Source organism: Streptomyces cupreus (assembly GCF_014257025.1).
Lineage (GTDB): Bacteria > Actinomycetota > Actinomycetes > Streptomycetales > Streptomycetaceae > Streptomyces > Streptomyces cupreus.
The window spans coordinates 1-109,639 of the sequence record NZ_JACMSF010000022.1; the positions used below are offsets into that span (position 1 = coordinate 1).

General features: G+C 70.2%; 121 protein-coding genes and 1 tRNA gene (1 of these 122 cut by a window edge). 65 read left to right on the forward strand and 57 right to left on the reverse strand.

Features of this window, described 5'->3' with window-relative positions; genetic code table 11:
* Positions 1–617: 617 nt before the first annotated feature.
* Together H4N64_RS20820 and H4N64_RS20825 are read left to right on the forward strand one after the other, a co-directional pair.
* The gene (locus H4N64_RS20820) at positions 618–1,454 is read left to right on the forward strand and encodes an SCO4651 family lipoprotein (RefSeq protein WP_186283905.1); all 837 of its coding nucleotides are present in this window, start codon (positions 618–620) and stop codon (positions 1,452–1,454) included.
* A gap of 98 nt (positions 1,455–1,552) precedes the next feature.
* A complete protein-coding gene (locus tag H4N64_RS20825) occupies positions 1,553–1,741 on the forward strand; it encodes a hypothetical protein (protein WP_186283906.1) in 189 nt (62 codons plus the stop codon).
* A gap of 22 nt (positions 1,742–1,763) precedes the next feature.
* Here H4N64_RS20825 and H4N64_RS20830 read toward each other — a convergent pair whose 3' ends face one another.
* A complete protein-coding gene (locus H4N64_RS20830; RefSeq protein ID WP_186283907.1) occupies positions 1,764–2,096 on the reverse strand; it encodes a metal-sensitive transcriptional regulator in 333 nt (110 codons plus the stop codon).
* A 188-nt stretch (positions 2,097–2,284) separates the two neighbouring features.
* On the opposite strand from H4N64_RS20830, the gene H4N64_RS20835 reads away from it, so the two are divergent.
* Together H4N64_RS20835 and H4N64_RS20840 are read left to right on the forward strand one after the other, a co-directional pair.
* A complete protein-coding gene (locus H4N64_RS20835; RefSeq protein ID WP_009326469.1) occupies positions 2,285–2,905 on the forward strand; it encodes a DUF47 domain-containing protein in 621 nt (206 codons plus the stop codon).
* 8 nt (positions 2,906–2,913) lie between these two features.
* Complete coding sequence (locus H4N64_RS20840) at positions 2,914–3,912, forward strand: inorganic phosphate transporter (RefSeq protein ID WP_186283908.1); 999 nt, start codon at positions 2,914–2,916, stop codon at positions 3,910–3,912.
* A 178-nt stretch (positions 3,913–4,090) separates the two neighbouring features.
* Here the strand turns inward: H4N64_RS20840 and pstB are convergent, their stop codons facing one another.
* The 12 genes from pstB to H4N64_RS20900 form a co-directional block, all read right to left on the reverse strand.
* Positions 4,091–4,867, reverse strand: coding sequence for a phosphate ABC transporter ATP-binding protein PstB (gene pstB / locus H4N64_RS20845; RefSeq protein WP_186283909.1), 777 nt, complete (start codon positions 4,865–4,867; stop codon positions 4,091–4,093).
* Between the two features lie 81 nt (positions 4,868–4,948).
* Entirely contained in the window at positions 4,949–6,001 is a 1,053-nt protein-coding gene (gene pstA, locus H4N64_RS20850) for a phosphate ABC transporter permease PstA (protein ID WP_186283910.1), read from the reverse strand.
* Positions 5,998–7,005: a phosphate ABC transporter permease subunit PstC gene (gene pstC / locus H4N64_RS20855; RefSeq protein WP_186283911.1), complete on the reverse strand. Its 1,008-nt coding sequence runs from the start codon at positions 7,003–7,005 to the stop codon at positions 5,998–6,000. The genes pstA and pstC overlap by 4 nt, the downstream gene beginning before the upstream one ends.
* Before the next feature lie 104 nt (positions 7,006–7,109).
* Positions 7,110–8,234, reverse strand: coding sequence for a phosphate ABC transporter substrate-binding protein PstS (pstS, locus tag H4N64_RS20860; RefSeq protein WP_186283912.1), 1,125 nt, complete (start codon positions 8,232–8,234; stop codon positions 7,110–7,112).
* Between the two features lie 323 nt (positions 8,235–8,557).
* The gene (locus H4N64_RS20865) at positions 8,558–8,992 is read right to left on the reverse strand and encodes an NUDIX domain-containing protein (RefSeq protein ID WP_186283913.1); all 435 of its coding nucleotides are present in this window, start codon (positions 8,990–8,992) and stop codon (positions 8,558–8,560) included.
* Between the two features lie 41 nt (positions 8,993–9,033).
* Entirely contained in the window at positions 9,034–10,245 is a 1,212-nt protein-coding gene (locus H4N64_RS20870; protein WP_186283914.1) for a CHAD domain-containing protein, read from the reverse strand.
* Entirely contained in the window at positions 10,226–12,457 is a 2,232-nt protein-coding gene (locus H4N64_RS20875; protein WP_186283915.1) for an RNA degradosome polyphosphate kinase, read from the reverse strand. The genes H4N64_RS20870 and H4N64_RS20875 overlap by 20 nt, the downstream gene beginning before the upstream one ends.
* Positions 12,458–12,733: 276 nt before the next feature.
* Positions 12,734–13,633, reverse strand: coding sequence for a hypothetical protein (locus H4N64_RS20880; protein WP_186283916.1), 900 nt, complete (start codon positions 13,631–13,633; stop codon positions 12,734–12,736).
* Complete coding sequence (locus H4N64_RS20885; protein WP_186283917.1) at positions 13,630–13,788, reverse strand: hypothetical protein; 159 nt, start codon at positions 13,786–13,788, stop codon at positions 13,630–13,632. Before H4N64_RS20885 ends, H4N64_RS20880 begins: the two co-directional genes overlap by 4 nt.
* Positions 13,785–14,783 (reverse strand): ABC transporter permease, encoded by a 999-nt coding sequence (locus H4N64_RS20890; protein ID WP_186283918.1) that lies wholly within the window; start codon positions 14,781–14,783, stop codon positions 13,785–13,787. The genes H4N64_RS20885 and H4N64_RS20890 overlap by 4 nt, the downstream gene beginning before the upstream one ends.
* Complete coding sequence (locus H4N64_RS20895) at positions 14,780–15,745, reverse strand: ABC transporter ATP-binding protein (RefSeq protein WP_336246744.1); 966 nt, start codon at positions 15,743–15,745, stop codon at positions 14,780–14,782. The genes H4N64_RS20890 and H4N64_RS20895 overlap by 4 nt, the downstream gene beginning before the upstream one ends.
* Positions 15,742–16,128 (reverse strand): GntR family transcriptional regulator, encoded by a 387-nt coding sequence (locus tag H4N64_RS20900; RefSeq protein ID WP_186283919.1) that lies wholly within the window; start codon positions 16,126–16,128, stop codon positions 15,742–15,744. The genes H4N64_RS20895 and H4N64_RS20900 overlap by 4 nt, the downstream gene beginning before the upstream one ends.
* 112 nt (positions 16,129–16,240) lie before the next feature.
* Here H4N64_RS20900 and H4N64_RS20905 point away from each other — a divergent pair, with 112 nt between their 5' ends.
* Genes H4N64_RS20905 through H4N64_RS20925 form a run of 5 tightly spaced genes read left to right on the forward strand, consistent with a single transcriptional unit; the run spans position 16,241 to position 20,640 of the window.
* Positions 16,241–16,792 carry a sigma-70 family RNA polymerase sigma factor gene (locus H4N64_RS20905; RefSeq protein WP_186283920.1) on the forward strand — a complete coding sequence of 184 codons (552 nt, stop codon included), beginning with the start codon at positions 16,241–16,243 and terminating at the stop codon, positions 16,790–16,792.
* A complete protein-coding gene (locus H4N64_RS20910; protein ID WP_186283921.1) occupies positions 16,789–17,604 on the forward strand; it encodes a zf-HC2 domain-containing protein in 816 nt (271 codons plus the stop codon). Before H4N64_RS20905 ends, H4N64_RS20910 begins: the two co-directional genes overlap by 4 nt.
* On the forward strand, positions 17,601–18,461 hold the full coding sequence (locus tag H4N64_RS20915; RefSeq protein WP_186283922.1) for an ABC transporter ATP-binding protein: 861 nt from the start codon (positions 17,601–17,603) through the stop codon (positions 18,459–18,461). Before H4N64_RS20910 ends, H4N64_RS20915 begins: the two co-directional genes overlap by 4 nt.
* Complete coding sequence (locus H4N64_RS20920) at positions 18,458–19,975, forward strand: ABC transporter permease (protein WP_186283923.1); 1,518 nt, start codon at positions 18,458–18,460, stop codon at positions 19,973–19,975. Before H4N64_RS20915 ends, H4N64_RS20920 begins: the two co-directional genes overlap by 4 nt.
* A 5-nt stretch (positions 19,976–19,980) precedes the next feature.
* Positions 19,981–20,640 carry an ABC transporter gene (locus tag H4N64_RS20925; protein ID WP_260859839.1) on the forward strand — a complete coding sequence of 220 codons (660 nt, stop codon included), beginning with the start codon at positions 19,981–19,983 and terminating at the stop codon, positions 20,638–20,640.
* A gap of 3 nt (positions 20,641–20,643) precedes the next feature.
* On the opposite strand, the gene mshD is transcribed toward H4N64_RS20925, so the two are convergent.
* Positions 20,644–21,570, reverse strand: a complete 927-nt coding sequence (gene mshD, locus H4N64_RS20930) for a mycothiol synthase (RefSeq protein ID WP_186283924.1) — start codon at positions 21,568–21,570, stop codon at positions 20,644–20,646.
* Positions 21,571–21,735: 165 nt separating this feature from the next.
* Between mshD and H4N64_RS20935 the strand changes: the two genes are divergently transcribed.
* Together H4N64_RS20935 and H4N64_RS20940 are read left to right on the forward strand one after the other, a co-directional pair.
* Positions 21,736–23,544 (forward strand): bifunctional metallophosphatase/5'-nucleotidase, encoded by a 1,809-nt coding sequence (locus H4N64_RS20935; RefSeq protein WP_186283925.1) that lies wholly within the window; start codon positions 21,736–21,738, stop codon positions 23,542–23,544.
* A 58-nt stretch (positions 23,545–23,602) separates the two neighbouring features.
* Entirely contained in the window at positions 23,603–24,775 is a 1,173-nt protein-coding gene (locus tag H4N64_RS20940) for an LmeA family phospholipid-binding protein (RefSeq protein WP_186283926.1), read from the forward strand.
* A 39-nt stretch (positions 24,776–24,814) separates the two neighbouring features.
* On the opposite strand, the gene H4N64_RS20945 is transcribed toward H4N64_RS20940, so the two are convergent.
* Positions 24,815–25,102, reverse strand: coding sequence for a hypothetical protein (locus H4N64_RS20945; protein WP_186283927.1), 288 nt, complete (start codon positions 25,100–25,102; stop codon positions 24,815–24,817).
* Positions 25,099–25,383, reverse strand: a complete 285-nt coding sequence (locus H4N64_RS20950; RefSeq protein ID WP_186283928.1) for a hypothetical protein — start codon at positions 25,381–25,383, stop codon at positions 25,099–25,101. The genes H4N64_RS20945 and H4N64_RS20950 overlap by 4 nt, the downstream gene beginning before the upstream one ends.
* A gap of 129 nt (positions 25,384–25,512) precedes the next feature.
* On the opposite strand from H4N64_RS20950, the gene H4N64_RS20955 reads away from it, so the two are divergent.
* The 5 genes from H4N64_RS20955 to H4N64_RS20975 all read left to right on the forward strand — a co-directional run bounded on the left by H4N64_RS20955 (position 25,513) and on the right by H4N64_RS20975 (position 29,560).
* Positions 25,513–26,337, forward strand: a complete 825-nt coding sequence (locus tag H4N64_RS20955) for a Scr1 family TA system antitoxin-like transcriptional regulator (protein WP_186283929.1) — start codon at positions 25,513–25,515, stop codon at positions 26,335–26,337.
* Positions 26,334–26,555 carry a DUF397 domain-containing protein gene (locus H4N64_RS20960; RefSeq protein WP_186283930.1) on the forward strand — a complete coding sequence of 74 codons (222 nt, stop codon included), beginning with the start codon at positions 26,334–26,336 and terminating at the stop codon, positions 26,553–26,555. Before H4N64_RS20955 ends, H4N64_RS20960 begins: the two co-directional genes overlap by 4 nt.
* Positions 26,556–26,702: 147 nt before the next feature.
* Entirely contained in the window at positions 26,703–27,053 is a 351-nt protein-coding gene (locus tag H4N64_RS20965) for a DUF6247 family protein (RefSeq protein WP_186283931.1), read from the forward strand.
* On the forward strand, positions 27,050–27,415 hold the full coding sequence (locus H4N64_RS20970; protein ID WP_186283932.1) for a hypothetical protein: 366 nt from the start codon (positions 27,050–27,052) through the stop codon (positions 27,413–27,415). The genes H4N64_RS20965 and H4N64_RS20970 overlap by 4 nt, the downstream gene beginning before the upstream one ends.
* A gap of 81 nt (positions 27,416–27,496) precedes the next feature.
* On the forward strand, positions 27,497–29,560 hold the full coding sequence (locus H4N64_RS20975; RefSeq protein ID WP_186283933.1) for a pectinesterase family protein: 2,064 nt from the start codon (positions 27,497–27,499) through the stop codon (positions 29,558–29,560).
* Here H4N64_RS20975 and H4N64_RS20980 read toward each other — a convergent pair.
* The 6 genes from H4N64_RS20980 to H4N64_RS21005 form a co-directional block, all read right to left on the reverse strand.
* Positions 29,547–31,025, reverse strand: a complete 1,479-nt coding sequence (locus H4N64_RS20980) for an ATP-binding protein (protein ID WP_186283934.1) — start codon at positions 31,023–31,025, stop codon at positions 29,547–29,549. The two genes, H4N64_RS20975 and H4N64_RS20980, sit on opposite strands and share 14 nt — an antisense overlap.
* Positions 31,022–31,756 (reverse strand): response regulator transcription factor, encoded by a 735-nt coding sequence (locus H4N64_RS20985; protein WP_186283935.1) that lies wholly within the window; start codon positions 31,754–31,756, stop codon positions 31,022–31,024. The genes H4N64_RS20980 and H4N64_RS20985 overlap by 4 nt, the downstream gene beginning before the upstream one ends.
* A gap of 85 nt (positions 31,757–31,841) precedes the next feature.
* Entirely contained in the window at positions 31,842–32,009 is a 168-nt protein-coding gene (locus H4N64_RS20990; protein WP_186283936.1) for a hypothetical protein, read from the reverse strand.
* Positions 32,010–32,019: 10 nt separating this feature from the next.
* Positions 32,020–33,051, reverse strand: a complete 1,032-nt coding sequence (locus H4N64_RS20995) for a S1C family serine protease (RefSeq protein ID WP_186283937.1) — start codon at positions 33,049–33,051, stop codon at positions 32,020–32,022.
* Between the two features lie 95 nt (positions 33,052–33,146).
* Complete coding sequence (locus H4N64_RS21000) at positions 33,147–34,169, reverse strand: substrate-binding domain-containing protein (RefSeq protein WP_186283938.1); 1,023 nt, start codon at positions 34,167–34,169, stop codon at positions 33,147–33,149.
* Positions 34,170–34,253: 84 nt separating this feature from the next.
* The gene (locus tag H4N64_RS21005; RefSeq protein WP_186283939.1) at positions 34,254–35,033 is read right to left on the reverse strand and encodes a winged helix-turn-helix transcriptional regulator; all 780 of its coding nucleotides are present in this window, start codon (positions 35,031–35,033) and stop codon (positions 34,254–34,256) included.
* Between the two features lie 173 nt (positions 35,034–35,206).
* Between H4N64_RS21005 and H4N64_RS21010 the strand changes: the two genes are divergently transcribed.
* The 8 genes from H4N64_RS21010 to H4N64_RS21040 all read left to right on the forward strand — a co-directional run bounded on the left by H4N64_RS21010 (position 35,207) and on the right by H4N64_RS21040 (position 40,243).
* Positions 35,207–36,079 (forward strand): alpha/beta hydrolase, encoded by an 873-nt coding sequence (locus tag H4N64_RS21010; RefSeq protein ID WP_186283940.1) that lies wholly within the window; start codon positions 35,207–35,209, stop codon positions 36,077–36,079.
* Positions 36,080–36,117: 38 nt separating this feature from the next.
* Positions 36,118–36,372, forward strand: coding sequence for a MoaD/ThiS family protein (locus H4N64_RS21015; RefSeq protein WP_186283941.1), 255 nt, complete (start codon positions 36,118–36,120; stop codon positions 36,370–36,372).
* A 3-nt stretch (positions 36,373–36,375) separates the two neighbouring features.
* Positions 36,376–37,473 carry a hypothetical protein gene (locus tag H4N64_RS21020; protein ID WP_186283942.1) on the forward strand — a complete coding sequence of 366 codons (1,098 nt, stop codon included), beginning with the start codon at positions 36,376–36,378 and terminating at the stop codon, positions 37,471–37,473.
* A 118-nt stretch (positions 37,474–37,591) separates the two neighbouring features.
* A complete protein-coding gene (locus H4N64_RS21025) occupies positions 37,592–38,329 on the forward strand; it encodes an LmeA family phospholipid-binding protein (RefSeq protein WP_186283943.1) in 738 nt (245 codons plus the stop codon).
* A gap of 198 nt (positions 38,330–38,527) precedes the next feature.
* Positions 38,528–38,608: an Ms5788A family Cys-rich leader peptide gene (locus H4N64_RS46775; protein ID WP_350751515.1), complete on the forward strand. Its 81-nt coding sequence runs from the start codon at positions 38,528–38,530 to the stop codon at positions 38,606–38,608.
* Between the two features lie 128 nt (positions 38,609–38,736).
* Positions 38,737–39,582, forward strand: a complete 846-nt coding sequence (locus H4N64_RS21030; RefSeq protein ID WP_186283944.1) for a sulfurtransferase — start codon at positions 38,737–38,739, stop codon at positions 39,580–39,582.
* 33 nt (positions 39,583–39,615) lie between these two features.
* On the forward strand, positions 39,616–39,903 hold the full coding sequence (locus H4N64_RS21035) for a DUF1416 domain-containing protein (RefSeq protein ID WP_003991226.1): 288 nt from the start codon (positions 39,616–39,618) through the stop codon (positions 39,901–39,903).
* Positions 39,904–39,979: 76 nt separating this feature from the next.
* Entirely contained in the window at positions 39,980–40,243 is a 264-nt protein-coding gene (locus H4N64_RS21040) for a DUF3099 domain-containing protein (protein ID WP_186283945.1), read from the forward strand.
* On the opposite strand, the gene H4N64_RS21045 is transcribed toward H4N64_RS21040, so the two are convergent.
* Positions 40,237–40,599, reverse strand: a complete 363-nt coding sequence (locus tag H4N64_RS21045) for a DsrE family protein (RefSeq protein WP_186283946.1) — start codon at positions 40,597–40,599, stop codon at positions 40,237–40,239. The two genes, H4N64_RS21040 and H4N64_RS21045, sit on opposite strands and share 7 nt — an antisense overlap.
* Before the next feature lie 248 nt (positions 40,600–40,847).
* Between H4N64_RS21045 and H4N64_RS21050 the strand changes: the two genes are divergently transcribed.
* The 3 genes from H4N64_RS21050 to ygfZ are packed head-to-tail and all read left to right on the forward strand — an operon-like array spanning position 40,848 to position 42,865.
* Positions 40,848–41,423 (forward strand): heme-binding beta-barrel domain-containing protein, encoded by a 576-nt coding sequence (locus H4N64_RS21050; protein ID WP_186283947.1) that lies wholly within the window; start codon positions 40,848–40,850, stop codon positions 41,421–41,423.
* A 16-nt stretch (positions 41,424–41,439) separates the two neighbouring features.
* On the forward strand, positions 41,440–41,889 hold the full coding sequence (locus tag H4N64_RS21055) for a transcriptional repressor (RefSeq protein ID WP_186283948.1): 450 nt from the start codon (positions 41,440–41,442) through the stop codon (positions 41,887–41,889).
* A 10-nt stretch (positions 41,890–41,899) separates the two neighbouring features.
* Complete coding sequence (gene ygfZ, locus H4N64_RS21060) at positions 41,900–42,865, forward strand: CAF17-like 4Fe-4S cluster assembly/insertion protein YgfZ (RefSeq protein WP_186283949.1); 966 nt, start codon at positions 41,900–41,902, stop codon at positions 42,863–42,865.
* A 4-nt stretch (positions 42,866–42,869) separates the two neighbouring features.
* Here ygfZ and dtd read toward each other — a convergent pair whose 3' ends face one another.
* Complete coding sequence (gene dtd, locus H4N64_RS21065; protein WP_186283950.1) at positions 42,870–43,295, reverse strand: D-aminoacyl-tRNA deacylase; 426 nt, start codon at positions 43,293–43,295, stop codon at positions 42,870–42,872.
* Positions 43,296–43,453: 158 nt separating this feature from the next.
* Here dtd and H4N64_RS21070 point away from each other — a divergent pair, with 158 nt between their 5' ends.
* From H4N64_RS21070 to H4N64_RS21080, 3 genes are all read left to right on the forward strand, one after another.
* Positions 43,454–44,065, forward strand: coding sequence for an RsiG family protein (locus H4N64_RS21070; RefSeq protein WP_186283951.1), 612 nt, complete (start codon positions 43,454–43,456; stop codon positions 44,063–44,065).
* Positions 44,066–44,138: 73 nt separating this feature from the next.
* Positions 44,139–45,383 (forward strand): GNAT family N-acetyltransferase, encoded by a 1,245-nt coding sequence (locus H4N64_RS21075; protein WP_186283952.1) that lies wholly within the window; start codon positions 44,139–44,141, stop codon positions 45,381–45,383.
* Positions 45,384–45,660: 277 nt separating this feature from the next.
* Entirely contained in the window at positions 45,661–46,569 is a 909-nt protein-coding gene (locus H4N64_RS21080) for a winged helix-turn-helix domain-containing protein (protein ID WP_186283953.1), read from the forward strand.
* Between the two features lie 36 nt (positions 46,570–46,605).
* On the opposite strand, the gene H4N64_RS21085 is transcribed toward H4N64_RS21080, so the two are convergent.
* Complete coding sequence (locus H4N64_RS21085; RefSeq protein ID WP_186283954.1) at positions 46,606–46,794, reverse strand: hypothetical protein; 189 nt, start codon at positions 46,792–46,794, stop codon at positions 46,606–46,608.
* 152 nt (positions 46,795–46,946) lie between these two features.
* Between H4N64_RS21085 and H4N64_RS21090 the strand changes: the two genes are divergently transcribed.
* The 6 genes from H4N64_RS21090 (at position 46,947) to H4N64_RS21115 (ending at position 54,189) form a co-directional block, all read left to right on the forward strand.
* Positions 46,947–47,825: a GntR family transcriptional regulator gene (locus H4N64_RS21090; RefSeq protein ID WP_186283955.1), complete on the forward strand. Its 879-nt coding sequence runs from the start codon at positions 46,947–46,949 to the stop codon at positions 47,823–47,825.
* 26 nt (positions 47,826–47,851) lie between these two features.
* A complete protein-coding gene (locus tag H4N64_RS21095; protein ID WP_336246745.1) occupies positions 47,852–48,586 on the forward strand; it encodes an HAD family hydrolase in 735 nt (244 codons plus the stop codon).
* A 220-nt stretch (positions 48,587–48,806) separates the two neighbouring features.
* Positions 48,807–50,981, forward strand: coding sequence for a phosphotransferase (locus H4N64_RS21100; protein ID WP_186283957.1), 2,175 nt, complete (start codon positions 48,807–48,809; stop codon positions 50,979–50,981).
* Between the two features lie 29 nt (positions 50,982–51,010).
* Entirely contained in the window at positions 51,011–51,628 is a 618-nt protein-coding gene (locus H4N64_RS21105) for a TetR family transcriptional regulator (RefSeq protein WP_186283958.1), read from the forward strand.
* A 41-nt stretch (positions 51,629–51,669) separates the two neighbouring features.
* Positions 51,670–53,679: a HelD family protein gene (locus tag H4N64_RS21110; RefSeq protein ID WP_186283959.1), complete on the forward strand. Its 2,010-nt coding sequence runs from the start codon at positions 51,670–51,672 to the stop codon at positions 53,677–53,679.
* Between the two features lie 15 nt (positions 53,680–53,694).
* Positions 53,695–54,189: an HAD domain-containing protein gene (locus H4N64_RS21115; RefSeq protein ID WP_186283960.1), complete on the forward strand. Its 495-nt coding sequence runs from the start codon at positions 53,695–53,697 to the stop codon at positions 54,187–54,189.
* On the opposite strand, the gene H4N64_RS21120 is transcribed toward H4N64_RS21115, so the two are convergent.
* On the reverse strand, positions 54,158–55,051 hold the full coding sequence (locus tag H4N64_RS21120) for an NAD(P)-dependent oxidoreductase (RefSeq protein WP_186283961.1): 894 nt from the start codon (positions 55,049–55,051) through the stop codon (positions 54,158–54,160). The two genes, H4N64_RS21115 and H4N64_RS21120, sit on opposite strands and share 32 nt — an antisense overlap.
* A gap of 52 nt (positions 55,052–55,103) precedes the next feature.
* Between H4N64_RS21120 and H4N64_RS21125 the strand changes: the two genes are divergently transcribed.
* The 8 genes from H4N64_RS21125 to H4N64_RS21160 all read left to right on the forward strand — a co-directional run bounded on the left by H4N64_RS21125 (position 55,104) and on the right by H4N64_RS21160 (position 61,438).
* Positions 55,104–55,442: a winged helix-turn-helix transcriptional regulator gene (locus H4N64_RS21125; protein WP_186283962.1), complete on the forward strand. Its 339-nt coding sequence runs from the start codon at positions 55,104–55,106 to the stop codon at positions 55,440–55,442.
* A gap of 131 nt (positions 55,443–55,573) precedes the next feature.
* Positions 55,574–56,494, forward strand: coding sequence for an NAD-dependent epimerase/dehydratase family protein (locus H4N64_RS21130; protein ID WP_186283963.1), 921 nt, complete (start codon positions 55,574–55,576; stop codon positions 56,492–56,494).
* Positions 56,491–57,423 (forward strand): RNA polymerase sigma-70 factor, encoded by a 933-nt coding sequence (locus tag H4N64_RS21135; protein WP_186283964.1) that lies wholly within the window; start codon positions 56,491–56,493, stop codon positions 57,421–57,423. Before H4N64_RS21130 ends, H4N64_RS21135 begins: the two co-directional genes overlap by 4 nt.
* Before the next feature lie 75 nt (positions 57,424–57,498).
* Entirely contained in the window at positions 57,499–58,698 is a 1,200-nt protein-coding gene (locus H4N64_RS21140; RefSeq protein WP_186283965.1) for an FAD-dependent oxidoreductase, read from the forward strand.
* Between the two features lie 29 nt (positions 58,699–58,727).
* Positions 58,728–59,624, forward strand: coding sequence for an RNA polymerase sigma-70 factor (locus H4N64_RS21145; RefSeq protein WP_186283966.1), 897 nt, complete (start codon positions 58,728–58,730; stop codon positions 59,622–59,624).
* A gap of 87 nt (positions 59,625–59,711) precedes the next feature.
* Positions 59,712–60,236, forward strand: a complete 525-nt coding sequence (locus H4N64_RS21150; protein WP_186283967.1) for a helix-turn-helix domain-containing protein — start codon at positions 59,712–59,714, stop codon at positions 60,234–60,236.
* An 86-nt stretch (positions 60,237–60,322) separates the two neighbouring features.
* The gene (locus H4N64_RS21155; RefSeq protein WP_186283968.1) at positions 60,323–60,973 is read left to right on the forward strand and encodes a hypothetical protein; all 651 of its coding nucleotides are present in this window, start codon (positions 60,323–60,325) and stop codon (positions 60,971–60,973) included.
* A gap of 132 nt (positions 60,974–61,105) precedes the next feature.
* Positions 61,106–61,438 carry a DUF2516 family protein gene (locus H4N64_RS21160; protein WP_222109241.1) on the forward strand — a complete coding sequence of 111 codons (333 nt, stop codon included), beginning with the start codon at positions 61,106–61,108 and terminating at the stop codon, positions 61,436–61,438.
* Positions 61,439–61,533: 95 nt separating this feature from the next.
* On the opposite strand, the gene H4N64_RS21165 is transcribed toward H4N64_RS21160, so the two are convergent.
* From H4N64_RS21165 to H4N64_RS21175, 3 genes are all read right to left on the reverse strand, one after another.
* Positions 61,534–62,880, reverse strand: a complete 1,347-nt coding sequence (locus H4N64_RS21165) for a PP2C family protein-serine/threonine phosphatase (RefSeq protein ID WP_186283969.1) — start codon at positions 62,878–62,880, stop codon at positions 61,534–61,536.
* 282 nt (positions 62,881–63,162) lie between these two features.
* Positions 63,163–64,254 (reverse strand): C40 family peptidase, encoded by a 1,092-nt coding sequence (locus tag H4N64_RS21170; RefSeq protein WP_186283970.1) that lies wholly within the window; start codon positions 64,252–64,254, stop codon positions 63,163–63,165.
* A gap of 206 nt (positions 64,255–64,460) precedes the next feature.
* On the reverse strand, positions 64,461–65,198 hold the full coding sequence (locus H4N64_RS21175; RefSeq protein ID WP_260859844.1) for a class I SAM-dependent methyltransferase: 738 nt from the start codon (positions 65,196–65,198) through the stop codon (positions 64,461–64,463).
* Positions 65,199–65,488: 290 nt separating this feature from the next.
* On the opposite strand from H4N64_RS21175, the gene mshA reads away from it, so the two are divergent.
* From mshA to H4N64_RS21190, 3 genes are read left to right on the forward strand one after another with little or no spacing between them, the layout of a single operon-like run.
* Positions 65,489–66,826 carry a D-inositol-3-phosphate glycosyltransferase gene (gene mshA, locus H4N64_RS21180; RefSeq protein ID WP_186283972.1) on the forward strand — a complete coding sequence of 446 codons (1,338 nt, stop codon included), beginning with the start codon at positions 65,489–65,491 and terminating at the stop codon, positions 66,824–66,826.
* The gene (locus H4N64_RS21185; protein ID WP_186283973.1) at positions 66,819–67,319 is read left to right on the forward strand and encodes a type III secretion system chaperone family protein; all 501 of its coding nucleotides are present in this window, start codon (positions 66,819–66,821) and stop codon (positions 67,317–67,319) included. The genes mshA and H4N64_RS21185 overlap by 8 nt, the downstream gene beginning before the upstream one ends.
* 58 nt (positions 67,320–67,377) lie before the next feature.
* Positions 67,378–68,169 carry a hypothetical protein gene (locus H4N64_RS21190; RefSeq protein WP_186283974.1) on the forward strand — a complete coding sequence of 264 codons (792 nt, stop codon included), beginning with the start codon at positions 67,378–67,380 and terminating at the stop codon, positions 68,167–68,169.
* Here H4N64_RS21190 and H4N64_RS21195 read toward each other — a convergent pair.
* Together H4N64_RS21195 and H4N64_RS21200 are read right to left on the reverse strand one after the other, a co-directional pair.
* Positions 68,151–68,816 (reverse strand): methyltransferase domain-containing protein, encoded by a 666-nt coding sequence (locus H4N64_RS21195; RefSeq protein WP_186283975.1) that lies wholly within the window; start codon positions 68,814–68,816, stop codon positions 68,151–68,153. The genes H4N64_RS21190 and H4N64_RS21195 overlap by 19 nt on opposite strands.
* A gap of 18 nt (positions 68,817–68,834) precedes the next feature.
* On the reverse strand, positions 68,835–69,638 hold the full coding sequence (locus tag H4N64_RS21200) for a helix-turn-helix transcriptional regulator (RefSeq protein ID WP_186283976.1): 804 nt from the start codon (positions 69,636–69,638) through the stop codon (positions 68,835–68,837).
* Between the two features lie 49 nt (positions 69,639–69,687).
* Between H4N64_RS21200 and H4N64_RS21205 the strand changes: the two genes are divergently transcribed.
* The gene (locus H4N64_RS21205) at positions 69,688–70,113 is read left to right on the forward strand and encodes a DUF2000 domain-containing protein (RefSeq protein ID WP_186283977.1); all 426 of its coding nucleotides are present in this window, start codon (positions 69,688–69,690) and stop codon (positions 70,111–70,113) included.
* Between the two features lie 4 nt (positions 70,114–70,117).
* On the opposite strand, the gene H4N64_RS21210 is transcribed toward H4N64_RS21205, so the two are convergent.
* The gene (locus H4N64_RS21210) at positions 70,118–71,371 is read right to left on the reverse strand and encodes an MDR family MFS transporter (RefSeq protein ID WP_186283978.1); all 1,254 of its coding nucleotides are present in this window, start codon (positions 71,369–71,371) and stop codon (positions 70,118–70,120) included.
* A gap of 151 nt (positions 71,372–71,522) precedes the next feature.
* Between H4N64_RS21210 and H4N64_RS21215 the strand changes: the two genes are divergently transcribed.
* Complete coding sequence (locus tag H4N64_RS21215) at positions 71,523–72,284, forward strand: phosphoglyceromutase (RefSeq protein ID WP_186283979.1); 762 nt, start codon at positions 71,523–71,525, stop codon at positions 72,282–72,284.
* 125 nt (positions 72,285–72,409) lie between these two features.
* Here the strand turns inward: H4N64_RS21215 and H4N64_RS21220 are convergent, their stop codons facing one another.
* The 3 genes from H4N64_RS21220 to phoU all read right to left on the reverse strand — a co-directional run bounded on the left by H4N64_RS21220 (position 72,410) and on the right by phoU (position 73,720).
* Positions 72,410–72,658 (reverse strand): SCO4226 family nickel-binding protein, encoded by a 249-nt coding sequence (locus H4N64_RS21220; protein ID WP_186283980.1) that lies wholly within the window; start codon positions 72,656–72,658, stop codon positions 72,410–72,412.
* A 106-nt stretch (positions 72,659–72,764) separates the two neighbouring features.
* Positions 72,765–72,929 (reverse strand): hypothetical protein, encoded by a 165-nt coding sequence (locus H4N64_RS21225; RefSeq protein WP_186283981.1) that lies wholly within the window; start codon positions 72,927–72,929, stop codon positions 72,765–72,767.
* Between the two features lie 101 nt (positions 72,930–73,030).
* The gene (gene phoU / locus H4N64_RS21230; RefSeq protein ID WP_186283982.1) at positions 73,031–73,720 is read right to left on the reverse strand and encodes a phosphate signaling complex protein PhoU; all 690 of its coding nucleotides are present in this window, start codon (positions 73,718–73,720) and stop codon (positions 73,031–73,033) included.
* A 233-nt stretch (positions 73,721–73,953) separates the two neighbouring features.
* On the opposite strand from phoU, the gene phoR reads away from it, so the two are divergent.
* Together phoR and phoP are read left to right on the forward strand one after the other, a co-directional pair.
* Entirely contained in the window at positions 73,954–75,231 is a 1,278-nt protein-coding gene (phoR, locus tag H4N64_RS21235; RefSeq protein ID WP_186283983.1) for a two-component system sensor histidine kinase PhoR, read from the forward strand.
* Between the two features lie 5 nt (positions 75,232–75,236).
* Complete coding sequence (gene phoP / locus H4N64_RS21240; protein ID WP_004000192.1) at positions 75,237–75,908, forward strand: two-component system response regulator PhoP; 672 nt, start codon at positions 75,237–75,239, stop codon at positions 75,906–75,908.
* A 76-nt stretch (positions 75,909–75,984) separates the two neighbouring features.
* Here the strand turns inward: phoP and H4N64_RS21245 are convergent, their stop codons facing one another.
* Positions 75,985–76,665 (reverse strand): copper chaperone PCu(A)C domain-containing protein, encoded by a 681-nt coding sequence (locus H4N64_RS21245; protein ID WP_186283984.1) that lies wholly within the window; start codon positions 76,663–76,665, stop codon positions 75,985–75,987.
* A 612-nt stretch (positions 76,666–77,277) separates the two neighbouring features.
* Here H4N64_RS21245 and H4N64_RS21250 point away from each other — a divergent pair.
* From H4N64_RS21250 to H4N64_RS21275, 6 genes are all read left to right on the forward strand, one after another.
* On the forward strand, positions 77,278–77,760 hold the full coding sequence (locus tag H4N64_RS21250; RefSeq protein ID WP_003953493.1) for a CarD family transcriptional regulator: 483 nt from the start codon (positions 77,278–77,280) through the stop codon (positions 77,758–77,760).
* A 278-nt stretch (positions 77,761–78,038) separates the two neighbouring features.
* The gene (ispD, locus tag H4N64_RS21255) at positions 78,039–78,839 is read left to right on the forward strand and encodes a 2-C-methyl-D-erythritol 4-phosphate cytidylyltransferase (RefSeq protein WP_222109223.1); all 801 of its coding nucleotides are present in this window, start codon (positions 78,039–78,041) and stop codon (positions 78,837–78,839) included.
* Positions 78,829–79,326 (forward strand): 2-C-methyl-D-erythritol 2,4-cyclodiphosphate synthase, encoded by a 498-nt coding sequence (gene ispF, locus H4N64_RS21260; RefSeq protein WP_186283985.1) that lies wholly within the window; start codon positions 78,829–78,831, stop codon positions 79,324–79,326. The genes ispD and ispF overlap by 11 nt, the downstream gene beginning before the upstream one ends.
* Before the next feature lie 52 nt (positions 79,327–79,378).
* Positions 79,379–80,779 (forward strand): cysteine--tRNA ligase, encoded by a 1,401-nt coding sequence (cysS, locus tag H4N64_RS21265; protein WP_186283986.1) that lies wholly within the window; start codon positions 79,379–79,381, stop codon positions 80,777–80,779.
* An 88-nt stretch (positions 80,780–80,867) separates the two neighbouring features.
* Complete coding sequence (gene rlmB, locus H4N64_RS21270; RefSeq protein WP_186283987.1) at positions 80,868–81,809, forward strand: 23S rRNA (guanosine(2251)-2'-O)-methyltransferase RlmB; 942 nt, start codon at positions 80,868–80,870, stop codon at positions 81,807–81,809.
* A 117-nt stretch (positions 81,810–81,926) separates the two neighbouring features.
* Entirely contained in the window at positions 81,927–83,540 is a 1,614-nt protein-coding gene (locus tag H4N64_RS21275) for a DoxX family protein (RefSeq protein WP_186283988.1), read from the forward strand.
* A 90-nt stretch (positions 83,541–83,630) separates the two neighbouring features.
* Here H4N64_RS21275 and H4N64_RS21280 read toward each other — a convergent pair whose 3' ends face one another.
* From H4N64_RS21280 to H4N64_RS21290, 3 genes are all read right to left on the reverse strand, one after another.
* A complete protein-coding gene (locus tag H4N64_RS21280) occupies positions 83,631–84,362 on the reverse strand; it encodes a nucleotidyltransferase family protein (protein WP_186283989.1) in 732 nt (243 codons plus the stop codon).
* A 42-nt stretch (positions 84,363–84,404) separates the two neighbouring features.
* A complete protein-coding gene (locus H4N64_RS21285; protein ID WP_186283990.1) occupies positions 84,405–84,860 on the reverse strand; it encodes a hypothetical protein in 456 nt (151 codons plus the stop codon).
* Positions 84,861–85,065: 205 nt separating this feature from the next.
* Positions 85,066–86,202 carry an ABC transporter ATP-binding protein gene (locus tag H4N64_RS21290; RefSeq protein WP_186283991.1) on the reverse strand — a complete coding sequence of 379 codons (1,137 nt, stop codon included), beginning with the start codon at positions 86,200–86,202 and terminating at the stop codon, positions 85,066–85,068.
* Between the two features lie 206 nt (positions 86,203–86,408).
* Between H4N64_RS21290 and H4N64_RS21295 the strand changes: the two genes are divergently transcribed.
* Positions 86,409–86,482 (forward strand) — tRNA-Thr (locus H4N64_RS21295).
* Positions 86,483–86,559: 77 nt separating this feature from the next.
* Here the strand turns inward: H4N64_RS21295 and H4N64_RS21300 are convergent.
* From H4N64_RS21300 to H4N64_RS21365, 14 genes are all read right to left on the reverse strand, one after another.
* On the reverse strand, positions 86,560–87,699 hold the full coding sequence (locus tag H4N64_RS21300; protein WP_186283992.1) for a tyrosine-type recombinase/integrase: 1,140 nt from the start codon (positions 87,697–87,699) through the stop codon (positions 86,560–86,562).
* Positions 87,699–87,899: a helix-turn-helix domain-containing protein gene (locus H4N64_RS21305; RefSeq protein ID WP_186283993.1), complete on the reverse strand. Its 201-nt coding sequence runs from the start codon at positions 87,897–87,899 to the stop codon at positions 87,699–87,701. The genes H4N64_RS21300 and H4N64_RS21305 overlap by 1 nt, the downstream gene beginning before the upstream one ends.
* Before the next feature lie 182 nt (positions 87,900–88,081).
* Entirely contained in the window at positions 88,082–89,227 is a 1,146-nt protein-coding gene (locus H4N64_RS21310; protein WP_186283994.1) for a DUF3631 domain-containing protein, read from the reverse strand.
* Entirely contained in the window at positions 89,224–89,643 is a 420-nt protein-coding gene (locus H4N64_RS21315) for a hypothetical protein (protein ID WP_222109224.1), read from the reverse strand. The genes H4N64_RS21310 and H4N64_RS21315 overlap by 4 nt, the downstream gene beginning before the upstream one ends.
* Positions 89,640–90,545 carry a bifunctional DNA primase/polymerase gene (locus H4N64_RS21320; protein ID WP_186283995.1) on the reverse strand — a complete coding sequence of 302 codons (906 nt, stop codon included), beginning with the start codon at positions 90,543–90,545 and terminating at the stop codon, positions 89,640–89,642. The genes H4N64_RS21315 and H4N64_RS21320 overlap by 4 nt, the downstream gene beginning before the upstream one ends.
* Before the next feature lie 87 nt (positions 90,546–90,632).
* Positions 90,633–91,184 (reverse strand): hypothetical protein, encoded by a 552-nt coding sequence (locus tag H4N64_RS21325; protein ID WP_336246746.1) that lies wholly within the window; start codon positions 91,182–91,184, stop codon positions 90,633–90,635.
* Positions 91,185–91,208: 24 nt separating this feature from the next.
* Complete coding sequence (locus tag H4N64_RS21330; protein ID WP_186283996.1) at positions 91,209–91,523, reverse strand: hypothetical protein; 315 nt, start codon at positions 91,521–91,523, stop codon at positions 91,209–91,211.
* Between the two features lie 204 nt (positions 91,524–91,727).
* Complete coding sequence (locus tag H4N64_RS21335; RefSeq protein ID WP_186283997.1) at positions 91,728–93,842, reverse strand: P-loop NTPase family protein; 2,115 nt, start codon at positions 93,840–93,842, stop codon at positions 91,728–91,730.
* Between the two features lie 115 nt (positions 93,843–93,957).
* A complete protein-coding gene (locus tag H4N64_RS21340; RefSeq protein WP_186283998.1) occupies positions 93,958–94,515 on the reverse strand; it encodes a hypothetical protein in 558 nt (185 codons plus the stop codon).
* Positions 94,516–94,545: 30 nt separating this feature from the next.
* Positions 94,546–94,941, reverse strand: a complete 396-nt coding sequence (locus H4N64_RS21345) for an RRQRL motif-containing zinc-binding protein (RefSeq protein ID WP_186283999.1) — start codon at positions 94,939–94,941, stop codon at positions 94,546–94,548.
* Positions 94,941–95,786, reverse strand: coding sequence for a DUF2637 domain-containing protein (locus H4N64_RS21350; RefSeq protein ID WP_186284000.1), 846 nt, complete (start codon positions 95,784–95,786; stop codon positions 94,941–94,943). Before H4N64_RS21350 ends, H4N64_RS21345 begins: the two co-directional genes overlap by 1 nt.
* A complete protein-coding gene (locus tag H4N64_RS21355) occupies positions 95,783–96,067 on the reverse strand; it encodes a hypothetical protein (protein WP_186284001.1) in 285 nt (94 codons plus the stop codon). The genes H4N64_RS21350 and H4N64_RS21355 overlap by 4 nt, the downstream gene beginning before the upstream one ends.
* The gene (locus tag H4N64_RS21360) at positions 96,064–96,333 is read right to left on the reverse strand and encodes a DUF6284 family protein (RefSeq protein ID WP_186284002.1); all 270 of its coding nucleotides are present in this window, start codon (positions 96,331–96,333) and stop codon (positions 96,064–96,066) included. Before H4N64_RS21360 ends, H4N64_RS21355 begins: the two co-directional genes overlap by 4 nt.
* Positions 96,334–96,423: 90 nt before the next feature.
* Positions 96,424–96,585, reverse strand: a complete 162-nt coding sequence (locus tag H4N64_RS21365) for a hypothetical protein (protein ID WP_186284003.1) — start codon at positions 96,583–96,585, stop codon at positions 96,424–96,426.
* A 418-nt stretch (positions 96,586–97,003) separates the two neighbouring features.
* On the opposite strand from H4N64_RS21365, the gene H4N64_RS21370 reads away from it, so the two are divergent.
* The 5 genes from H4N64_RS21370 to fxsT all read left to right on the forward strand — a co-directional run bounded on the left by H4N64_RS21370 (position 97,004) and on the right by fxsT (position 105,387).
* Positions 97,004–97,807, forward strand: coding sequence for a UTRA domain-containing protein (locus H4N64_RS21370; RefSeq protein WP_186284004.1), 804 nt, complete (start codon positions 97,004–97,006; stop codon positions 97,805–97,807).
* Positions 97,804–98,469: an ElyC/SanA/YdcF family protein gene (locus H4N64_RS21375; RefSeq protein WP_186284005.1), complete on the forward strand. Its 666-nt coding sequence runs from the start codon at positions 97,804–97,806 to the stop codon at positions 98,467–98,469. Before H4N64_RS21370 ends, H4N64_RS21375 begins: the two co-directional genes overlap by 4 nt.
* A gap of 216 nt (positions 98,470–98,685) precedes the next feature.
* Positions 98,686–99,273, forward strand: coding sequence for a DUF6082 family protein (locus H4N64_RS21380; protein WP_186284006.1), 588 nt, complete (start codon positions 98,686–98,688; stop codon positions 99,271–99,273).
* Between the two features lie 376 nt (positions 99,274–99,649).
* On the forward strand, positions 99,650–101,071 hold the full coding sequence (locus H4N64_RS21385) for a VMAP-C domain-containing protein (RefSeq protein ID WP_186284007.1): 1,422 nt from the start codon (positions 99,650–99,652) through the stop codon (positions 101,069–101,071).
* Between the two features lie 278 nt (positions 101,072–101,349).
* Positions 101,350–105,387, forward strand: coding sequence for an FxSxx-COOH system tetratricopeptide repeat protein (gene fxsT / locus H4N64_RS21390; protein ID WP_272491811.1), 4,038 nt, complete (start codon positions 101,350–101,352; stop codon positions 105,385–105,387).
* Between the two features lie 64 nt (positions 105,388–105,451).
* On the opposite strand, the gene H4N64_RS21395 is transcribed toward fxsT, so the two are convergent.
* From H4N64_RS21395 to H4N64_RS21410, 4 genes are all read right to left on the reverse strand, one after another.
* A complete protein-coding gene (locus tag H4N64_RS21395) occupies positions 105,452–107,236 on the reverse strand; it encodes an HEXXH motif domain-containing protein (protein WP_186284009.1) in 1,785 nt (594 codons plus the stop codon).
* A gap of 17 nt (positions 107,237–107,253) precedes the next feature.
* Positions 107,254–107,421: a hypothetical protein gene (locus H4N64_RS21400; protein WP_186284010.1), complete on the reverse strand. Its 168-nt coding sequence runs from the start codon at positions 107,419–107,421 to the stop codon at positions 107,254–107,256.
* A 130-nt stretch (positions 107,422–107,551) separates the two neighbouring features.
* Positions 107,552–108,592, reverse strand: coding sequence for an effector-associated domain 2-containing protein (locus H4N64_RS21405; RefSeq protein WP_186284011.1), 1,041 nt, complete (start codon positions 108,590–108,592; stop codon positions 107,552–107,554).
* A 4-nt stretch (positions 108,593–108,596) separates the two neighbouring features.
* Positions 108,597–108,899, reverse strand: coding sequence for a trypco2 family protein (locus H4N64_RS21410; protein WP_186284012.1), 303 nt, complete (start codon positions 108,897–108,899; stop codon positions 108,597–108,599).
* Between the two features lie 166 nt (positions 108,900–109,065).
* On the opposite strand from H4N64_RS21410, the gene H4N64_RS21415 reads away from it, so the two are divergent.
* Together H4N64_RS21415 and H4N64_RS21420 are read left to right on the forward strand one after the other, a co-directional pair.
* The gene (locus H4N64_RS21415; protein WP_186284013.1) at positions 109,066–109,245 is read left to right on the forward strand and encodes a hypothetical protein; all 180 of its coding nucleotides are present in this window, start codon (positions 109,066–109,068) and stop codon (positions 109,243–109,245) included.
* A protein-coding gene (locus tag H4N64_RS21420) for an aKG-HExxH-type peptide beta-hydroxylase (protein ID WP_186284014.1) crosses the window boundary here: on the forward strand, positions 109,238–109,639 show its beginning. The gene runs 1,260 nt beyond the window's last position; only the first 402 of its 1,662 coding nucleotides appear in the window; its start codon is at positions 109,238–109,240; the stop codon falls past the right edge of the window. Before H4N64_RS21415 ends, H4N64_RS21420 begins: the two co-directional genes overlap by 8 nt.

Consider the following 109,639-nt stretch of genomic DNA (forward strand, 5'->3'; position numbering starts at 1 on the left):
GGACCCCCGCTGTCGGCCCTGAACGGGCCTCGTCCTCAAACGCCGGACGGGCTGGGGGTGGCTGGGCTGCGTTGTTCCCAGTGGGTGGGTGGGGGTTTGGGATGGGTGTGGGCTCGTTTTCGAATGCCGTGGGGGGTTGGGGGTGGCTGGGCTGGGTTGTTCCGGGTGGGTGGGTGGGGGTTGGGCTCGTTTTCGAACGCCGTACGGGCTGGGGGTTGGGATGGCTGTGGGCCCGGCCTCGGCGGCTGGGGTTTTCGGGGGCGGTGGCTCGTGGGGGTGGCTCGTCGGGGGTCGGACCTTTCGTTTCCCCGGTACACCCTCAGCGCTCCGTGTGTGTCTCCGCGTCTCTTCTCGCCTGGCTTCTTGCTCTTCTTGCTGGGCCCTTCCAGCCGCAGGTGCACTGGGCCGTGCAGAACCGGCCCTCTTCGATCGTTGCCGTGCGGTGGGTTGTGGGGGGTGTGGGTCGGGCTTGGTCTTGTGCCACGGGGTCAACCGTACCGAGGGGAGGCAAAGGGTTTCCATGGCTGTTCGGGTGCGTTACGAGGGCCCCTCGGTCGTCGTTATGCGGGACGACGGGGGGCCCGTGACGGACGTACCGGCTGGGGGATAGGCAGGCGATGGCGGAGCGGCGGTTCAGGCGGAGGGGAGCGGTTGTCGCGGCGGGGGTCGCGGCGTGTGCGGTGGGTGCCGTCAGTGGGTGCGGGAGTGGTCATGGGGCCGCTCTTGATGACGGTAGGGGTGAGGAGGCTGTTGAGGTTGTGCGGCGGGCCGCCTCCGCGCTTGTCGATGCTCGTAGTTCCAAGGCCCGTACCTCCATGGAGATGGCCACCGGGGGGACCCGGGTCACCATCCGGGGCGAGGGTGTGTACGACTTCCGGCGCCATGTCGGGCGGCTCAAGGTGCTGCTTCCCCAGGATCCTGCCGGGGACTCCTCCCGGCCCATCACCGAACTCCTCGCGCCCGGCGCCCTGTTCATGAAGAACCGCGGTGCCGGCGTTCCCGCCGACAAGTGGGTACGGGTGGAGACCGCTTCCATGTCGGACGGGAATCTCGTCACCGGTGGGGCCACCGATCCCTTCGCCGCCGCGGAACTTCTTCTTGGTGCGGAGGCTGTGAGTTATGTGGGGGAGGAGCAGGTCGGCGGGGCCGATGTGACCCACTACCGCGGTACCGCCGATCTGCGGAGGGCCGCCGAGCTTGCCTCCGACGGGTCCCGGGACTCCCTCGCCGCCGCGGCGAAAGGGTTCGCCACCTCCAAGGTGCCCTTCGATGTGTATCTCGACGACGAGGGGCGCATCCGGAAGGTCCGGCATCGGTTCAGCTTCGTCAACGGGCAGCAGAAGGACGCCGTGGACGTCGCCTCCACCACCCTGCTCTTCGACTTCGGCGTACCCGTCGTCGTACGGCTGCCCGACCGCGACGACATCTACGCCGGTCGCATCGCCGAGGAGTGAGGATCCTCGACGGTCTTCAAGGACTAGCCCGTCCGTGCCATGCGCGGTGCGTAGGCCGCTCCCTACTCTAGGAAGTCGGTGACGGCAGAGAAGAGGTGATGCGCGTGGCTCCGGTCGGCGGTACGGCAGTTCAGGACCACGTGGCCCTCGCCGAGATCGAGTTGTGCGGTGAGCTCATCATCGCGGCCTCGGCTGCCGAGGACCGGCTCAGTCTGGAGAGCATCGACGAGGTGCTGCGGGTGGGGGAGGAGCGGGAGGGGTGTGACCCCGGCTCCTCCCATCGATGAGTCCCACCGATGATTTTCGGCCTCATGTCCGCAGCAGGCGGCCGATCGCCTTCGTCGCCTCTTCCACCTTCGCGTCGATCTCGTCGCCGCCCTTGACGGCCGCGTCCGCGACGCAGTGGCGCAGGTGCTCCTCCAGCAGCTGGAGGGCGAAGGACTGCAGGGCCTTCGTCGATGCCGATACCTGAGTAAGTATGTCGATGCAGTAGACGTCCTCGTCGACCATCCGCTGAAGGCCCCGGATCTGGCCCTCGATCCGGCGCAGGCGCTTGAGGTGCTCGTCCTTCTGCTTGTGATAGCCGTGCGTGGCGTGCTCATGCTCGGAGGGCGCCGTGGCGCCGGCCTCGGTCGTCGTCATCGCGTCCTCCAGACATATACCCCTACTGGGTATATCGTACCGAACTTTGCTGGGTATAGGGCCCTTGGTACGCCCCCGTGCTGATCACTGTGCCCGATGGGCGACACTGGGGGGCGGCCCATTAGCCGTGGCCGGATGATGCGCCTAGCATCAGCCTGACCGAAACCGAAGCACCCCGAGGACCCCACGTGCGCTTTCGTCTGACCCCCAGGGAGACGAGCTTCTACGACATGTTCGCCGCGTCCGCGGACAACATCGTCACGGGCTCGAAACTCCTCATGGAACTGCTCGGGGCGGACGCTTCCGCCCGGGCCGAGATCGCAGAGCGTATGCGGGCAGCGGAACACGCCGGTGACGACGCCACACACGCGATCTTCCACCAGCTGAACTCCTCGTTCATCACGCCCTTCGACCGCGAGGACATCTACTCCCTCGCGTCGTCCCTCGACGACATCATGGACTTCATGGAGGAGGCCGTCGACCTGGTCGTCCTCTATAACGTCGAGGAACTGCCCAAGGGTGTCGAGCAGCAGATCGAGGTGCTCGCCAGGGCCGCCGAGCTGACCGCCGAGGCCATGCCCAATCTGCGGACCATGGACAACCTCACCGAGTACTGGATCGAGGTCAACCGGCTGGAGAACCAGGCCGACCAGATCCACCGCAAGCTCCTCGCGCACCTCTTCAACGGCAAGTACGACGCCATCGAGGTCCTCAAGCTCAAGCAGATCGTGGATGTCCTGGAAGAAGCCGCCGACGCGTTCGAGCACGTGGCGAACACGGTGGAGACGATCGCCGTGAAGGAGTCCTGAGCGCGTCCATGGACACCTTCGCTCTGGTCGTGACCATCGCGGTCGCGCTCTTCTTCACGTACACCAACGGCTTCCACGACTCGGCGAACGCCATCGCCACGTCCGTCTCCACCCGGGCGCTCACTCCTCGGGCCGCGCTGCTCATGGCCGCGGTGATGAATCTCGGCGGCGCCTTCCTGGGGTCGGGTGTCGCCAAGACCGTCAGTGAGGGTCTGATCGAGACGCCCGAGGGCTCGAAGGGGATGGGGATTCTCTTCGCCGCGCTGGTGGGCGCCATTACCTGGAACCTCATCACCTGGTACTTCGGGCTGCCCTCGTCCTCGTCCCATGCGCTGTTCGGCGGCATGGTGGGGGCCGCGCTCGCGGGCGGGACCACCGTGTACTGGGACGGTGTGCTGGAGAAGATCGTCATCCCGATGTTCGTCTCGCCGCTGGTGGGGCTCGGGGTCGGCTACCTCGTCATGACCGCCATCATGTGGATATTCCGGCGGGCCAATCCGCACAAGGCCAAGCGCGGGTTCCGCATAGCGCAGACGGTGTCCGCGGCGGGCATGGCCCTCGGTCATGGTCTCCAGGACGCCCAGAAGACCATGGGCATCGTGGTGATGGCTCTGGTCATCGCCGATGTCGAGGACTACGGCGATCCGATCCCGGTGTGGGTGAAGATCGTCTGCGCCGTGATGCTGTCGCTCGGTACGTATGCCGGTGGCTGGCGGATCATGCGGACGCTGGGGCGGAAGATCATCGAGCTGGACCCGCCGCAGGGCTTCGCGGCCGAGACCACCGGTGCGTCGATCATGTTCACCACGGCGTTCCTGTTCAAGGCGCCGATCTCGACCACCCACGTCATCACCTCCGCCATCATGGGCGTCGGCGCGACCAAGCGTCTGAACGCGGTGCGCTGGGGGGTCGCCAAGAACATCGTCCTCGGGTGGTTCATCACCATGCCGGCCGCGGCGCTGGTGGCCGCGGGGGCGTTCGGGGTCGTGCACCTCGCGTTCCTGTAGCGGACACGGCGAGCGAGCGGACGTACTGCAGAAACGACTCAGCAGGCAGGTCGGCGCACCGGCCCGCCTGCTTGAGCAATGAAACAGGCCCGCCCCCCGGGAGCCAGGGGGCGGGCCCTTATCTGCCTCGCGGTGGCACCGCCATGCAGCACCGCGAGGGGTCCAACCGGACTTCGGCTCAGCCGAAGCGGCCCGAGATGTAGTCCTCGGTGGCCTGGACCGACGGGTTGGAGAAGATGCGCTCCGTGTCGTCGATCTCGATCAGCTTGCCGGGCTGGCCGACGGCCGCCAGGTTGAAGAAGGCGGTGCGGTCCGAGACACGGGCCGCCTGCTGCATGTTGTGCGTCACGATGACGATCGTGAAGCGCTCCTTCAGCTCGCCGATCAGGTCCTCGATGGCGAGGGTGGAGATCGGGTCCAGGGCCGAGCAGGGCTCGTCCATGAGCAGGACCTTCGGCTCGACCGCGATGGCGCGGGCGATGCACAGACGCTGCTGCTGACCACCGGACAGACCCGAACCCGGCTTGTTCAGGCGGTCCTTGACCTCGTTCCAGAGGTTGGCGCCCTTGAGGGACTTCTCGACGATGTCGTCGAGCTGGGACTTCTTGTACGAGCCGTTCAGCTTCAGGCCGGCCGCGACGTTGTCGTAGACCGACATCGTCGGGAACGGGTTCGGGCGCTGGAAGACCATGCCGACCTCGCGCCGCACGGAGACCGGGTCGACCCCGGCGCCGTACAGGTTCTCGTCGTCGAGCATGACCTTGCCCTCGACCCGGCCGCCGGGGGTGACCTCGTGCATGCGGTTGAGGGTGCGCAGGAAGGTGGACTTGCCGCAGCCGGAGGGGCCGATGAAGGCGGTCACGGAGCGGGGCTCGACGGTCATCGAGATGTCTTCGATGGCGCGGAAGGAGCCGTAGTAGGCGCTGAGGCCGCTTACGTCGATTCGCTTGGCCATGGGTATCACTGCTTCTTTCGGGAAAAGTCTTTCGATCGGTCGCTGTATGGCCCCACGCGGCGGTAGCCGCATGTCGTCGCTTTAGCGACCGGTCTTCGGCGACTTCCAGCGGGCGATGCCGCGGGCCGCCAGGTTCAGGATCATCACGAAGGCGATCAGGGTGAGAGCCGCGGCCCAGGCGCGGTCGTACGCCGCTTCCGAGCCCGCGCTGTTCGCGTACTGCTGGTAGATGTACAGCGGCAGCGACGCCTGCGCCCCTTCGAAGGGGTTGTTGTTGATGAACGGGTTGCCGAACACCAGCAGCAGGACGGGCGCGGTCTCACCGGCGATACGGGCGACCGCCAGCATCACACCGGTGGTGATACCGCCGAGCGCGGTCGGCAGGACCACCTTCAGGATGGTGCGCCACTTGGGCACGCCCAGGGCCAGGGACGCCTCGCGCAGCTCGTTCGGGACGAGCTTGAGCATCTCCTCCGTGGAGCGGACCACGACCGGCATCATCAGGATCGCGAGGGCCAGGGCGCCCGCGAAGCCGGAGAAGCTCATGTCGAAGATCAGCAGGAGGCTGAGGATGAACAGACCGGCGACGATCGACGGGATGCCGGTCATCACGTCGACGAAGAAGGTGACGGCGCGGGCCAGATGGCCGCGGCCGTACTCGACCAGGTAGATCGCGGTGAGCACACCGATCGGCACGGCGATCAGGGTGGCGATGCCGACCTGTTCGAGGGTGCCGATGATGGCGGCGTAGATGCCGCCGCCCGGCTCGGTGTCGGAGACCACGCCCATGGAGTGGCTCAGGAAGTAGCCGTCGAGGACCTTCGAGCCGCGCTTGACGGTCTCCCACACCAGCGAGGCGAGGGGCACCACGGCGATGATGAAGGCGACCCAGACCATCGAGGTCGCGATGCGGTCCTTGGCCTGACGCTTGCCCTCGACGCCGGCGGCGATGAAGTACGTGCCGAAGACGAAGAGCAGCGCGGCGATCAGACCCCACTGGATCTTGCTCTCGATGCCGGTGGCCACGCAGAGGCCGATGGAGACGGCGACGGAGCCGACCGCGATGGCCCAGGGGGACCACTTGGGCAGTCGGGCGCCCTGGAGGGAGCTGGGGTGCTGGACGAGAGTGCTCATGCGTTGGCCCCCGAGTACTCCTTGCGGCGGGCGATGATCGCGCGCGCCGCGCCGTTGACCAGCAGGGTGATGACGAACAGGACGAGACCGGAGGCGATCAGCGCGTCCCGGCCGAACTCGTCCGCCTCACCGAACTTGCTGGCGATGTTCTGGGCGAAGGTGCCGCCACCCGGGTTGAGCAGGCTGCCGTGGATCAGGAAGTCCGGGGAGAGCACGGTGGCGACGGCCATCGTCTCGCCGAGCGCGCGGCCGAGGCCGAGCATCGACGCGGAGATCACGCCGGAGCGGCCGAAGGGCAGCACCGCCATGCGGATGACCTCCCAGCGCGTGGCGCCGAGGGCCAGGGCGGCCTCTTCGTGCATCTGCGGGACCTGCTTGAACACCTCGCGGCTCACGTTGGTGATGATCGGCAGGATCATGATCGCGAGCAGGATGCCGACCGTGAGCATCGAACGGGGGGCGCCGCCCTCCCAGTCGAAGATTCCGGTCCAGCTGAAGTAGTCGTTCAGCCAGCCGAACAGGCCGTCCATGTGCGGTACGAGGATCAGGGCGCCCCACAGGCCGTACACGATGGACGGCACCGCGGCGAGCAGGTCGATCACGTAGGCGATCGGACCGCTCAGCTTGCGCGGGGCGTAGTGGGTGAGGAACAGCGCGATGGCGACGGCGACCGGGACCGCGATCACCATGGCGATGATCGAGGAGATGATCGTGCCGTAGGCCAGGACGGCGATGCCGAAGACCGGCTCGGTGCCGGCGGTGTTCCACTCGAAGGTCGTGAGGAAGTTGCCCTCGTCCTTGCTGATGGCGACGGCGGCCCGCCAGGTGAGGAAGACCGCGATGGCGGCCATGATCACCAGCAGGAAGATGCCGGAGCCACGGGCGAGACCGAGGAAGACCCGGTCGCCGGGACGGGTGGCGCCGCGGGCGTTGCGCTTGCGCTCGGCCACGGTCGGCTGCGGTGGGGGAGGGGGGGTTTGGATGTTCTTGGTGGTTATGTCCATCGGGTTCTCCGGTCTGCGGCGCCCTCGATGGTGGAGGGCTCCTGGCGGCGGTGCACCGGACGGTGCGGCCCGACCCCGCGGGGGGACCGGGCCGCACACTCAGGTCAGTTCAGGCCCGCGACGGTCTCGCGGACCTTGGTGATGATGTCGTCGGGCATGGGGGCGTAGTCGTTCTCGGTGAGGATCTTCTGGCCGTCCTCGCTGGCGATGTAGGTCAGGAACGCCTTGACGGTCGGCAGGGTCTCCGCCTTGTTGCCCTTGTCGCAGACGATCTCGTACGTCACCAGGGTGATCGGGTAGGCGCCGTCGGCCTTGGTGGCGTAGTTGAGCTCCAGGGACAGGTCCTTGCCGGTGCCGACGACCTTGGCGTCCGCGATGGCGGCGGTGGCACCGTCGACGGAGGCCTTGACCGGCTCGGCCGCGCCCGTGTCGATGGCGACGACGGAGGAGTCCTTGGCGTAGGAGAGCTCCATGTAGCTGATCGCGCCGGAGGTCTGCTTGACCTGCTGGGCGACACCGGAGGAACCGGACGCGGACTGGCCGCCGGGAGCGGTCCAGGCCTTGCCGCCCTCGTACTTCCAGTTGTCCGGGGTGGTGGCGATCAGGTACTTGGTGAAGTTGTCCGTGGTGCCGGACTCGTCCGAGCGGTGGAACGCCTGGATCTTGAGGTCGGGCAGCTTCGCGTCGGGGTTCAGCTTCGCGATCGCCGGGTCGTTCCAGTTCTTGATCTTGTCGCTGAAGATCTTCGCCAGGGTCGGCGCGTCCAGGACGAGGTTGTCGACACCCTCGACGTTGTACGAGATGGCGATCGGGCCGCCGACCATCGGCAGGTCGATGCCCTGGCCGCCCTCGCAGACCTCCTTGGAGGCGGTGACCTCTTCGGGCTTCAGGGCCGAGTCGGAGCCGGCGAAGGCGACCGTGCCCTGGGTGAACGCGGTGACACCGGCGCCGGAGCCGCCGCCCTTGTAGTTGATCTGGACGCCCGAGCAGGCGGCGGTGAACTGCTTCACCCACGCGTCGATCGCGTTCTTCTGCGCGGACGAGCCGTCGGCGAGCAGCTGGCCCTTGGCGTCGTCGCACTTGATGTTGCCGGCCGCGGCGCTGGTGGTGGCGTCGCCGCTGCCGGTGTCGCCGGTGTCGTCGGAGCCGCACGCCGTGAGGGCCAGGGCGCCGGAGACGGCGAGAGCACCGAGAGCGAGGGCCCGCCGGTTCATGCGCTGAAGCTTCACTTGAGGGAGTTCCTTCCAGGAGCCGCCGTCCTGAATTCGGCGGCGTGCGAAGTCTTGGAGATGTGGGCGCGGAACGGAACTGCGCGCCACACCGCGTAAGGCCGAAATTAGGCAGAACAGGTGAAGGCGCCGATGGCCGTAAATGAACGAGGGGTGAACCCCTGGGGACGGTGCGGTGAGGTCACGGAACGCTTACGTTGGGGACACGGGTCGATGGCGGCGCGGGCCTCGGATCGTCACTCTATGCAGCGGGACGACTTCGTACCGGTCGGCAGGGCCCGACGTGTGGCGGTGGGCCCACGATCGGGGTACCGACCGCATGCTCACCGGCCCTGCCCGCGCTCGGCGGCGGGTATGACCAGCTCGTCCATCAGGTCGCGATCCCGGGTCTGCGTCAGTCTGCGGCGGGCTGCTTCGGGGCGCAGCCAGACGATGCGGTCCACCTCGGTGGTCGGCGCGAAGGTGCCGGGGCCGGCCTCGGCCGCCCAGTAGCGGACCTGCTTGGGGCGGCCGGCGGCCATGTAGGTCAGCGTGGAGAGCTCGGTGCCGGCGGTGGCCCGGTAACCGGTCTCCTCCTCGACCTCGCGCAGCGCGGCGGCGAGCGGTTCCTCGCCGCGCTTCAGCTTGCCCTTGGGGTGGGACCAGTCGTCGTATTTCGGCCGGTGGACGAGGCAGACCTCCAGCTCGCCGTCGACCGGGGAGCGGCGCCACAGCACGCAGCCGGCCGCCTGGACGGTGGAGTCGTCGCGTTGTGTCACAGGTGGGCCGGCCTCCTTCAGTGGCTCCGTTTTCAGTGGCTTCAGTGCGTGCTGATCTTCTGTTTCTGCCAGCACTGCTGGAAGGCGAAGCGGGCCGCCTCGACCTCGTGCCGCTGGTCGGCGTGGAGCACGCCGAGGGCGTACGCCGTGGCCGGGGCGATGCGGGGGGTGCGGGCCGCGGCCGCGGCGGCCGCCGCCGCCTCGGAGGCGTCGCGGTGGCGGTCCAGGGACTGACCCGCGGTGAGCAGGCGTACGTCCCGGGGGGCGTCCTCGCCGAGGAGTGCCTCTCGGGCGTAGCGGTGCAGGCGGAGCAGGAGGCGGACCTGGTGCCAGGGGGCGTCCTGGGGGTGTGGGGCCGGGTCCGGGGAGAGGCCGTGGATGAGGGCCTCGGCGTTGTACGGGTGGCCTGCGGTGACCAGGGGGAGGGCGGTTACCGCGTCCGTGAGGCGTTCCTCGGCGGCTGCGGCGAGGGGGCGGAGGTCGGTGGCGGTGGCGGTCTGGGTGAGGGGGACCTCGCTGGCCAGTACGGCGATGTTGTCGGCGACGGCGTGAAAGCGGGAGGAGCCGAGGGCCTGCAGTGCGGTGCTGTGTGCTCTTGTCCGGGCGAGGGTGAGCTGGCGCTCCAGTAGGGCGCCTGCTTTCGCGGCGCCCACGGTGAGGTTGCCGCGCTCTATGGGTGCCTGGGGGTGGGTCGCGGCTCCGTCGGTTGTGACGTTGCCGTTCTCCGTGGTGGCCGGTGGGCGGGTCGCTGGGCCGGCGCCGCCGGGTGCCGCTTTCAGTGGGACGGCCGCCGCCCCAGCGGCACGACTGCCCGCGGCTACGTCGGGGGCGTTGGCGGTCTGGGCCGGGAACGCCGTTGCCCCCGACAGCCGGTGCAGCGCCAGCAGCAGGCGTTCCAGGCGGGCCGCGTAGGCGTGTTCCATGGCCAGGGTGCCTGAGAGCCAGGCCAGTTCCGGGCGGATGCGTTCTGACCAGTCGGGGTCCAGGAGCGGGCGGAAGGTGTGGAGGCTGCCGCTGATGCGTCGGGCCGAGCGGCGCAGGGCTCGGGCCGCGTCGACCGATTCCTCCGAACCGTTCTCCCCGGCCCGTGACTTCGCCCGCCCCGGAGATCCTCCGTCGCCGCCGCCGGTCTCCCGGTGCAGCCGCAGCGCGCGGAGGAACTCCATGGCCTGGGTGCGCAGGTAGGCCTCGAGGGCCTCCCCGGTCACCGGCACGGCCGTGGGGTTCGTCGGGTCAAGGTGTTGCTGTGCCACGCCGGCGCCTCCGGGCGTCTATGAGCATCTCCTGGACGTTCCGCAGGGGCTGGCCATCCGCGTCGGTCGCGTGCCGGGTCCACTCGCCGTCCGGGCCGAGATGCCAGGAGGCGGTGGTGTCGGACATGCCGGTCTCCAGCAACCGGTTGAGGGCCGCCCGGTGGGCCGGGTCGGTGACCCTGACCAGTGCCTCGATGCGGCGGTCGAGGTTGCGGTGCATCATGTCGGCGCTGCCGATCCACACCTCGGGCTCGCCGCCGTTGCCGAAGGCGAAGACCCGGGAGTGTTCGAGGAAGCGGCCGAGCACGGAGCGGACCCGGATGTTCTCCGACAGGCCCGCCACACCCGGGCGCACCGCGCTGATGCCGCGCACCCAGATGTCGACCGGCACGCCCGCCTGGGACGCGCGGTACAGAGCGTCGATGACGGCCTCGTCGACCATCGAGTTGACCTTGACACGGATGAACGCGGGACGCCCCGCACGGTGGTGCTGGACCTCCTTGTTGACCCGTGAGATCAGGCCGTCGCGCAGGGACTTGGGGGCGACGAGGAGCCGGCGATAGGTCTCGCGGCGCGAGTAGCCCGACAGGCGGTTGAAGAGGTCGGACAGGTCCGCGCCGACCTGCGGGTCGGCGGTGAGCAGGCCGAGGTCCTCGTACAGCCGCGCCGTCTTCGGGTGGTAGTTGCCGGTGCCGACATGGCTGTAGCGCCGTAGCGTGTCGCCCTCCTGGCGGACCACCAGGGACAGCTTGCAGTGGGTCTTCAGGCCGACGAGGCCATAGACCACATGGCAGCCGGCCTCCTCCAGGCGCTTGGCCCACTTGATGTTGGCGTGCTCGTCGAAGCGGGCCTTGATCTCGACCAGGACAAGCACCTGCTTGCCGGCCTCGGCCGCGTCGATGAGCGCGTTGACTATGGGGGAGTCGCCCGAGGTCCGGTACAGGGTCTGCTTGATGGCGAGGACGTCCGGGTCCTCGGCCGCCTGCTCCAGGAACGCCTGCACGGAGGTGGAGAAGGAGTCGTACGGGTGGTGCAGCAGCACGTCACGGCTGCGCAGCGCCGCGAAGATGTCGGGCGGGGACGCCGACTCGACCTCGGCGAGATCGCGGTGGGTGCCGGCGACGAACTTCGGATACTTCAGCTCGGGCCGGTCCAGGGAAGCGATCCGGAACAGACCGGTGAGGTCCAGCGGGCCGGGCAGCGGGTAGACCTCGGCCTCGCTGATCTTCAGCTCGCGCACCAGCAGGTCGAGGACCTCGCGGTCGATGGACTCCTCGACCTCCAGGCGCACCGGCGGCCCGAAGCGGCGCCGCATGAGCTCCTTCTCCAGGGCCTGGAGGAGGTTCTCGGCGTCGTCCTCCTCGACCTCCAGGTCTTCGTTGCGCGTGATGCGGAAGGCGTGGTGCTCCAGCACCTCCATGCCCGGGAACAGCTCTTCCAGGTGCGCGGCGATGACGTCCTCGATGGGGACGTACCGGCCGGGCGAGCTCTCCAGGAAGCGGGAGAGCAGCGGCGGCACCTTGACGCGGGCGAAGTGGCGGTGCCCGCTGACCGGGTTGCGCACCACGACGGCAAGGTTCAGGGACAGGCCCGAGATGTACGGGAAGGGGTGCGCCGGGTCGACAGCCAGCGGAGTCAGCACGGGGAAGATCTGGTGCCGGAAGAGGGTGAACAGGCGGGCCTGCTCCTTCTCCGTCAGCTCGTTCCAGCGGACCAGGTGGATGCCCTCCTCCGCGAGCGCGGGGGCGACGTCCTCGTGGAAGCAGGCGGCGTGCCGGGCCATCAGCTCGCGCGAGCGGGCCCAGATCATCTCCAGCACCTGGGTCGGCTGCAGCCCGGAGGCGGAACGGGTGGCGACGCCGGTGGCGATACGGCGCTTCAGACCGGCGACCCGGACCATGAAGAACTCGTCCAGGTTGCTGGCGAAGATGGCGAGGAAGTTCGCCCGCTCCAGCAGGGGCGTGGTCGGGTCCTCGGCGAGTTCGAGGACTCGCTCGTTGAACGCCAGCCAGCTGCGCTCCCGGTCGAGGAAGCGGCCCTGGGGCAGGGGCGCACCGTCGGTCGGCGCCTCCTCGTAGGCATCGAGGTCGGCGTCGATGTCGGGTTCGAGGTCGGAGACCGAACCGGCCACGGTGCGCGAGCGGTGGGCGGCGATGGAGCCGACTGAGGGCTGCGCGTGCTGGACCTGTGCCTGGGCGTTCTGCTGACTCATGGACCCATTCTTCCGCGTCTCCAGCGATACGGGCGCGTCGGAAGACGCGGGCGGGAGAGTGGCGGCAAGACGTCGGGCGTCCCCGTTCCCCGCGATCCTCTCGGGAGGCGGCGAAGGCTCTGGCACGGCGGGCTTCATTCGCCGAGCGTCGCAAGCCCGTCTGAACCAATGGTTACGGAGACATGGCGTGTGGGACACCGAGCGGCGGCTCCCGGGCGTCTACATGCCGGGGCCGTACGTCCCTCCCCCCGTAGGAGGGACGTACGGCCCCGGAGATCAGATGGTCCGACGGCGCAGCGCCCAGAAGGCCCCGGCGACGGCCATGCCGGCGACGGCGAGGAGGATGCCGCTCTCGACGTACTGGATCGGCCAGAAATGGGACTGGGGGTGCAGGGTCACCCGGGTCTGGGTGGCGGATACCTGGAAGGCCGAGCGGGGTATTTCCCAGCCCGATTTGTCGCGGGTGACCGTGGACCACAGGTCCCCGCGGTGGGCCTCCAGCAGGTTGTGGAGGAACAGCGAGCCGGCGAGGGCCGCCCCGGCCGCGGGCAGCGCCCGCCCGAACAGCATCCCGGCGAGCGCGCCGAGGGCGAGGCCGGCCAGGACGTACGCGACGGCCGTGGGGCCGGTGCCGACGAAGACGTCCGGGTAGTACCAGTCCCCGACCAGGTTCGGGTTGTCCTCGCCCCGGGCCCACACCCCGAGCAGGACCACCGCGGTCGTGCCGGCGGTGAGCAGCGCGGCCGGTACGGCGAGCTTGGCGGTCAGCCAGCGGGTCGGGGTGACCGACTGGGTCCAGGCGAGACGCGCGGTGCCGTTCTCCAGCTCGCGCCCGATGAGCGCCCCGCCCGCCCAGGCGGCCACCGGGAACATCAGCCAGGCCAGGCAGGCGGTGACGAAGGCGATTCCGGTGGAGTACGTCTCGTCCGCGGTGATCGCGTGGACCGCGGCGCAGGACATCAGCCCGTCGGTGGGCGGCGTGGAGCAGGCGCTGTTGCCGCGCTCGGCCTCGTCCGCGAGGGCGCCCAGCCACATCAGGCCCGCCGTGGCGGCGAGCAGGGCGAGGCCCCAGAGGACCAGCGCGGTGCGGTGCAGCCGCAGCACGACCCGGAGCAGGCCGCCGGGCCGGGGCGGGGTGTGGCCGGTGGGGATGGGTGTGGTGGTGAGGGTGGTCATATGGCGGCTCCGGTGCGGTGTTTGAGGAGCCGGGAGGCGGCGAGGACGGCGGCGGCCGTGAGGGCGAGGGCGATGCCGGTTTCCATGAGTTGGAGGCGCCAGAAGTGGGCGGCGGTGTGGGGCGGGGTGTGGCCGGTGGTGGTGAGGGTGGTCATATGGCGGCTCCGGTGCGGTGTTTGAGGAGCCGGGAGGCGGCGAGGACGGCGGCGGCCGTGAGGGCGAGGGCGATGCCGGTTTCCATGAGTTGGAGGCGCCAGAAGTGGGCGGCGGGGTGGTAGTAGGCGTAGAAGCCGGTGATGTCGCGCTCGGTGAGGCAGCCGGGCATGCCCATGCAGTCCGGGATCGGGACGTGGGCGCCGTTGCGGGTGAGGGCGCCTCCCTCGACGATCAGGCCGGCGGTCTCGGGGTAGTCGTCCGTGGCGGTCACGAGGTCGGGCGGCCACAGGTGCGGGCGCAGTTCGCCGATCCGGTTCTGGAGCGTCACCAGGGCCAGGGACGCCACGGCCAGCGCGGGCAGGGCGCGCGGCAGGAGCAGGCCGGTGAGGGCGCCGACAGCGAGGCCGAGCAGGGCATAGGCGGTGGCGGCGCTGCCGTTGGCCAGGAAGATGGTGTCGTCGTGCCAGACACGCCAGCCGATGGTCAGGTGCAGCTTGCCGTCCGAGGTCCACGCCAGCCGGTGCAGCAGCGTGAGCGTGAGCATTCCGGCGGTGAGCAGGGCGGCCGGTACGGCGAGCTTGGCGGCCAGCCAGCGCGCGGGTGAGACGGACTGCACCCAGGCAAGACGGGCGGTGCCGTTCTCCATGTCGCGGCCGATGAGCGCGCCGCCGGCCCAGGCGGCGGTCAGCAGCGGCACCCAGTACATCACTGCGCCGCTGACGCCGAGGACGTCGTCGTAACGGCCCATGGCAGGGCCGGTGAAGTCGCAGCCCAGGTTCGGCCGACCGGAGCCGCAGCCCATGTCCCGGTACTCGGCCCAGGCGGCGTCCGCGCCCGGCCCGTACACCCACAGCAGTGCTCCGGCGGTCAGTCCCACCAGCATCAGCCAGAACAGCAGCGCCGACCGATGCACCCGGAGCATCACCCAGACCAGCCCGCGCGGGCCGCGGGAGTGCGGTGCGGTGGCGGTCGCCCGCACGGTCACGGCGGTCATACGGCCGCCTCCTGTGCGTCGTCCAGAGTGAGGGCGGGGGCGTCGGGGGCGCGCAGATGGGCGAGGACCAGCTCCTCCAGGGTCGGCTCGGTGGCCTGCCAGCCGGGGGTTGTCGGGCCCTCGGGCCGGATCAGCGCGGTGAGCTGGCGGCCGGTGGTGCGGGACTCGACGACGGTGTGCGGGGCGAGGGAGTCCTTGGCGCGTCCGGTGACGAGGCGGTGCGCGGCAAGCAGGTCCTCCAGGGGGCCGGCGAGGCGGATCCGGCCCGCGCCGAGCAGCAGGAGGTGGTCGCAGGAGCCCTCAAGCTCCGCCACCACGTGCGAGGACATGACAACCGTGGTGCCGTGTTCGGCCGCGTCCGCCATCAGGGTGCCGGTGAGCTGGTGCCGGGCGAGCGGGTCGAGGTCGGCCATCGGCTCGTCCAGGAGCAGCAGTTCGGGGCGCTTGCCGAGGGCCAGGGCGAGGGCGACCCGGGTGCGCTGGCCGCCGGAGAGGGTGCGGATCTTGGCGTCCGGGTCCAGCTCGCCCTCGGCGACGATCCGCTCGGCGACGGCGTGGTCCCAGCGCCGGGGGTTCAGCTCGCGGCCGAGCCGCAGGGTGGCGGCTACGGTGAGATGGGGGTGCAGGGGCTTGTCCTGGGCGACGTAGGCGAGCCGCTCGCGGGCGGCGGCCGGGGTGGTGCCGAGCACGGACACGGTGCCCTCGCTGGGCCGGAGCAGTCCGGCGGCGAGTGCGAGGAGGGTGGACTTGCCGGCGCCGTTCGGGCCTACGAGGGCGCAGATGCGTCCGACGGGGAGCCGAAAGTCGAGCTGCGACAGGCCGGTGGTTCGCTGCGGCGCCGTCGTGGCTGGTCGCGCCCCGCGGCGGAGCCGCATATCGACATGGCCCCGCGCCCTCATGGTGCGCTTCCAGGCGCCGAACGCCTTGCTCAGCCCAGCCGCCCCTATGGCGATATCGGTCACGCCTCGTCCCCCTTGAAGTGTTCTTCCAGTACGGCCGCGAACAGTGCGGCTACGTCGTCGTGCTCCAGGCCTGCCTCGCGGGCCCGCACCGCCCAGTCCGTGAGTTCGGCGCGCAGTGGGGAGTCGGCGGGCGCGGCGCCCAGCGACTTGCGTACGAAGGTGCCGAGGCCTCGGCGGGCCTCGACCAGGCCCTCGCGCTCCAGCTCGCGGTAGGCCTTCAGAACGGTGTTCGGGTTGATGGCCGTCGCCTCCACGACCTCCCGCGCGGTGGGGAGCTTGTCGCCCGGTGCCAACAGGCCAAGGCGCAGCGCCTGTTTGGTCTGCTGGACGATCTGCAGGTAGGTGGCGACGCCGCTGCGCCGGTCGATGCGGTACTCGACCACTCCGTTCCACCACCCTTTCACTAATTGAGTAGTGAAAGGGTGGTGGAAGTGGAGTCCGAAAGTCAAGCGTGGTTCCGTGAACCGCACGGCCGGGCTCGTCCGATGAGGAGACGTGAGCGAAACGAGAAGCGACGGGGAGCTGCTGCGCGCCGTCGCGGCGGACGGGGACCGGCGCGCCTTCGAGGAGCTGTACCGGCGGTTCGCGCCCTGGCTGACCGCCCGACTGCGGGGCCGGTGCGCCGACCCCGGGATCGTCGACGACGTCGTACAGGAGACGTTTCTCGCGGTGTGGCGGGGGACCGCCAAGTACCGGGAGGACGGGTACTCCGGAGACGCAGCCGGGTGGCTGTGGCGGATCGGGTCGCGGCGGCTGATCGACGTGCTGCGCGGCGACGGGGCGCGCGGCCGGCTGCGGCAGGCGCTGTCCCGGCTCAGGCACCGGGACGAGGCGTCCGCGGAGGACCGCGTGCTCGCGGGGGTTGAGCACGGGGACCTCGCGGGCGCCCTGATCCGGCTCTCACCGGAGCTGCGCGCGGTGCTCCAGGCCACGGTCGTCGACGGGCTGACCACCCGTGAGGCGGCCGTGCTGCTGGGGATTCCGCCCGGGACCGTCAAGACGCGGGCCATGCGTGCCCGTAAGCAACTGCGGGAGGCGCTGGCATGACCTGGCACGTATCCGAAGAGGACCTGCGGGCCTACGCGCGCACCGAGTTGGCGGCGCCCATGCTCTGGTCCGCCGACACCCACCTGGCCGCCTGCGCGAGGTGCCGGGCGGCGCTGGCCGAGGTCAGCGAACCCGTCGACGCCGGCTGGGAGCGGCTGGACGCCGAGCTCGACGCGCCCCGGCCCGGACTGTTCGAGGGGCTGCTGGTGCGGATCGGGGTCGCCGACCACACCGCGCGGCTGCTCGCGGCGACGCCCGTGCTGCGCAGGTCCTGGCTGGCGGCGGTGGTGTTCCTGCTGGTGACGACGGTGGGGGTGGTGTACTCCGCCGGCTCGCCGACCCTGTTCCTCGCCCTGGCGCCGCTGCTGCCGCTCGCGGGGGTCGCGCTCAGCTACGGACCCGCGCTGGACCCGACGTACGAGATGGCGGTCGTCGCCCCGGTGCACGGGTTCAAGCTGCTGATGATCCGGACGCTCGCCGTGCTCGCCGCCGGACTCGGCCTCAACGGTCTGGCGACGCTCGCCCTTCCCGACTACGGCCTGCGCGCCCTGGCCTGGCTGCTGCCCGCCCTCGCCCTCACCGCCACCGGGCTCGCCCTCACCCCCCGCTTCGGGCCGGTCCTCGCGCCGTCCCTGGTCGGCGGGGCGTGGGTGGCCCTGATCGCCGCGGCCGACGCCGCCGCCGACGGCGGGCCGCTCATCCCCTTCACCGCTGCCGGACAGAGCGCCGCCGCCGCGGTCGCCGCCCTCGCGGTCGGCCTTCTCTACCTCGCACGTGACCGATTCGACGTCTTCCACAGGAGCGCCGTATGACCTCCACCGTCTCCGCCTCCGGGCTCAGCCTCCATTACGGCGGCACCCGCGCCCTCGACGATGTGTCGCTGCGGCTGACCCCGGGCGTGACCGGGCTCCTCGGGCCCAACGGCGCCGGAAAGACCACCCTGTTGCGGGTACTCGCCACCGCCGTGCCCGCCCAGCGCGGCCGGTTCACGGTGCTCGGGCACGACCCCGGCTCCACGCGCGGGCGGCAGGAGGTGCGGCGGCGGCTCGGGTATCTCCCGCAGACGCCCGGCTTCCACCCGGACTTCACCGCCTTCGAGTTCGTCGACTACGTGGCGATCCTCAAGGAGATCAACAATCGCGCCGCCCGCCACCGCGAGGTGCGCCGCGTCCTGGACGAGGTCGATCTCGGAGACGTCCGCGGAAAGCGCGTCAAGAAGCTGTCCGGCGGTATGCGGCAGCGGGTCGCGCTCGCCGCCGCCCTCGTCGGTGACCCCGGGTTCATGGTCCTGGACGAGCCCACCGTCGGACTCGACCCCGAACAGCGCATGCGGTTCCGGGAGTTGATCGCCCGGGCCGGTGAGGGCCGGACCGTGCTGCTGTCCACCCACCAGACCGAGGACGTGGCGATGCTCTGCCACCGTGTCCTGGTGATGGCCGGCGGCCGTATCCACTTCGACGGCACCCCCGCCGAGCTGACCGCACGGGCGGCCGGCCGGGTGTGGAGCAGCGCCGAACGGGCCCCGGACGCGAAGGCGGGCTGGCGCACCGGTGCCGGCACCTTCCGCAACGTAGGCGATCCACCGCCCGGCGCCGAACTCCTCGATCCCACCCTGGAGGACGGCTACCTGCTCACCCTCGACGGCCACGGCCTGGCGGTGACGGCATGAACACGCTCATCCAGCCGGCGCCCGTCGCCGTGCGCACCGAACCCCGCGACTCCTGGGCGTCCGTGTTCGCGCTCGCCCGTTTCGAGTCGCGCAGACTCCTGCTGTCGATCCCGGTCCTGGTCGCCTTCGCGGTCCACCTCGCCTGGATCGTGTGGCACACCCTCGACTCCTACGACGGCTTCCCCGCCCTCCAGGACGCCGACCGGGACACCCAGAGCCCGCCCATGCTCGTCGGGCTCGCGGTCCTGCTCACCGTGAACCTCGCCGTGCTGCGCTCCCGGCGCCGGGACACCGACCGGCACTTCGACGTGCTGGTCGTCACCACTTGGCGCCGCAGCGCCGCCCACGTCCTGTCCGTCGTACCCGCGGCGCTGCTGACCGCGGTCTGTGTGGGCGTGCAGTTCGGCTGGGAGGCGCTCAAGCCGGGCGCCGTCGGGCACGGTTCGCCGGGCGAGCTGCTCGTCGGGCCGCTGACGGTGCTGCTGTTCGGGACGCTCGGGGTGCTGCTGGCCCGGCTGCTGAAGTCGGCGTTCGTGGGCCCGCTGCTGGTCGTGTTCTTCCTCTTCTTCGTCGTGCTCGGAGTGGCCCCCGGCGACACCGAGTCCGGGACGCGCTGGCTGAACCCGGTGGTCGGCGAGAGCAGCTCCGAGACGCTCCCCTCCGACCTGCTGGGCCGGCCTGCCGCCTGGCACGCCCTGTACCTGCTGGGCCTCGGCCTCACGGCCGCTGTCCTCGCGGTGCTGGCCGGTGGCGGCCGCCGCGTCCGGACCCTCTACGCCGCCCTCGGCGGGGCCATGGCCCTGACCCTGGTCGGCGCGATCGCCCAGTCCGGAGGCGAACCGGCCTCGCTGACGGCGGCCCGCGAGAAGGCCACGGTCGACCCCGAGCAGACCTGTGTGCAGCGCGGCCGGTCGACGTACTGCGCGTATCCGGAGTGGGAGCCCCGGGTCGGGACCTGGGCGCAGGTGGTGGACGAGGTCTCGGATCTCGCCGGCGGCACCGCACACGGCCAGAGGCTCCTCGTCCGCCAGCGCGTCGAGGCCCGCTACGGACTCTCCGGCGACGGCGCCCTCCAGCCCTCCGGCACCGCGCACGAGGTCACGGTCGGCACCCGGTGGGGCGGCCCCCGTGTCCCCGAGTTCTCCTCGGCCGTCGCCGCCGTACTGGTGGCGGGGAACGAGCAGGCGGGCAGCGAGCTGTGCGACGGGCGGATCGTCACCGTGATGTGGCTTGCCCTGGGCTGGCAGGACCAGCCGATGGACGCGCTGCGCAAGGTCCGCCTCGACGACAGCGTCTCCGGCTCCGCGATCGTGCTCCAGCCGACGGATCCGCTGTCCATGTCGGCGGCGCAGACCGATGTCGTACGCACGCTGCTGACCCGCCCTCGTGGTGAGGCCACGGCGCGAGTGAAGGAGCACTGGAGCGAGCTGACGGCTCCCGGGCTGACCACCGCTCGGGCCGCCGAACTGCTCGGGGTGAAGGGGATCACGGAGAAGGACGGGTGCCAGGAGTGAGGGAGTTGACGACTCCACGACGACTGTCGAACGTGCCCGAGCTGCTCCTCCCGCTTTGGCGTACGTTGCCCTGGCGGGCGCTCGGCGCCGCAGCCGCCCTAGGACTGCTGGTCGCCGGGGCGTCTCGGCTGCCGGCCGGCTTCAGCCCCTGGCTCGCCCTCAACGCCCTGCGCGCCGCAGCGCTCGCCTTCGCCCTGGGCCTGGCCTTCCTCCTGGACGACCCCGCCCGCCACACCACGGCCACCGTGCCGACCCCACGGCCCGTCCGCCAGGCCCTGCGCCTGGCGCTGGTCGCCCCGTTCGCGGCGCTGTGGTGGACGGCGGCGGTCCTGCTGGTCCCGGCCGAAGTACGGCCGCCGGTGGGCGCGGTCACCCTGGAGGCGGCCACCGTCTGCGCCCTCGCGCTGGCCGGAGCGGCGGCCGCGATCCGCCGTACCGACGAACCGGAGCCCGGCGTCGGCGTCGGCGCCGGGCTGCTCACGGTGGCCGTACTGGCCCCGCTGCTCTGGCCCGACCGGTGGGAACTGTTCGTCACGGTGGGCGATCCGGAGTGGGCGGACGCTCATGAGCGGTGGGGGGTGGTGCTGACGGTGGCCCTGGTGGGGTGTGCCGTCTGGGCCCGGGAGCCGGTGCGCAGGCTGCGGGTCAGGTCTCCATTGACTTGAGGGTCACGTTTCGGTTCGGTACATCAGATCAGTCTCATACGTCTCGAACCCCATCCGCTCGTACACCGACACCGCAGCCTTGTTGTCGGCGTCGACGTACAGCATTGCCGTCGGCAGCCCCTGATCCGCCAGATGCCGCAGGCCGATCGCGGTGAGCGCCTTGCCGAGGCCGCCGCCCTGCGCGCCGGGCCGCACGCCGAGGACGTACACCTCGCCGAGCCCCGCCTCGGCATGCACCTTGGTCCAGTGGAAGCCGATCAGCTCGCCCGCCCGCTCCGCGAGGAAGAATCCGTTGGGGTCGAACCACGGTTCGGCCATCCGGTCGTCGAGGTCGCGCTGGGTGAGGGAGCCCTGCTCGGGGTGGTGGGCGAAGGCGGCGGCGTTCACCGCGAGCCAGGCGGCGTCGTCCTGACCGGGCACGAAGGTACGGACCGTCACATCCCGGGGCAACCCGGGATCGGACAGGTCCAGGTCGGCCAACGGCCGCCGCATCTGCCGCAGTTCACGGAAGAGGGTGAGCCCGAGCACCTGCGCCAGATGCCGGGCCGCCGAGTGGCCGCCGTGCGCCCACACCCGCAGCCGCTTGCCGGAGGCGGCGAGCAGGGCCGAGCCGAGCGCACGCCCGTGGCCGTGTCCGCGGTGCGCGGGATGGACGACCAGCTCGGCGGCCGGCGCCTCCACCGGATCGGTGTCCTCCAGCTGGGCGTACCCGACGAGTTCGTCGTCCACGGTGAGCAGCAGATGCGAGACGCCCTCGCGCTCCCCGCCGCGCAGTTGCAGCCGTCCCTGTTCGGACACCGCCTGCTGGCCGTCGCTGTGGGCGGCCTCGGCGAGCAGGGCGAGCACCGCCTCGGTCTGCTCTGGGGTGAGCGCGGAATAGGTCTCGATGGAGCGGCCCCCACCGGGCCGTGCGGTGTCGTCGCTGGTCATGCGTACGAGGGTAAGCCGAGGCCACAGCAAACCGACGGCAAAAGGGAAACCAGGATGTAACCGGGAACCACCTTCCGCGCTACGCGCGTTGACCCTAGGCTGCGCCCGGGCAGTCACTGCCCTCTCATGACTCTCTTCTGCCTCATACGACTCACAGGGGGGCGTATGCCAGCCAAGTCCACGCAGCCGGAGCACCGCCGCAGACGCCGGACGCATCTGATCCTCACCGCCGCGGCGGGCCTCGCCACCGCGGGCGCCCTGGCCGCCGCGCTGCCGGCGACGGCGACCGCGGAGGAGGGCGACCGCAAGGGGGGCTACAGCCGCTACCAGGACGTCCAGCTGCTGTCCTTCAACGACCTGCACGGCAACCTGGAGCCGCCGAACGGCTCCTCCGGCCGGGTCACCCACCTCAACGAGGACGGCACCACCCAGACCATCAACGCGGGCGGCGTCGAGTACCTCGCCACCCACCTGCGCCAGGCCCGCGAGGGCAACAAGTACTCCATCACCGCGGCCGGCGGTGACATGGTCGGCGCCTCCCCGCTGATCTCGGGCCTCTTCCACGACGAGCCCACCATCGAGGCGCTGAACAAGCTCGACCTGGACGTCACCAGCGTCGGCAACCACGAGTTCGACGAGGGCCCGGTCGAGCTGACCCGCCTCCAGAAGGGCGGCTGCCACCCCACGGACGGCTGCTACACCGCAGAGGGCTTCGAGGGCGCCGACTTCCCCTACCTCGCGGCGAACGTCCTGAACGAGAAGACCGGCAGGCCGATCCTCAAGCCGTACTGGGTCTGGAAGAGGAACGACGTCAAGATCGGCTTCATCGGCGTCACCCTGGAGGACACCCCCGGTGTCGTCTCCGCCGAGGGCGTCAAGGGCCTGAAGTTCAAGGACGAGGTCGAGACGATCAACAAGTACGCGCGCGTGCTTCAGGCGCAGGGCGTCAAGTCGATCGTCGCGCTGATCCACGAGGGCGGGGCCCCGGCCTCGGCGTCGTACAACTACGACTGCGACGCGCCGGGCGCCGGTGACGGCATCTCCGGCCCGATCGTCGACATCGCCAAGAACATCACCCCGCAGGTGGACGCCCTGGTCACCGGCCACACCCACGCGGCCTACGCCTGCACCATCAACGACCCGGCGGGCCAGCCGCGCACGGTCACCTCGGCCGCCTCCTTCGGCCGGCTCTACACGGACACCACGCTGACGTACGACCGTTGGACGGGTGACATCGCCCGTACGGCTGTGAAGTCGGCGAACCACGTGGTCACCCGGGACGTCGCCAAGGCGACCGACATGACTCAGCTGATCACCGAGTGGAACACCCTCGCGGCGCCCGTCGGCAACCGCCCGATCGGCTACATCTCCGCCGACATCGGCAACACGGGCACGGAGGCCCCGCTCGGCGACCTGATCGCGGACGCGCAGCTGGCGTACGGCAGGACGCTGGACCCGGAGACCGACCTGGCGCTGATGAACCCCGGCGGCATCCGCATGCCCCTGACCTACGCGGCCAAGGGCAGTGAGGGCGACGGGGTCGTCACCTACGCCGAGGGCTTCGACGTCCAGCCGTTCGCCAACACCGTGAACCTCCAGGACTTCACCGGCGCACAGCTGATCCAGGTGCTCAAGGAGCAGGTGAGCGGGACGAACGCGGCGAGGCCGAAGATCCTTCAGCCGTCGGCGGGTCTGACGTACACGCTGGACATGACGAAGACCGGCGCGGACCGGATCGTCGTGGACTCGATCAAGCTGAACGGTGCCGCGATCGACCCGGCGGCCACCTACCGCGTCGCGACGAACAGCTTCCTCGCGGGCGGCGGCGACGGCTTCACCACGCTGGGCCAGGGCACGGGCGACCTCGTCGGCGCCGACGACCTGACGGCCCTGGAGCAGTACCTGACGGCCAACTCCTCGGCCACGAACCCGATCGCGCCGCCGGTGGCGAACCGGATCACGATCGTGAGCTGAATCGCAAAGAGGCGGTAGAGGTTGCGGGTGGGGTCGGTGCGCATGATCGTATGGATCGATGCGTACCCCCCACCACATAGTGACGCATCCCGAAATCGACCCCTATGAGGAGCTGGCGGAGCTTCGTGTCCTTGCCGGTGAACCGGATGACGAGGACTGGGCCCCGCCCAACCACCGCCGTGGCGGACGTCGTCGACGCCGCCGCGGCCGCCTCGCGGGTCTGCCGCTCGCGACGAAGGCGGTGATCGGCCTGCTGGCCGTCACCGCCTTCCTCGTTCTCGGCGACCGCTGGGCCCTGCTCTACGCCGAACACCGGGCCGCGGACGCCCTCAAGGACCGCATGCACCTGAACGCCGCTCCCGAGGTGGAGATCGGCGGCTTTCCCTTCCTGACCCAACTGGCGGATGAGCGCCTGGAGTCGGTACGGATCACTGTGCCGGATGTGGCCGCGGACCGAGTCTCATTGGCTCGCGTGACGGCGACGGCGAGGGACGTACGACTCGACGCGGACGGTCCGACATCGATACGGGGCGTCACGCTTCCCGCGATGGACGGCGAGGTCTTGCTGTCGTTTGCTGATTTGAACCGTGAACTCGGCGCGTCCCAGGTGAAGTTCACCGGGCACGGCCGGGACCGGGTGCTGGCGCGCGGCACGCTGCCGGTCGCCGGGCATGATCTGCGCCTTCGCGCGGAGGCACGCATCGGCCGGTCCGGCGCCGGAGGCCTGAAGACCGAGATCGGCGGCATACGGCTGGACATCGGCGAGTTGGCGACGTACCGCCCTGGGTCGGGTGCCTCCCAGGGCCTGCACCTGACGCGCTCGTCGGCCGCGCTGCTCACCCGGGAGACCCGCAAGGCGAAGGCGCTGCTGTCGGTGCCGTCGGTGGTGCGCAGGCTGGGCGTGCCGGAGTCGGCGGTACGTCAGGCGCTGCGCTCGGACGCGGAACTGTCGAAGCTGACGGGAACGCCGCGCTTCGTCCACCAGGCGATGGGCGTGAACCTCCTCGATCTGGCGCTGGAGCACCCCGAGGTACTGAAGCGCCTGGGCCTGGACCCGGGGCTCCTCAAGGCGCTGCCTTCACTGACCCGCCCGGTGCTGGCAGACCGGCTGTCCCTGGGCTTCCGCTTGCCGGAGCCGCCTCACGGCGGTGATCTGCGGCTGACGGACGTACGGGTGGAGGAGCAGGGGATCAGGGTGCGGCTGGCAGGGGCGGGGCTGGAATTCCCGTAGTCCTGGGGCGGGGGCTGGTGAAGGAGGCCCGGGCTCCCGTCACCGGTCGCCCCCAGCGATGCTTCCGCCTCGGCTGACCGCCACCCGAAGGACGTCCGTCAGCGATTCCACCGCCCTGCTGAGGGCGAAGCGCACGGCATGCTCGCCGGCTTTGGGGTCGGCCAGTACCGCCCGCGCTCCGGCAAGCACCTGTTCCCCGGAAGCGAGTTGGGCGTCCTCCAGTTCGTCGGCGAGCCGGGAGAGCGGGCCGTGCCCCCCGTCGGTGCTGAGGTAGCAGGGCTTGCCTTCGGGGCTGGTCCAGGGGAGCAGGCGAAGTTCGCCGCTCATGGGGACACCTCCACGCCATGGATGCGGCGCGGGCCTACGTCGATGCCGTAGGCGGCGAGCCAGAGGGCACGGCGGCGTTGGCGTTGCCGCCTGCGTTCGTGGCGCTCGGCCGGGGTGAGGAGGTAGGGGCGGACGAGGGGGGTGTCGTACTCGACGGGGCAGGGGTTGTGACGGTAGCGGGGTAACGGCTGGACGGGGAGCGGGAGTCGGGCCGTTGATGCTCGGTGGCGTCCTCGGGCGGGGAAGAGGGCTCGCACGAGGACGAGCAGTAGTGACTTCATGCCGAAGCTCCTCTTGGCAGGGGTTTGACGAGCTGTGATTACCGTTCGTGCCTCGATCGTCACAGGTTCCGCCTACGCTGCGGAAGAGGTTTGGTGTTGTCTGGCGCGCAGACAACGGGGAGGGGTGACGTGGGCGAAACGGTTGACGCGGAACCGGTTTCCGGGCGGGCGATGTTGGGGCAGACGCTGAGGGTTCTGCGAGAGAAGTCCGGAAAGTCACTGGGGCAGTTGGCTGACGAGACCGGGTACGAGAAGAGCTATCTGAGCCGGTTGGAGTCCGGGGAGCGGTTGTCCAAGGTGACGGTCATGGAGGACCTGGACGAGTACTACGGCACCGGTGACCTGCTGTTACGTCACTGGAAGGCGGCTCGGCTGGACGCGTTCAAGGACCAGTACAGGGAGTACATGGCTCTGGAGGCGACGGCGCGGATCATGTGGGTGTTCTCGCCGGGAGTTCCAGGGCTTCTCCAGACTGAGGACTTTGCCCGGGGGGTGTTGTCTGGGGCTCAGACAACGGCCGATGGCGACGAGGTGGTTGAGGAGCAGGTCGCGGCACGGCTCGGGCGGCAGTACCTGCTGAGGCAGAAGCCGGAGCCCGAGGTTCGGATCATCATGGACGAGTTCGCGCTCCGACGTCCTGCTGCCCGGGGCAAGACCTGGGATGACCAGCTGCTTCATCTCGAAGCCGCCGCGCTGTGGGCCAACATGACGCTCCAGGTACTGCCGTTCTCGGCAGGAGCGCACCACCATATGGTCGGGTCCCTGACGCTGCTTTGGCAGAGGGACGGAAGCGCCGTTGCCTACAAGGAAGGCAACGGTTGCAGCCGGTTGATCGAAGATCCGGACGAAGTCCTGCGGCAACGACTGTCCTACGATCGGCTCCGCGACCTGGCGCTGTCCCCATCGGACTCGCTGGGGTTCATCAGGGACGTACTGGAGGAGCACAGATCATGACGCGCACCCCCGACCTCAGCACCGCCGCCTGGCGCAAGTCGAGCTACAGCGAAGGGGGAGCCAACGACTGCGTCGAGATCGCCGACGACCACCCCGGCATAGTCCCGGTCCGCGACAGCAAGACCCCGACGGCCCGCCCGCTGGTCTTCTCGGCCGCGTCTTGGTCGGTGTTCGTGACGGGCGTCAAGGGCGAGGCCGGCGTACATACGTTCAGGTGACACAGGTCAGAAGGCCTGACATGCGAGGTCGCGCCTCCCTCATGGTTGATCTTCCGGTCCAATGGGCGGCCGGGGCACAACGACTGATGAGGAAGGCATGAGGCGGTTATGGTCGTGGATACGACGCGTCGAAGGAGGTCAGTGAGCATGAGTGCCCACGCTGCGGAGCCTGGTTCTGTCGTTCCTCCCATGCCCGAGCGGACCCCGAAGGCGCTGCGCGAGGCCATCGCCGAGCACACCCCCGAGCTGCTCCCGGATTTCGACGCGCACTGGAAGCGGGCGATCGCCGACGCCTACAACCTCGGGCCGGTGCCTGCGTTCATGGCCCTCTGGTGGGGTGAGTACGCCCTCGCCCGCGACCCCAAGCTGGACGCGCATGTTCGCGATCTTGAACACCGCGCCGCATATGAGTGCACCGACATTGCCGAAGCCAAAGCGCTCCTCGAAGAGGCGGCGAAGATTCACCACCGGGTCCGAGAACTGGAGCCCGGCGAGTGACTGATGGGTTCATGGGGCCGCCATGGCAAGCGGACTGGCGGATCGATGCTCTCGCCATCTTCGAGGCGCTGCCCGACCATGTTCGTGAGATCGCCCTCGCAGCGCGCGCTGAACTGGTCACGGCGAAAGACCCGTATTTCCGAGGCAGCGATGCTGATGCCGGACTTCCCGAGGGCATGTGGGTCGTGCCGGTCCGGTCCACTGATCCGAAGGGTCGCCACGTCTGCTTCTTCGACGAGGGAAACGGCTGGCTGAAGTACAGCTTCGTCCGCCGGACCGAAGATCCGCAGATCGTGATCGAAGAGCTCTTCTGGCAGACACCTGTGCTTGACCTCACCGACGACTCCCCCACGACTTCGTAGCTGGCGACTCCCCGGCAACCTTTCCGTCCCGTGCGGCAACCCATCTGCGGTCAGCCACCCCCGCACGGAATGGAACTCCCCATGAGCGCACCCCGCGACAGAGGCACCGGCCGCCCCCGGCACCGCAGGCGCAACACGGCTCTCGCCATCGGCGTCCCCCTGGCGCTGACCGCGGCCGGCACGCTGGCGTACGGGTCGGTGTTCGGGATCGGCGCCGGAGCCGAGGAGGCGTCGGCCGCCACCCCCGCCTGGGCGACCGCCACGGCGGACGGCTTCGCCTCCGTCAACGCCCTCGGTCAGAACGGCACTTACGGCGGCCGGGACGGCAGGACAGTCACCGTGAAGACCCTCGCAGAGCTGGAGAAGTACGCGACCGCGCCCGAGCCGTACGTCATCGTCGTAGCGGCGACGATCAACATGAACCCGGTCGGCAAGGAGATCAAGGTCGCCTCCGACAAGACCATCGTCGGCTCCGGCACCTCCGGGCAGATCGTCGGCGGCGGCTTCTTCCTCGGTACCGGCGTGCACAACGTGATCATCCGGAACCTGACGATCCGCGACTCCTACCAGGGCGTCTGGAACGACAAGGACCACGACTTCGACGCCGTCCAGATGGACGGCGCGCACCATGTCTGGATCGACCACAACGACCTGCGTCATATGGCGGACGGCCTGATCGACGTCCGCAAGGACAGCACGAACGTCACGGTCTCCTGGAACAGGCTGAGCAACAACAACAAGACGTTCGGCATCGGCTGGACCGAGAACGTCGTCACCGACATCACGATCCACCACAACTGGTTCCGCGAGACGGAACAGCGCAACCCGTCCACGGACAACGCGGCCCACGCGCACCTGTACAACAACTACTTGGAGGACACGGCGGGCACCACCATCGCCTCCTCCTACGGCAACTACTCGCGCGGCAGGACGAAGATGGTCCTGGAGAACTCCTACTTCCAGGGCTTCAACAACCCCGTCATCAAGGACAGCACGGCGGCGATCGTCCAGAAGGGCAACACCTTCGTCGGCACCAGCGGCCGCAACGAGAGCGCCGGCACCGCCTTCGACCCGAAGACGTACTACGCGTACACGCTGGACAAGACGGCGGACGTGCCGACGCTGCTGAAGTCGGGTACGGGCCCGCGCAGTTCGATAGGCACGGCGACGACCACCGCCGCGGCCGCGACCACGCTCACCGTCGCCAAGGACGGCAGCGGCCAGTACTCCACCGTCCAGGCCGCGGTGAACGCCGTACCGGCGAACAACCCCTCCCGGGTCGTCATCGCCGTCAAGCCGGGCACGTACCGCGAGACGGTCAAGGTCCCGGCGAACAAGCCGCACGTCACGATCCAGGGCACGGGCGGCAGCCGTAAGGACACAGTGATCGTCTACAACAATGCGTCGGGCACCCCGAAGCCGGACGGCTCGGGCACGTACGGCACGTCGGGCAGCGCCACGGTGGCGGCGGAGGCGGACGACTTCCAGGCTCGTAACCTCACCATCACCAACGACTTCGACGAGGGAGCGAACCAGAGCCTGAACGGCCACCAGGCCGTGGCCCTGCGCACGGCGGCCGACAAGGTCTTCCTGGACTCGCTCATCATCAACGGCGACCAGGACACGCTGCTCCTCGACACGGCATCGGCGGACAAGCTGGGCCGCGTCTACGTGCGGAACTCCTACATCACCGGCAACGTCGACTTCATCTTCGGCCGCGCGACCGCCGTGATCGACCAGTCGATCATCACCCTGAAGAAGCGCTGGAACGGCACCTCGGCGGGATACATCACCGCCCCCAGCACCCAGGCCGCCCGCAAGGGCCTGCTGATCAACCGCTCCACGGTCAACGGCGACGTCTCCGCGGGGAGCTTCTACCTCGGCCGCAACTGGCACGCCGGCGGCGACGCCACCCTCCGCCCCCAGACGACGGTCCGCAACACCACCCTGAGCGCCGCCATCAAGTCCACCCCCTGGTCCGACATGGGCGGCTTCTCCTGGAAGAACGACCGCTTCGCGGAGTACAAGAACATGGGCCCGGGCGCGGGCTCCGCAAGCAGCGACCGTCCTCAACTGACGGACACCCAGGCCGCCGACCAGGAGGTCGCGGACTGGCTGGGGGGCTGGACGCCTACGGCTTCGTGACGCTCCCAGGGTCTGGGCTCTCAGGCGGCGGCACCGGTGCGCCCGGCAGTCGTACGGTCGCTACGGTGCCGCCGCCCTCGGCTCGGGCCAATGACACCTCGCCGCCTGCCTGTTGGACCGTGCGGGCCACGATGGAGAGGCCCAGGCCGGATCCGGGGAGGGCCCTGGCGCTGGGGGAGCGCCAGAAGCGGTCGAAGACGTGGGGGAGTTCCTCGGTGGGGATGCCCGGTCCGTGGTCGCGGACCGTCAGGACGCCGTCGGTCAGCGCGACCTCGATCGTGCCGCCCTCGGGGCTGAACTTCACGGCGTTGTCGAGGACGTTGACGACGGCGCGCTCCAGGGCGGTCGGTTCCGCGCGGACGTACCAGGGCTGGAGGTCGGCCGTGATCGTCAGTTCGGGGCCGCGCAGCCGGGCGCGGCGCAGCGCGGACTCCACGGTGTCCTCCAACGCCACCACCTGCACCCGCTCACCGTGCTGGCCCTCCGAGCGTGACAGCTCCTGCAAGTCGCCTATCAGGGCCGCCAGTTCTGTCATCTGGGCCTTCACCGAGGCGAGCAGTGCCTTGCGGTCTGCCTCGGGGATGGGGCGGCCCGTCTCTTCGCTGCGGGTGAGGAGTTCGATGTTCGTGCGGAGGGAGGTGAGGGGGGTTCGCAGTTCGTGGCCCGCGTCCGCGATCAGCTGCTGCTGCAGCTCTCGGGAGCTGGCCAGGGCGGAGGTCATCGAGTTGAAGGAGCGGGAGAGACGGGCCACCTCGTCCTCGGCGTCCTCCTCCACGGGGATGCGGACACTCAAGTCCTCGGTACGGGCCACGTGTTCCACGGCCTCGGTGAGCTTGTCCACGGGGCGCAGTCCGGCACGGGCGACCGCGAGGCCTGCGGCTCCGGCGCCGAGGACTCCTACGCCGGAGACGAGGAGGAGGATGAGGGCGAGGTCGTTGAGGGTGGACTGCGTGCTCTTGAGGGGTACGGCGACGAGCAGCGCAGTGTCCTTGACGACGTACGGCCCATCGGCGCTGCCGACGACCAGTGCCGTGGTCAGCACGCGTACCGGGTTGCCGTCGTCGTCCGTTCCGTTGCGGAGCGTGCCCTTGTTGAGGCGTGGGTCCTCTGCCACCTTCTTGTCGCTGTCGGCGACCTTGACCAGGGCCTCGGAGCCGCCGAACAGGCAGGCCGTGCCGTTCGTCTGCACAAGCTGGGAGTAGCCCTTGAACCGCGGTCCGAAGACAGCCGCGTCGGAAGGCGACTGCGCGCAGGCGTTCAGGGCGGCGGCCACCGCGGCCTCCGGCTGTGACCGACCGACACTCGACTCAAGGTCGTTGTCCAGCTCCTCGTACAGCTTCCCCTGCACAATGAACCAACAGGTCACCGAAACCGCCGCCACCGCGAACGCCACCGCCGCCGCCACCAGCAACGCCAGCCGCGAGCGAATCGGCAGCGACCGGAACCGCCGTAGAACCCGTCTCACTCGGCGCCGCCCTGGCGCAGCACGTACCCGACACCCCGCACCGTGTGCACGAGGCGCGGCTCGCCGCCCGCCTCGGTCTTGCGGCGCAGGTACATGACGTAGACGTCCAGGGAGTTCGACGACGGCTCGAAGTCGAAGCCCCAGACCGCCTTCAGGATCTGCTCACGGGTGAGGACCTGGCGCGGGTGGGCCATGAACATCTCCAGGAGCGTGAACTCCGTGCGGGTCAGTTCCACCGGGCGGCCGGACCGTGTCACCTCTCGTGTCGCCAGGTCCATGCGCAGGTCGGCGAAGGTGAGGGCCTCGTCGTCCTCCACAACCCCTGCACCAGCCGCCGCGTACGAACTGCGCCGCAACAGCGCCCGCACCCGTGCGAACAGCTCGTCCAGCTCGAACGGCTTGACCAGGTAGTCGTCCGCCCCCGCGTCGAGCCCGGTGACCCGGTCGCCGACCGTGTCCCGGGCCGTCAGCATCAGGATCGGGGTCGTGTCGCCCGCCCCTCGGATGCGGCGCGCGGCGGTCAGGCCGTCCATGCGGGGCATCTGGATGTCCAGGACCACCAGGTCGGGGCGGTACGCCGTCGCCTTCTCCAGGGCGTCGGCTCCGTCCACGGCTACCTCCGTGTCGTACCCCTCGAAGGCGAGGCTGCGCTGAAGTGCTTCTCGCACCGCCGGCTCGTCGTCGACGATCAGGATGCGCTGGGGGTCACGGTCGCCATCGGCGGGGCTCATGGGCTTCGGGTTCCTCGGGTGCGGAGGGACGGTTCATCAACGCATTCAGCCTCGCATGTCCGCGGTCGGTGCGTTGAAGAGCGGGTTACGCGCGGGCCGTCGTACGGCGGCGGGCGCGGCGGGCCGTGGCGCGGCCCGTGGCCAGCTCCGGGGCCCGGGCGGCGGGCGCGTGGAGTTCGTACGCCACCTCCAGGGCCAGAGCGAAGCGCGCCGGGTCGGTGTCCGTCGCCGTGTGGGAGACCTGCTTGATCATGACGTACCCCTTAGTTCTGCGAGCCCGACCGCAGCTGCGCCAGGTCGGACTTGACGGTGTTGATCGGGATGGCGAAGCCGAGGCCGACGCTGCCGGCGTCGGAGGAGGTCGAAGCCGACGAGTACATCGCGGAGTTGATGCCGATGATGTTGCCGTTCATGTCGATCAGCGCGCCGCCGGAGTTCCCCGGGTTGAGCGAGGCGTCGGTCTGGAGCGCCTTGTACGTCGTCGTGGACGAGCCGGTGTCGCCGTTGAACTCCTGACCGCCGAACTCGAACGGCCAGCCTCCGCCGCCCTGCTGCTGTTGCTGCTGGCCCTCGTCCGTGGAGACCGTGACATCGCGGTCGAGCGCCGAGACGATACCGCTGGTCACCGTGCCGGTCAGACCCTCGGGCGAGCCGATCGCGATGACCGTGTCGCCCACCTGGACGCCGTCGGAGTCGCCGAGGCTCGCCGCCTTCAGGCCCGAGGCGTCCTCCAGCTTGATCAGCGCGAGGTCCTTGCTGCTGTCGGTGCCGACGACCTGCGCGGTGTACTCCTTGCCGTCGCTGGTCGTCACCTTGATCGAGGAGGCGCCGGAGATGACGTGGTTGTTGGTGATGATCTCGCCGTCGCTGGTGATGATCACGCCGGAGCCGGTGGACTCACCGGAGTTGGAGGTGGCGCTGATCTCCACGATGCTCGGGCTGACCGCCTCGGCGATGGCCGCGATGTCGCCCTTCTTGCTGGAGGGCACCACGCTGGTGGTGGTGCCGGCGGCGACGGTGTCGCTGCCGGTCAGCTCCTGAACGGCGTACGCGGTACCGCCACCCACGGCCGCGGCGACCAGCGCGACGGCGGCGAGGAGAGCGACAGGACCCCGGGTCCGCTTCTTGCGCGGAGCTTCCACAGCGGCGGTGGGAGCTTCCACGGTGGCGGTCGGCTCGTGGGCCGGCGGGGGCGGCCACTCCGGGTTCACGGGGGAGGGAGCGTGCTGCTGAGCGCCCTGGTACGGGTTCTCGTACTGCTCGTACTCGCCGTCACGGCGGAAGCTCTCGGTCATGTCCATGAGCTTGTCGCCCGACCATGAGAGCTCCCTGAGCGCTCCCTGAGAAGCCCGACAGAACCTCGTATGCCCGATGTAAAGACGAGAGGCGCTTACGCGCAGCCGCAGGACCGCCGCAGGACCAGCCGCGACGGGAACACCTTCAGCCGCTCCCGCCGGGACCCGGCGACCCGAAGTCCGTCGTCCAGGACGAGGTCCACCGCCGCCCGAGCCATCGCGGACCGATCGCTCGCGATCGTCGTCAGCGGTGGGTCCGCCAGCGCCGCTTCCTTGATGTCGTCGAACCCGGCGACGGCCAGCTCGCCCGGCACGTCGATCCGCAGCTCCCGTGCCGCCCGCAGCACACCCAGCGCCTGGTCGTCGGTGGAGCAGAAGATCGCCGGCGGCCGGTCGGGGCCGGAGAGGATGTCCAGCGCTATGCGATAGGCGTCGTACCGGTTGTAGGGCGCCTCGAACAGCCGCCCCTCGGTCCCGATCCCCGCCTCTTCCAGGGCGCGCTTCCACCCCTCGACGTGGTCGGAGACCGGGTCGCCGACGGCCGGGGTCTCGGCCGTACCGCCCATACAGGCCACGTACTCGTAGCCGTGCTCCAGCAGATGCCGCACCGCGAGCTGGGCGCCGCCGAGGTCGTCCGTGACGACGGCGACGTCGTCGATCGCCTCGGGGCGTTCGTGCAGCAGCACCACCCGGGCGTCCCATGCGTCGATCTCCGCGGCGGCCAGGTCGTTCAGCGCGTGGCTGACCAGGATCAGACCGGAGACCCGCATGCCCAGGAAGGCCCGCAGATAGTGGACCTCGCGCTCGCCGACGTAGTCGGTGTTGCCGACGAGGACCATCTTTCCGCGCTCGGAGGCGGCCTGTTCGACCGCGTGCGCCATCTCCCCGAAGAAGGGCTGGCGCGCGTCCGGGATGATCAGGCCTATGAGGTCCGTGCGCCGCGAGGCCATGGCCTGGGCGACCCGGTCGGGCCGGTACCCCAGCTCCTTGATCGCGGCGAGGACACGCTCGCGCGTGGCCGGGGCGACCGGCCGGGGTCCGTTGTTGATGACATAACTGACGACGGCAGTGGAGGTCCCTGCCAGCCGCGCCACATCATCCCTAGTCACCTTGGCCACGCGCGGAGTCTACGCGGATGGACCCGCTCTGGGCAGGGCGTGAAGGAGCTTCCCTGTGCCCCGCCTGAGCGCTGTCCCCGTGTCCTAGGCGTCCGCGCTGATCTCCACGCCGTCCAGGACGGCCGTCTCGTCCGCATCCTCCGCCTTTTGCGGGGCCGCCTTGGCCCGTGCCTCCTCGGATGTGCGGTCGCCCTTCTCGGGCGTAACGAATCGATAACCCACGTTCCGGACGGTGCCGATCAGCGACTCGTGCTCGGGGCCGAGCTTGGCGCGCAGGCGTCGTACATGCACGTCCACGGTCCGGGTGCCACCGAAGTAGTCGTAGCCCCAGACCTCCTGGAGCAGCTGGGCGCGCGTGAAGACGCGGCCCGGGTGCTGCGCGAGGTATTTGAGGAGCTCGAACTCCTTGAAGGTGAGGTCGAGGACCCGTCCCTTGAGCTTCGCGGAGTAGGTCGCCTCGTCGACGGAGAGGTCGCCGTTGCGGATCTCCATGGGGGAGTCGTCGTTGACGATCTGCTGCCGGCCCATGGCCAGCCGCAGCCGTGCCTCGACCTCCGCCGGTCCGGCGGTGTCCAGGAGCACGTCGTCGATGCCCCAGTCGGCGGTGACGGCGGCGAGGCCGCCCTCGGTGACGACGAGGATGAGCGGACAGCCGGGCCCGGTGGAGCGCAGCAGCTGGCACAGGCTGCGCACCTGCGGCAGATCACGGCGGCCGTCGATCAGGATGACGTCGGCGCCTGGGGTGTCGACGAGGGCGGGGCCTTCGGCGGGAGCCACTCGCACGTTGTGCAGGAGCAGGCCGAGGGCCGGAAGCACCTCCGTCGACGGCTGGAGGGCATTGGTCAGGAGCAGCAGAGAACTCATACGTCTGGTTCCTCCTCGGTCCCTGCGAGGACGTTTGCGGCACTGCGGTACAGCCCTGCGATCCCGGGGCCCCGTACACCTGCGGTTTCCCGCGTCGTATACAACGCTTCCGAAAGCACAAAAGGACCCGGGGGCTACGCTGCCCGAGTCCTCTGCCCAGCAGAATAGCCCACATGAGGACTGGTCCGGCAGGTCATGTGGCGCGTTCGAGGTCTGTTCCGAACTCTGAGACGCACAGACGTACCCCTATGCGGACGTTTCTGCGTACGGAAGACGGAGTGACGATCGATTCCGTATACGAACCGGGTGCGCTCGTATACGACGCCGGAACTCCACCTTCCGGTGACCTGGTGTTCGTGATCGCGCACGGTTTCACCGGCGATGTGGACCGCCCGCACGTGCGACGCGTGGCGACGGCGTTCGCGCAGTACGGCGCCGTGGTCACGTTCTCCTTCCGGGGGCACGGGCGCTCGGGCGGGCGGTCGACGGTGGGGGACAAGGAGGTGCTCGATCTGGCGGCCGCGGTGACGTGGGCGCGGGAGTTCGGGCACGCGCGCGTGGCGACGGTGGGGTTCTCCATGGGCGGGTCCGTGGTGCTGCGGCACGGGGCGCTGTACGGACCGGAGGGCTCGATGCGCGAGGGGCGCACGGAAGCGTGTACGGACGCGGTGGTTTCGGTCAGTGCCCCCGCCCGTTGGTACTACCGCGGTACGGCCCCTATGCGGCGTCTGCACTGGCTGGTAACCCGCCCCGAGGGCCGCCTCGTGGGCCGCTACGGACTCCGGACCCGCATCCACCACCGTGAGTGGAGCCCGGTCCCGCTCTCCCCGGTGGAGTCGGTGCCCGGGATCGCGCCGACCCCGCTGCTGATCGTGCACGGCGACCGCGACGGCTACTTCCCCGTCGACCACCCGCGCATGCTGGCCGAGGCCGCCGGTGACCGAGGCGAACTCTGGCTGGAGCCCGGCATGGGCCATGCCGAGCACGCGGCCGCCGACGAGCTGCTGGCCCGGATCGGTCGCTGGGCTGTCGGCCGGGCGGGCTAGCCTGGGCCCTGTCGACAGCCGAAGGACAGAGGAACGGGATGGCAAAGGTCACGGTGCGCTACTGGGCCGCCGCGAAGGCCGCGGCCGGGGTCGCCGAGGAGCCGTACGACGCGGCCACGCTCGCCGACGCGCTCGCCGCGGTGCGTGAGCGACACCCCGGGGAGCTGGCGCGCGTCCTGCTGCGGTGCTCCTTCCTCATCGACGGTGACCCCGTGGGCACCCGCGGGCATGAGACGGTACGGCTGGCCGACGGCGGCACGGTCGAGGTGCTCCCGCCGTTCGCAGGAGGATGAGCGATGACCAACCAGCCGTATCAGGGGCCGTACGACGGTCAGTACGACGCCTACGACCCCTACGGGCAGCAGCAGGCGCCGGCACAGCAGGGGTGGCAGGGGTACGAGGACCCGCAGGCCGCCCAGCAGTACACCCAGCAGTGGCAGGGGCAGACCTGGGAGACCCAGGTCCAGGCACCGGCGTCGGCGGCGGAGACGGCGTATCTGCCCCAGCAGGGGTACGAGCCGTACGCCGCCCCGCTCCCCCCGGAGACCCCCGCCCCGGAACCGGCCTGGACCCCGCCCGCGGCCCCTGCCCCCGCGCCTGAGGAGTCGGGCTACGGCCCGGCCACCCTCGGCGGCAACGCCCGGGTCACCGACGCCCAGCGGGCGCGTCAGGAGGGCCGTTCCCCGATCATCGAGCCGGGCATGCAGCCGGCGGCGCTGACGGCACTGCTGGGACTGCTGCTGTCGGGCACGGCCGCGATCGGCACGTACGCCCTGCTGGTCCCGCTGGTCGTCCTCCAGGCCGTCACCGCGGCCGGCTGGTTCCGGCTGAACGGCATGTGGCCGGCCCGCCAGGGCATCGCGCTGGCCTTCGCGGGCGCGCTGACGGCGGACGTGGCGCTCCTGGTGGCGGGACGCGCCCCCTCGGCGATCCTCGGCACGCTCGGCGTCTGGGTCCTGCTGGCCCTGGTCCTCCAGCTCCGCTCCCACGCCGACCCGGACGAGCGCATGTACGGCCTGATGGCGACGGTCGCCTCGGCGGCCCTGTCCATCGTGGCGGCCGGCTACCTGGCGGCGGAGGCCGACGCGGTGACGGTGGGCGCGGCGGCGGTGGCCGTGGCCCTGCTGGCCCGAGCCCTCCCGCTCCCCACCCCGGCCTCCGTGATCGTCTCCCTCCTCGCGGCGGCGGGCGCGGGCATCGCGGTCGGCGGCATGACGGACGTGGGACCCGAGGGCGCCCTGCTCGGCGCGGCGGCGGCCATCTGCGCCCTGATCGGCCACCGCGTGGCGAGCTACGACTACCCGTCGAGATTCGTCCACTTCACGGCGGGAGTGGCATTGCCGCTGGCGGCTGCGGCTCCGGCGGTCTATGTGCTGGGGCGGGCGCTGGGGTAGCGAGTTCGCCTGTCACAGCTGATCGACAAAACCCAGGACCCCCCACTTGGCGGGGTTACGCTCCCCCCAAGGGCGGCCACCCGGTCGTCGTGGCCGCCTAGGTGGGGGAACACCGAAGATGCGCGCAACGCGGATACTGCTGATCGTCGTCGTCATCCTCGGCGGCCTGTTCGTGCTCGCCGACCGGCTCGCCGTCGGATTCGCCGAGGACGAGGCCGCCGAGAAGCTGAAGACCACGGAGAACCTCGCCGCCACCCCGGACGTGTCCATCAAGGGCTTCCCTTTCCTCACCCAGGTGGCCGGCGGTGAGCTGGACGACGTCGAGGTCGGCATAGAGGACTACGAGGCCACGACCGGCGACAGCGGCGAGACCATCCGCATCGACGGCCTCAAGGCGAACATGAAGGGCGTGCAGTTCTCCGGCGACTACAGCTCCGCCACCGCCGCCACCGCCACCGGCACCGCCTCCATCAGCTACGACGAGCTGCTCAAGACCGCCCGGTCGGAGCCCACCGAGGTCGGCCCCGGCGTCACCGCCCATGTCGTCGGCCTCTCCGACGGCGGCAACGGCCGGATCAAGGTCGCCGTCGAGGCCACCGTCCTCGGTGTGAAGCTGCCCAACCCCGTCCACGTGCTCAGCTCGGTGACCGCCGAGGGCGACAGGGTCAAGGTGCACGCCGACTCGCTGCCCTCCTTCGGCGGCGTCGACATCGCCGAGTCCAGGGCGCGGGACATCACCGACTTCGAGCAGCGGATCGACGGCCTGCCCGGCGGCATCCAGCTGGACAAGGTCGAGGCGGCGAAGAACGGCGTGGAGATCACGGTGAAGGGTTCGAACGTCCGACTCGCGGGGTAATACGGCCCTTGGTGAACCCCGGGTGTCCGAAAGGCGAGACGGCGCCGTCCGCACCGTAGATGTGACGACGGATACACGCCCCGAGAAGCCGTACGGGGCGGGCCTCGATACCTCACTCATCCCGCATCCCGGACGATCGCGTCTCAGTATGCGACACACCGGTGACACGCGTGCCCGTCCCTCCCTACGATCGCAGCTATGAAGCGACAGGCGGATCTCACGAAGCGGCGGGCAGTAGACCTGTGCCGCGTCGCCGCCATGCTCTGTCGCCCCTTCTGAGCGAAGAGCACCGACTCCTCGCATTCCCCGCCGCCCTGCCCAGGGCACACGTGCGCCGTCGCACCCGTGAACGCGCGCATCCATCCCACTCGCACGCCCCGCCGCAACTGCCCCGGAGGAGAAAGAGCATGAGCCGCAGCGACGTCCTGGTCGACGCCGACTGGCTCCAGGAGCACCTGGACGACAGCAGCATCGCGATCGTGGAGGTGGACGAGGACACGTCCGCCTACGAGAAGAACCACATCAAGAACGCGATCCGCATCGACTGGACCAAGGACCTGCAGGACCCGGTCCGCCGCGACTTCATCGACCAGGAGGGCTTCGAGAAGCTCCTGTCGGCGAAGGGCATCGCCAACGACACGCTGGTGATCCTCTACGGCGGGAACAACAACTGGTTCGCCTCGTACGCCTACTGGTACTTCAAGCTCTACGGCCACGACAACGTCAAGCTTCTCGACGGTGGCCGCAAGAAGTGGGAGCTGGACGCCCGCGAGCTGGTCGACGGCACCGAGGTGCCCGAGCGCCCGGCGACCGAGTACAAGGCCAAGGCCCAGGACACCTCGATCCGCGCCTTCCGTGACGACGTGGTGGCGGCCATCGGCTCGCAGAACCTGGTCGACGTCCGTTCGCCCGACGAGTTCTCCGGCAAGCTGCTCGCCCCGGCCCACCTGCCGCAGGAGCAGTCCCAGCGCCCGGGCCACGTCCCGACCGCCCGCAACATCCCGTGGTCGAAGAACGCCAACGACGATGGCACCTTCAAGTCGGACGACGCGCTCAAGGAGCTCTACGCCGACGAGCAGGTGGACCTGGCCAAGGACACCATCGCCTACTGCCGCATCGGTGAGCGCTCCGCGCTGACCTGGTTCGTGCTGCACGAGCTGCTCGGCGTGGAGAACGTCAAGAACTACGACGGCTCCTGGACCGAGTACGGCTCCCTCGTCGGCGTGCCGATCGAGCTCGGCGCCAACAAGTAAGCCCCCGACCTTCAAGACCTCTGGAGAAACAGCATGTGTGGAGCGAAGGCCGGCGGCCCCGACGCCTCGACGATCAAGCCCGGTGAGACCACGATCCAGGGCCAGGTGACCAAGGACGGCGAGCCGGTGGTCGGCTACGTCCGTCTGCTGGACTCGACCGGCGAGTTCACCGCGGAGGTCCCCACCTCCGCCACGGGCCAGTTCCGCTTCTACGCGGCCGAGGGCACGTGGACCGTCCGGGCGCTGGTGCCCGGCGCCACGGCCGACCGTACCGTCGTCGCCCAGCAGGGCGGCCTGGCGGAGGTCGCGATCGCGGTCTGAGTCACCCCTGAACGGCCGAAGGGCCGCACCCCCGGGTTGGACGCCGGGGTGCGGCCCTTCGGCCTACCCTGGACGTATGTACGCGCGGCGGCGTCATTTGTACTTCGCCATGATGGGCACCTGTATCGCGCTGTTCGTCCTGGCCTGGGCCGTCGTACGCCTGTGGTCGGTCCCGGTGGCGGTGGGCATGTGCGTGGTGGCGATGGTGATCCCACCCCTGGCCGCGATGATCGCCAACCGCCGAGGCCCCGACGACCGCTGGTGGGACGATCCCTCCGGCGACCCCAAGTCCGACGAGTGGTGGGACGAACTGGACGGCAAGAAGCGCCCGAGTCAGTAGACGAGCGCCTGCGTCTCGTCCCCCAGCGCCTCCTGTACGAACACCTGCGCGCCCGCGATCCTTACGCCCTCGATGACGTCCTTCTCGGTGATGTCCCGCCGGGCCGCGCACTGGGTGCACAGGGTCAGGCGGCCGCCCGCGAGGACCGACTCGATCAGGTCGGGCAGCGGGGCCGCGTGCGGCAGTTCGAACTCGGCGGCCCGGTCCGGTAGGGCGAACCACGCGGACTCCCCGGTCAGCCATACGGAGACCTCGACCCCACTGGCCACGGCCACCGCCGCCACCGTGAACGCCTGCGAGCAGCGCTCGGGGGCGTCCGCCCCGGCCGTCACCTTGATCACGAGCTTCTTCGCCATGACGGAATCGTAATCAACTCCCGCACGACCAGATCTGAGCCGACCTCGCCAAGTGGGCCGGGCCCCGGCCGCGTAAGCTGGGGCCGGCCTTGTGCAATCGCCCTGTAGCTCACCAAGGAGCGTCCCGTGATCATCTTCTTCGAGATCCTGCTGGTTCTGGTCGCCGTCGGCGTCCTCGGCTTCGCCGGACTGACCGTGAAGAAGCTGTACCAGGGCCAGCGCTGACCCACGTCTAGGAACTGCCACTCATGATCGAGATCCCCTCCGACCTCCACAAGGACCTCGTCCCGCTCGCCTTCCTGCTCGGCAACTGGGCCGGTGCGGGCGTGCACGACTTCCCCGGCTCCGAGAAGTGCAACTTCGGTCAGGAGGTCACCTTCACGCATGACGGCAGGGACTTCCTGGAGTACCAGTCCCACACCTGGGTGCTGGACAACGACGGGAACAAGGTCAGGCCCCTGGAGTCCGAGCACGCCTTCTGGCGGATCGACGCCGACCGCAAGGTCGAGGTGACGATGACCCGCGACGACGGTGTCATCGAGATCTGGTACGGCGAGCTGGCCGACAAGAAGCCCCAGATCGACCTGGTCACGGACGCGGTGGCCCGCACGGCCGCCTCCAGCCCCTACACCGGCGGCAAGCGTCTGTACGGCTACGTCAAGAGCGACCTGATGTGGGTCGGCGAGAAGCAGACCCCCGAGGTCGAGCTGCGCCCCTACATGTCCGCGCACCTGAAGAAGGTCGTCACCCCGGAGGACGTCGAACGCTGGGCCAAGGCCCTCCCGGACGACATGCCGGACGACGGGATCGCTTTCTTCAAGTAGTTCTAGACTCGTCGGTGTGGTGAGCACCGACTGGAAGAGCGACCTCAGGCAGCGTGGCTACCGGCTGACGCCGCAGCGGCAACTCGTGCTCGAAGCCGTGGACACCCTTGAGCATGCGACCCCCGACGACATCCTCGTGGAAGTGAGGAAGACGGCGTCGGGGGTCAATATTTCGACGGTGTACCGGACCCTTGAGCTGCTGGAGGAGCTCGGGCTCGTCAGCCATGCGCATCTGGGGCACGGTGCGCCGACGTACCACCTCGCCGACCGGCACCACCACCTCCACCTCGTGTGCCGCGACTGCACCAATGTGATCGAGGCGGATGTGTCGGTGGCCGCCGAGTTCACGGCCAAGCTGCGGGACACCTTCGGCTTCGAGACCGATATGAAGCACTTCGCGATCTTCGGGCGGTGCAAGGACTGCGCCAGGAAGAGCTCACTGAAGAATTCAACTACCGAGTCGTAGGCTTACGTCCATGAAGAGCCCTCTGCTGACCCTGCCCGGCGCCGTCCCCGCCGAGGGCGTGGACGAAGGCGTCGCCGCCCACTACGGCGATCTGTTCCGCGAGCAGCGCGCCCTCGCCGACGGCGCCGGTTTCGTCGACCTCTCGCACCGCGGGGTCGTCACCGTGACCGGTGAGGACCGGCTGAGCTGGTTGCATCTGCTGCTCACCCAGCACGTCAGCGATCTGCCCGCCGGCGAGGCCACCGAGGCGCTGATCCTCTCCGCGCACGGCCACATCGAGCACGCGCTGTACCTGGTGGACGACGGCACGACGGTGTGGGCCCATGTCGAGCCCGGCACCCAGGAAGCGCTGATCGCGTACCTGGAGTCGATGAAGTTCTTCTACCAGGTCGAGGTCACCGACCGGACCGCCGACTTCGCCGTGGTGCACCTGCCCGCCGGGTCCATCGCCGAGGTCCCCGAGGGCATCGTCGTACGCGAGACGGCGTACGGCCGTGATCTGTTCCTGCCGCGCGCGGACCTGGAGTCGTACGCCGAGAAGGCCGGTCCCGCGGCCGGGCTGCTCGCCTACGAGGCCCTGCGCGTCGAGCACCACCGCCCGCGCCTCGGCTTCGAGACCGACCACCGCACGATCCCGCACGAGCTGGGCTGGATCGGCACCGCGGTGCACCTGCAGAAGGGCTGCTACCGGGGCCAGGAGACGGTCGCCCGGGTCCAGAACCTCGGCAAGCCGCCGCGCCGGCTGGTCTTCCTCCACCTCGACGGCAGCGAGGTCCATCTGCCGGCCGCCGGCACGGAGATCCGGCTCGCGGACGAGGGGCCCGACGGCCGGAAGATCGGCTTCATCACGACCTCGGTACGCCACCACGAGCTGGGTCCTGTCGCGCTCGCGCTGGTGAAGCGGAATGTGCCGACGGACGCGCCGCTGATGGCCGGGGAGACGGCGGCGGCACAGGAAGTCGTCGTGGAGCCGTAGATCCTCAGATCTCGATCAGCACGGTGAACGGGCCGTCGTTCGTCAGGGACACCCGCATCCGGGCGCCGAAGCGGCCCGTCGCCACCGTCGCGCCGAGTGAGCGCAGCTGGGCGACGACCTCCTCGACCAGCGGTTCCGCTACGTCGCCGGGGGCGGCGGCGTTCCAGGTGGGGCGGCGGCCCTTGCGGGCGTCGCCGTAGAGCGTGAACTGGCTGATGACCAGGAGCGGGGCGTCGATGTCGCTGCACGACTTCTCGTCGTGGAGCATGCGGATCGACCAGAGTTTGCGGGCCAGCTGGGCCGCCTTCTCCTTGGTGTCCTCATGAGTGACGCCCACGAGGACGCACAACCCCTCGCCGACGATCTCTCCGACGGTCTGCCCCTCGACGACGACGCTCGCGCCGTCCACCCTCTGTACCACTGCACGCATGCCGACCATCATGCCGTGCGGCCGGAGGTTACTCGCAGGGGGCTTCTTTTTGCTCCTTAACCCCCCATCTGGGGCTGATCGGGGGCACTCGTTCACATAGCGGCCACTTGGGGTGGCACGATGCTTCCACACGCCGGTCGAGGGGACGGTAGAGGCACATGAGCACACCGAGTACCGGGCAGCAGCCTGGGGCTGTCTCGTTGACCCACGCGGGACAACGGAGCCAACTGAGAGCGCCCGCGCAGCGCACCGCCGCGGAGGCGTCGGCGCGGCTGCCCGCCGATCCGCCCGAGCACGATCTGACGGTGCTGAGTCTGCCGGAGCTGCGCACGCTGCGCCGGGACGCGCAGCGCGACGAGGCGGACCTGAGCTATCTGCGACGGCTGCTTCAGGGGCGGATCGACATCCTGCGGGCGGAGCTGGCCCGGCGCTCGCCGCTCGGCGCGGCGTCCGTCGTGGAGCGGCTCCCGGAGATCCTCCGGGACGCCCCGGCCCGCCACCGCTCCTCGGCCCGGCACGTCACGCTGGGCACACCGCAGAGCGAGGAGTACCGACGGCTGGCGGCCGAGATGCTGGCGGAGGTCGAACTGTCGGACCTGGGCGCCCGCACGGACCTGGAACTGACCGAGGCGATGGCCCGCTTGGTCCGCCACGAGCAACAGGTCTCCCTGCGCCGCCAGACCCTGCAACGAACGGCGGACGACTGCAGCGCGGAGATCGCCCGCCGGTACCGGGAAGGGGAGGCGCAGGTGGACGATCTGTTGTTGTGAGCCCCGTGGGGGGACGACGAGGCCGAGGAAAATCGCCGCGACACCCCCACCGGCCCGCACCTACCGTGACTTCATGACCCGCGCCGCTGACATCGACGTCCGACCGATCGCCGAGCACGAGTTCGCCGACTGGAACCGTGCCATGAACACCGGGTTCCTGCGGGAACCCAGCCTCACCGAGGAGCAACTGGCCGCCCGGCAGCCCTGGTTCGTGCCCGGCAGAGTGCTCGGCGCCTTCGACGGGGACCGTTGCGTCGCCACCTTCCGTTCCTTCGACCAGCGGCTCACCACCGTCGGCGGCGCCCCGGTCCCCGCCGACGCCATCACCAACGTCACCGTCTCCCCCACCCACCGCCGCCGAGGCCTCCTCGGCCGCATGATGGAGCGGGACCTGGACGCCGCCAGGGAGCGCGGTGACGTCGTCGCCACCCTCATCGCCGCCGAGTACCCGATCTACGGCCGCTACGGCTTCGGCCCCGCGACCACCATGGCCGAGTGGACGATCGACGTACCCCGCACCGGCCTCGACCCCCGCTGGTCCGGCCCCGAGGACGGCGGCCGTATCGACCTCGTCGACGCCCCGGACGTACGCAAGCTCGGCCCCGATCTCCATGAGCGTCTGCGCCGCACCCTGCCCGGCGCGGTCAGCCGCGACGACCTGTGGTGGCAGCTCACCACCGGCGCGGTCCTGTTCTTCGACTCCTTCGTCGAGCCCCACTACGCCGTATACCGTTCGCCGGCGGGCGAGGTCGAGGGCATGGTCGCCTACACGTCCGACGATCACTGGGGCGACGGCATGCAGCCGCTGAACACGGCGAAGGTGAAGTGGCTGATCGCCGTCTCTCCGGCTGCCGAGCGCGCGCTGTGGCGCTATCTGTGCTCCATCGACTGGGTGGCCACCGTCAAGACCGGCTCGCGGGCCCCCGACGACCTGCTTCCGCACTTCTTCCCCAACCCCCGCGCCGCCCGTATCACCAGCCAGGCCGACTGGATGTGGGTGCGGATCCTCGACGTCGTACGGGCCATGGAGGCGCGGACGTACGGGAGTGAGGGGTCGCTGGTGCTCGATGTCGTGGACGGCGGCGGGCGGTACCGGGTCGAGGCGGGTGCGGACGGTGCCGGGGGCTGTGTCGCCACCACCGACAGCGCGGATCTGTCCCTCACCCTCTCCGACCTCGCCACCCTCTGGCTCGGCGACGAGTCGGCCGTACGGCTGGCCGCGCTCGGCCGGGTCGTGGAAGAACGAGCGGGCGCCGCCCGTGTGGCCGACGCCCTGCTGCGTACGTCCAGGCGGCCTTGGTGCCCGGACCTGTTCTGAACCCCTTTCGCCGACTACAGGCCTTGTCCTCCGTACTCATCCGTAGCGTGCTCTTCAGTTGTGGTTGTTGTGCGGTGGTGCTGACTGAACCGGGCTCCCGGCTCCCCTCCGGAAGGGAGCCCGGCCAGCCGATCCTGATCATTGGATCGCCAACCCCCTGAAAGTTTGACCATGTTGTTTAAGTTGGCGACCAACTTCACTGTACTTATGACCGCAAGGAAGCGTCTCATAACCACCTTCCGGTGAACTGCCCAAAGATGGCGGGAAGTTGTACTGTTTGGCCGTGGACCCGAAACACGCCTCCGTCAATGGACGGAAGAGGTCACCGCGGCCACAGAAGTCACATCGCGAGGTGGCCGACGAGCTGCGCGCCCGGATCAGATCCGGCGAACTCCAGCCCGGCCAGCGCATGCCCACCCAGGCCAGGCTGGCCGACGAATTCGGCGTGGAGCGGGGAGCCGTACGGCAGGCGCTGCGGATCCTGCAGTCCGAGCATCTGCTCACCAATGTGTCCAAGGGCAGCCCGGCCACCGTCGCCGCGGACCCCGGCAGGGCGCTGACCGGCCCGGGAGCCCCTCCGCTGCCCACCATGGTGGCCCTCGCGCCCCGGATAGGCGCCGCCTTCGCCGCCCCGCACGTCGAGATCGACGCCCTCTGTCTGACCGCCATCTCCCTCACCCTCGCCATCGGTGAACCGCTGCGCCAGATCCACGCCGGACGACTGAAACCGGCCAAGGTCGACGTCCGCGTCCTGCTGCCGAGCAGCCATATCGACCTCGCCTTCCCGGCCCCCGTGGACGCCACGGCCGCGGGCCGGCTGCGCCGCCACTGGCTCGCCCAGCGCAACGCCCAGGGCCAGGTGCTCCAGCACAATCTGCTGGCCCTGCGGGCGACGCACGGCATCGATGTGCGGGTCACCTTTCGCGCGCTGCCCTTCACCCCGCCGGTGAAGCTGTACCTGCTCAACGGCGCGGAGGCGCTCTTCGCGTACTACATGGTGACGCGCCGCGAGGAGGAGGTCGACCACGAGTCCCTGGAGATGTACGACGCCGAGGGCACCCGGTCCATGCTGTTCGCCTTCGAGCAGGGCGCCGGGCTGCGCGACACCACGTTCGTGGAGCAGTCGCACTTATGGTTCAACTCACTGTGGGAGACGATCAGTTCGGAGCTGGAGCTCACAAGCTGATCGTCCCCCACGGCGGTTGATCCGGGTGCGGTTCGGTCATAGGGCGGGCCCCGAGACCAGCAGGGCGAGCACCACGGCTCCGGCGGAGCTGACGGCCGGGCTCTTGGCCTTGATGCCTATGGTGAGCAGGAGCAGTCCGACGATGCCGGTGGTGCCGTACTTGACTTCGATAGTCTGTTCGATGCCGACGACCACGATCGCGGCGAGGAGGGCGATGACTGGCACGATGTTTTCCCCCTTCTGGTGTCCCAACTTGAGGTAAAGCTTCCGCCAACTCAGCCAAGTTGGTGCCAACTATGCTTATGTTGTCCCCACTTGGTTACTACTCATAAACAAGTCCCGAACAACTCCCCGTAGATGGAGTGGAGTTGTAGCGTTTGGTCGTGACCCAGGAGAACGTGGCAGTGAACGGCAGCAGAAGGCTCTCCCCCCAGGAGATCGCCGACATCCTGCGGGAACGGATCCGCGCCGGCGAGCTCAGGACGGGCGACCGCCTGCCCACCCAGGCCGAACTCGCCGAGGAGTTCGGGGTGGAGCGCGGCGCCGTCCGCCAGGCCCTGCGCGCTCTCCAGGAGGACGGCCTGCTCAGCAACGTCAGCAAGGGCAGCCCACCGCGCATCGCAGCCCCGGCCCCGACCAGGGGCGAGCCCCAGCCGACGATGGTCGGACTGGCCCCTCAGCTGGTCGAGGCGTTCGCCGCCCGGCATGTGAGCGTGGACGTCGTCTCTCACTCCGCCGAGACCCTGATGCTGGCCCTCGGCGACCCGCTGCGCCGGATCCACGAGGGCACCCTGCGCCCGGAGTCGATCGACGTCCGCATCCTGCTGCCCTCCCGCGACATCACGCTGGCTTTCCCCGTCCTGATCGAGGGCGACGCCGACGACGACTCCCTGCACCGGCGCTGGCTGGGCATCCGCAACGCCCAGGCCCAGGTCCTGCGCCACAACCTCCAGGCCGTCCGCGCCACCCATGGCATCGACGTGCACGTCACCTTCCGCGCACTGCCCTTCACGCCCCCGGTGAAGCTGTACCTCCTCAACGGCGAGGAGGCGCTGATCGGGTACTACGTGGTCACCGAGCGGGCGGAGGAGTACGAGAGCAAGACCCTGGAGATGTACGACGCGGTCGGCGCCCAGTCCCTGCTGTTCTCCTTCGCCAAGCAGGCCACGGAGCGCGATGGAGCCTTCGTGGAGGAATCCCAGAAGTGGTTCGATGCCCTCTGGGAAACCATCTCCACTGACCTGACACTCTCCTAGTGACCTCTGAGACGCAGACTGAAGCGGTGACCGACCGGACCGAGCACGACCCCGCCGCACTCCAGGACCTGATCAGGAACGCCCGTGTGGTGCTCTGGGACTTCGACGGGCCGATCTGCCGTCTGTTCGCCCGGCACAAGGCGGAGAAGGTGGCGACGGACCTGGTGGAGTGGCTGGAGGTCCGCGGCCTGCGCGCGCTGCTCACGGAGGGCGAGCGCAAGACCCTCGACCCGCAGGTGGTCCTGCATGCCGTGGACCGCCGGCATCCGGGCAGTGACCTGGTCACCGAACTGGAGGAACGTTTGACCAAGGAGGAGCTGAAGGCCGCCTCCTCCGCGATGCCGACGGCGCACGCCGACCCGCTGATCCGCACCTGGACCGCGGTCGGCTCCCGGCTGGCCATCGCGACCAACAACTCCCCGCACGTCGTGCGCGCCTACCTCGCGAGCCGGGGCCTCACCTCGTGCTTCATCCCGCACATCTACGGCCGCACCCAGCAGTTGAACCTTCTCAAGCCCGATCCGCACTGCCTCAACCGCGCCCTCAACGCGATGGGCGCGGCCCCCGAGGCGGCGCTGATGATCGGCGACACCTCCACGGACTATCTCGCCGCACGTGCCGCCGGGGTCCCTTTCCTGGGCTACGCGCGTAACGCACGCAAGGCCGGCCTGCTGCGCGAGGCAGGGGCGAGGGTGATCGTCGCCTCGCTGGAGCCGGTGTTGAAGGCGGTGAAGGACCGGGGCCGGCCCGGGGTGCGCTAGGCTTCGCCGCACCGCTGAGCGAACGCTCTGTTCTGCTCGTAATGGAGCTGTAGAAGGCCGGCGAACAAGCCAGTCTTCACGGCCCGCCCGGCCGGTGCGCGTGAACAGCCGCAAACCACCCGATGTGGCTACTCAAGCCCCTCTCCGGTCGTGTCTGGTACAACCCGCACTTACCGTTTGCCATACCTTCCGTGTCCTGCGTGAAATTCCGGAGCGGCCCGTGGTGGCACCACCTCTTCCCGGTCCCTTCCCCGGGGAACGCGCAGCGTCCGCCGCCGTCCGGGCCTTCGTGGCGCAGGCCGCCCGGCGGGGCCGCTCCAGCAGCGGCCATCACAACCACAACCACGTCCTGCCGCTGACCGAGGACATGGCCCGCAGGCTCGGCCGCGAGCCCGGTACCCAGGTGACGGTGCGGATGCCGCGGCCCGGTGCGCTGCCCGTGGTGATCAGGACCTGGCAGGACGAGACGGAGATCCTCGGGGCCGTGGGGCGGGTGCTGCCACATGTCCCGCAATGCCTCGCCAAAGGGCCGGACTTCGCGATCCACAGCTATGTGGAGGGCACCGCGCTGTCGAAGGTGTGCGCCGACGGCAAACCCCTCGACACCCTGCTCGTGAAGGCGCTGGCGGAGCTGTTCGCCCGGATGGCGCAGGTGCGCCGGGAGGCCCTGCCCCGTCTGCCCGCCTCCTGGCCGCGCAACGACAAGGACAGCCAGGGCTTCCTGCGAAACCTGGCGCATCTCGCGGACCGGCTGATCCGGCAGCCCAACTGGCATGAGTTCGGCGGTCTGTTCGCCGCCCTCGGCATCCCCGAGGACGCCATGCTCCGGTTCGCCGACCGGGTCCCCGCGATGGCCAGACGGCCCTACGGCCTGCTCCACACCGATCTGCACCGCGAGAACCTGATCCTGCCGTTCGCCGCCGAGCCGCCGCTGTTCTGCGTCGACTGGGAGCTGGCCTCGTACGGCGATCCGCTGCACGATCTCGCCATCCATCTGGTGCGCATGCGCTACCCCTCCCATCAGCGGGAGGAGGTCATCGAGGCATGGGCCGAGGCGATGCGGCGGGTGCGGCCCGCCGCCGTCAACGGCCTGCGCAAGGATCTCGACCACTACCTCGACTTCGAGCGGGCGCAGTCCGTCTACCCGGACGTCATGCGCGCCGCGACCGCTCTGCGGGACCTGACCGACGAGCAGAGCCTGGAGGCGGCGACGGCGCGGGTGCGCGGGGCGCTGGAGACGGCGGCCCGGCCGCTCGGGCTCAGGACCATCCCGAGCGAGCCGGAGATCGGGCGGATCCTCTTCCGCTGGCGGGAGGCCAGGACCGGTGGGCTCGGACTGCACGCCCGGATCAGGGACTGGGACCCGGCGCAGGGGGTGCCGGAGCACCCGCGGTTCCCGAGCTCGGCCGTGCGCGAGGCGCTGTACGCGGAGGGCGCGGCGCCCGCCGGGCGGGTCTTCAAGGGCACCGGGCATCTGAACTCGGTGGTTCGGGTGCCGGGGGTGGACTTCCCGGTGGTCGTGCGGCGCAAGGTGGCGAACGCCTGCCGACGTGAGCGCGGCTTTCTGAGCGAGCATGCCGTGCTGCGGGCCATCGAACGCTCGCGGGTGGAGGTCGCTGCACCGAAGTTCCTCGCCCTGGGCACGAGTTATCAGGGGGAACCTTTCGCCATCCACACCTACGAGGGCCCGCGTGACGTCGAACGGCCGCCCGGCCACCCCGTGCACGGGCTGCTGCCGCACGAGGCGGACCGGCTCGTCGACCAGCTCGGGGCGCTGACGCGGGTGAACTACCGGGAGGTCGACCCGGCCGCGGGCGAGGGCCGCTTCTACTCCTGGCTCAGCGAACAGCTCGTCCTTCTGGTGGCCGACCTGCCGCAGCGGTCCCAGCAGCTCGCCCGGCTGCTCGGTCTGCCCGACGCCTCGCGCCTGAGCCAGATCCTGGCCCGCCACCAGGTCAGCGAGCGCCGGCCCGCGCTGCTGCACGGCGACCTCAACCCGTGGAACCTGGTGCGCCGCTCCGACGAGCTCGCGCTGACCCTCATCGACTGGGAGATGGCGGTCGTCGGCGATCCGCTCTACGACCTGGTCCGGCACATGCATCTCACCCCGACCAGACCGGAGATCCGCGACCGCATGTTCCAGCGCTGGGCGGAGCGGCTCGACCCGGAGCACACCGCCGACTGGCAGCGGGACTGGCGGGTCTACCGGTGGATCGAGATCGTGCGCTCGGCCTACATCGACCTCGACCGCCTGGTGACCGGGGCGAGCCTGGACGCCCCCAACGTCCGGCGCGCGGTGGACTCGTACGCCATGACCCTCGCCGCCGCCGTCGGCTCGCTGGGCCTGCCGAGCCGGCCCGCCGCCAACCCGTATCTGGCCCGCGCCCTCGCCTGACGCCGCCCCCGCCTGCGTAGGCTCGACCCATGAGCGAGATCGGCCTGCGGGAGCGCAAGAAGCGGCGGATGTACGAGGCCGTGTCGGAGGTGGCTATCCGGCTGTTCCTGGAGAAGGGCTTCGACGCGGTGTCCGTCGCGGAGGTCGCCGCGGCGGCGGAGATCTCGAAGCCGACGCTCTTTCGGTACTTCCCGGCGAAGGAGGATCTCGTCCTGTACCGGATCTCCGATCACGAGGACGAGGCGGCGCGGGTGGTCGCGGAGGCGGAGGGGTCGCCGGTCGACGCGCTGCGGCGGCACTTTCTCGACGGTCTTGAGCGGTGCGATCCCGTCACCGGGCTCAATGACCATCCGCAGGTGCTCGCCTTCCACTCGCTGCTGTACGGGACTCCCTCGCTGGTCGCGCGCGCGTACACCCATCAGGAGCGGTCCGAGGCCGCGCTCGCCGAGGCGCTGGGCGGGGATCTGGACGCGCGGCTTGCGGCGGCGCAGATCATCGCCGTGCAGCGGATCCTCGCGCTGGAGAACTGGCGGCGGATCTCGGGCGGGGAGCGGGTGGAGGACGTACGGGGGGATGCGGTGGCGGCGGCCGAGCGGGCCTTCGGGCGATTGGCGGCGGGGCTGCCTCAGCTGGCTGAGTCGAAGTAAAAAATGTAACTCGGTTACGTTTTTCGCGTACGCTCGGTGGAATGACGTCCGCCGACCATGCCCTCCGTGACCTCCTGCGTGCCGAACGCGCCCACCACGACCGCTGCCGTGCCGCCCTCGACGCGATGGTCGCCGGGGCCGACGAGCAGGTCGTCGTGGGCGAGGACGTCTCCGCCTCCGGGGCCGATGCCGAAGTGCTCGGATATCAGCTGCGCAGCCAGGCCAAGGCGATGCGTGAACTGCCCGAAGGGCCGTTGTTCTTCGGGCGGTTGGACTTCAGCGCCGGCTCGCACGCCGGGCAGAGCTATCACGTCGGCCGGTTGCGGATCACCGAGCATCCGGCCGCGCCGCCCCTCGTCGTGGACTGGCGCGCGCCCGTGTCCCGCGCCTTCTATCAGGCCGGTGCGCGTGATCCGCAGGGCGTGGCCGTGCGGCGGCGGTTCGGGTGGGCGCCGGGGAGCCGGGGAGACTCGGCCGACCTCACCGGTCTTGAGGACGAGCACCTTGATCAGGGGGAGTCGCGGGTCAGCGAGATCGTCACGCGGGAGATCGAGCGGCCCCGGGTCGGGCCCATGCGGGACATCGCCGCGACCATCCAGCCCGAGCAGGACGACCTGGTCCGCGCCGACCTCGCCGTCTCGGTCTGTGTGCAGGGCGCCCCGGGCACCGGAAAGACCGCGGTGGGCCTGCACCGGGCGGCCTACCTCCTCTACACCCACCCCCAGCGCATCCAGCGCTCCGGCCTGCTGATCCTCGGCCCCAACCGCACCTTTCTCGCCTATATCTCCGAGGTGCTCCCGGCGCTCGGCGAGACGGGCGTACGGCAGTCGACCCTCCTGGAGGAGATCGCCCGGCATCCGGTCACCGGCACCGACGAGGAGCGTACGGCCGCGCTCAAGCACGACGCCCGGATGGCTCAGGTTCTGCGCCGGGCGCTTTACGCACGGGTCGCCGAGGAGGGCGCGGGCGCGCTGGTCGTGCCGGACGGCTCGTACCGGTGGCGGGTCGGCGAGGACGAACTGACGCGGATCGTCAGGGAGGTGCGGGCCGAGGAACTGCCGTACGACGTCGGCCGGGAGCGGGTGCGGACGCGGATCGTGGCGGCCCTGCGACAGCAGGCCGAGCGGCGGGCGGGTCCGCGCCCGAACGCCTGGGCGCGCCGGATGTCGGGGACGCGGGGCGCCGGGCCGTACGTCGACGCGGTGTGGCCCCGGGTGCGGCCGGAGGAGGTGCTCGCCGAACTCCTCACGGAACCGGAGGTGTTGGCGTCGGCGGCCGACGGTCTTCTCGACGCCGAGGAGCAGAAGGCGGTGCTGTGGGCGAAGCCGCCGCGCTCGTTCAAGTCGGCCCGCTGGTCGCCCGCCGACCTGGTCCTCCTCGACGAACTCGCCGGGCTCGTCGAACACCCGCAGGGTTATGGCCATGTCGTCGTCGACGAGGCACAGGACCTGTCCGCCATGGAGTGCCGGGCGATCGCCCGCCGGGCGCCGTTCGGCTCGCTCACGGTGCTGGGCGATCTGGCGCAGGGGACCACGCCCTGGGCGGCCCGGACCTGGGGCGAGCTGCTCGGGCATCTGGGCAAGCCGGACGCGGAGCTGGTGCCGCTGACCACCGGGTTCCGTATGCCGGCGCCGGTCGCGGACCTGGCGAACCGGCTCCTGTCACGCCTCGACGTGGATGTACCGGCGGCCCGTTCCCTGCGCAGGGACGGCGAGTTGACCCTGCGCGAGACGCGGCCCGGCGAAGTGCCCGAGGCGGTCGTGGCGGCGGTACGCGATGCCCAGGTATGGGAGGGCGCCATCGGGGTCATCGCCGCCGATTCCGACGTGACCGGCCTCCGTGAGGTCCTCACGGAGGCCGGGGTGCTGACCCCGCGCGTCACGGTCATCGCGGCAAGTGCGGTCAAGGGCCTGGAGTACGACCACGTGGTCGTCGTGGAGCCGAGAACGATCGCGGAGTCGGAGGAACGGGGCCTGCACCGCCTGTATGTGGCGCTGACACGGGCGGTGTCCCGACTTGAGGTGGTGCATGCGAGGGGGCTGCCGTTCTGAGGGATCCTGGGGGTGATGCTTCTCTTCCTGGATGTCGACGGGACGTTGCTCCCCTTCGGGGGCCCGGGGCCGTATCCGGAGTACGGCCCCCCGCTTCCGGGGACCTCCCTCGCGCACCCCCTCCTCACCCGCGTCGACCCGGCGCTCGGGCCGCGTCTCGCGGGCCTGGGCTGTGTGCTGGTGTGGGCGACGACCTGGATGGAGGACGCGAACACCTGTGTCTCGCCCTGGCTCGGGCTGCCCCCGCTGCCGCTGGTGGACCGGCCGGACGACGAGAGCCACCCGCCGGGCCTGCACTGGAAGACGCAGCCGCTGATGGAGTGGGCGGACGGGAGCCCCTTCGTCTGGGTCGATGACGAGATCGGAGAGGCCGACCGGGCGTGGGTCGCCGAGCACTGCCCCACGCCCGCGCTGCTCCACCGCGTTGATCACCGGACCGGGCTGACCGACACGGACTTCCTCGTGCTGGAGCCGTGGATCAGTGGGCGTGGCGGGTCAGGAGGTCGGTGACGCGGACGAAGCCGTCGGTGCCGTGCCCCTCGGCGATGACCCGGCGGGCGAGGCCCTCGACGACGCGCATCAGGCTCGCGTCGATGCCGTGGGACTCGGACGCGTGGACGATGTGCGCCATCGAGGAGGCGGCCGAGGCGATCGGGTTCAGCTCCCCGGAGTAGCTGCCGTCGTCGGCGTCCCCGGCGAACTCCGCGAACAGCGGCGGCAGGATCGCGCCGATGCCCTGCGCGAAGGGGGCCAGCTCACGGGCGGTGACACCCTCGGCGCGGGCCACGGCGAGGGCGTGTGCGTAACCGGCCATCGCCGTCCAGAAGATGTCGAGCAGGGCGATGTCGTAGGCGGCGGCCCTGCCGATGTCCTCGCCGAGGTGGGTGTGGGTACCGCCGAGAACGGAGAGGACGGGCCGGTGGCGGTCGTGGAGATCCTTCGGGCCGCTGAGGATGAAGACCGCCTCCGGTGTTCCGATGCTCGGCGTCGGGGTCATGATCGCGCCGTCCAGATAGGAGATGCCGTGTTCGGCGGCCCAGGCGGCCGTGTCCCGGGCGCGGTCCGGGGTGTCGGCGGTGAGGTTGACGACCGTACGGGACTTGAGGGCGGCGGTGACGTCGTCCTGGCGGAGGATCGCGTCGGAGGCGTCGTAGTTCACGACGCAGACGACGGTCAGGGGGCTGGCGGCGACCGCTTCGGCGGCCGTGGAGGCGCCGATCGCTCCGCGGGCGACGAGGTCACGGTCCCGGCCCGGCGTGCGGTTCCAGACCGTGGTCCGTACGCCCGCGTCCAGGAAGGCGCCGGCCAGCGCGCGGCCCATCGGGCCGAGGCCGAGGATCGTGACGGCAGACTGGTCGTCGTACGTGGACATGCTTCTCCCATACGTAAACGTTCGTGAACATTCATGAATAAAAGGGGCGATGATGACGCGCAGTCGTGCTCAGGATCCGAACGTCTGCGGAGTGACCGCCGCCATCGCGGTGATCGACGGCAAGTGGAAGACCAGCGTGCTGTGGATGCTGGAATCGGGCCCGCACCGGCCCGGCGAACTGCGGCGCAGACTGCCGGGGCTCAGCGAGAAGGTGCTGACGCAGGCGTTGCGCGAGATGGAGGAGGACGGTCTGGTGCACCGGGAGGTGCATGACGTACTCCCGCTGAAGACGGTCTACTCCCTGACCGACTTCGGCCGTGAACTCTCCGAACTCCTCGGCCCCCTCTCCGACTGGGGTCACCGCCGGCTGGAGCGGCTGGCGGCTTCCTGATCACCTGGATTCAGCTTCGCGGGTGCGGGGGGTGGTGCCAAGTACGCACAAAAAAGTGGGTGTCACAGCGGGTGGGGCTGTTTCGTCTCAGGGATGAGAGGTGGCTTACGGAACAGGGGTAGGTGAGCGTCATGCGCGTGTTCGTGGCAGGCGGGACCGGGATGCTGGGGCGGCGGCTGGTGCCGCGGCTCGTGGCCCGTGGGCACGAGGTGACGGCGACCACGACGAGCGCGGCCAAGCTGGGACTGCTGGAGGGGCTTGGCGCCCGGGCCGTCGTGATGGACGGGCTCGACGCGATGTCGGTCGGTGAGGCGGTGGGCGCCGCCGGGCCGGATGTGATCGTCCACCAGATGACCGCGATCGCCGGGAAGCCCGACATCAGGCACATGGACCGCTGGTTCGCCACCACCAACCGGCTGCGCACCGAGGGCACGGACCACTTGCTGGCCGCCGCCGAGGCGACCGGCGTGCCGCATGTCGTCGCGCAGAGCTACGGCGCCTGGAACGGCATCCGGGAGGGCGGCTGGATCAAGACCGAGGAGGACCCGGTCGACCCGATGACCGGCACCCCGGCCGAGCCGGGCATGGCGGCGATCCGGCACGTCGAGGAGGCGGTCGTGAAGGCGGGCGGCGCGGCCCTGCGGTACGGCGCGTTCTACGGCGCCGGCGCCACCGACGACCAGGTGGCGCTGGTCCGGAAACGGCAGTTCCCGCTGGTCGGGCGGGGCACCGGACACTGCTCCTGGATCCACCTCGACGACGCGGCGAGCGCCACCGTGCTGGCCGTGGAGCAGCGGGCGACGGGTGTGTACGACATCGTCGACGACGAACCCGCCCCGGCGGCTCAGTGGCTGCCGCACCTGGCCGCGTGCGCGGGCGCGAAGCCGCCGATGCGGGTGCCGGTCTGGCCGGCGCGGCTGCTGGCGGGGGAGGTCGCCGTGGTGATGATGACTCAGGGGCGCGGCTTCTCCAACGCCAAGGCGAAGCGGGAGCTGGGCTGGACGCCGCGGTATCCCTCCTGGCGGGAGGGGTTCAGGGAGGAGCTCGCGTGAGCCGTACGGAAGAGTTCGAGGAGCTGCGGCCGCTGCTGTTCGCCATCGCCTACCGGATTCTCGGCAGCGTCAGTGAGGCGGAGGACGCGGTGCAGGAGGCCTGGCTGCGCTGGGAGGCGGTCGAGACGCGGCCGGCGTCCACGAAGGCGTATCTGTCGGCCGTGGTCACCCGGATCTCCATCGACGTCCTGCGGTCGGCGCGGGTGCGCCGGGAGGAGTACGTCGGCCCCTGGTTCCCCGAGCCCCTGCTGAACGACCCGTACGAGGATCCGGAGCGCTCGGCGGAGCTGGCGGACTCCTTGTCGATGGCGGCGCTGGTCCTGCTGGAGCGGCTCACCCCGCTGGAGCGGGCGGTGTTCGTGCTGCGGGACGTGTTCGGGTTCGGCTTCCCGGAGATCGCCTCGGCGGTGGACCGCTCCGAATCGGCGTGCCGCCAGCTGGCGGTACGGGCGCGGCGGCACATGGAGGCGGGGCGACCGCGGTTCGAGGCGGACCGCAAGGAGCGGGACGAGCTGGCGGGGCGGTTCTTCGACGCGTTCCGGGAGGGCGACGTGGACGGGCTGCGGGCACTGCTCGCCGGGGACGTCCAGATGGTCGGCGACGGCGGCGGCAAGGCTCCGCAGTGGGCGCGGGCCATCGTGGGCGCCGAGAACGTGTCGCGTCTGCTGGTCGCGCTGGCCGAGCCCTTCGGCCTGATCGGTGTGGTGGCCGAGCCGCACGAGGTGAACGGTCAGCCCGGCGTGATCTTCCGCGACCGCGACGGCAAGGTCATCAACATCATGGCGATCGACATCGCCGACGGCCACGTCCAGACGATCCGCTCGGTGATCAACCCCGAGAAGCTGACACATGTGGGCCCGGTGGCGGACGCCTGGGCGGTGATGCGCGAGGCGAACAGAGCGCGGAGGTCGGAAGCCGAGGTGGAGTGATCTGGATCACGTGCTGTCACATCCGTCCCGTGCCCGGTGTCTGAAGGCCGAATCCCTGGAGTCGGAGGAGGCGTCGTGGCTGAGAACATCGAGGTCGTTGTCGTGGGAGGCGGGTACGCCGGGGTGATGGCGGCCAATCGGATCACGCAGCGTGGGGACGTGACGGTGACCGTGGTCAATCCGCGGGCGAGCTTTGTCGAGCGGGTTCGGTTGCATCAGTTGGTGGCTGGGTCCGACGATGCCGTCGTCGAGTATCCGGAGGTGCTGGCCGAGGGGGTTCGGCTGGTCGTCGACTCCGTCGTGCGGATCGACGCCGGCCGGCGCCGGCTCGACCTGGCTTCCGGGGGGACCGTCTCGTACGACTACCTCGTCTACGCGGTCGGCAGCGGCAGTGCCGTTTCCGGCGTTCCCGGTGCCGCCGAGTTCGCCCGTCCCATCGCCACCTTCGAGGAGGCCGAGCGGCTGCGGGGCGTCCTGTACGACACCCCCGCCTCCGCTCCGGTCACCGTCGTCGGCGCCGGGCCGCTCGGTATCGAGGTCGCCGCGGAGCTGGCGGAGGAGGGACGGGCCGTCACCCTCGTGTGCGGTGGGGAGCTCGGGCCGTATCTGCACGCGCGTGGGCGGCGTTCCGTCGACCGGCGGATGGCCGAGCTCGGGGTGACCGTCCTCGACGGCCCCGGCAGCAGGGCGACCGCCGTGACGCGGGACGCCGTACGGCTGGACGACGGCCGTGAGGTGCCGAGTGCCGTGACCATCTGGACCGCCGGGTTCGGTGTACCGGATCTCGCCGCGCGCAGCGGGCTGAGCACCGACGCCATGGGCCGGCTGCTCACCGACGAGACGCTGACCAGCGTCGACGACATGCGCATCGTCGCGGCCGGCGACTCCGCCGCCCCGTCGGACCTGCCGCTGCGGATGAGCTGCCAGGCCGCGATGCCGCTCGGCGCCCGCGCCGCGGACACCGTGCTCAGCCGGATCGCGGGGGAGGAGCCCTCGACCCTCAACCAGACCTTCGCCGGGCAGTGCATCAGCCTCGGCCGGCAGGCCGGCATCTTCCAGTTCGCCCACCGGTACGACGTGGCCGTGGGCTTCCACATCGGCGGCCGCCCCGGCGCAAAGCTCAAGGAGTTCGTGTGCAAGGGCATCGTCCGGCACCTGTCCGGCGAGGCGAACAAGCCCGGCTCGTACCGCCTGCACAAGGTCTCGGGAGGCCCCAGGCGCCGGCAGCTCCTGGACACCGAGCGCACCGACGCCACCGTCGAACCCGTGGCCTGACCCGCGCCCGCACAGGGGAGAGACCGACCATGAGTGATCACGCCACCGACCCGGCGACCGAGGTCTTCGTCGCCCACCGCAACCTCCTGTTCACCGTCGCCTACGAGATGCTCGGCTCGGCGGCCGACGCCGAGGACGTCCTCCAGGAGACCTGGCTGCGGTGGGTCGAGCTCGACCTGGAGCAGGTGCGTGACCCCCGGGCCTACCTGGTCCGGATGACCACCCGGCAGTCGCTCAACCGCCTGCGCAGCATGAAGCGCCGCAAGGAGTCGTACGTAGGTCCGTGGCTGCCCGAACCCCTGCTCACCTCGCCGGACGTGGCCGAGGACGTCGAACTCGCCGAGAGTGTCTCGATGGCGCTCATGCTCGTCCTGGAGACGCTCTCGCCGACGGAACGCGCCGTCTTCGTCCTGCGCGAGGTCTTCGACGTCGGCTACGACGAGATCGCCGCCGCCGTCGACAAGACCCCCGCCGCCGTACGCCAGATCGCCCACCGCGCCCGGCAGCACGTCGAGTCCCGCCGCCCCCGCGAGGCGGTCTCCGCGAGCCGGATCCGGGCGGCGCTCGACTCCTTCCGGCGCACCCTTGAGACCGGCGACCTCCAGGGCCTGCTCGACGTCCTCGCCCCCGACGTCGTCCTCATGACCGACGGCGGCGGCATCAAGCAGGCCGCGGTACGCCCGATCCTCGGCGCCGACCGGGTGAGCCGCTACATGATCGGCGGCATCGGAAAGGCCCAGGTCACGATCGCCTACGAGCCCACCGTGGTGAACGGCCACCCGGCCCTCGCTCTCGTCGTGAACGGCGAGACCGACGGCATCATGGCGATCCGCCTCGACGACGACCGCATCAGCGGCCTCTACTACGTCCGCAACCCCGAGAAGCTCACGCACATCGACTCGGAGACCCGGCTCACGCTGCGCTGAACACCGCCGGGAAGCTGGGACATGACACGGCGCACTATTGCAAGCAGGTGCTTGCAATAGTTAGCGCGGGTGGTGCAAGGTGGAGGCATGGCAACGCTCAATGTCGGCAATCTCGGTGAGTATCTGCGCGAGCAGCGGCGGAACGCCCAGCTCTCGCTGCGGCAGCTCGCCGAGGCCGCCGGGGTGTCCAACCCGTATCTGAGTCAGATCGAGCGCGGGCTGCGCAAGCCCAGCGCGGAGGTCCTCCAGCAGGTCGCCAAGGCACTGCGGATCTCCGCCGAGACGCTGTATGTGCGGGCCGGAATCCTGGACGCCGAGCGGGACCGGGACGAGGTGGAGACGCGTGCCGTCATCCTCGCCGATCCCACGCTGACCGAGCAGCAGAAGCAGGCGCTGCTCCAGATCTACGAGTCCTTCTGCAAGGAGAACGGCTTCGGGATCACGGCGGCCGAGACCACCGCCATGACGGGCGCTGACCCCGGCGAGGACGCCGGGCCCGTGGGACTCGGAGACAGCACGCGCACGAACGACGGCAAGGATGCCGACGTAAAAGACATAGCAGACATACAGGACACCGAGGATCCGCAGGAGCCGCGGCAGTCGGCCGGCTGAGCCGGGCAACCGGCCGCCGTCGCACGCGCCCACGGGACCACACCCACAAAACCCTCACCTGCAAGCGACCCGGGAGGACCATCAAAATGGCCATCACCGACGACCTCCGCAAGACCCTCAGCGACCCGACCCCGCTCTACTTCGCCGCCGGCACCGCCGACCTGGCCTTCCAGCAGGCCAAGAAGGTCCCCGGCCTGGTGGAGCAGCTGCGCGCCGAGGCCCCGGCCCGGATCGAGGCCGTACGCAACTCCGACCCGAAGGCCGTCCAGGAGAAGGCCGCCGCGCGCGCCAAGGAGGCGCAGGCCCGCGTCAAGGAGACGCAGGAGAACCTCCAGGCCAAGGTCAGCGAGTTCATCAGCACCCTCGACGGTGACCTGAAGAAGCTCGGCACCACCCTCGACGCCGACCTGAAGAAGCTCGGTGAGAGCGCCCAGGACTTCGCGCTGCGCGGCGTCGGCGTGGCCGCCGAGTACGCCGTGAAGGCCCGTGAGACCTACGAGAAGGTCGCCGAGCACGGCGAGCAGACCGTGAAGACCTGGCGCGGCGAGGCGGCCGAGGAGATCGAGGAGCTCGCCGTCGCCGTCGAGCCGAAGGCCGAGCCCGTCGAGGTCAAGGAGGCGGACAAGCCGGCCGAGGCCAAGCCCGCCGCGACGGCCGCGCCGAAGAAGCCCACCACCGCGAAGAAGACGGCGCCGCGCAAGACGACCGCCAAGAAGACGACTCCGCCCGCGAAGTAAGCGCGCGGGGCGATAAGGGGACGGGTCGGGCACTTACGTGGTGCTCGGCCCGTTGTCCGGGTAGCGGGCCTGCCGTTGCGGGTACGGTGACCGCGTAGGGACGAGCCGAGTCGGGTGGTGGACGTAGTGCTGATGCAGGGCTTCAACAACTTCATGGGGCTGCTGTACCTGGCGATGCTGGCGTTCGCGGTGGTGGCGTTCGTCATGGCAGCCCTGTTCCGCGAGGACGCGTACCGCGCCGCCGACAAGCAGAACAAGGGTTTCTGGCTGATCATCCTCGGCGTCGCTGTCGCCGTGAACTTCCTGGTGCCGATGCTCTTCCTCCAGATCGCGGGCCTGATCGCCTCGATCGTCTTCTTCGTCGACGTACGCCCGGCCCTCCGCCAGGTCTCCGGCGGCCGAGGCCGTGGCCGAGGCGGCTCAAGCAGCGATGGCCCCTACGGCCCTTGGAACGGCGGACGGTAACTGCAGCGCCCCGTTAGGGGCGCGGGGAACTGCGCGACCAGCCACGACGGGCCCGCAGTCGGCATACGACACTCGCCCCCGCGGCGATCAACCGCTCATCCCACCCGATCCAGCAGCAGCACAGCCACGTCATCGGTCAGCTCCCCGCCATTGAGGTTCCGGACCTCGTTGACGGCTGCCCCGAGCAGCGCCTCTCCCCGCAGCCCCTCGGCGAGCTGCCGCCGGACCATGGACACCATCCCGTCCTGGCCGAGACGCTCCTTGCCCTCGCCGATCCGCCCCTCGATCAGCCCGTCGGTGTAGAGCATCAGGCTCCACTCCGGTCCCAGCTCCACCTGCATCCGCGGCCACCGGGCCCCGGGCAGCAGACCGAGAGCCGGCCCGTTGTTGTCGTACGGCAGCAACTTCGCCTGACGACCCGGCCGGGCGAGCAGCGGCGACGGATGCCCGGCGAGACACAGGCCCGCCCGGCGACCGTCCGGTGCGATGTCCACCGTGCACAGCGTCGCGAAGATCTCGTCGTCCGCCCGCTCGTGCTCCAGCACCTGCTGAAGCGTGCCCAGTAGCTCGTCCCCGCACAGCCCGGCCAGCGTCAGCGCCCGCCAGGCGATCCGCAGCTCGACACCGAGCGCGGCCTCGTCGGGACCGTGACCACAGACGTCACCGATCATGGCGTGCACCGTGCCGTCGGACGTACGGACCACATCGTAGAAGTCACCGCCGAGCAGTGCCCGCGACCGCCCCGGGCGGTAGCGCGCGGCGAACCGCAGTGACGAGCCCTCCAGCAGCGGCGTGGGCAGCAGGCCTCGCTCAAGGCGGCGGTTCTCCTGCGCCCGCACCCGGCCCTCGGCCAGCCGGCGCTCGGCGGAGTCGGAACGTTTCCTCTCCACCGCGTAACGGATCGCGCGGCTCAGCAGCCGGCCGTCCAGCTCGTCCCGGAGGAGATAGTCCTGGGCGCCCACCCGCACCGCCTCCGCGCCGCGCTCGGCATCGCCGGACGCGGTGAGGGCGAGCACGGCGTGCCGGGGCGCGAGCTCCAGCACGTGCTTGAGCACGGCGAGCTCGTCGCTGTCGCCGCCGCGGCCCGGCGCGGGCAGCGCCAGGTCCAGCAGGATGCAGTGGACGTCGTCGGTGAGCAGCCGCTCGGCCTCGGTGAGGTTGCGGGCGGTGCGCACCCGGATCGGCTTGCCCGCCCAGTCGAGCAGTTCGGGCAGGACGGTGGAGCCGCCCGGATCGTCCTCGATGAGCAGCAGTGTCAGCTGGGTATGGGCGGTGCCGGTGGCACTGGTGTGGTGCGTGTTCTTCTTCTCGGTGTGCTCGACCGTGTCGTCCTCGCGCGGGGCCTCTTCGGCCGAGGGGCCGCCCACTGTGGGTGCGGCCGTCTGCGCCTGACCACCTTCCACGGCCGGGATCGCTCTCTGCCGCGGTACGGGTACGGGCATCGTCTTGGGTTCCTTCCCTCCCCCCGAGGGCACGGCGGGGACGAGGGACCTCGACCCACCGACGGGGACCATAGCGGTAGTCGGCACCGCAAAGGAATGGCGCAGGCCACGCCGTTCGGCGGCTGGCCTCTGTCATATGCCGCGTTCTGTACCGCAGTTGGGCAGGGCGGGAGGCCCAGGGGGATGACGAACGTCACGTCCGCCCGGGGTTTGGAACGGCCGCGCGCGTGCAGTGCGTCACGTGGCCCCGGTCACCCCGGGGCCGTGAGCGTGACTCCGGTCTCATACGTCCGGTCGTACGACCGCCAGGATCGGCATGGAACCGGCGCCCGCGAGGGTCACCGTGCGCCCCGGGCGCGGGGCGTGCACGATCGCGCCGTCGCCGACGTACATGGCGACATGGCTGGCGTCGTCGTTGTAGATGATGAGGTCGCCGGGGCGCATGTCCTTGATGTCGATGCGCTTGAGCTGCTTCCACTGCTCCTGCGAGGTGCGCGGAATCGGCTGCCCGGCCGCCGCCCAGGCCTGGGACGTCAGCCCCGAGCAGTCGAAGGTGTCGGGCCCCTCGGCGCCCCATTCGTACGGCTTGCCCAACTGTGCGGTGACATAGGCCACGGCCGTCTTGCCCTGCGCGGTCGCCTTGCCGTCGATCTCGTCGAGTATCCCGGAGTCCAGCCAGGCGGTTTGTGCCTTGCGAGCGGCCTGCCGCTCCAGTTCGGCGAGGCGCTCCTTCTCCTCCGCCTCCAGCTCCGACTCCAGCTTCTCGGCGGCCGCGATCTGCTTCTTGACCTTCGCCTTCGCCTTGGCCTTGGCCTTGCGGTTCGCCTCCAGCTTCTCCCACTGGGCGGAGGCGTCCTTCGCGTACTGCTCCAAGTCCTGCTGGGTGCGGGTCAGTTCGCCGAGCAGCCCCTTGGTCGCGCGCTCGCCCTGGATCACCCGGCCCGCGCCGTCGAGAAATTCCTGCGGGTCGTCGCTGAGCATCAGCTTGGCCTCGTCCGGCAGTCCGCCGCTGCGGTACTGCGCGGCGGCCGCGGCGCCGGCCCGCTCCTTGAGGTCGTCCAGCTTCTTCTTGCCCTTGACGATCTTCTTCGCCAGGGCCACGATCTCGGCGGACTGCTTCTCGGCCTTCTCCTCGGCGGAGTTGTACGCGTCGGTGGCCACGGCCGCGTCGTGATAGAGCCGGTCCAGCTTCTTGCGTACGGCCTCAAGGTCCTTGTTGGTCACCGGAGTCGAGGTCGCGCTCGGGGATGAGGTCGCGCTCGGGGATGGTGACGGGGTCGGACTCGCGAACGCGGTGCCCGGTGCCGCCAGCACGGTCACCGCGCAGACCACGGTGACGGCAGCGGTGATGAGGCTGCGCCTGCCCGTACCCATACCTCTTCCCCCAACCTGATTTACCGTCAGTAACTTACGGTCGTCTGGGGGATCGTGCCATGTCGCCGCGTAAAACGACAGAGGTTGTGCATCCTGCTGCTTTCCCCCTTTCCGCCCCCTCATGACGATCTCCCCGCCCATGTGACGAACGACTCGCGGAGATCGTTCCCCGCAGGTCAGTGCCTCGGGGGCGAGGTGACGGGCGCTCAGCGGACCGGTGCCAACGCCCCCCACGCCACCGTGACTTCGCCCTGCCGCCAGCGCACCGGCCCGTCCAGCACCGGCCAGTGGGCCGTCAGCTCCCGCACCGCCCGTATCCAGCGCTGCCGGGCGCCGTAGGAGGCATAGGGCGCGGCGGCGGCCCAGGCGCGGTCGAAGTCCCGCAGGAAGGCATGGACCGGCTCACCGGGGACGTTCCGGTGGATGAGCGCCTTCGGCAGCCGCTCGGCGAGATCCGAGGGCCGCTCCAGAGACCCGAGCCGCGTCGCGAAGGTCACCGTGCGCGCCCCCTCAGGGCCGAGCGCGACCCACACATGCCGCCGCCCGATCTCATCGCAGGTCCCCTCGACCAGCAGCCCACCACGGGAGCCATCGCCGGCCGGAGCGAGCCGCGCGCGCAGCCGCTCCCATACGGCGGCCACCTCGCCCTCCTCGTACTGCCGCAGCACGTTGGCGGCCCGGATCAGCATCGGCCGCTGGGGGATCGGGATCTCGAACCCGCCGTGCCGGAAGACGAGCCCCGCGCGCTCGTACGGCCGGGCGGCCGCGACCCGGGCCGGTTCGATCTCGACGCCCACGACACGCGCGCGTGGCGCGACGGTACGCAGCCGCCCGAGCAGTTCCACGGCCGTCCAGGGGGCGGCGCCGTACCCGAGATCGACCGCTACGGGCTCCCCGGCCCGCCGTAGCTCGGCCCCGTGCGTCGCCGCGATCCAGCGGTCCATGCGGCGCAGGCGGTTGGGGTTGGTGGTCCCGCGCGTCACCGTTCCCACGATGGGGGTCCCCCCGTTCGAGCGAAGCCGAGACTGGGGGAGAGATGCGGCGCGGGTCATGCCTAAGAGGGTATGCGGCGGCACCGTCCACGCACCCCACCATCGAACGGTTGAGCGACTTATGGTAATGATTCGACAAAGAACTCCCGGCGGGAAATGGAGCCGGGCCCTCCGGCGTTGCACTCCCGTGGAGGGCCCGCACGTCCTCCCTCAGGCATGCCCGCAGCGAGGAGGACCGCCACGTGAGCCACTACGTCAGCAGGCTCGGGCGTCGTTCTGTGGCGGCACCCCCGCGGCTGCGTCTGCACCGCCGCCCCCGCCGCGTCGCGATGCTCTCCGTGCACACCTCACCGCTCCACCAGCCCGGCACCGGCGACGCCGGCGGCATGAACGTCTACATCGTGGAGCTCGCGCAGCGCCTCGCCGCGATCAACATCGAGGTCGAGATCTTCACGCGCGCGACCACCGCCGCCCTCCCGCCGACCGTGGAGATGGCCCCCGGCGTCACCGTCAGGCACGTCGACGCGGGCCCCTACGAGGGCCTCGCCAAGGAGGAGCTCCCCGCCCAGCTCTGCGCCTTCACCCACGGCGTGATGCAGGCCTGGGCCGGCCACCGCCCCGGCCACTACGACCTCGTCCACTCGCACTACTGGCTCTCCGGCCACGTCGGCTGGCTCGCCGCCCAGCGCTGGGGCACCCCCCTGGTGCACGCCATGCACACGATGGCCAAGGTCAAGAACGCCAACCTCGCGGAGGGCGACAGCCCCGAACCCGCCGCCCGGGTCATCGGCGAGACCCAGATCGTGGCCGCCGCGGACCGCCTGATCGCGAACACTGCGGAGGAGTCCGACGAACTCGTCCGCCACTACCACGCGGCCCCCGACAAGGTCGCCGTGGTCCACCCCGGCGTCAACCTCGACCGCTTCTCGCCGGCCGACGGCCGCGCAGCCGCCCGCGCCCGCCTCGGCCTGCCCCAGGACGCCCTGATCCCGCTCTTCGCGGGCCGCATCCAGCCCCTGAAGGCCCCGGACGTGCTGCTGCGCGCGGTCGCCGTCCTGCTCGACGATCGCCCCGAGCTGCGCTCCCGCATGATCGTCCCGGTCGTCGGTGGCCCGAGCGGCAGCGGCCTCGCCAAACCCGAGGGCCTGCAGAAGCTGGCGGCCCGCCTCGGCATCGCCGACGTCGTACGGTTCCGTCCGCCCGTCGGCCAGGACCAGCTCGCGGACTGGTTCCGGGCCGCCTCGGTCCTCGTCATGCCCTCCTACAGCGAGTCCTTCGGGCTGGTCGCCATAGAGGCACAGGCGGCCGGGACTCCGGTGCTCGCGGCGGCGGTCGGCGGACTCCCGGTGGCCGTGCGCGACGGGCAGACCGGCTTCCTCGTACGAGGACACCAACCCGCCGCCTACGCGCGCGTGCTGCGCGATTTCGCCGAGAACCCGGAGCTTTCCGCCCGGATGGGCGCCGCCGCGGCCCGGCACGCCCAGTCCTTCGGCTGGGACACCGCGGCCGCCGCCACGGCGGACGTCTACACGGCGGCGATCCAGGCCCACCGCCGTCGCGTACGCTCGCACCATGGCTGAGGCAGACAAGACAGCGCAGGTCGTCGAGGGTTTCCTCGTGGACGCCGAGCTGGAGTGGGAGAGCCCCGCGCCTGGCAACTACGTCGTGAAGCTGCCCGGCACCCGCAAACTGTCGACGACGCTCTCCCTCCTCGTCGGCCGCCACTCCCTGTCGCTCAACGCCTTCGTCATCCGCCACCCCGACGAGAACGAGTCCGGCGTCCATCGCTGGCTGCTGGAGCGCAATCTCAAGCTGTACGGCGTGAGTTACGCCATCGACCAGCTCGGCGACGTCTACGTCACCGCCAAGCTCCCCCTGTCGGCCGTCACCGCCGACGAGCTCGACCGCCTGCTCGGACAGACCCTGGAGGCCGCCGACGGCGCCTTCAACACCCTCCTTGAGCTCGGTTTCGCCTCGGCGATCCGCAAGGAGTACGAGTGGCGGACGGCCCGCGGCGAGTCGACACGCAACCTGGACGCCTTCGCCCACCTGACACAGCGTCCGGTGGACTGACCTCCGCTGTTAGCCTGTCGCGGCCAAACCCAACCCCACCGATCCGAAGAGGTTGTGCATGCGCGCAGGCAGATCCGGCTCCGCGGTCGCGCTCGCGGGAGCGCTCGCCCTCGTGGCGTTCACCGCACCGGCCGCGGAGGCGTCGGACACCGGGATCACGGTGTCCAACCTGGTCATCAACAACGGGAAGCCCGTCATCGTGGGCACCGCCGCCGAGGTGACCCCCGACTTCACGTTGCATGTCAAGCGGCCCTCGGGCTACGCGTACAACGAGGTCGAGGCATCCCCCTTCCTGTACCACGGCGTCACGGCCGCGCAGGGAGCCCAGGAAGGCGGCATCTACTCAGGCGGCGAGACCTACTACGAGGACGGGTCCGTCGAGGGCGAGCTCTACATCGACCCGCCCTACACGCTGGACTCCAACAACGACGCCACCACCTGGAAGATCGCCGTCTCCGCCCGCACCTGGGGCTCCGACGGCCAGCCCGACGCCGAGGAGTACCTGACCGGCTTGGGTACCGTCCAGGTCAAGCGCGTGGCGAAGGCCACCGTGAACGCCTCCCCGGAGCCGATCGCCAAGGGCAAGACGCTCACCGTGACGGGCAGGCTCACCCGCGCCGACTGGGTCAAGCACGCGTACGTCGGCTACGGCGGCAAGTCGGCCAAGCTCCAGTTCCGCAAGGCGGGTACGAGCACATACTCAACGGTCAAGATCGTGCAGGCGAACTCCACCGGCGACCTGAAGACCACGGTCACGGCCTCCGCCGACGGCTACTGGCGCTGGACGTTCAGTGAGACGTCCACGACGGGCGGGGCGACGGCCAAGGGCGACTACCTCGACGTCACCTGAGCCGTGCCCGGCGCAGGGCGGTGCAGGGTGTCGTAGCCGACGAAGGTGAACATGCGCTGCCCGGGAACGAGGGGAAGGGGCTCGCCGGTGAACCGGTGGGCCCCGACGCCGTACGGGATCTCGGTCCCGGTCACCCACACCCGCTCGAACCCCCGCTCCTCCAGCCACTCGCACACGCGCGTGTCGTAGTGCCGGGTCCGTGTCCACACCACCGTGCCGCCCGTCCGGCACAGCCGGGTGCAGTGGTCGAGGGTGCGTTCGGTGTCGGCGTCCGTGAGGTTGCCGAGGACGCCGCAGAGCAGAACCAGGTCGGCAGGGACCATGGCGACATAGTGGTCGGTCAACGCGGCGTCCCCGACGACGACTTCCACCCCGGACAGCCCGGCGGCCGCGGCCAGGCGCCGCGCGGCTGCCGCATTCCGCTCGTCCAGCTCGACGAGCCGGGCGCGTACGTCGCCGCCGCGCGGATGCTCCGCGAGCACCCCGCTCAGATCACGCCCCTGACCGGCGCAGAGGCTGACGACGCGGAGCGGGCCCGGCGGGGCGTCGTCGAGGGCGAGACGGATGCGTTCCTGGACGAGGGCCAGACGTCGGCTGAGGTAGGAGTCGGGGATGTCGTACGCGTCGTGCCACGTATGCCAGTCCATGCAGGGAGAGTACGGCGATCAGCGCGCCCGCGCGCGGGCGTAGCGCCCCGGGGTCACCCCCACCAACTTCCTGAAGTGCCGGGTGAGATGGGCCTGGTCGAAGAACCCGGTCTCCACCGCGACATCACCGATGGGCCGCCCGTCGAGAAGCAGTCGGCGCGCCCGGTCGACGCGGCGGGAGTTCAGATACTGGTGCGGTGCGATGCCGTACGCGGTGCTGAACGCCCGTACCAGATGGGCGGGATGGGCCTGCACCAGCCCCGCGGCCTCCTCCAGCGACAGACCCTCGACGACCCGCTCGTCGAGCAGTTCGCGCAGCCGACGGGCCGGGGTGGGGTCGCGGTGCGGGGCCGTTCCCGTGACCAGCCTGGGCCGCAGGTGGGCCCGCAGGCGCTCGTCGATGAGCGTCAGTCGGCTCTCCGCCTCCAGCTCGTCGCCGGGCCGGGCGAGCGCGGTGTGCAACTGCCCGACGCGCAGCCGCAGTACGGGATCGCGCAGGTCCGGCCCGTCGACGGCGGGACCGATCAGATCCTCGCCGAGCCGAGAGCCGTCGAGGTAGACGACCCGCTTGCGGAAGCCGCCCGGGGTGGCCGGGGAGCCGTTGTGCGGGACGTGCGGCGGCAGCAGGGTGACCGTGTCGTGCGGGGTGCCGTGCTCGTGCCGGTCGAGGTCGTAGCGGACGGCGCCGTCGTCGACGATGAGCAGGGTCCAGGCCTCGTGGACGTGCATGGGGTAGGCGTACTCGGTGAAGTGGGCGTGGAAGACCTCGGTGACGCCGGGGACACGGGGGCGCCACGCGGTGACTTCCTGCCGGGCGGCCATGCAAAGAACGTACAAGACGGTGCCGTAGGGCGGTCGGCAGTCTCGTCGCATGAGCACTGAACCCATCCGATTCGACACGAAGATCGCCGTACTGCTGCGCGAGGACCTGGAGCCCTGGCAGCGCCTGAACGTCACCGCGTTTCTGGTCAGCGGCCTGGGAACGCAGGTCCCGGAGGTGATCGGGGAGCCGTACGAGGACGCCGACGCGGTGGCCTATCTGCCGATGTTCCGGCAGCCGGTGCTGGTCTTCGAGGGCTCCAAGGAGACGCTGAAGGCGGCCCACGCGCGCGTGCTGTCCCGCGCGCTGCCCCGGGCCGTGTTCACCTCCGACCTGTTCGGCACCGGCAACGACCGGGACAACCGGGCGGCCGTACGGGCCGTGTCCACGGGGGACCTGGACCTGGTGGGGCTCGCGGTGTACGGGCCGCGGAACGCCGTGGACAAGGTGGTGAAGGGGGCGCGGATGCATCCCTGAGGGGTCAGGCGGTGGCGGTCTCGGGGAGTGCCGGAGCGACTTCGGCGACGGGCTCCTCGGCCGGGAGGCGGCGCATGAGCAGGCCGTACCCGAGCCCCGCGACCGTCCCGATCACCGCGCACAGCCCCCACAGCCACTCCGCGCCGTACCGGTCGATGACGACGCCGGACATCAGCGGCGCGACGAGGGAGGCGACGGCCCAGGACATGGTGTACATGCCCTGGTAGCGCCCCCGGCCGTGGGTGGGGGAGAGGCGGACGACCAGGCTGGTCTGGGTCGGGGCGTTGACGATCTCGGCGAGGGTCCAGACGCAGACGGTGAGGGCGAACAGGCCGACGGATCCGGCGAAGGCGGTGAGCCCGAAGCCGTAACCGGCGAGGAGGGAGGAGATCACCAGCAGCCGCCGGGGATCGCGGTGCTCGATGAACCGGGTGACCGGGATCTGCAGGACGACGATCAGGACGCCGTTGACGGCGATGGCCATGCCGTAGTCGGCCGGGGTGAACCCGGCGTCGCCCATCGCGACGGGCAGTCCGATGGCGCCCTGCTGGAAGACGAGGGAGATCAGGAAGGACAGCCCGACGAGCCCCATGAACCGCCCGTCCCGCAGCACGGTCGCGAGTCCTACGGCGGTCTCCTCGGCCTTCACCGTCTCCGTGAGCCGGGGCCGGGACTCGGGCAGCTTCAGGAAGATGACGATCGCGCAGGCCAGGGTCATGACGGCCTCGATCAGGAACCCGGCCAGGTAGCTGTACTCGGCGATGAACCCGGCGGCCATGGAGGAGACGGCGAAACCGAGGTTGATGGCCCAGTAGTTGAGCGAGAAGGCACGGACGCGGTCCTCGGGCCGGACGATGTCGGCCATCATCGCCTGCACGGCGGGCCGGGAGGCGTTGGAGGCCATACCGACGAGAAAGGCGACGCCGGCGATGGCGACGGGGTGGTGCACGAACCCGAGCGCGGCGACCGAGACGGCGGTGGCGGTCTGCGAGATCAGCAGCGTGGGCCGCCGCCCGAGCCGGTCGGTCATCACGCCGCCGCCGAGGGAGGAGATGACACCGCCGAGGCCGTGGAGGGCGGCGACGAGACCGGCGTAGGAGGCGGAGTAGCCGCGGTCCAGGGTCAGATACAGCGCCATGAAGGTGGCGACGAAGCCGCCGAGCCGGTTGACGAGGGTGCTGGTCCACAGCCACCAGAACTCGCGGGGCAGCCCGGAGACGGACTCCCGGGCGGCACGTCTCAGGGCGGCGACGGACATGAGGATCCCCCGGGTATGTAAGTGGCGCGGGCAGCGAACACAACTTACGAAGTCCCGACGGTCGGGGGCCACTCAATTAACAGATCCCGTCAACCGTCCGCCTTCTGGGCGGGGGCGCAAGGGATCAGAAGGTTCGATTACGCTCACTCTCATGGCCGACGCACCGTACAAGCTGATCCTCCTCCGCCACGGCGAGAGCGAGTGGAACGCGAAGAACCTGTTCACCGGCTGGGTGGACGTCAATCTCAACGAGAAGGGCGAGAAGGAGGCAGTCCGCGGCGGCGAGCTCCTGAAGGACGCCGACCTCCTCCCCGACGTGGTCCACACGTCCCTTCAGAAGCGGGCGATCCGCACCGCGCAGCTGGCGCTTGAGGCGGCGGACCGCCACTGGATCCCCGTCCACCGCAGCTGGCGCCTGAACGAGCGCCACTACGGCGCCCTCCAGGGCAAGGACAAGGCCCAGACGCTGGAAGAGTTCGGCAACGAACAGTTCATGCTGTGGCGCCGCTCCTACGACACCCCGCCCCCGCCGCTGGAGGACGGCACGGAGTTCTCCCAGTCGGACGACCCGCGCTACGCGTCCATCCCCCCGGAGCTGCGCCCGAAGACGGAGTGCCTGAAGGACGTAGTCGTCCGCATGCTCCCCTACTGGTACGACGGCATCGTCCCCGACCTCCTGGCCGGCCGCACGGTCCTGGTGGCAGCCCACGGCAACAGCCTCCGCGCCCTGGTCAAGCACCTGGACGGCATCTCGGACGCCGACATCGCGGGCCTGAACATCCCGACGGGCATCCCCCTGTCCTACGAACTCGACGCCGACTTCAAGCCCCTGAACCCGGGCGGCACGTACCTCGACCCCGAGGCGGCGGCAGCGGCGATCGAGGCGGTCAAGAACCAGGGCAAGAAGAAGTAGCCTTTGTGATCATGCCTCCCACCTGCGCATACGGCGCGGATGGGAGGCATTTTCACGGCCCCCGTTCGGCGTGTGCGGTTTTCCTACTGCCCCGCAAGTCCGCCCGTGAGCTGCGCAAGCGGGACTCACACCGACAGCGGCACCGGGTGGATCTCGTCGGCCTTGTGGCCGGTGCGCTCGTGGATGCGCTGGACCGCCTCCGCCGAGGGGGCCTCGGAGAGGCAGTAGACGATGCCGGACTCCGGGTCCGCCCAGGCCCGCTCGAAGTGGACCCCCTCGTCCTTCTCTATCGCGAGGTCCGCCTTGTGGGCCTCCATCAGCTGGTTCGCCGTGATGCCCTGCATCCCGTGGTGTACGTCCATGAACTGAGCCATGGCCCGCCTCCTTCCGGTCCTCCTTCCATGCTGCGCCTCCACCGGGCGGCGAGCACGACGAAGGGCCCCGGCATCTGCGCCGGGGCCCTTCACCGTCGTAGAACAGTCAACCGCACTGGCACGGGTTGCCCGACTGGCACCCGCAGCCGCACCCCGAACCGCAGCCGCACGCGCCGATCAGCATCAGGTTCTTGATCTCGGCGGGCTGCTCGGTCTGGCGTTCCTGTGCGGGGTCGGGCGTGGTGCCGGGCGTGCCGGGGGAGTCGGCCATGGTCCCTCCTCGTCGAGGCTGGTGCCTCTTCCCCATTGCATGCCCGCTCCACTGGGCGCATCAACGGCGCACGGAGGCTCTCCGACACGCCCCGAGCGATGTCAGGCGCCCTCGATGCCCGTCACCGGCTGGATGTCCTGCTGGAGCTCGTCCGCGTGCTCACCCGTCACCAGGAACACCACGCGCTTGGCGACCGCCACGGCGTGGTCGGCGAACCGCTCGTAGTAGCGGCCCAGCAGCGTGACGTCCACGGCGGTCTCGATGCCGTGCTTCCAGCGCTCGTCCATCAGGTGCTGGAAGAGCGTGCGGTGCAGCAGGTCCATCTCGTCGTCGTCGGTCTCCATCTGGAGCGCCAGATCGACGTCCTTGGTCACGATCACCTCGGCGGCCTTCGCCATCAGGCGCTGCGCGAGCTGGCCCATCTCCAGGATCGTGGCGTGCAGATCGTGCGGGATGGCCCGCTCCGGGTAGCGCAGCCGGGTCAGCTTCGCCACATGCTGGGCCAGGTCGCCGGAGCGCTCCAGGTCCGCCGACATCCGCAGCGAGGTGACGACGATCCGCAGGTCCGTCGCGACCGGCTGCTGCCGGGCGAGCAGGGCTATGGCCCGTGCCTCCAGGTCGTGCTGGAGGTCGTCGACCTTCTGGTCCGCCTCGATCACGCTCTCGGCCAGCTTGAGATCGGAGTCGAGCATGGCGGTCGTGGCGCGTCCGATCGCCGACCCGACCAGGCGGGCCATCTCCACCAGGCTGTCGCTGATCGAATCAAGTTCCTCGTGGTACGCGTCCCGCATGAGGGTTCCCTCTCGTACGTGTTTCTTGGGGTTCGGGGGGCCGGGGCCAGTGTGCACGTCCTGCTGAACCGGCGCTATCGCACCCCACGCTCATACCGTCTGACCTGCACGCGTCCGTTTCTGCCACCCCAAATGAACCATTGCTGGCACCAAGGTGAACTCTGGGCGACGAGTGTTCGAGCTCGCACTCCGATGGCTGTGGCCATGACCGGACCCGTGCCTAACCTGGATGCATGGACGTGAACGCGGCGGTCGCCGCAGCGGCAGCGATTGCCGGGGTACTCACCGGCGTCATCGCCATGCTGGCGTTCCGCTGGAGCGAACGCGACCAGGCGCGACCCACCAGAACCTCCCTGCACACCGATCCGGTACTGCCGCCGGGTGTCGACACGGTCCTGTCCGTGCTCCGCTCCTCAGCGGTCGTACTGGACGAAGCCGACGCAGTCGTCAAGGCCAGCTCCGCCGCGTACGCCCTCGGGCTCGTGCGCGGCGGACGGCTCTCCGTGGAACCGATGCTCCAGATGGCCCGGGACACCCGGCGCGACGGCGAGATACGCCAGGTCGAGCTGGACCTGCCCCGGCGCGGCACCGGACGCGGCGAGGCCCTCGCGGTCTCCGCCCGGGTGGCGCCGCTCGGCTCCCGGCTGGTGCTTCTGCTCGTCGAGGACCTCACCGAGGCCCGGCGGATAGAAGCGGTACGGCGCGACTTCGTCGCCAATGTCAGCCACGAGCTCAAGACCCCCGTGGGTGCTCTCTCCCTCCTGTCCGAGGCCGTCATGGACGCCTCGGACGACCCGGAGGCGGTGGAGCGGTTCGCGGGGCGCATGCAGATCGAGGCGACCCGGCTCACCAACCTCGTCCAGGAGCTGATCGACCTCTCCCGGGTCCAGAACGACGACCCGCTGGAGGACGCCGAGCCTGTTCGAGTGGACGAACTGGTGGCCGAGGCCATCGACCGTTGCCGGCACGCTGCCGGCACCAAGCAGATCACGATGGCCGCGGGCGGCACCGCCGACCTGAGCATCTGGGGCAACCGCGGCCAGCTCGCCGCGGCCCTCGGCAACCTCGTCGAGAACGCCGTCAACTACTCGCCCGCCCGCACCCGCGTCGGTATAGCCGCCCGCCGGGTGACCGCCCCCGGCGGCGACCAAATCGAGATTGCCGTGACCGATCAGGGCATCGGCATCTCCGACAAGGACAAGGAGCGCATCTTCGAGCGCTTCTACCGCGTCGACCCGGCCCGTTCCCGTGCCACCGGCGGTACGGGGCTCGGGCTGGCGATCGTCAAGCACGTGGCCGCCTCGCACGGCGGGGAGGTCACGGTGTGGAGTTCCGAGGGACAGGGCTCCACGTTCACCCTGAGACTGCCGGAGGCGGGCGCGGCCCGCGACCGAGCTCAGCAGCATCCCGTCCTCGACGACGAGGCCGGGCGCCCCGCCGACCCGTCCCACGACACACCCCCCGAGTCAACCGCGTACGAAACGCTTTCCGCCCCGGAGGTCCTTCCGTGACCCGAGTGCTCGTCGTCGAGGACGAGGAATCCTTCTCAGACGCCCTGTCGTACATGCTCCGCAAGGAGGGCTTCGAGGTCGCCGTCGCGACCACCGGGCCCGACGGACTCGACGAGTTCGAGCGCAACGGCGCCGATCTCGTCCTGCTCGACCTGATGCTGCCCGGCCTTCCGGGCACGGAGGTCTGCCGCCAGCTGCGCGGCCGCTCCAACGTCCCCGTCATCATGGTGACCGCCAAGGACAGCGAGATCGACAAGGTCGTCGGGCTGGAAATAGGAGCCGATGACTATGTCACCAAGCCGTTCTCCTCGCGTGAGCTGGTCGCCCGTATCCGGGCCGTCCTGCGCCGCCGCGGCGAGCCCGAGGAGGTCACCCCGGCCGCGCTGGAGGCCGGTCCGGTCCGTATGGACGTCGACCGCCATGTGGTCACGGTCTCCGGCTCGAAGGTCGACCTCCCGCTCAAGGAGTTCGACCTCCTGGAGATGCTGCTGCGCAACGCGGGCCGCGTACTGACCCGCATGCAGCTGATCGACCGCGTCTGGGGCGCCGACTACGTGGGCGACACCAAGACCCTCGACGTCCACGTCAAGCGCCTGCGCGCGAAGATCGAACCCGACCCGGGCGCGCCGCGGTACCTGGTGACGGTCCGCGGCCTCGGCTACAAGTTCGAGCCGTAGACAACACGGCGACACAACGAAGGGCGGGCCCTCTCCCGAAGGAGAGGGCCCGCCCTTTTTCGTCTGCTACGACGGCTCAGTGGCCGGCGGCCTCGTGGGACTCCGTCGCCGAGGCCGAGGCGGCGTCGGTCGGGGTGCCGGACGCTTCCTGACCCGGCTCGCCCGTGGCCTCGCCGGTGGCCTCACCCGTGGCCTCGTCCGTCGGCTCCGTCGTCGGGGACGCGGTGTCCTCGCTCGGCGCGGACGGGACCTCGGTCGGGCCCCAGCCGGTGAAGTAGCTCTCGGCGGGGACGACGAAGGCGCGCAGGCTCACCTCGCCGGTCTCGCTGAAGGTGAAGGTCACCTTCTGGGCGTTGCCGTCCTTGACGTCCTCGGGGGTGCTGGAGAGCACCGCGGAGGCGTTGTCGGCGCCACCGAGGATCAGGGAGCCGCCGGCCGGGATGGTCAGGCTCTGGCCCTTGGCGGCCTTCAGCTCGGCGGACCCGCCCCCGTCGACGGTGACCGACTCCAGCTTCTGGGGCTCGGTGCTGTTGTTGAACAGGGTCGCGGCAACGACGGCCGGGCCGGTGGCCTCCGGGTCGGGCTGCGTGATGACGACGGCGTTCTGGACCTTGATGTCGCCGACCGTCGTCGCCGCGTTGTCCGGCTGGATCTCCAGGGTCTGTGCGTTGTTGCCGGCTCCGCACGCGGCGAGCGGAAGAATCGAGAACGTGATGGCGGCGGCGGCGAGGACGCCGCGTCGAAGGCTGCTGCTCACGGCGGCGGCAACTCCTTGACTCGAACGGGGCGGGCGCATAAAGCCGCCCTAAGTGTCTGTCAGCGGCTTTAGGTTACCGAGCCGTTCCCACGCGCCCGCACCCGACCCTCCCCTGACCCGTACAAGAGCGCCCGCTTCACCCGTCCCGTCCCGCACGACTGACCCATGAGTCACTTTGGCACCGCACCAGTCCGCCATTCACATAAGTCCCGTGGGCATACCCGCGACACCGGATCGCGAAATTTCCGTGAAGGAATGCGCGACCCTCCGGAAATCGATCACCGCTGTGCCTCGGCGCCCCTCGTGATCAATTCCGGATTCGTCCGGTACCCGACTCCGGACACCGAACGGAGTAGCGGAAGTCGCACACCTGGAACCAGACATATCGGGATGTTCGTCCGCTTGGCGGGGCCTCCGGGTGTGTGTAACGTGTGCGTTTCACCTCCCCCGAAGAGCCGCTCCGACCTGCGAATACCTACTTCCGGTCGGCCCGCGCAGCACGTTCCTGTTGCTGTTGTCAAGCCCCGAGATATGCCCTGACCTGCGAAAACGCCATTCAGAAGCTGCCGTTTCCGTGTTACCCTGGATAGCCACGGAAGGGGTACCTGTCACATGACGTTCAAGGTTGGCGACACCGTGGTCTATCCCCATCACGGGGCCGCGCTGATCGAGGCCATCGAAACTCGCCAGATCAAAGGCGTGGACAAGACCTACTTGGTGCTGAAGGTCGCCCAGGGTGACCTGACGGTGCGTGTGCCAGCGGACAATGCGGAGTTCGTGGGCGTGCGTGATGTGGTCGGTCAGGACGGTCTTGACCGGGTCTTCGAGGTGCTGCGCGCGCCGTACGCCGAGGAGCCCACGAACTGGTCTCGTCGTTACAAGGCAAATCTGGAGAAGCTCGCCTCCGGCGATGTCATCAAGGTCGCGGAAGTCGTCCGTGACCTGTGGCGTCGTGAGCGCGAGCGCGGACTCTCCGCCGGTGAGAAGCGCATGCTCGCCAAGGCCCGCCAGATCCTGGTGAGCGAGCTCGCCCTCGCGGAGAACACCAACGAGGACAAGGCCGAGGCGCTGCTCGACGAGGTTCTCGCGTCCTGACGCCGGCCTGTCGGCAGGCTCAGACCACATCGCTGCGTCAAAAGAAGTGCCGCGGTGCCCGATGACGTTCCCACCGTCGCCGGGCGCTGCGGCATGTTCGCTTGTGCGTGCCGTCTCACGCCGTGCACCTCTCGGGGGGACTTCCCCCCGATACTTGGCGTGCCGGGCCCGGGCAGCTGGCTCGACCAGGGTCACGGAAGGGTCCGGTCAAGGCGTCGCGCCCGGCACTTCCCAGGCCATACCCACGCCAGGCCAGCACACAAACCTGACAGGAACCGATGTCTGACGAATCGCGCCCTTCGCCCCCGCAGGCCAGTGCGACCACTCTCCCCCACGCTCGAATTCGCTCGCGCGGGGGGACCCCTGCGGCTGCCGTGATTCCGGCCGCCGGCCGGGGTGTACGCCTCGGTCCCGGCGCCCCCAAGGCACTCCGTGCGCTGGGCGGCACCCCCATGCTGATCCACGCGGTGCGCGCGATGGCCGCGTCCCGTGCCGTCTCGCTGGTCGTCGTCGTGGCCCCGCCCGACGGCGCCGCCGAGGTGAAGTCCCTGCTCGACGCGCACGCGCTGCCCGAGCGGACCGACTTCCTGGTGGTCCCCGGCGGCGCCGAACGCCAGGACTCCGTCAGGCTCGGCCTGGACGCGCTGCCGCCCGAGTACGACATCGTCCTCGTGCACGACGCGGCCCGCCCGCTCGTCCCGGTGGACACCGTCGACGCCGTGATCGAGGCCGTACGGGAGGGTGCTCCCGCCGTGGTCCCCGCCCTGCCGCTCGCCGACACCGTGAAGGAGGTCGAGCCGGCCGGCGCCGAGGGCGAGCCCGAGCCGGTCGTCGCCACTTTGGAGCGGGCCCGGCTGCGCGCCGTGCAGACCCCGCAGGGCTTCGACCGGACGACCCTGGTCCGCGCCCACGAGACGGTCACCGACAACGTCACCGACGACGCCAGCATGGTCGAGCAGCTCGGCCTCCAGGTCGTGGTGGTGCCCGGTCACGAGGAGGCCTTCAAGGTCACCCGCCCGCTGGACCTGGTCCTTGCGGAGGCGGTCCTGGCACGCCGGAGGCTCAACGATGGCTTCTGACGCGCCCCTGCTTCCCCGGGTCGGCATCGGCACCGACATCCACGCCTTCGAGGAGGGCCGCGAGCTGTGGTGCGCCGGCCTGAAGTGGGAGGGCGAGGGCACGGGCCTGGCCGGCCACTCCGACGCGGACGTCGTCGCGCACGCCGCGTGCAACGCGCTCTTCTCCGCGGCGGGCCTCGGCGACCTCGGCCGGCACTTCGGCACGGGGCGGCCCGAGTGGTCGGGCGCCTCCGGCGTCGTACTGCTGACAGAGGCCGCGCGGATCGTCCGTGAGGCCGGCTTCACCATCGGCAACATCGCGGTGCAGGTCGTCGGCCCCCGCCCGAAGATCGGCAAGCGCCGCGAGGAGGCCCAGAAGGTCCTGTCGGAGGCGGCGGGGGCACCGGTCTCGGTGTCGGGCGCGACGACGGACGGTCTCGGCTTCCCCGGTAGGGGTGAAGGTCTGATGGCCGTGGCGACCGCGTTGGTGGCCCGAACCGCGGGCTGACCGTTATCCACAACCGTCGGAGGCACTGGCTTCCGCCTACTACCCTGGACTCGTGACTATTCGCCTGTACGACACCAGCGCCCGGCAGATCCGTGACTTCATCCCGCTCAAGCCGGGTTGTGTCTCGATCTACCTGTGTGGTGCCACCGTGCAGGCGGCCCCGCACATCGGCCACATCCGGTCCGGACTGAACTTCGACATCATGCGCCGCTGGTTCGAGTACCGCGGCTACGACGTCACGTTCATCCGCAATGTCACGGACATCGACGACAAGATCATCACCAAGTCCGCCGACCAGGACCGCCCGTGGTGGTCGATCGGGTACGAGAACGAGCGCGCGTTCAACCACGGTTACACCGTGCTCGGCTGCCTGCCGCCGACGTACGAGCCGCGGGCCACCGGCCATGTCACCGAGATGGTCGAGATGATGCGCGGCCTGATCGAGCGCGGCCACGCCTACGAGGCCGACGGCAACGTCTACTTCGACGTGAAGTCCTTCCCGGAGTACCTGCGCCTGTCCAACCAGGAGCTGGACAATCTGCTCCAGCCCTCCGGCGAGGGCGAGACCGGCAAGCGGGACGCGCGGGACTTCGCGATGTGGAAGGCGGCCAAGCCGGGCGAGCCGAGCTGGGAGACGCCGTGGGGCCGTGGGCGTCCCGGCTGGCACCTGGAGTGCTCGGCGATGGCCCACAAGTACCTGGGCTCCGCCTTCGACATCCACGGCGGCGGCCTGGACCTGATCTTCCCGCACCATGAGAACGAGATCGCCCAGGCCAAGGCCTACGGCGACGAGTTCGCCCAGTACTGGGTGCACAACGCCTGGGTCACCATGAGCGGCGAGAAGATGTCCAAGTCGCTCGGCAACTCCGTGCTCGTCAGCGAGATGGTCAAGGCCTGGCGCCCCATCGTGCTGCGCTACTACCTCGGCACCCCGCACTACCGCTCGATGATCGAGTACAGCGAGGAGGCCCTGCGCGAGGCCGAGTCGGCGTTCGCGCGGATCGAGGGCTTCGTGCAGCGCGTGGTGGAGCTGGCCGGGCATGACGTCGAACCGGCCGCCGAGGTGCCCACCGCCTTCGCCGAGGCGATGGACGACGACCTGGGCGTCCCGCAGGCGCTCGCCGTCGTGCACACCACCGTCCGGCAGGGCAACTCCGCCCTCGCCGCCGACGACAAGGAAGCCGCCGTGGCCCGCCTCGCCGAGGTGCGCGCCATGCTCGGCGTCCTGGGCCTCGACCCGCTCGACGCGCACTGGGCGGGCGAGAGCGACCGGGGCGAGGACCTGAACGGCGTGGTCGACAGCCTCGTACGCCTGGTTCTCGACCAGCGCGAGGCCGCCCGGGCCCGTAAGGACTGGGCGACCGCCGACGCCATCCGGGACCAGCTCAAGCAGTCGGGTCTGGTCATCGAGGACAGCCCGCACGGGCCGCGCTGGAGTCTCGGCCCGCGCTGAGCGCAGTGATCGATTGTGCCGCCCGGCCCTCCGGGCGGCACACTGCATAGACGTACGTACTTCACCGCTACACACAGACAGGTAGGTCATGGCCGCGAACAACCGCCGCATGTCCGGCAAGAAGGGCGCGCAGGTCGGCAGTGGCGGCCAGCGACGCCGGGGCCTGGAAGGCAAGGGGCCCACGCCGCCCGCCGAGATGCGCAAGGGGCACAAGAAGAACCGCCTCGCCACCGCCAAGGCCAAGCAGGCCCAGCGCCGTCCGGCGCCGCGCGGCCGGGGCGGCAAGGGCACGTCCGAGCTGGTCGTCGGACGTAACCCGGTCGTCGAGGCGCTGCGCGAGGGCGTGCCCGCCTCCACGCTCTACGTCCAGCAGTTCATCGACAACGACGAGCGTGTCCGCGAGGCCCTCCAGCTCGCCGCCGACCGCGGCGGCATCAACCTCATGGAGGCGCCGCGTCCCGAGCTCGACCGGATGACCAACGGCCTCAACCACCAGGGGCTCGTGCTCCAGGTCCCGCCGTACGAGTACGCCCACCCCGAGGACCTGGCGAGCGCCGCCGCCGACGAGGGCGAGGACCCGCTGATCGTGGCGCTCGACGGCGTCACCGACCCGCGCAACCTCGGTGCCGTCGTGCGCTCCGTCTCCGCCTTCGGCGGCCACGGCGTCGTCGTCCCCGAGCGTCGCGCGGCCGGGATGACCGCCGGCGCCTGGAAGACGTCCGCCGGTACGGCCGCCCGTACGCCGGTCGCCCGCGCCACCAACCTCACGCGCGCGCTGGAGCAGTACAAGAAGGCCGGCATCGTGGTCGTCGGTCTCGCCGCCGACGGCGAGGTCGAACTGGGCGAGCTCGAAGCCCTCGAAGGCCCCGTCGTCATCGTGGTCGGCAGCGAGGGCAAGGGCCTGTCCCGACTGGTCGGCGAAACCTGTGACTTCCGGGTCCGGATCCCGATGCCCGGTGGCGCCGAGTCGCTGAACGCCGGTGTGGCGGCGGGGATCGTGCTGTACGAGGCGGCGCGCCGACGCGTCTGAACATGCGTCCACACCATCACCCGTACGGGGCAATCCGGGCGTCCAGGACAAGCTTGACGCGGTCCGGACAGATCCGGCAGGTCAAAGCAGTGTCCTAAGCACACGTCACTCGGTTAGATGAGTGTGGACACCAGAACACCCCGCACACCCACGGGGGACCGCTCGTCGGGATTCGACGACGCTCCCGCGCTGAGCATGGTGAAGGTGCCGAGCGATCCGGCGCAGATCATCGTCAATCATGCGAGTTTCCGCGTGCAGTTGGGCGCGTCGACGAGACGCAGTCAATCGCCGCGGATCGCACGGCACTTGAGCGCCACCCAGGACACCGCCCGCATCCCCGTGGTCGGCGCCGGGGCCACCGCCCGCCGCCGACCCGTCGTCTGGAGCGGCAGGTCCGCCCCCGACGACACCGGCGCCCACCGCCTCCTCCAGGCGGTGCGGGGCGCCGGCATCGGCCACGCCGACGAACCGGCCGACGCCGGCGCCACCCAGGTCATCCCGCGCGTCGACATCAACTACGGCTACCGCGACGACGGTTACGCCGATCTGTCCCAGACCGTCGAGACCCCCTTGGTCGGCGCCCAGCGCACCCCGCCCGACGCCGACGGCACCCGGCTGCTGCCCCACATGCGCCAGGTCGGCAGCGCCTACGACGAGGAACTCGCCTACGACGACCAGCGGTTCGTGGAGCCGGACGGCGAACACCGGTACCGGCGCAGCGGCGACGACCCCGCGCGGCACGCCTATTACCCGGGCCGCCGTATGAACTTGGGCGTCGTCCTCCTCCCACTGCGCATCTTCCTCGGCTTCATCTCCATCTACGCCGGCATGGGCAAGCTCTGCGACCCCGTCTACTTCGACGGCGGCAAGCGCGGCTCGATGGTGAAGTGGCTGAACACCCTGCACCCCTGGGAAGTCGCCGAGCCACTGCGCCAGTTCGCCCTCGAACACCCCGTCGGCTCCGGCCTGGTGATCGCCTTCTTCCAGGTCATCGTGGGTGTCCTCACGGTCCTGGGCTGCTGGCAGCGGGTCGCCGCCGTGGTCGGCGCGCTGCTGTCGGCCGCGCTGCTCGTCACCGTCAGCTGGAAGAGCGTCCCCGTCTACGACGCCCCCGACATCATCTATCTGGCCGCCTGGTCCCCGCTGATCATCGCCGGCGCCCCCGTCTACTCCGTCGACGGCCGCCTCGCGGGCAGCGCCTGGCGCCGCCTCGGCCCCCGCGCCGACCTCTGGGACCTGCGCCGCTACGTCCTGCGCCGGGGCGCCCTGGTCTCCGCCCTCGTCATCGGCCTGACCCTGCTGATCGGCTCGGTGCTCGGCGGCGCCGTCCGCGACGCCGACCGCGTGGTCGTCCCCGGCCCCGGCGAGGCCCCGCGCAACGAACTCCCCGGCTCGCCGCTGCCGACGGAGCCCGGCAGGCGCCAGTCGCGCACCCCGTCGGCGTCCACCTCGCCCACCCAGGGCGCCACCTCGGCCGCTCCCACGCCCGGCGCCGCCACGACCCCGGGCGCCACCCAGGGCACCGGCACCGCGGGCACCCCCAGCCAGACCCAGGGCACCGCGGGCCAGGCCCCGCCCCAGCAGTCCTCCCCGGCGGAGGGGGCCCCCAGCACCAGCGCGGGCCCCACGTCGGGCGGCACCACCGGTGGCGGCACGGGCACGCCGGGCGGCACGGGAGGCGGAGGCTCATCCTCCGGTGAACCGGGCCTGGTTGGCGGCCTGTTGGGGTAGATGGGCCGGTGGGCGGAATCCTGGGTCAGTCCACCGGCAGAACATAAGAACCCACGGTTCCCCGCGCCCCCAAGGGGCGCGGGGATGTGTTCAGCGACGCAGAGCCGAGAGCTCTTTCGCCGCCTCCGTCAGATCCTTGGCCGTATCAATGGCCCGCCAGTACGCACCCTGGGGAATGGGGAATCCGGCGAGCCTGCGCTCCCGGGCCAGTCGCGGAAACGTCGTCCGCTCATGATCCCCCCGCTCCGGGAGCATCCCGGCGAACTCGGCGGAGAAGACGTACACCCCCGCATTGATCTCGTACGTCGTGGGCGGCGACTCGATGAAGTCGGTGACGTGTCCGAAGCCGTCCGTCTGCACGGCCCCCCAGGGAATCCGAGGCCGGGCCAGGGCGAGGGTGGCGACGGCGTCACGCTCGGCGTGGAAGTCCGCCATGTCCCGCAGCGAGAAGCGGGTCCAGATGTCCCCGTTCGTGGCGTACCAGGGCCGGTCGGGGTGGGGGAGATGCGCGGCCGCGTACTTGAGGCCACCGCCCCGCCCAAGGGGCTCGGTCTCGACGACGGTGGTCACCCGTACGGGCAGCTCCGCCGAGTCCAGCCAGTCCCGCAGGACATGCGCGAGGTGGCCACAGCTGACCACGACGTCCGTCACGCCCTCCTCGGCGAGCCAGGCAAGCTGATGGCCGATGATCGGCGTCCCCGTGCCGGGGATCTCGACCATCGGCTTGGGCCGGTCGTCGGTGTACGGACGCAGGCGTGAACCCTGGCCCCCGGCCAGGATCACGGCCTGTACGGGGCGGGACGCGGCGTTCGGATCGCTCATGAACCGAACTGTACGGTGGCGGCGTCCCGCACCCGGAGGGGGTCAGCTGTGCGCAGCCGCCACGCCTGTGGCGAAGGCTGTGTCGCAGACCGGGCGGGAGTACGACTGGGCGCGGGTCGGGCCGTAGACGCGGACCGCGGCTCGGCCGAGGGCACGGGCGATGGAGGCGCAGTGCTTGGCGAGCGACGGGCGCCCGTTGACGGCCTGCTGGAGGTGGGTGAGCGCGACGCCCGGGTCCTTGCGCGTCAGCTCGGCGATGAGCTGGTCGCGCAGCACGTCCTGCGGGGCGGGGGAGACGGAGCCGGGCTCGGCGTCCGACACCGACACGTCCGATGCCGTGAGCACCGAGTTCGAGGGGTTCCCCGACCAGTCGACCCGGGTGACCGCGAGGGTCCCGGAGAGCACCAGGACGACGGGCAGGACGAGGGCGAGGGAGCGGCCGATCCGGCGGGCGGGGCCCCGGCCGCGACGCGTCTGTTGGTTAGTGGAGTGCTTCACGCGAGTGAGGGTAGCGCCCGGTAATGATTTGGCGACATTTAGTCACCGGTTCGGGGGATGAAGTGGTGACCCTTCTTGGGTAGAGGGTTGACGCTCACTGATCGAAATGAGCGATATGCCGGGGTATTTGTCGACAGCGAGAAGGGCCCCGCAGCGGTCTGCGGGGCCCTTCTCGTCAACCTGGGCGTTTCACCCGGTTCATGCCTCAGTCGGTGAGACGCTCACCCGTGGAGGTCGAGAACACGTGGGTCTCGCCCGGACGCGGCACGACGTGCAGCGTGGCGCCCTTCTCCGGCACCGAGCGGCCGCTGACCCGGACGACCAGGTCCTTCAGCTCGTCGCCGACCTTGGCGCTGCCGTAGACGTAACCGTCGGCGCCGAGCTCCTCGACGACGTTGACGGAGACCGCGAGACCGGCCGGGGCGTCCTCGGTGTCCTTGGACAGGGCGGAGGCTGCGCCGCCGTTCTGCTCGACGATGTCGAAGTGCTCGGGGCGGACGCCGACGGTGACCGTGCGGTCACCCTTGTCGGCGGCGGCCTTCAGGGCGTCACGGTTGACCGGGACGACGCTGTTGCCGAACTTCACACCGCCGTCGGTGATCGGGACCTCGACCAGGTTCATGGCGGGGGAGCCGATGAAGCCGGCGACGAAGAGGTTGGCCGGGCGGTCGTACATGTTGCGCGGGGAGTCGACCTGCTGGAGCAGACCGTCCTTGAGGACCGCCACACGGTCGCCCATCGTCATGGCCTCGACCTGGTCGTGGGTGACGTAGACCGTGGTGATGCCGAGACGGCGCTGGAGCGAGGCGATCTGCGTACGGGTCGAGACACGGAGCTTGGCGTCGAGGTTCGACAGCGGCTCGTCCATGAGGAAGACCTGCGGCTCACGCACGATCGCACGGCCCATCGCCACACGCTGGCGCTGACCACCGGAGAGGGCCTTCGGCTTGCGGCCGAGGTACTCGGTGAGGTCGAGGATCTTCGCCGCGTCCTCGACCTTCTGGCGGATCTCCGCCTTCGGCACACCGGCGATCTTGAGCGCGAAGCCCATGTTGTCGGCGACCGTCATGTGCGGGTAGAGCGCGTAGTTCTGGAACACCATGGCGATGTCCCGGTCCTTCGGCGGCAGGTGGGTCACGTCACGGTCGCCGATGCGGATGGCGCCGGAGTTGACGTCCTCGAGCCCCGCCAGCATGCGGAGCGAGGTGGACTTGCCGCAGCCGGACGGGCCGACCAGAACGAGGAACTCTCCGTCCTCGATCTCGATGTCGAGCGCGTCCACGGCGGGCTTCTCGGAACCCGGGTAGATCCGGGTCGCCTTGTCGAACGAAACAGTGGCCATGGTGAATGGGCCCCCTTCTACCGGCAGGAACGTGCCGGACGATCCGTTGTAGGAAGGTGGTGGTGTAGTCCATGCGAGTGGACTGACCTCGGACGGTACCTGGCGTTCACCTGGTCTGTCAGTACCCGGACTCCTGTGAACTTCGCGGAAATTTTCGACAGGGGCACTCCGGGTCCTGGGTACACTGCACGGGCACGTACGTGCACGCCTCCTTAGCTCAGCTGGTCAGAGCGCCGCTCTTGTAAAGCGAAGGTCGTCGGTTCGAATCCGACAGGGGGCTCTTGCTCTACCTGGGCCAACGCCCCCGCGATCGTGGATCACGGGGGCGTTGACGGCAGTTCTTGACGGCAGTCCCCGCTAACGGCGCCGTCTGAGCAGGCGGTCCATGTGGCCCATGGCCTCCCGTCGATCGCCGTCGCTCACGTGCGTGTAGACGTTCATCGTCACGGCGATCTGGGAGTGACCGAGGATCTCCATCACGGTGCGGGGCGCGACTCCGGCCGCGAACAGCAGGGAGGCGCAGCCGTGGCGGGTGTCGTGCAGACGCACCTGAGGCAGGCCTGCCGCCTCCGAGATGCGCAGGAACGACCGGTAGAGGTTCCGGGGCTCGATCGGCCGGCCGCTGCGAGTCGTGAACACGTGATCGCTCTCGTGCCACTTCTCACCAGCCGCCGCGCGCCGGTCGGCCTGCCGCAGGCGCTGCCACCGGAGGGGTGCCACGCACATCTGTGGAATCGGGATCACCCGCGCGCGTCGGTTCTTCGTGGTGTCGAGGTACAACTCATTGCCGCCTCGATGCAGAGTGGTCCGGACGGTCAGGGTGCGGCGGTCGAGGTCGACGTCGCGCCATTGCAGCCCGAGGATTTCACCGCGTCGCAGACCCAGGGCCACCGCGAGGACGAACGCCGTGTAGAGCGGATCAGACCGGGCCTCTTCCAGGAAGGTCAGAGTCTCCTCCAGCGACCAGGGGCGTAGCTCACGCGGCTCGACCCGAGGCGCAGGAACCAACTGAACGACGTTCCGGCCGATCAGTTCATCACGGCAAGCAGCCGTGATGGCCGTGCGCAGCACGCGGTGCGCTTCCTTCGCGGTTGCGGCCGATGCCTGCACCGTGACTTTCGAGAGCATCTGGCGCACGTTCGCCGTGGTGAGCGACTCCAGCCGCCGACTGCCCAGCAGGGGCACGAGGTAGAGCCGCACGTGCATTTCGTACTTGATGTACGTCGTCCGCTTCCGGTTGGGCCGGATGTACTCCTCCAGCCAGTACGGCAGCCACTCGGAGAGCTTGGCCGACCGCGAGGGCGTCGGGATTCCCTGCCGATCGCGACGCACGAGTTCCTGCCGCTTCTCGTCGCACTCATCCCAGGTGGCGCCGTAGACCGTCTTGCGCTTACGGGTGCCGTCGGGCTGGGGAACGTAGACGCGCGCCTCGAAACGCCCGTCCTTGCGCTGCCAGATGCTGCCAGCGCCGTTGGGGTTCCTCTTGCGGGTTGTCATCAGGCTGCGTTCTCCTCCAGTCGGCTGTGCATGTAGTGGCGTACGGCGTCGACCGGGATGCGGCGGGCCCGGCCGGATGTGTAGCTCGGGAGCTGCTTCGATCGGATGAGGTCGTAGACCTTGCTGCGGCTGAGGCGCAGCGCGGTCATGACTTCCGGAACGGTGAGGGCTTGGGGTTCTGTCGGGACGACGGTGAGCACGTCGGAACCTCCGTGGAAGCGGGACCTGTCCGGGCCCCTTCTGAGGGCCGCTACTTCCGCTACCGCCGCTACCGCGCAGGTCAGGGGCCTGTTCGGGGTAGCGGGAAGGGGTAGCGGTAGCGGATGAGTAGCGGCGGGGTAGCGGCTCGCGGCGGCGGTTGCCGCTACCCCGTTATGGCTGGTCAGACCGTGTTTTCGGTGCCCGGTAGCGGAGGTAGCGGACTTTCCGGGGGTGGGGGGCAGTAGCGGGCCCACGCGTCCCGGAGATCGGCGGCGTAGTAGCCCTTGAGGACGCTCCCGGCGGTCTTGATGTTGCGGGAGGCGATGGGCTCGTTGTCGGCCGTCATGTACTCCGCGAGCATCTTTGACAGGCGCCGGTTGTCGAGCGGCTTGCCGTGCAGGTCCGCCCATGGGGCGTCGTCGAGGGCGTTGAGCCGGTCGAGGATGGCGACGGTGGGCAGGCGGTCGATGCCGACCATGACGTGGTCGCGCAGGTCGGTCAGCAGCCGGACCCCCAGGCTGCCCTTGTCGTTGGCCTTGGACGCGGTCACCAGCGTCACGCATGCCTCGCGTGCCCGCTCGGGCCATGCGCCTCCGGCCGCGTCCGCCACGGCGAGCAGGGGTTCCCACACGTCTGCCGGACGGTCGGTGACCCCGTCGGGCATGTCGGGCCAGGCTCCCATGACGAACCCGCGGGCGTGTTCGGCCCATTGGGCGAGCCGGTCACGGATCTTGTGCCCCTCCGCCTCGTGGATGCGGGCCCGGAAGGGTTCGATGTGTTCGTTGCGGGCCCGTCGGCGCATGCGGATGATGACCGAACGGGTCATGATCGTGTCGGGCAGGTGGCCGAGTCCGGCGACCGCGACCCCGGCGAACGAGGGGAAGGCCTGGACGGTTTGGTTGCCGTTGTCGCCGATGCACCGGTAAGTGACGCCTGTGCGGCGGTGTCCGGCGTTGAGGAACCCGCGCAGTTCCTCGTTGTCGCTTGCCTTGGGCCCGAAGACCGTGTCGATTTCGTCGAACAGGATCGTCGGCCGCCCGCTGGGGTTGGACACGGACCGGAACAGGGCGGCGGCGGAGGCGTTGACGGCTGTCATGGGCTGGGGAACGAGGGTCTCCACGATCTCCAGCGCGCGGGACTTCCCCGACCCCGGCTCGGGAGACAGGAACGCCAGACGCGGGGTCGAGTCGAAGCAGTCGAGCAGGTGAGCGTGGGCGTCCCACAGCGCCACGGCGACGTAGGCGGCTTCGTGCGGGAAGACGTTGAAGCGGCGGTGGAAGGCTTCCACGTCGTCGAGCAGCGCGGCCCCGTCGATGGTGGGGGTCATGCGGCGGTCCTCTCTACGGTGAGCGTGGGGGGCGCTCCGGTGCAGACGGCTTTGTGGGCCCCGTACTCGGAGACCAGGGCGGCGACGGTGCGGGGCCCGGTGGCGGTGCCGGTCTGCCCGCAGGGGCAGGCGTAGGCGGCGGTGGGGGTGTCGCCGTGGCGCTTGGACCAGCGGGCGCCGTCGTCGTGGTCGCGGTAGACCGGCGGGGCGTAGATGCGGATGCCGGGCAGCTCCTGCGTCGGGTTGCTGACGTCGCCGGTCTGCGCGTTGGGGCGAAGAGCTGAAAGGACGCCCTTGCGGGCGGCGCCCTTCGGCTCGCCCACGGCCGCCAGAGGCGCGGGCCGGTCGGCGGCGTGCGGATGGTTGGGGGTGGGGGTTTGGCCTTTACCTGCGGGGCGGGGCATGGGGGAGGTCATGCCGTCTCCCGGGGCCAGGCGGTGCGGATGGAGTAGTCCAGCGCCTTGCGGATGGTGGCGCGGCACTCGGCCGGCGGCAGTCCCGCCGACTCGCCCCCGCAGGTAAACGCCGCTTCCACGGTGGCGCGGTCGAGGTCGCCCCAGGCCACGAACCGGCCTACCGCTCGTACGGCGCGCAGGAGTTGTGCCTGGCGTCCGCCTTCGGGGGTGGACGCGACTGCCGCCACCTCGCGTTCCAGGGCCACGGCCGCGTACCGGCTGGTGTCCCGGGCAGGCGCGGGCGGGATCGGCGCCGTGGCGGGCTTCTGCGGGGCCGTCAGCGCCGTGTGGAGCCATGCGGGCAGGTCCGCAACCGGGGAGCCGTCCAGGACCGTGTACGGCCCTTGCGGGGTCGTGCTGCCCGGGGCGACGACCTGTCCGCCCCACGCACGGGTGTCGATGAGCGGGGCGAGGGTTCCGGCCGTGTTGGCGAGCCGCACGCCGGGCGGGGCGGTGAAGTACAGGTGTTCTCCGCCGCTGGGGGTCCGCACCCGGTAGGTGGTGGGGACGGTCTGTCCGGCGCGCTCGCAGAGCGCCTGGAAGGTCGCCGCGCCGCCAGGCGCGTCCGAACTGCTCTTGTCCTTGGGCACGTCGAGGTCGACGACGACCAGTCCGGCGGGGCCGGTGGCGATGCCGACATTGAACGGGGCCCGTGTCCAGGCGGCTTGGATGCGGTCGGGGTTGGTGGTGGCGCGCTGCTCGAAGGTGCGGTGCCCGTCGGCACAGTCGCCGGTGCCGGGGCAGTGGCGTTCGCCGTGCAGGGCGGGGACTTTGCTGCCAGGGCGCAGCGGGATGACGGGCCAGCCGCGCGCGGCGGGGTCCAGCGCTGCGCGCAGCAGCGTGGAACGGGGGTCATGGGTCATGCTGGATGTCTCCAGTTCCTTGGATGGTGCTGGCTGGACAAGGGCGACCCCGACTTCTTGGCGGAATGGGGGTCGCCCTTGGCGTAGCTAGGCGTCGGGGTGGTCAGCGCAGTTGCAGTCCTGCTCCGGCCACTGGCAGTTGGGGCAGCGGCCGTCCGCGATGAGTGCGGCCCGCTGCTGCTGGTGCTGCCAAGCGGCGTACTGTCGGCGGATGTAGGCGCGCGGGTCGCAGGTCACGCCGGGCTCGTCCATGTCGAGCAGGAACACGGCCGCCGCTTCCGCCGTCTCGGTGGCGTCGCCGTGCGGGTCGTGGGGTTCGTCGAGCAGGGCGATGCGGTCCAGCAGGGCCGCTTTGCGCAGGTAGAACTCCCGGTCCAGCGCCGTGAAGCACTGGGCATCGGCGAGGAAGCGCGCCGTCCAGCCGATCTCACTGTTGATGCTGGGGGCGTTCGCGTACGCCTGCTCGGGGGTGGGCCAGTCCTGCGGGGCGGGGCGGTGGTCGGCGGTGAGGTAGAGGCGGGTGCGTTTGCCGTCACGGGTCGGGTACCGGCGGACCTCACCGGTCGTGAAGGTGGTGGTCAGTGCGGTGGTGACGCGGTCGGTGTCGGCGGGGTCGCAGATGACGCGGATCTCGAACACGGTTCTCCTGCCGGTGGTGGGCGGCTACTTGAAGCGGGCGCGGTTGAGGGTGATGCCGCCGACCCCGATGGGTCCGGCGGCGGTGGCGATGACGGTGACGGCGTGGGCGGTGGCGTCCAGCAGCGCGCACAGCGCGACGACCAGTCCCCAGCCACCCATGGCGGCGGCCCCGGCGACGCCGACCGCGATCAGGATGCGGCGCCACGGCACGCCGCTCGGGTCGGTGGTGTGGACGACGATGACGACGGGGGCGCCTGTGTCCTGGGCGCGTCGCCAGTGGTCGGCGGGGATGTGCGGGGCGAGGTTTCCCGGCGGGTTGCCGGGCGGATGGGCGTGCATGCGGAATCCCTTCACGGAGTGGTTCAGGGAGGCGGGACACCCCCTTGCCGGGGGGCGCGTGGAGGGGGTCTCAGGGGTGCTGACCTGCGGTCCTCCCTGCCTCCCTGAGCGATCATTCGCGCAGGTCAAGGCCAGGGAGGCGGGCCAGGGAGGGGGTCAGGGAGTTCTCCCTGCCTCCCTGACCCGGGCGGGGATGCCTCCCTGTCACTCGGAGGCGGAAGCGGAACCCTCGGTGTCGCGGTTGGCCAGAGCGCGGCCGAGCCGGTCGCGGCCGACGACCATGACGCCGTCGGACTTGTAGGGCTCAGCTCCGGTGCCGTCGAGGACGCGCTTGAGGTCGAGGAACGACCAGCCGCCGTAGGCGTCCGTGCTCAGCATCGCCAGCCGGTTGATGACCTCCTGAGTGCGCAGACGTGCCGCGTCTCCGAGGACGCTCGCGATGTCCGCCAGCGGGTCACGCTCCTCGCCCCGCTCGATGACATGCAGCGTCGTGACCCCGTCGCGCAGCGCCTTCGCACGGCCAGCGATCGTCTTGGCATCGTCGGTGCTGATGTAGTGCGTGCGCACCGTGATGGACGCCTGCCCGGCGGGGATGTCGATGCCGTCGGAAGCGACGACCACGGTTCCCTTGTCCAGGCCCGGACGCAGCAGGTTCGGCGCCGCGCCGCCGTCAACGGCCTTGTCCCCGAGTGCCATACGGGCCTGCGACTCCGTACCGAGGGCGAGGGAGGCCCGGGTGTGGGCGCCCTCGCGGACCAGCTTGGGAAGGTTCTGGTCGGTGGGGTCCTGGGTGCCCTGCCAGAGCAGGACGTTGACCGCACGGCCCTGGTTGTGGATTTTGCGGGCGGCCATGAAGTACCGGGAGGTGGACGACGAGCCGCCGTAGGGGCGCTTGTCCTCGCCCTTGACCGGGCACATGAACGCCATCTGCGCCTCGTCCACGATCACGATCAGCGCCGGGAACTCGGTCCCGGGCGGCGCCTGGAGGCGGCGGTTCATCTCCTCGACCGCGTCTTCCAGCATCTCGGTGACCTGGATGACGTGGTCGTCGGTGGGGCCCTGGATGAGCCGGGTGGCCAGACCGTCGAACATGGCCCAGTCGCCCACGCCCTTGAGGTCCCCGAGCCAGAACTCGACCGACCGGTCTAGCGCCAGCCACAGCGCGAGCGAGCGCAGGGCGGCGGTCTTGCCCTGGTTGGACAGGCCCGTGATGAGCAGGTGGCGCTGATACACGCTCAGGGCGGCTGCGTCGCCGCGCAGGTCCTGGCCCCACGGGGCCTTGCCCTTGGCGTAGTCGGCGGTCAGGGATTCGTCGGTGACCAGCAGGGACGGGCCGATCGGCTCGTCCAGCGCGCCCGAGTCGGCGATCCACAGTCGGACCGTGCGGGCGGCTTGCGGGATGGTGATGAACACCTCGTGCTCGTGCCGGGTGAGGTTCTCCGCCAGCTTGCGGCGCCGCTTCTGTACCTCGATGGTCGACACCCCCGAGGGCAGGGTGACGTCGACCTCGACCCCGCATCCGGCGATCGTGATCGGTCCGAGCATGGAGGCGCCCGCGTCGCCCATCTCCTTGATGGCGCTGCGCAACGGCGCGATCCCCAGGTCCCGCAGCGCCTTGACCACGATCGACGGGGTGATGGGCTCGCCTTCACCGGAGCGGACGTTGGCGGGCAGTGCCCAGGCGGGTGCGGCCTGCTGCTTGCGGCCGACCGTCCACAGCGCGAGCAGGGCGAGGAACGGGCCGAGGGTGATAGCCGGGCCCCACACCACAGAGACGATGGTGATGAGCAAGGCAATGAACTTGATGACCGCCAAGAGCGGGGTGATGACGTCGGTGACGTCCTCGTTCGCTATGGCCAGCGCGATGCCGAGGGCGAGAAGGCCGCCGATGCCTATCCCGACGCCGGCGGCGGCGCCCTTGGCCGCGTCGATGGGGGAGGTGAGCAGGTCCATGCGGCGGCGGTGCCTTGCTTCGCGGAAGTGCTGCAAGCGCTCTTCCCACTCTCCGGCCAGTTCCATGTTTCCCGCCGCTTCCGCCGCACGGATGAACCGCTCGTAGCGGGCACCGGTACGGCCGTCCCACGCGCGTCGGCCCACGATCCGCGCGCCTCCGGCCACGTAGAGGCTGTGCCGGGCCACCGCGCGGACGGTGGTCTTGGTGTGCTCGTGGGTGACGGCCGCCTTGACGATGCGGCCGGAGCGCACCCACAACGGCACGGGCGCGGCCGGAGTGTCCGAGACGACGGTCAGCGTCGTGACGGACGCGTCCTGAGCAGGTGGTTCGGGGGTCTTGTGGAGGTGTACGACGTTCTCACTCATGCTGGGGTTCTCCTGAACTGCCCCCGATCGGGGGCGGGATGACTGGGAGGGTGCCGGGGTGGCGGGTCCGAGCAGGGATGGCCACCCCGGCACGCGGGCCGTACAGGTGCGGGGGTCAGGCGGCGGTGGCGCCGGGGATGAGCTGGTCGGCGAGGTACTCGCGGCCGTAGGCCTCGTACTCGTCCTGCTGCACCATGCGGTCGTATCCGCGGCGCTGTCGGCGCGAGCGGCGCTCGATGCCGAGTCCCTCGCGCACGGCGCTCACGTATTCGTCGGCGACGTCTTTGCGGCTGAACTGCATGCAGTGCACCAGCTCATGGACGATGATCCGGGCGAACTCCGAGGGGGCGGGCAGGTGGTTGACGTTGACGATGACCAGGGCGCTGCCGTCGGGGCGGGGGATGGCGCAGGCGTGGGCATCGCGGGCGGTCTGCTTGCCCCGCCCCTCCGCACGGCGGACCACGCTGCGGCCGAGGCTGCCCGCCAGGGCGAGGTGGGCGGCGGCCACGCATTCGGCCATGCCCCGCTCGCTGGTCAGGATCACCTCGACGTCGGGCATGCTGCCGGGCACCGCCCGATGGACGACCTTCACGGCCTGCTCGGTCAGCCGCTTGGAGGTGCGCAGCGTGGCCCCGTAGCCGGGGATCTTGTGCGTGCGGACGGTGGTCTTCACACAGGTCTCCGATGCTGAAGTCACCGCAGCTCACGCAGCGGCGGCGGGGGTGTCGGGGGTGTCGGGGTAGGCGCACAGCACGCACATGCCGAGCGAGGTCGGCAGGCAGTAGCCGTAGGTGATCTGGCACTTGGGGCAGGTGCGGCGGGCGTGCATCGCCAGCGCCAGAGCGCCCCACTTGCGCGAGGTCATCGGCCGGACCGGCAGGGCCAGGTCGACGCGGTAGAAGTAGGCCACCCGTGCCGTGCCAGTCCGCCGGTTGATCCGCATGACCTGCGCCGCAATCGGCTGACCACCGGGGCGCAGGCCCTGAGCCCGTAACTGGCGGCGGGTGGCGTAGCCGTCCGGGGCCAGCTTCCAGGGGTAGGTGGGGATGCCGTAGCGGGCGCCGGACGGGTCGAAGCACTTGCCCCACGCGGCGGACATCAGGCGGCCGCCTCAGCGCGCTCGGCAAGGATCGTGTCCCGCAGCATGCGCGCGTTCGCGGGGGACGTGCGAACCGCACGGCGGATGCCCTCGGCAGTCACCTTGGCGTCCGGCCAATCGGCCGTGGCCGTACGCGCCTCCGCAAGGAGCTCCGCCTCGGTCCGCCTGGGTCGGGGCGACTTCGCTGCGTCCGGGACACGGCCGGTTGCCCGGCGGGGCGGGGTCGATTCTGAGGCCAGCGCGCGCCGCTCGATCGAGGCGACCGCAACCGGGTCGACGGTGACCGGGTCGGGCACCCGCTCCACCTGCGCCGTGATCGGCGCGGGGGTCGATTCGGGCAGGTCAGCCATAGACCGATTTCTCTCGGTCTCGGTAGATTCATCCGCATTCGCGCTCAGGGTCGGGATCGGGGCGGGGCGGTGGTGCAGCACCTTGGCGACCAGATCCGATCCGAAGTAGATCGACCCGACCGGCAGCGAGGTTGCCAGCAGCACCAGAGCCCAGTTCGCCGGATCCCAGTCGGCCAGCCGGGCCCAGTCGACCCCACGGTCGTGCAGCTCGGGAACCAGCCCGTGCACGTAGTTCAGGGCCAGGGAAGCGAGGGTGTAGGTGCCGAGCACCCGCAGCGCGAACTTCCGTGCGTCATCGGTCAGTACGAGGGTGGCGACCAGGGCCAGCGCCATCAGTCCGTCGACCACGAACGGGTAGAGGGTGGCGGCGGTGTCGTCCGCGCCGACCGCGTTCGCGATGTCCCGCAGCGCGTTCCACGAGACCCGGAACGCCATGGCGACTACCGCGACCAGCGCCAGCACGAGAGCGGTGCGGCCCTTTCGGTGCAGGTTCATGCCGAACCCCCGTCCTCGCTCCACGGGGTGTAGGAGACGGGCCGTTCCGCCGTCCAGGAATACAGCGACTCGGCAGCGGGGGCGATGTCGTGGCCCTTGTTCAGCACGGCCGCGAGGATGACCAGCGCATCCCGCGTCCGAAGCTGCAACAGCGTGGCGTAGGCGCGTTCGTCCGCGTCGGTCACGCCCGGCAGCGGGACGTCGAGGGCGTCATGGACCGCCCGCAGCAGCATCACGGCCGCCTCGGGGAGGGAGTCCAGGCGTACGGTCTGGGTGTTCATGCAGCACCGCCCGGCAGGCTCGCGCCAGCGGTGCGATTGGCCAGCGCCATGCGCTCGGCCAGCACCCGGCGGCAGGCCCGGCGGATGCGCTGGGCGTCGACCTCGGTCCGCGTGCGGTCCAGCGTGATGATCTGCGCGTCCAACAGGTCAACGTCCGCCAGGATCGCGGGCATCTCCAGCTCGATCGCGTCCAGCTCCGCATCCGTCGGCTCGATCCAGTCGGCGAACGCGGTAACAACGTCCTGAACAGTCACGATGGGGTTCATAGGGTCGTGTTTCCTCTCAGCGTGGAACGGCCCGAACAGCGCCCCGGAGTTGCAGCTCCGGGGGCGCGCGCCGTTGCGGGGGTCGGTGGGTCAGCCGCGCTTGGGCTTGCGGCCGTAAGTGGCGTCCAGCTCCGCCGTGACGTCCTTGGTCTTGCACTTGCCGGACACGATGCGGTCGTAGACCTGCTGGCCCTTCTTGACGTTCTCCGGGCTGGTCAGGTCGGACGACTGCTGCGTCTTCTTGCCGAACATGCGGACTCCTGACGGGTCGTAGGTGATGGGCCCGGCCGCTGGTCGCGGCCCCGGCTCCCCTCGGCGCTGCACGTACGGGACGTGCAGCGGAGGCAACCGGCCCACAGAAACCGCTGTGGGGGTCGGATGCGCTGAACTCGCGCGAAGGGACAGAACCCGCGCACGCCACCCGCTTGCTTGCGGAGGTGGGGTGGTCAACCTCGACACTCTGTTGAGTTCTCAAGCAACACCCAGCAAGGGCCCACGGCGAACCACGAGCTATCCCGAACCGGCAAGGCGCTGAAGGCAGCCCGAAGAAGGGGCCTTCCGTCGCTGTCCTAGGACTGCGACGACCTGAAATGAGAATGCACCGCAGTCCTAGGACTGTCAATAGTCCTAGGACTGTGTGCTTCACTTGAGTCGTCGAGAGGAGCTCCGCGTGGCACCGAAAGCGCCAAAGTGGCGGGAACTGGCCGACCGGTTCGCCGAGCAGATCAGGAACGGCGACCTGGCCCCTGGCAAGCAGCTTCCGCAGATCCGGGAACTCGTGGACGCGGGCGAGGGGTCCAAGGAGACCGTCCATCGCGCCTATAAAGCCCTGGAAGCCGAAGGACTGGTCACGATGACCCGTGGCCACGGCACCGTGGTGCGCCCCAAATCACCGCTCAAGCGGTTGGGTATCGCCCGGTACGACAAGGCCAAGTGGCGCGACGGTGACGAGGTCGCGTTCATTGCTGACCGGGTGGCGTCCGGCCGCTCGTACCGCCGGAACGAGCAGACCCAGACCGTCAGCCGAGTGAAGGCGCCGGCGGCCGTGGCGGCGGCCCACGGATTGCCTGAGGGGGCCGATGTGTACGCGCGGGCGCGCCTGGTGAAGGAGGGCTCACAGCCGACCCACACCCTGACCAGCTACTACCGGCCCGAACACGTCGAGGGAACGCGCATCGTCGACCCGACCCCGGGCCCTGCCGGTCGCGGCGGCGGGTTCCGGGTCCTGTATGACGCCGGGTACGAAATCGACCACATGACGGAGGAGCTATTCGCGCGCGTACCGACGACGGAAGAGACCCAGCTTCTCCAGCTAACGCCGGGTGAATGGGTGGTGGAGTTGCACCGCACCACCTACACAGAGGATGGGACCGTGGTTGAGTTCGCCATCGGGGTGCACGCGGCGACGCGGTTCGCGTGGTCGTATGACTTCAAGGTGCCGGACTCGGCGAAGACGGAGGGCGAGAGCAAGTGATCCCGGCTCAAGCGTGGGCGGACGCACAGCGGCTCTGGGACTTCCAGCAGATGGGGCACGAGCCGCGCCCGTGCTCCGTCGCCATCGGTCTCGGCAGTCACGACCTGGGGGTGGCCGACACCACGGCGGACCTCTACCACCAGGGCATGGCCCCGCTCATTGTCTTCACCGGGGCGACCAGCCGCACGACGCGTGAGCGGATGCCACGCGGCGAAGCCGAGCACTACCGCGACCGCGCGATGGAGCTGGGGGTTCCCAAGCACGTCATCCTCGTCGAGCCGAACGCGAGGAACACGGGCGAGAACATCCGCTTCTCCCGCGCGCTCCTCGAAGAGCGGCACGTGCCCGTCACGTCCGCCCTCCTGGTCAGCAAGCCCTACGAGGAACGGCGCGCGTATGCGACAGCCTGCAAGATGTGGCCCGGCGTCGAATGGGTGTGCGCGTCCACCCCGATGACGTTCCCTGACTACGTCGACTCGATCGGGGACGCGCGTCTCGTCGTCGACATGCTGGTCGGTGCCCAACAGCGGCTCATGGTCTACCCCCGGCAGGGGTTCATGATCGAGCAGGAGATTCCCGACGGCATCAAGGCCGCGTACGAGCGTCTTTGCGACCACGGATTCACGAGCCGACTCGTGCCGGAGACGGTGGAACGTTCCTGATGGGGCCCGCTCCGGTCCGTCTCGGTTGGCCTCGCTGGGCACTTACTGCACCAGCAGCCTCACGCTTGCGCATCGCCCGCCCGGTTCTTGCTCCGGCCTCCTCTTGTCGACCCCCACGCCCGTCCTCAAGATGGAAAGCAGGTTCTGGACGGGGGAAGCATGATGGCGACTACCTCAGTTCGACAGGTGAAGCGCCTCACTTGGATTCTGATTGGTTTGGCCACCACCCTCGTCATAGCCCTGACCCCCTTGGTGCTCCAGGCAGTAGCTCCTGCGAGCAAGGATTGGGAACGGCTCAGTGACATCAGTCAGACGTACGGCGCCTTATCGGTTCTGTTCTCGGCTGCTGCTCTGGTTGGGGTGGCCGCCTCTTTGGCGTATCAGGCCCGCCAGACCGAGATCGCAAACGACGAAGCGCAGCGCGCCTCGCATCGCGAACTCGTCCTAGCGGCAATCAATGACGCTGACCTCGTAGTTTGCTATGAGCCCGGGCCTCTGAGGGTGTCGCTACGGACACGGAGGCAGCTCTGGTTTTCTAACCTCATCGTTCACCACTGGTTTGCCGACTACCGGCTGAAGCGGATCAATGACGACATCTTGCGGGTGCTCCTCACAGACCACTTCAAAGGGGAAGCCGCGCGGAGACATTGGGATTCGTACGGTGATGCGTGGCGCCGGTACGTAGCGGCCTCGGGAGAACGCCGCGCGGTCCGATTCGCGGTGTTGGTTGACGAGGTGTACGCAACGGCGGTTGCCGAAGGGCCCCCGACCCCTTCCAGGGCCTACCTCGCCCCTCCGAGCTAGTAGCGACCGTGGTTCAGCCGTCTGTGGGACCCTCCTGTGGCTTGGGTCGGCAGCCAGCGACCTCTCACTGACGATGCACCGGATCCGACGGCAGTGCTTGACGGCAACGTCGGCGCACGTTGCCGTACCTGGGGAAACGGCCGTGCACCCTGTCCGGCTGGCAGTCGAGTCGCACGCCTGGCCGGTAGACCGCTGGTGGGAACTTGTAAAGCGAAGGTCGTCGGTTCGAATCCGACAGGGGGCTCTCCTTTCCTCTGCCATGGCCCCCTCCTCGGCCGTACCCTGGTCGGCACAACGGAACCGCGCCGGCTGGGGAGGTCACGGGGTGAGAGGGCGCAGTCCGGAACGGGTCCGCAATGAGCTTCGAGTAGCCATCGTGGACGCGCTTCAGGAGTCGGCGACGGTGAAACAGACGAGCAGCCGCGAGTTATGGCGGGACATGCTCGCCGATGAGCTGGGCGCGCCGGTGGAGCCGTTCGGCGGCGACCGGGTGCGGCCCTGGCTGCTCCAGCTCGTCAAGGCGTGTACCGCCGTCGAGTACGGCGCGGCCTGTCTGGTGCGGTCGCTGGAGTACGTGGAACAGCAGTCGGCCTCGGTCGCCGCGTTATGGCCGCTCGTGGACGAGTGGGAGGCCGTCGACTTCTTCAGCGGCGCCGACCTCGCCCATCTGCGGCCGGTCCTGGAGTCGCTGCGCCCCGCCGAGCTGGCCTCCATGGCCCGGCGGGCGAGCCGCTCCCGGGTGCAGGAGCTGCCGTACTGGTGCCAGACGGGCTGGCAGGTCTTCCTCCGGCTGGCCGGTGAGAACTCCCCGGCCGACGAGCTCCCGCCGAGCATGGCCTTCCTGGCGCTGTCCGCCGACCGGCTGATGGAGGAGGGGGGCGCGGAGGCCGCCGAGGAACTGCGCCGCTTCAACCGTGGGCGGGCCCAGGAGCTGCGGGTGGAGGAGCGGCTCGCCGAGTGGCAGCACTCGGAGTTTCCGCAACCCCCGCCTTCACTGGTGCCGGCCTACCTCATGATCCAGTTCGAGCCGGACCGGAACGAGGCCGACCGCTACTACCTCTCGCACTGGCGCCAGTCCGACTCCGAGGGCTGGCACCCGGTGCGCGGCGAGACCGTCCATCTGTGCCGGGCGGAGCTGCCGGGCGCCGTGGAGCGGCTGATCGAGGAGTCCGAGGCGCGCTGGGCGGATCTGCGCCAGCCGGTGATCCTGGAGTTCGTGCTCCCCTGGGAGCTGCTCAACGAGCCGGTGGAGTGGTGGGCGAAGGAGTCCGACCACCCCGAGCCGACCCCGCTGGCCATGGACTACCCGGTGTTCGTGCGTTCGTTCGAACGGCTCCAGCGTGCCGCCTGGCATCGCGCCTGGCATCACAAGTGGCGGCAGTTGAAGGAGCGCCCCGCGGACAGTCATCCGCATTGGGGACGTCCGGCGCCGGACGGGGCGTACTTCTTCCATCTGGAGCGGGAGCTGAAGGAGGACCGGCAGGCCGTGTGCCTGGTGCTCAGCGAGCCGCCGGGCGACGACTCGGGCACCGGGCGCCGGGAGGTGCTCGCCGGGCTGCGGGCCGGGGTGCCCGCGATGATCTGGCACCGCACGGACTGCTCCGACTCCGACTTCCAGGACGCGATCGGCGAGATCCTCCAGGACCGTGGACTCGGCTCCCTGGCGGAGAGCGTCGGCAAATGGCGCAACGACGCGCTCGCCCTCGGCCCCGAGGGCTGGGACGGGCACGTGGGCCGCCATCTGGCCATCCTGCTGGACGACCCCGAGCGCAAGCCGGGCCCCACGGGACCGGTGTAGCGGCGATGACTTCGCAGAGCGGGATCGGGCGCCTTGTGCCGTCCGCCGTCGGTTACTTGCCGATCCGCGCAGGAGAGTGGCAGACGGCCTTGCACGCCAGACTGCGCGGTGCCACGCTGGACGCGAGAAAGACCGGCGTGCCAGACACCTCAGGGGGGCGCGTTCCATCCGCCGTTTCATCCGCCGATCGACTGTCCAGTTTGTGCTCTCTCCCCCCGTGGCCTGCCGTCTTGCACTGTATGCAGACCACTGCCAGGCTTGGCACGTGGATGTCACGCATGCCCGCGGACTTCGGGACTCCTCTTCGGACTCCCATCCGTCCAAGGGCCTTACGAAACGCTCTGAGAGCGCTTATGCAGTGTGACGATGTCCCACGACCAGCGGCGGAAACGGCGTCTGACGGAGCATCACTCGACGTCGTACCGCACGCCTTGAGCGAACTGGCGCGCTCACACTCCGCGGACCCTCCGTCCGTGCTGCTCGTCGTGGACGACCACGCGACCATGCGGGTGTGGCGGGAGACGGTCGAGAAACTGGCCGCCGACCTCGCCCGCGAGGAGCGACTGGGCGAGATCAGCACGGTACGACTGCTCAGTTCGGACGACACCGAGCCGGCTCGGATCCGGCTTGAGCATCTGCCGCCCGCTCCTTCCGGGCGCCGGGTGGTGCTGGTGCTGACCGACGGGCTCGCCGCGGGCTGGCGGTCGGACGCGGTGCTTCCGCTGCTGCGCGAGCTCGGCCGGACCGAGCCGCTCGCGGTGCTGGAGCTGCTGCCGCAGCACCTGTGGTCGAGGGCCGGACTCGATGTGAACCGGATGCGGTTCAGCAGCGCCCGCCCCTGGGCCACGAACGACTCCCTGCGCTGGGAACTGCGCACCTCCCCCCTCGAACCCGTCGACGACCCGGACGCCAGGGCCGGCGTGGTCCCGGTGCCAGTCCTGGAGCCGACCGAGCACTCCCTGTCCGGCTGGGTGGACCTGGTGGCCGCCGGCAGCGGCGACTGGGTGGAGATGTCCGGGGTCAGGGCCCGGGACTGGAAACGCCGGGCGGACGCGGCGCGGGCCGTGCCCTGGGTGGAGGACGTGCCGGACCCGGCGAGCGGCGTACCGCCCTGGGAGCGGGTCTCGGACTTCAGAGCCGGTGCGTCCCCGACCGCGTTCGCGCTGGCCACCCGGCTCGCCGCGGCGCCGCTCACCCTCCCGGTGATGAGCGCGGTGACCGCCTCCGTGCCGGGCGCCGGGCCCGCCCACCTCGCCGAGCTGCTGATGAGCGGTCTGGTGCGGCCCGCCGGAGCGGAGGCCGAGCGCGCGGCCGACGTGGCCTTCGTCTTCGGCCCCAACATCCGCCAGGAGTTATTGGCACTGTCCCGGCGCAGGGACACCGCCCGGGTGCTGCACGACGTACGCGGACTGCTCGCCACCGCGCCGCAGGACACCGAACCCGTCCTGCCCGCCCCCGAGGAACTCCTCGAAACGGCCGACGTGCCCTCGGTCACCCGGCGCAATGTCGCCTTCCTGCGCGTCGAACTGGCCGCGCTGCGCGCCCTGTCCGGGCGGTTCCTCCCCAGAGCCGAGCGCCTGGCCCGCGCACTGCGCGACTACGACCGGCAGAACTCCGTCAGCCTGCGCAAGGGCGTGGGCTCCCGCACCGCTCCCCAGAGCGAACGCCACGCCGTCGAACAGGCCCCGACGGGGGCCGGGACAACTTCAGAAGGAGCCACGGCCATGACCGCCACGCATACGCAGCCCGCGGTGGAGAGCGGGCGTTCGACGCCGCGCATCTGGGGCAACATCCCACCGCGCAACCCGAACTTCACCGGCCGCGTGGACCTTCTGGAACGACTGAGCGTACGGCTGCGCGAGCGCTCCTCCGAGCCCACCACCGTGCTGCCCGAGGCCGTGCACGGCATGGGCGGCGTCGGTAAATCCCAACTGGCGATCGAGTACGCCTACCGGCATCAGTCGGAGTACGACATCGTCTGGTGGATCCCCGCCGAGCGGCCCGGCCAGATCGGACAGGCCCTGGTGGAGCTGGCCCAGCGACTCGGGCTCGTCACCACTGCCGAGGCCAACATCGCCGGGCCCGCCGTGCGGGAGGCGCTGCGGGAGGGGCGGCCGTACTCCCGCTGGTTGCTGATCTTCGACAACGCCGACGCACCCGACGTGGTACGTGACTACTTTCCGCCCTCCAAGTCCGGCGACGGCGGAACCGGCCATATCCTCGTCACCTCCCGCAACCGCCGCTGGAGCGTGGTCGGCCCCTCCCTGGAGGTCGATGTCTTCACCCGTGAGGAGAGCAAGGAGCTGCTGCGCCGCTCCGGGCCCGACGACCTCGACGACGCCGAGGCGGACCGGCTCGCCGACGCCCTCGGGGACCTGCCGCTGGCGCTGGAGCAGGCCGCGGCCTGGCGCGCGGAGACCGGTATGCCGGCCTCGGAGTACCTGCGGCTGTTCGAGCACAAGCGCGCCGAACTGCTCGAAGTCTCCCCGCCGCCGGACTACCAACTCCCGGTCGCCGCCGCGTGGAACGTCTCCCTGGACCACCTGGAGATCCGCAGCCTCACCGCGCTGCGCCTGCTCCAGCTGTGCTCCTACTTCGCGCCCGACCCCATCTCGCGCTCGATCTTCTCCGGGCTCGGCGGTTCCACGATCGACCCCGCGCTCGACCGGGCCCTCAACGACCCGATGCGGCTCGCCCGCGCCATCCGGGAGATCAACCGCTACTCCCTCGCCCGTATCGACCACCGGACCAACTCGATCGAGATGCACCGCCTGGTCCAGGCCGTGCTGATCCACCGCATGACCCCCGAGGAACAGAACCGCATGCGCAACGGCGCCCACACCCTCCTGGCCGCCGCCGACCCCAAGGGTCCCAACCAGGCGGCCAACTGGCCGCGCTACGCCGAGCTGTACGGCCATGTGATCGCCTCCAACGCGATCGAGTCCGACCAGCCGTGGGTCCGCGAACTCGTGATGAACGTCGCCAGGTACCTCTGGTACTGGGGCGACCACAAGGTCGCCCGCGAGTTCACCGAGCAGGCCTGGCAGACCTGGCAGCAGCTGTTCGGCGAGGAGGACCAGCAGACCCGGCTGATGGGCTGGTGGATGGGCTTCCTGTATCTGAAGGTCGGGCGCTACGACGACGCCTCCCGGCTGGTCGCGCAGCTCAAGGACGTCTACGCCCGTACCGCGCCCGAGGAGCGGGAGGACACCCGTGAGGACGCGCTGGAGGCGGTGATGCTGGAGGCGGCGGTCCGCCGTGTCCAGGGCGACTTCGCGGCTGGTGCGGAACTGGACGAGATGGCATACGACCGGGCCCGCCGCGCGTTCGGCGACGACGACCCGACGACGCTGGGCACCGCGCACAACCTCGGCGTGAGCCTGCGTCTCGTGGGCGAGTTCCAGCGGGCGCTGGAGCTGGACCAGCACACGCACGCGCTGAAGACGCGGCTGTACGGGCGGGACCATCACCAGTCCCTGATCACCGAGGGCAGTATCGCCATCGACGTCCGCGAGACCGGGGACTACGTCGGCGCGCGGTCCCTCCAGGAGGCGGTGGTGGACGGCTTCCGTCCCGTCTTCGGCGCCGGGAACCCCTCCACGCTTCAGACGCTGCGACAGCTCGGTGAGGCCTGCCGCAAGGAGGGCGACCACGCGAAGGCGCTGGAACTGGCGCGGGAAGCCTTCAACCAGTTCACCCGTCGCTACGGCGACACACACCCCGAATCCCTTACGGCCGCGCTCGCGTTGTCCGTCGCGCTGCGGCACAACGGCGAGCTGGAGGCGGCGCGGGATCGTGGCGTGAAGACCAGCGAGCGTTTCCGCCGCGTCTTCCGCGCTGATCATCCCCATGTGATGTCCGCGGATGTTGACCTTGCGGTGACATTGCGCCTCCTGGGCCGGGTCGAGGAGGCTCGGGCGCTGGACGAGGAGGCGCTGGCGTCGCTGACGGACCGGCTGGGTGAAGGCCACCCGATCGCCCTTGCCTGTGCCATCAACCTGGCGAGCGATCTGAGCGCGCTGGGCCGGGTGAGCGAGGCGCGTGAACTCGGCGACCGGACGCTGGAGTTGAGCCGGGAGCGGATGGGCGAGAACCACCCGACGGCGCTGGTGTGCGCGGCCAACCTGTCCCTGGACCTGGCGGCGCTGGGCGAGGAGGACGAGTCGGAGCTGTTGCGCGCGGACACACTGGCCCGAATGGAGCAGGTCCTGGACGCCCCCCGACTGCGCTCGGCGGAGCCGGCACCGCACCCGGCGACTGTGCAGGCTCGGGCGCGGGAGCGGGCCAACTGCGACATCGACCCGATGCCGCTGTGAGGTCGTAATCGTCCGCCGGCGACCGGCGTCCGTGAGGGCGCCGGGACCGCGGGCGGGCGGTTGGTCAGCGGGTCAGCCAAGTGGCGAGTTCCAGGGGATCCGGTGGGGTTCCCGTCGCCGTCGCTATGGCCCTGTGCACCGCTCGGGCTCGTTCGGGGTGGTGGGCCAGTAGGGGGCCCGCCGGGTCGGTGGGAGCGGTGTGGATCAGGGCGTGGGCCAGGCCCGACCAGGCCGTGGCGTGGGCGGGGTGCGCGGTCAGGTGGGCCGTATAGGCGGCTCGGGCCGCCTTCGCCTCGCCGGCGGCCAGCAGGGCGTCCGCCGGGAGGGCGCCGGTGACCCTTGCCGCCGTCTTCTCCGGGGCCTCGTTGGTGCCGGTCAGGACGTGGCGGGCCAGTACCGCCATGGTGTCCAGCCAGCGGGCGGACGGATCCGCGACGAGCTCGGGGGCGGCCGCGAGGGACCGCGGTGGCGCGGTCGCGCCCGCGAGCCACGCCCGTACCGTCTCCCGCACCGCCGGCTCGGGCGGACGCAGATGGTGGGCCCGCCAGCGGGTCGCCTGGTCCGCGGCGCACAGCCGGGCCAGGCTCAGCTGGGCCTCGGGAACCGGCTCGGCCAGCCACCGCGCGCAGCGGTCCTGCAACCGGCTGAGGACGCGCGCGCCCGTCGGGGTCAGCCGGGGATGCCGGTGGACCTGTTCCAGCGCCGAGGCCACATGCGCCCGCCACAGGGCGAACTCGAAGTGCGGTACGGCCTCCGGGGCGCCGTCGGCGGCGCGCCGCACCCGCCAGAAGCCGGTGACGCCCATGAAGGCGTAGATGCCCTGGAGCAACCCGTCCAGGGGCCGGGGGTCGTCCCGCCAGGGCGCGTACCAGAGCTGGGTGCTCTCCTCGGTGCCGCCGGTCAGCGGGATCAGATGCAGCAGCCCGCCGAGCTTGGTGTGCTGGAACTCGTGCACCAGGGTGGCGGCCAGCTGAACAGCGTCGTCCGGTTCCGAGGCCTCCAGGCCGCCGAAGGCGTCCCCGGCCGACACGCTCCGTGGCCGAAACCTTTCCCTTGCCGGGGTCGGCGTCAGGGAGAACAGACCCCGCCGCATGGCCTCGGCGGTCCCCGGCAGCTCGCTCAGCAGTACCTCCCAGGCCTGCTCCAGCACCTGCCGCCACTGCGCCGTGGCGTCCTCGGAGAGCGGCTGCGGCTCGGTCGGCTGCGGATATGTCCGGTACGGGTCCAGGTCGTCCAGCGCCAGCTCCAGCAGCCGCTCCCCGGGTCCGACGGCGAATCGGCGCAGCGGATGCCAGCCGGGGGCCGGCCTGTCGGACGGGTCCGGTAACGCGACCGTGGCCCCGGGAATCTCCACGACGGCACGTCCGCCCTCGGCCCGTACCGTGGCCCTCGCCCACGGCTCGGTGACGGGCAGCTCGGCGCAGCCCAGGGCAGGCAGCGGCACACGGCCGTGCCGCATCGGTACCTCGAGGGTGAAGTCCAGCTCCGCGCGTAGCGCGGCGGAAGCGGCGAGAGCCGAGAAGTGACCGAGCACCACCCACAGGGGAGTCTCGTCCGGGGGCGTCGCCCCGCGCACTCGACGCAGCGCTGTGGCCAGCCACATGCCCGTCTGCGGATACATGAGCAGCTCGTCGACGACAGAGGGGGCGCGTCGCTGCGCCCTGCTGAGCAGCTCCCAGGCGCGCCCGAGGTCTGTGGCGTCGTCGAGCATTCGCAACAACAGCAGCCGACGGCTGCGCTCGCCGCCGAGAAGAAGATCCACGGTGGCCGGTCCGCCCTCGCCCAAGGCGAGTTCGTCCAGAGCGGCGGACGGCAGAAGATGTCGGGGCAGGGACGACTCAGTGCTCATGGGCGGCCCTGGCGTAGTCAGTCGAAGCGCGAGGGTTGGAAGTCGCCTCCTCCGCTGGCTTGCGAGTGGTCGATGCGTTGCTGAAGTTCCTCGAGAGCCGAGGCGAGATACCGGCTGTCCATGGAGCGCAGCGTTTCAAGAGACACCCCCGCGAGATCGACTAGGTTGGACTCGACGGCGGCCACAGACGGCTCCATGACGGCCAAACCCCTTCCCCCCGGCTCCACTTGTGGTACGGGCTGCTCACATCCCCCTGATAATGGCCCGCCGCACAGGGGATGAAACCCCGCGCCCGCACGGCGCCGCGATATCAGGTCAGCGATGGCGCCGGGACAACTCCACCGCCTCCTGGTCCATTCGGGCCACCCCGACGGAATCGCCCTCCACCAACCGTATCGCTTCCAGGAGTTGGTCCAAGGTCCCGCGATAGCGCAGACAGGTGCGCAGGATTCCGAACACGTCCGGGCGCAGGGCGGGCGAGCGGGGGCTCATGGCCGAGATCACCGGGTCGATGCTGTCGAGGATCAGGGCCAGGCCGGTGCGGTCGCTCACCGAGGGCAGCGCGATCAACGCCGTGACCAGGCCGTCGAGTTCGCGCAGGGGGAGGTTGTCGGGGAGGGCGGCCAGGCTGACGGGGCCGTCGGGGTCCGACGGTGGCGCGGAGATACGGGCCAGCTGGTCCGGGGTCGCGGGCAGGCCGGCACACTCGTGCAGCACGGCCAGTTCGGCGCCGGTCAGCAGCTCGTACCAGCGGTCCACGCGGACGGCGGCGAGGCGGCCGAGGCCGTCCGACCGGTGATGGGCGCTGACCACCCCGATCAGCGCGCCGTCGTGCCAGACCGCCGCGCCGGACATGCCCTCCCACGGGGAGCGGTCCGGGTCCGGGTCCGACTCGGGTGGCGCCACGGCCAGTTCGAGGGTGCCCTCGCGGCGGTTGGACAGCACCGAGATCATTCCGCTCGCGTGACAGGAGTCGCGGTAGTAGGTCCCCGCCCCGGGGTCCTGGCGCAGTTTGAAGCGGGGGAAACCCACGGCCGTGAACGGCAGGGCCGCGTCCGACTCCGGTACCGCGCCGTAGGCGGGTGGCTCACCGCCCTCCGGGAGGGTCCGGCTCGTGAGCTCCAGGAGCGCCACATCTGCCTTGTCGGAGTGGAGCGCCACGCGGGCGGTCGCGCTCCACTCGCCGACGCGGTCGGCCTCGAACCGTACGGCTGTGTCGCGCGCGTGGGTGACCACATGGGCGGCCGTGAGCACCCAGCGGTCGCCCACCCGGTACCCCGAGCCGCGCCATCCGCCCCTGCCCTCGCTCGGAGGTACCAGCACCTCCGCCACCCGCACCGGATCCAGCCCCGCCACCGTCTCAGCGCTCCCGCTCTTCCTCGGCCCCGCTCACCCACGGCGCCCGGCCCCCGCCGCTGCGGGTCCGGGGATCCAGGGTCAGCTTCACCCGGTGCGTGACGCTGTCCGCCAGCCGGCCGTCCGCGCCCGCCTCCACCACCCAGAACCGGATCCTGCCGCCCGCCGTCGCCGACCGCTCCACCGCCACGGCCGCCTCCAGCTCCACGGGACCCACCTCGAAGTAGAGGTCCTCGCCCGCCGCGGCGGTCCGCGCAGCCGTCAGCTCCCTGCGCAACTCCTCGATCATTTCCGCCAGTTCAATCACATCCGGTCCCTACCCCCACCACCGTTTTGTCACTCGATCCGGGCGGATTCGGCGCCGTGAACCTGTGAGTCGGCTGTGATGCACTAGGGTCGCTGAGGCGGTCGGAAACCATCTGAAACCGCTGGAAAACACATGAAACACCTGAAACAGTGGAATGGACGGGGTCATGGACAAGTCCGGAGTCGAGTCCGAGCTGATCGACCTGAGCGGTGTCCCACTGGACGCCTGGCCCTCCCTCCCCCTTCACCCGGCCGCCGACGGCTCCCTGCGGCGACTGCTCAGCCGTATCGACGATCCGGCCGGCAGCCTCGGCGGCTACAACCCGCAGCGCGACGAACGTGACTAGCCCGCACGTCCTGGCCGCCGAGTCCTTCGACGAACTTCTCGGCGGCGGCGGCGGTTCCGCGACCGTGGCCGCGCTCCGGGCGAGCGAGCGCAGTTGGCGGCTGTTGGTCGTACGTGCCCTGCTGGACGCCTCCGCCGCACATCCGCTGACGGATGCCTGGCAACTCCTCATGCGGGCGCGGGCCGTGGACGAGGACGCCTTCGAGGAGCTGCTGGCCTATCCGGCCGTCGGTGTGTGGGCGGCACATACGTTGCGCCGGCTGCGCGCTACGGCGGCCGGGGATGCGCCCCCGGACACCGGCTATCTGCAGGCCGTCGCGGCGAGCGCGGCGATCCGGGCCGGACTGGACTTCCGTACCGCCGTCCCCGTACACGAAGGATGGGCCGTACTGCCC

Bases quoted from the DNA above. Each gene is read 5' to 3' on its own strand.
- mshD (WP_186283924.1), bottom strand. From the start codon at position 21,570: ATGACCAGCGACGACACCGCACGGCCCGGTGGGGGCCGCTCCATCGAG.
- phoU (WP_186283982.1), bottom strand. From the start codon at position 73,720: ATGCGGGACGCGTACCACGAGGAACTTGATTCGATCAGCGACAGCCTG.
- H4N64_RS21075 (WP_186283952.1), top strand. From the start codon at position 44,139: ATGACCCGCGCCGCTGACATCGACGTCCGACCGATCGCCGAGCACGAG.
- H4N64_RS21035 (WP_003991226.1), top strand. From the start codon at position 39,616: ATGTGTGGAGCGAAGGCCGGCGGCCCCGACGCCTCGACGATCAAGCCC.
- H4N64_RS21275 (WP_186283988.1), top strand. From the start codon at position 81,927: ATGAGTGTGGACACCAGAACACCCCGCACACCCACGGGGGACCGCTCG.
- H4N64_RS21045 (WP_186283946.1), bottom strand. From the start codon at position 40,599: ATGGCGAAGAAGCTCGTGATCAAGGTGACGGCCGGGGCGGACGCCCCC.
- H4N64_RS20935 (WP_186283925.1), top strand. From the start codon at position 21,736: ATGCCAGCCAAGTCCACGCAGCCGGAGCACCGCCGCAGACGCCGGACG.
- H4N64_RS21115 (WP_186283960.1), top strand. From the start codon at position 53,695: ATGCTTCTCTTCCTGGATGTCGACGGGACGTTGCTCCCCTTCGGGGGC.
- H4N64_RS21160 (WP_222109241.1), top strand. From the start codon at position 61,106: ATGCAGGGCTTCAACAACTTCATGGGGCTGCTGTACCTGGCGATGCTG.
- H4N64_RS21290 (WP_186283991.1), bottom strand. From the start codon at position 86,202: ATGGCCACTGTTTCGTTCGACAAGGCGACCCGGATCTACCCGGGTTCC.
- H4N64_RS20880 (WP_186283916.1), bottom strand. From the start codon at position 13,633: ATGACCACCCTCACCACCACACCCATCCCCACCGGCCACACCCCGCCC.
- pstB (WP_186283909.1), bottom strand. From the start codon at position 4,867: ATGGCCAAGCGAATCGACGTAAGCGGCCTCAGCGCCTACTACGGCTCC.
- H4N64_RS21200 (WP_186283976.1), bottom strand. From the start codon at position 69,638: ATGGCCGCCCGGCAGGAAGTCACCGCGTGGCGCCCCCGTGTCCCCGGC.
- H4N64_RS21310 (WP_186283994.1), bottom strand. From the start codon at position 89,227: ATGACCCCCACCATCGACGGGGCCGCGCTGCTCGACGACGTGGAAGCC.
- H4N64_RS21215 (WP_186283979.1), top strand. From the start codon at position 71,523: ATGGCCGACGCACCGTACAAGCTGATCCTCCTCCGCCACGGCGAGAGC.
- H4N64_RS20940 (WP_186283926.1), top strand. From the start codon at position 23,603: ATGCGTACCCCCCACCACATAGTGACGCATCCCGAAATCGACCCCTAT.
- H4N64_RS21205 (WP_186283977.1), top strand. From the start codon at position 69,688: ATGAGCACTGAACCCATCCGATTCGACACGAAGATCGCCGTACTGCTG.
- H4N64_RS20985 (WP_186283935.1), bottom strand. From the start codon at position 31,756: ATGAGCCCCGCCGATGGCGACCGTGACCCCCAGCGCATCCTGATCGTC.
- H4N64_RS21280 (WP_186283989.1), bottom strand. From the start codon at position 84,362: ATGAGCGATCCGAACGCCGCGTCCCGCCCCGTACAGGCCGTGATCCTG.
- H4N64_RS21330 (WP_186283996.1), bottom strand. From the start codon at position 91,523: ATGCACGCCCATCCGCCCGGCAACCCGCCGGGAAACCTCGCCCCGCAC.
- H4N64_RS21150 (WP_186283967.1), top strand. From the start codon at position 59,712: ATGGCAACGCTCAATGTCGGCAATCTCGGTGAGTATCTGCGCGAGCAG.
- H4N64_RS21195 (WP_186283975.1), bottom strand. From the start codon at position 68,816: ATGGACTGGCATACGTGGCACGACGCGTACGACATCCCCGACTCCTAC.
- H4N64_RS21105 (WP_186283958.1), top strand. From the start codon at position 51,011: ATGAGCGAGATCGGCCTGCGGGAGCGCAAGAAGCGGCGGATGTACGAG.
- ygfZ (WP_186283949.1), top strand. From the start codon at position 41,900: ATGAAGAGCCCTCTGCTGACCCTGCCCGGCGCCGTCCCCGCCGAGGGC.
- H4N64_RS20965 (WP_186283931.1), top strand. From the start codon at position 26,703: ATGAGTGCCCACGCTGCGGAGCCTGGTTCTGTCGTTCCTCCCATGCCC.
- H4N64_RS21125 (WP_186283962.1), top strand. From the start codon at position 55,104: ATGACGCGCAGTCGTGCTCAGGATCCGAACGTCTGCGGAGTGACCGCC.
- H4N64_RS21010 (WP_186283940.1), top strand. From the start codon at position 35,207: ATGAGGACTGGTCCGGCAGGTCATGTGGCGCGTTCGAGGTCTGTTCCG.
- H4N64_RS21165 (WP_186283969.1), bottom strand. From the start codon at position 62,880: ATGCCCGTACCCGTACCGCGGCAGAGAGCGATCCCGGCCGTGGAAGGT.
- H4N64_RS21185 (WP_186283973.1), top strand. From the start codon at position 66,819: ATGGCTGAGGCAGACAAGACAGCGCAGGTCGTCGAGGGTTTCCTCGTG.
- H4N64_RS21320 (WP_186283995.1), bottom strand. From the start codon at position 90,545: ATGACCCATGACCCCCGTTCCACGCTGCTGCGCGCAGCGCTGGACCCC.
- rlmB (WP_186283987.1), top strand. From the start codon at position 80,868: ATGGCCGCGAACAACCGCCGCATGTCCGGCAAGAAGGGCGCGCAGGTC.
- H4N64_RS21300 (WP_186283992.1), bottom strand. From the start codon at position 87,699: ATGACAACCCGCAAGAGGAACCCCAACGGCGCTGGCAGCATCTGGCAG.
- H4N64_RS21170 (WP_186283970.1), bottom strand. From the start codon at position 64,254: ATGGGTACGGGCAGGCGCAGCCTCATCACCGCTGCCGTCACCGTGGTC.
- H4N64_RS20885 (WP_186283917.1), bottom strand. From the start codon at position 13,788: ATGACCACCCTCACCACCACCGGCCACACCCCGCCCCACACCGCCGCC.
- H4N64_RS21360 (WP_186284002.1), bottom strand. From the start codon at position 96,333: ATGAACCCCATCGTGACTGTTCAGGACGTTGTTACCGCGTTCGCCGAC.
- H4N64_RS21315 (WP_222109224.1), bottom strand. From the start codon at position 89,643: ATGACCTCCCCCATGCCCCGCCCCGCAGGTAAAGGCCAAACCCCCACC.
- H4N64_RS21025 (WP_186283943.1), top strand. From the start codon at position 37,592: ATGCGCGCAACGCGGATACTGCTGATCGTCGTCGTCATCCTCGGCGGC.
- H4N64_RS21210 (WP_186283978.1), bottom strand. From the start codon at position 71,371: ATGTCCGTCGCCGCCCTGAGACGTGCCGCCCGGGAGTCCGTCTCCGGG.
- H4N64_RS21155 (WP_186283968.1), top strand. From the start codon at position 60,323: ATGGCCATCACCGACGACCTCCGCAAGACCCTCAGCGACCCGACCCCG.
- H4N64_RS20960 (WP_186283930.1), top strand. From the start codon at position 26,334: ATGACGCGCACCCCCGACCTCAGCACCGCCGCCTGGCGCAAGTCGAGC.
- H4N64_RS20840 (WP_186283908.1), top strand. From the start codon at position 2,914: ATGGACACCTTCGCTCTGGTCGTGACCATCGCGGTCGCGCTCTTCTTC.
- H4N64_RS20830 (WP_186283907.1), bottom strand. From the start codon at position 2,096: ATGACGACGACCGAGGCCGGCGCCACGGCGCCCTCCGAGCATGAGCAC.
- pstC (WP_186283911.1), bottom strand. From the start codon at position 7,005: ATGGACATAACCACCAAGAACATCCAAACCCCCCCTCCCCCACCGCAG.
- H4N64_RS20825 (WP_186283906.1), top strand. From the start codon at position 1,553: ATGCGCGTGGCTCCGGTCGGCGGTACGGCAGTTCAGGACCACGTGGCC.
- H4N64_RS21365 (WP_186284003.1), bottom strand. From the start codon at position 96,585: ATGTTCGGCAAGAAGACGCAGCAGTCGTCCGACCTGACCAGCCCGGAG.
- H4N64_RS20995 (WP_186283937.1), bottom strand. From the start codon at position 33,051: ATGACCGAGAGCTTCCGCCGTGACGGCGAGTACGAGCAGTACGAGAAC.
- H4N64_RS21350 (WP_186284000.1), bottom strand. From the start codon at position 95,786: ATGAACCTGCACCGAAAGGGCCGCACCGCTCTCGTGCTGGCGCTGGTC.
- H4N64_RS20945 (WP_186283927.1), bottom strand. From the start codon at position 25,102: ATGAGCGGCGAACTTCGCCTGCTCCCCTGGACCAGCCCCGAAGGCAAG.
- H4N64_RS21005 (WP_186283939.1), bottom strand. From the start codon at position 35,033: ATGAGTTCTCTGCTGCTCCTGACCAATGCCCTCCAGCCGTCGACGGAG.
- H4N64_RS21175 (WP_260859844.1), bottom strand. From the start codon at position 65,198: ATGGACCGCTGGATCGCGGCGACGCACGGGGCCGAGCTACGGCGGGCC.
- H4N64_RS20890 (WP_186283918.1), bottom strand. From the start codon at position 14,783: ATGACCGCCGTGACCGTGCGGGCGACCGCCACCGCACCGCACTCCCGC.
- H4N64_RS21130 (WP_186283963.1), top strand. From the start codon at position 55,574: ATGCGCGTGTTCGTGGCAGGCGGGACCGGGATGCTGGGGCGGCGGCTG.
- H4N64_RS20875 (WP_186283915.1), bottom strand. From the start codon at position 12,457: ATGAGTCAGCAGAACGCCCAGGCACAGGTCCAGCACGCGCAGCCCTCA.
- dtd (WP_186283950.1), bottom strand. From the start codon at position 43,295: ATGCGTGCAGTGGTACAGAGGGTGGACGGCGCGAGCGTCGTCGTCGAG.
- H4N64_RS21070 (WP_186283951.1), top strand. From the start codon at position 43,454: ATGAGCACACCGAGTACCGGGCAGCAGCCTGGGGCTGTCTCGTTGACC.
- H4N64_RS46775 (WP_350751515.1), top strand. From the start codon at position 38,528: ATGAAGCGACAGGCGGATCTCACGAAGCGGCGGGCAGTAGACCTGTGC.
- H4N64_RS21395 (WP_186284009.1), bottom strand. From the start codon at position 107,236: ATGAGCACTGAGTCGTCCCTGCCCCGACATCTTCTGCCGTCCGCCGCT.
- H4N64_RS21355 (WP_186284001.1), bottom strand. From the start codon at position 96,067: ATGAACACCCAGACCGTACGCCTGGACTCCCTCCCCGAGGCGGCCGTG.
- H4N64_RS21050 (WP_186283947.1), top strand. From the start codon at position 40,848: ATGATCGAGATCCCCTCCGACCTCCACAAGGACCTCGTCCCGCTCGCC.
- H4N64_RS21225 (WP_186283981.1), bottom strand. From the start codon at position 72,929: ATGGCCGACTCCCCCGGCACGCCCGGCACCACGCCCGACCCCGCACAG.
- H4N64_RS21110 (WP_186283959.1), top strand. From the start codon at position 51,670: ATGACGTCCGCCGACCATGCCCTCCGTGACCTCCTGCGTGCCGAACGC.
- H4N64_RS21335 (WP_186283997.1), bottom strand. From the start codon at position 93,842: ATGAGTGAGAACGTCGTACACCTCCACAAGACCCCCGAACCACCTGCT.
- H4N64_RS21345 (WP_186283999.1), bottom strand. From the start codon at position 94,941: ATGTCCGCCGCGTGGGGCAAGTGCTTCGACCCGTCCGGCGCCCGCTAC.
- ispD (WP_222109223.1), top strand. From the start codon at position 78,039: ATGTCTGACGAATCGCGCCCTTCGCCCCCGCAGGCCAGTGCGACCACT.
- H4N64_RS21040 (WP_186283945.1), top strand. From the start codon at position 39,980: ATGTACGCGCGGCGGCGTCATTTGTACTTCGCCATGATGGGCACCTGT.
- H4N64_RS20950 (WP_186283928.1), bottom strand. From the start codon at position 25,383: ATGAAGTCACTACTGCTCGTCCTCGTGCGAGCCCTCTTCCCCGCCCGA.
- H4N64_RS21030 (WP_186283944.1), top strand. From the start codon at position 38,737: ATGAGCCGCAGCGACGTCCTGGTCGACGCCGACTGGCTCCAGGAGCAC.
- H4N64_RS21020 (WP_186283942.1), top strand. From the start codon at position 36,376: ATGACCAACCAGCCGTATCAGGGGCCGTACGACGGTCAGTACGACGCC.
- phoR (WP_186283983.1), top strand. From the start codon at position 73,954: ATGGACGTGAACGCGGCGGTCGCCGCAGCGGCAGCGATTGCCGGGGTA.
- H4N64_RS21015 (WP_186283941.1), top strand. From the start codon at position 36,118: ATGGCAAAGGTCACGGTGCGCTACTGGGCCGCCGCGAAGGCCGCGGCC.
- H4N64_RS20990 (WP_186283936.1), bottom strand. From the start codon at position 32,009: ATGATCAAGCAGGTCTCCCACACGGCGACGGACACCGACCCGGCGCGC.
- H4N64_RS21190 (WP_186283974.1), top strand. From the start codon at position 67,378: ATGCGCGCAGGCAGATCCGGCTCCGCGGTCGCGCTCGCGGGAGCGCTC.
- H4N64_RS20910 (WP_186283921.1), top strand. From the start codon at position 16,789: ATGACCTGGCACGTATCCGAAGAGGACCTGCGGGCCTACGCGCGCACC.
- H4N64_RS21220 (WP_186283980.1), bottom strand. From the start codon at position 72,658: ATGGCTCAGTTCATGGACGTACACCACGGGATGCAGGGCATCACGGCG.
- H4N64_RS21415 (WP_186284013.1), top strand. From the start codon at position 109,066: ATGGACAAGTCCGGAGTCGAGTCCGAGCTGATCGACCTGAGCGGTGTC.
- ispF (WP_186283985.1), top strand. From the start codon at position 78,829: ATGGCTTCTGACGCGCCCCTGCTTCCCCGGGTCGGCATCGGCACCGAC.
- H4N64_RS20820 (WP_186283905.1), top strand. From the start codon at position 618: ATGGCGGAGCGGCGGTTCAGGCGGAGGGGAGCGGTTGTCGCGGCGGGG.
- fxsT (WP_272491811.1), top strand. From the start codon at position 101,350: ATGCCCGCGGACTTCGGGACTCCTCTTCGGACTCCCATCCGTCCAAGG.
- H4N64_RS20975 (WP_186283933.1), top strand. From the start codon at position 27,497: ATGAGCGCACCCCGCGACAGAGGCACCGGCCGCCCCCGGCACCGCAGG.
- H4N64_RS21250 (WP_003953493.1), top strand. From the start codon at position 77,278: ATGACGTTCAAGGTTGGCGACACCGTGGTCTATCCCCATCACGGGGCC.
- H4N64_RS20915 (WP_186283922.1), top strand. From the start codon at position 17,601: ATGACCTCCACCGTCTCCGCCTCCGGGCTCAGCCTCCATTACGGCGGC.
- H4N64_RS21120 (WP_186283961.1), bottom strand. From the start codon at position 55,051: ATGTCCACGTACGACGACCAGTCTGCCGTCACGATCCTCGGCCTCGGC.
- pstA (WP_186283910.1), bottom strand. From the start codon at position 6,001: ATGAGCACTCTCGTCCAGCACCCCAGCTCCCTCCAGGGCGCCCGACTG.
- H4N64_RS20920 (WP_186283923.1), top strand. From the start codon at position 18,458: ATGAACACGCTCATCCAGCCGGCGCCCGTCGCCGTGCGCACCGAACCC.
- H4N64_RS21145 (WP_186283966.1), top strand. From the start codon at position 58,728: ATGAGTGATCACGCCACCGACCCGGCGACCGAGGTCTTCGTCGCCCAC.